Here is a 115,343-nt window from a genome sequence, read left to right as displayed (position 1 = left end):
AACTTTCCGTTATGCTGTTTTAATATTTCTAAACAAACCATCATCCCTAAACCGGTACCACTTTCTTTCGTCGTAACAAACGGTTTTCCGATATTATTTAAAACTTCTGGAGGTATCCCTGTCCCTTCATCAGCAATAATTATATTCCACATATTTTCAACTAGAGTAATTTCTACTTCAATCCTCCCACCGTTTTTCATTGATTCTATTGCGTTTTTAATTAAATTTATTAGTACTTGTTTAATTTTATTTGCATCACAATAATACGGGATATTTTCTATGTATGGATCAAATTCAATAGCAATGTTATGTATACTAGCTTGCGTTTTTGTTAATATAACAACGTGATGAATAAGGTCGATTAAATTAGCTTCACGGAATATATCCGTTTCAGGTTTAGCTAAAGAAAGTAATTCTGTTAAAATGCCTTCAATTCTCGAGATTTCTCCATTAATGACATCAAAATATTCAGGTGTATCAAACTTACTTTTATCTATAAGTTGAATAAATCCTTTAATTGCAGTCATTGGGTTGCGTATTTCATGTGCAATTCCTGCAGCAAATTGACTGGCTGTTGAATTTTTAGCCGCTTGGATCATTAATTGGTTCGCTAATCTTCTTTGTGTCGCATCTTTTAATATAACTTGCGCTGCAATATCATTTCTATAAAAAGTAGGATGTGATGTAACATCCACATATAATTTAGAGCCATCAAGCTTCCAATATTGTTCTTCCATTGTGTCAACCGGTTCACCAGCTAGCACTTGTTTATATCGGTCTTTCGCTCTATCTATGTACTTGGGATGAAGTAGTTTAAAAATATGTTGGCCTAGAAGCTCCTCTTTCTTAGCAGCTCCGAACATTTTAACTGCTACTTCATTTACAAAAACGATTGTTTCATGTTGAACGATTAATACACCATCAGGTGAATGGTTTAGGGTATGTATATACAAATCATTATCGTCAAAAAAGGTAGTCCCTTTACTATTTCGAAATCCCTTTATTATTTTTGCAAAACCATAAATTCCTACAATGACACCATTTTTATATTTTGGCACATTTACAACAGATATACCAATACTCGTCCCATCTTTACGTTTAATGATACATCGATAGGAAACTACCTTTCCTTTTTTGCTCTGTTCAAAATTATGTATTACTTGCATTAAATCATCAGGTATCACTATGTCTAAAAAGCTAATTTCCTTTACTTCGTGTTCGGGATACCCGAATACTTTAATAAAGTGCTGATTGCACGAAATATACTTCCCATTTACATCCATTATATAAAAGACTTGATGGTCCTTTAATTGCTTCAAACGTTTCAATGTTTCTCTCTTTTGTATTTTATAAACTTTCTGAAGCAATTCTTTCCCCTCCTCGATAATTATCCCTAAAAAACTACTTACCCGTAACAATTTATGTATAAACATTTATTTTTAAAGATTTTTACATTTACTAAATATTTGTTATTTTAAAATTATTCATTCAAATAAATTGTATATGTTAAACAACCCTTTTTCAAATTCCTTTATAACTATTTATCTGTTTTTTGACATAATTTAAGTAAATTCGACATAGATATAGCGAGTTTTAATATTAATTCCATTTAAAACGTCAAAATTTTCACTATTTTTATTAATGCGCGCTATTTTTGTCGGAAGATAATGTTATAAACGCATTTGCTTTTTCATATAAAAACTGTTATGCTTTATATGAATTATTTTTGTTCGGTATGTAAGGAAGAATCTTTTTCGCCTTGATATTTAATGAGCAAGAATAGTATTACAATGTGTGTTAATTTTCACACGAAATTTAGGAGGTAACATTATGTTACAAGGTACAGTAAAATGGTTTAACTCAGAAAAAGGTTTCGGTTTCATCGAGCGTGAAGGTGGAGACGACGTATTCGTTCATTTCTCAGCTATTCAAGGCGAGGGATTCAAGTCTTTAGAAGAAGGTCAAAAAGTTACATTTGAAATCGTTCAAGGTAACCGTGGAGATCAAGCTGCTAACGTAACTAAAGCATAATTTTGCTTTTAAACCACCAAGTTTTTGGTGGTTTTTTTTTATTTATTCATAATAAAATTTACCTTTTGTGGTATACTATACAATAGAAAGAAAACGCTAACATAAAACAACGGAGGTTTTCTGTTGAATGGATTATCTTTTTACAGCTGTATCTCTTCTAGGTCTAGTATTAATCGTTTTTTCGGTAAGTTATTTTTTAACTTATAAAAGAGAAAACATTCATTTCATCGGGATTGTCATTTCAATGGCGGCAGTTGGGGTAATTTATAGTATACTTATTTCTATTACAGATATACTACCTACAATTATTACGATAGCAACGTTAACATCTTTATTAGGACATTGGTCAGCTAAATCTCTTCACATTTCAAGACGCTTGGCTGAAAGAATAGAAAAACAACTGGAATAAGGCTGCACAATAGCAGCCTTATTTTTTTATGCTTTTTAACGACAAGGATTAATTATAGTTTTCCTTTATTTTTGTAATTAAATTGTAGCTTTCTTTTCTTCTTCTTTTTCTATTTTCAGCGCGGAACGGTGCTTGTTCAAAAAGGAATTTTTCCAATTCTGTTTCTGGAATTACTTTCGGTACTGTTGTAGGCTTACCATCGTCCCCTATTGCCACAAAAGTTAAAAATGAAGTCGCACAAAGCAATTGTTCACCTGTATACAAATCTTCTGCAATTATTTAACAAACACTTCCATTGAGGTATTTTTCGTCCACGTTACGAATGACTCTAAATACACTTCACTATCAACTTTAATTGGCTTTAAAAAGTCAATGGAATCTGTAGATGCAGTCACAACACTTTTTCTTGCATGCTTTCTAGCTGATAAAGCAGCAACATCATCTATGTATGCCATTAACTTTCCACCGAACAACGTACCGTGATTGTTCGTATCAGGAGGTAATACGTGACTAGATTTATAAACCCTTGATGCACTTATCTTTTTTGCTTCCATGTTTCACACTCCGTAAATTTTGTATTAACGATCATTTATCACTTAATTTGTATTCGCCAATAATAAGCTATTGCCATTACTTATATCGGCTCCTTTCTATACTAGCATAATAAAATAGCAGTAGTTATTTTAAACTACCGCTATAACTAAATTATCCGTTCTTAATCGAAAAGGTTTCTTTAACATAAAGAAATGGTTTTCTAATCAATCGAACAATTATCGCATTTCCAGTTAGTACTGTAACAAGAATGCTTATTATAAATAACAGAAAATAATCGGGAATTGACTGTACACTTTGACCAAGCGATGTTTCAAAAAACCATTTTATAATAAAACCATGCAATATATAAACATAAAAAGATCTACTACCGATACCAGTAAAGACGTTTTGTGATGCTGGAATAAATGTAAAAAATGCAATCGTTACAAAGAAGCTAATCGTATACATTACAAACCGCAAATACATATCGTGCATTGATTCGTATACATTTGTTCCATACAATATAGCAGATCCGCTTCCGATATCTGTTGTACTTATAAAAATCCCTATTAATAGAATACCCATAAACCCTGCTGAAATAAGTTGATATTTACCCTGGTTTTTACGAATAATAGAAAATAAATCGGTTTTAGATAAATAATATCCTATTAAGAAAAAAGGAAAAAAGTAAAATGTTCGATCTAAGCTTAAAAATCGTTCAGGGACTTGAATAAAACCAACTGACAAGCCAATCAAAAACACGATAGGAAGCGTGATACTCCATCTATACTTTGCAAAGATTGGTAGTAATAATTTCCACGCTATCATACTTAATAAAAACCACATTGCCCATCTAGGTGTAAAATATTGCAAATCAAAGTTCGTATTCGGATACAAACCGTTATAGTATAGTGTATAAATCGTTTGCAATATCACATATGGTATCGCTAAACGTGTAACTATTTTGACATAGTACCCTTTTTTATCATAATTACTACTAAAATAGCCTGCGAGTAATATAAACGCTGGCATATGAAAAGTATATATAAATTGGTACAGGGTTAATAACCATTGTTCATCATGACGATAAGGTGAAATTACATGACCCGCTACAACTAAAAAAATGAGTATAAATTTCGCATTATCAAAATAATAATCCCTCTTCATTTTATCTCTCCTACCTTTCATGGATTGATATATATCCATTCGTAAAGAAAAAATAAACGTTGAGGGTATAAACAGTGGTTATATTTGGAATATAGATTACCTTCATCAAAATTAATTATAAATACTAGAAAGAATTTATCGAAGGCTCCCCTTTTAAAACTGATGATAAAGCTTCGATAGCTTCCCTTTCATCTCCGCCTTCAGCAACTAGTGTAATAATGTTTCCGCATTCTAATTGAAGTGCTCGCATAGAAGAAGAATCTTTTCCATCCACAATTTTAGAATGTTTTATAACTTTAATAGCGGATTCAAATTCATTAGCCTTTTGTATAAAGCTATTTACAGTTTCATTTTTAAGTTCTAATTTTAATTGTCTTCTTATCATTATTTATGTCCTCCCATAGCTAATAATTTTGTATATCGTATGTTATTAAGGAGAGGAAAGTGATATACCAAGCAATTAGTACCATTATTTTAGAATAGTTAATAGATGAAATAACACCTATCCCCTTTTTTGTATGAATTTTACGATTAGACTTCATACTAAACATAAAGATTAGAGAGGAAAGGGTGAAAAAATGAACTACTTAAAATTACTTTCTAGCATCTTTTTTATCGGAGTATTCATTTTAACTGGTTGTGGAGTTGATAATAACGAAGCAATTGTAGAGGATACGAGACGTACAGGACACGAAGATGGAAATTTTCCGAATAGAACAGAAGGCTTAATGCTTCGTTCATACGGACATGCGCGGATCGATGTGGAAGATAACGTTGCGCCTAAAGGATATTACACAAAAGAGGAAGCGCGTGATCATGTAAAACAACACTTAAACATCCAGTCAACTTCCGACGCAAATGTTGCGTTTGAAGGGTATGCTGGTGGCCTCTATATTTTTCGTGTTTTTGATACCATCCGTTTGAATACAAATACAGAAGAAATAACTCGCGGCTGGTACAGCGTAGACCCACACACCGGAGACGTCATGCACTACAAATACGACACTGAGTAAATAGAAAAGCGGAGGGCGTTTGGGTAGCGGCGTACAAACTGGAGCTTTCCTGGCGGAGATAAAGGAAACACAGCGAACGTCAGTGAGCTGATGTTGACTTATCGTACAGAAGGAAAGTGAAGTTTGATAGCCGCTAACGCCCGGAGCTAGACAAAGAAAAGCGGAGGCGCTTCGAACTGGCCCGTACAAACTGGACTGTTACGGTTGAGATAAAGGAAACACGACGAACTGCGTTAAGTCGATGTTGACTTATCGTACTTCGGATAAGGGAAGTTTGATAGGGCCAAAGCGCCGGAGCTATTAATAATGAAAATTTTTTTAATTACAAGGAACTTTATATAGGTAAGGAACAAAAAAAGTCATAAAAGTTAGTTTCTACTGACTTTTATGACTTCCCCGTTTTTAATTTACTCCTCATAAATCATCTTTTTCGTCATTCCACCGTCTACTACAATATTTGTGCCAGTAATAAAGTCGTTTTCTTTTTTTGTTAAGAAAAAACAAGCTTGTACTATGTCTGATGGCCTTCCTACTCGACGCGAGAAATGTTGATGATGATCTTCGTCTCGGAGGTTACTGTAATCTCCAGTTTCAATCCAGCCAGGAGAAACAGCATTTACACGAATATGCTTAGGTGCTAACGATGCAGCAAATGCGTGTGTTAAGGAAAGAATGCCACCTTTCGTTGCCGCGTATGCTTCTGAATTAGGTTCGGACATTATTGCTCTCGTAGATGAAATATTTACCACCGCCCCTCCTTCACTCATATATGGAGCAGCTTCCTTTGTACATAAAAAAGTACTAGTTAAATTTGTACTAATTACATCATTCCACTCTTCCAACGTTAGTTGCAACGGAGAAATAAACAACCCTTTACCCGCATTATTTATTAGTATATGTATTTCCCCACATTTGTCCTTTACCGTTTTTATCAACTGAATTATATCGGTTTCCTTTGTTACGTCTGTTTTTATAAAATGTACTCTTCCACCATTTTCAGTTATTTCTTCCTCTACTATTAGACCACTTTTCAAATCTTTGTCCGCAATAAATACCATTGCTTTCTCTTTTGCATAACCTTCCGCAATGGATTTACCAATTCCATTTGCTCCACCTGTTATGATAACAACCTTGTTTTTGAAACTCAATTCGAACACCTTCTTTATTATTTTATATACTATTGCTAATAACATTATAAACATAAATTTATTTCATTAAGTCTTATATATTGCCTAATCATACGGTTTAAATGAACCAAATGCCCCTATATTCTTATATACTACATTAAAAATAAAGAGCTCCCAAATTAAATGTATTTTTGAGAGCTCACACATATTAATTTTCTGTCCATATATGGAGGAGTTCATTCTTCTCTCCTTTTGCCCAAACATCAATACGCTTCCCCTCTGAGAAAGTTGCAGAAGGTTCCGAAGTTATTGTTCCACTAACTGATTGCCATTCACTCCAATTAGGACCGTTCCTTATTAAATAGGTAAGTGTAGAATCTACTCCTCTAGCAAAAACTGTAATACGATTTTTTTTACTAATAATAGCAGATGGGCTTGACGTTAAACGACCTCCAACACTTTCCCAATCACTCCACTTCTCTCCGTCCCAATTTTTATAAATAAGGTCTTGATTTCCGCCTCGTGCAAACAAGTGCAACTTCTTCTCTCCATCTACTAGAGCTGAAGGAGCGCTCGTTAAATTTCCACCTAAAGGCTGCCAATCGCCCCATTTCTCTCCATTCCAATTTTTTCGATATAAACTACGGTCGGTCCCCCTTACAAATACATCTATCTTATTTGAACCTCCTGAACAAACTGCTGGGGAAGAGGTTAACACACCTCCAAGTGTTTCCCAGTCCGACCAACTTTCACCATTCCAATAAATGTGTAACAATTCTTTGTTTTCTCCTCTAGCAAAAACATGCAAATAATTATCTCCTAAAGAAACTGCAGCAGGGGAAGAAGTTAATGTTCCTCCTAACGACTTCCACTCACCCCATTCTTTATTCTCATCTCTACTCACGTGTAACAACTCACGTCTAATCCCTCTCGCAAACAGATCTACTTTATTCTGTTCATTTACTGTTACTGTTGGTCCTGACGTAATTTGTCCCCCATAACTTTCCCAACCACTCCATTCTTTTTCAGGTGAATATTGAACATTCTCTAAAGTAATAAATATTATATTCTTCAAAAATTTCTCGATAGCTACTTCCGTCAATCGATACGTAACAAGAAGCTGTAAAATCCAAGTATGTGTAGTTGAAAAACGTTTCCATAATTGATTTGTCTGTTGTGATATAGACCCAGAAACAGTAGTAGCGTTATTTACTACAAAAAGCACTACTTGCTGAATGATAATGTTCGCTGTTCTACGATCCATATTATACTCATCTAACTTCTGATAGCTTGCCTCTAACTCACTTTGTATAACACTCCATACTTTTTGAAATAATTGATCCGTTTGTCGTTGCCTATGAGCATACTTAAAATGATAAGGCTGGTAGTAATAAGGATAGAATGAACGATACGGACTAACATAATATGAGTACGGATAATAATACATTACGTTAACCCCCTATAGTCATAAAATATAAACATTAAGCATAACTTCAATATACTTCTCCAATATAAATGTATGAAACGAACTGGCGTATTCATGACAACAATAATATGTATCGTTTCTAACTTATTTATTTGGGCGTTTATTTGCTCGTCATCAAGGGTATTTAAATGATAAATAATTAGACTTTAAAGACTAGAATAATAAAGTTTTCTGATATATCTAAATTTTCCTATAAAATAACTATACAAAAGACGTAAAATGTTAGATAATAGTATAACAACCTATCTAGTCTTAAGAAAACCGTGCGCAAAGGAGGAAAAAACAATGAATAAACCTTTCCCATTTTATAGCGAGCAAACGAATCAATCTTTCTTACAAGCAGATATGACAAAAGAGGAGCGCGATGCACAATTAGTCGTTGATAAATCCATTCTCCTTTTTCAAAAAAATAGGTTAATGAAATTAATAGACCAATCACTAGAAAACCGTAATCAAAAGGAGTTTGAACAATTAACTGCTCAATATAATCAATTGTTACAACAATATTTACACGTTGCAAATCTATAAACCTTTCACGTTTTAGGTAAGACAATGTTGCCTAATTACGTTCCCTCTATTAAAAATTCAACTATATTCTCTATTTTAGTTTTTGTTATCCAAAAATTTGTTAGCTACGTAATCCAATGAAGAGCGTTCGTTATTCTTTGCGAATGCTCTTTATTACTTGTACAAGTATATCTAACAAAAACACAGGCGTTAGACGTAACAACACAAAAGGCAGTAGATAACCCAAAAATATTTTCACTTATGCCGTGCAAACAATAAAAAAGGACTCCCTTAATATGTTAGGAGTCCTAACTACTAATTAAAGTGTTACATCCTTTTCCTTCTCTGTTTCTATTTCTTTTTCTCGATGAAGGCAACATTGGCATTCCTTCCCCTTCCGTAATTCTTGTTTAAAAAAGTAGAGTAGAATACCAATAAGCAAAAATGAAACGACCCCTCCTGAAGAATCTTGTGCAATAACTTCTTCGACATGTCTTTCCAATAAACGTAACCAAATTTCGAACAGTATTTCCATTTTCCACTTCCCCTTTCAATTAGACGTATTCCAACAAACATCAAAACATACAGCATGATGAAAGGATCCTACGGCTGAAGGGATGGACTATACAGAATAATCTTAATATTCTGTATTATAATATATGTTACTATACTTTCTATATTTTTCCTATCCAACTAGAATCATATTTTTATAGGTCAACAATAATAAATATTTATAGAAATATTAGGGAAAAAAGTTATTTTAGTACAAAAGACTTCCCACTACATACCCGTCTATAAAACTAAGCTTGGACATCTAAAAACAGTTCCATTATACTTAAGAAAATAAAAAACTTGTCCATTTAGAGACAATACTTATCTGATATATATTCATAACGAGGTGTAATGTAATGGAACATTTAATTAATCAAAAAGTAAAAAACATTGAAATATCGGGAATTCGCAAGTTTTTTAATTTAGTGTCAAAATATGACAATGTCTTATCGTTAACGATAGGTCAACCGGATTTCTCAACACCTCAGCACATAAAAGATGCTGGTATAAATGCTATTCATAACGACCATACATCGTATACAGCAAATGCCGGGATATATGAATTGCGGAAAGCAGCTTGTCAATTTATAAGCGATAAATACAAACTACTGTATAATCCTGATTCAGAAGTAATTGTTTCCATCGGAGCTAGTCAAGGAATTGATATTACATTTCGCACCATTCTAACCGAAGGTGATGAAGTTATATTACCAAATCCTGTTTATCCTGGCTACGAACCTATTATTCGTCTTTGTGGTGCAACTCCCGTCCACGTAGACACACGTTCATCTAGCTTCCTATTAACAGCAGATTTATTAAAAAAATACATAACAGATAAAACTCGTTGTATTGTGCTACCCTATCCGTCGAATCCAACAGGTGTAACGTTGCCTAATGATGAAATAAAAAAAATTGCGGCATTACTTAAAGATAAAGATATTTTTGTATTATCTGATGAAATATATAGTGAACTTGTATTTGAAGGAGAACATACTACAATTGCTTCTTTCCCAGGGATGAAGGAAAAAACCATTGTTATTAACGGTGTCTCAAAGTCACATTCGATGACCGGTTGGAGAATTGGCTTTGTCTTTGGACCGGAAAATGTAATGAAACATATGCTTAAAGTGCACCAATATAATGTTTCTTGTGCAACTTCCATTTCACAATATGCCGCCCTTCAAGCTTTAACGGTAGGAGCAGATGATGCTATTACAATGAATGAAACATATAAACAAAGAATGGAATATGTATACAACCGATTACAGGCAATGGGTATTGAATCTGTGAAACCGAATGGAGCCTTTTATATATTTCCTTCTATCGAGCAGTTCGGATTATCTTCTTTCGATTTTGCTGTTAAACTTTTAGAAGAAGCAAAAGTTGCTGTTGTGCCCGGAAGTGCGTTTTCAACTTGCGGTGAAGGATATATTCGATTATCGTATGCGTGTGATATGGAGACGTTAATAAAAGCGATGGATCGTCTTGAGCAATTGACACTATCTTTAAAACAAAAAAGCAAAAATAAATTTCCGTACGTTTGATATATCTATCTTTTTTTAAAAAAGCTAGGCTGCTAAAGGCAACAGCCTAGCTTTTAGAGATTTAATACATTATTACTGCAAAGCTCTTTCTACATTAATGACACCATTACCGTAATAGAACGAACTTCCTAAATAAGTAGTCGTGCTGTTTAGTTTGTTACGAATTTGTGCAGCGGACCAGTTCGGATATTTAGCTTTTAGTAATGCGGCAGCACCTGCTACATGTGGAGATGCCATCGATGTACCGTTATAAGAAGCATAAGAACTGCCAGGTACTGTACTTAAAATACTAACACCAGGAGCCATTACTTCTAATTCAGACCCAACACTTGAGAAAGAAGCTCGGTTATTATTGGAATCAACTGCCCCAACCGCAATAACCGAAGAATATCTTGCAGGATATCCGATTGTATTACGATTACCTTGAGCTCCACTATTTCCTGCTGCAGCTACTACAACGATATTATTTCTGTAAGCGTTGTCAACCGCGCGCTGGAGTGCTGTTGAACCAGAGCTTCCTCCTAAACTCATGTTAATAACGTCCATTTTGTTTGCAATCGACCATTCCACCCCTTGTGCAATACCACTTAACGTACCACTTCCTGATGCACTAAGTACTTTTACCGCATATAACTCCGCGTTATAAGCAACACCTAATACTCCTACTGTATTATTTAATGCTGCTACTGTACCAGCCACATGGGTACCATGACCATTTGAATCAATATAAGGGTTGGATTCTCCAGAAATAAAACTTGCTCCACCTCTAACGTTCAAATCAGGGTGACTCGCATGTATTCCAGTATCTAATATAGCAACTTTAACACCTGATCCAGTTACACCTGAACTATGGGCTCTATGTGCATTAATATGTGTAACTCCCCACGGAGTAGTTTGTGCGTATGTTTGTACTTCTGCATTATGTTCAATAAACTCTACATTTGGATTATTTTTTAATGCTGCTACTGCTTTTTCAGGCAATTCGATATGCAATACGTTCATATACTGGAATTCATGTAATACGGATCCTCCAGCAGTTGTTACTGATTTCTTTGCATTACTGTCAATTCCTGTTTTAAAACCAATTAAGTATTCTTTTTTTGCAGCTTCGTTATTTTCTTTCGCACTTACTCCTCCAAATGTTAAGGAAAATGCTAAAACTGCTACTAAAAATAAAGCTGTACCTTTTAACCATTTTCTCAAACGACAACACTCCTTCGATTGTTTTGACAATTTTCAAAATTCGTAATTGTCGAGATTGATTATAACACTTATAAAAGTAGGTGCATTGTGTACAGAGAACGATTTTTATTTTCCTATTTTCTAAAGAAAAAGCACCACACCTTATGAAAGATGTAGTGCGTTAAGCTTGTATTTAAGAGAAAAGACCGAGTGAATGTAAAAAAATGATACCAATTCCAATAGGTATAATGTATTTAACTGCAAATAACCAAAGCTGAAATAACAATTTTGATGCTTTCGAACCTTGGAAAAACTCGTCCTCCAAAATCGAAACTGGAATTCGATAGCCAACAAATATCGCTATAAATAAGGCACCGATCGGAAGCGCCATATTACTTACAAGAAAATCAGCAAAATCAAACATAATAAATCCGAAAATAGTAATATTGCTCCATATTCCGAACGATAAAGCAGATGGTATACCTAAAATAAATATAATCGCACCACTAATCCAAGCGATTTTCTTACGATTGGTCGGCTTATTTCTTACTAACACTGAGACGACTATTTCTAAAATAGAAAAAGCTGATGTTAATGTGGCAAATAACAATAGAAGTAAGAACAATACTAGAAAAAACATCCCAAATGGTAGTTGGTCAAATACTGCTGGTAAAACGACAAATACTAATCCTGGGCCTTCATCCGGCTGGAATCCTAATGCAAATACAGCTGGAAAGATAACTAGTCCAGCTAAAATAGATATTAAAATATTTAAGCCTACTACTGAACTAGTTGACTTTACTAAGTCTTCCCCCTTTTGTAAGTAAGAACTGTACGTTACCATAATCGATACACCTACACTAAGTGCAAAAAATGATTGACCAAGCGCTAAAAGAAAGGTAGAGGAAGTTAACTGTGAAAAGTCTGGCATTAAGAAAAAACGTACACCTTCTAATGCTCCTTCAAGTGTTAATGATCTACCAATTAAAACGAGAAATAAAATAAATAATAATGGCATTAATATTTTACTAGCTTTTTCAATTCCACTTTGGATGCCAGATTGAACGACGACAATTGTAATAAGCAGAAAGAAAGCTTGTGCAAGTAATACTTCAGGACCATTTACGATTGTTTCATCGAAAAGAACTCCGAACTCATTCGCATTAAGGTTAGAAAGTTGACCCGTAAAGGATTTTACTATGTATGTCACAATCCAACCACCTACCACACTATAAAACGAAAGCAAAATAAAGGAAGCGACCACACCAAGCACTCCTATATAATGCCATTTACTGTTAGGTGCTAAATGTTTATATGCATGAATTGCATTCTTCTGCGTAGAACGGCCAATAATGAACTCTGCTAACAACATTGGAGCTCCGATAATAATAGTAAATAGAAGAAAGACAAGTAAAAATACTCCCCCCCCATTTGTTCCTGCCATGTAAGGAAATTTCCATATGGCACCTAAACCGATTGCCGACCCAGCGGCAGCTAAAATAAAACCTATCTTTGATGACCATTGCTCTCGTTGCTTCATAAATACACTCCTATTACTGTATAACTTAGTTGTACCCTTCCAAAGGAAGCTGTATGTTGAATGTTGTACCCTTTTTATCTTTTTTGTTTTCAATTTCAATGGAACCATTAAGGTTTTTAATAATATTAAAGGAAATCATTAGTCCTAATCCCGTTCCGTTTTCTTTCGTAGTAAAAAAAGGTTCCCCTAGCTTACTTAAGACTTTTTCAGAAATACCAGGTCCTTCATCACTTATCAGGATAGAGAGAAAACCATTTTGTACAGCTGTTCTAACCGATAACGTACCACCATTTTCCATCGCTTCAATACCATTTTTAATAATGTTAATAAACACTTGCTTCAATTGGTTACCGTCCGCTTTTACATAGTCCTTTTCAATTTGAAAATCAAATTCAAACCAAACATCATTAATAATTGCTTGTGTTTCTAATAATAACGTCACATCTTTAAGTAATGCACTAATTGAAACTGTACGGAATTGAACAGCTTGCGGTTTCGCCAATAATAATAACTCACTACATATTAACTCAATTCTATTTAATTCTCCATTAATTATTTGATAATAATCAGAAGTATGATAGTTCCCAGATTCAATTAACTTAAAAAATCCTTTTATAGCCGTTAACGGGTTTCTAATTTCATGTGCAATGCCTGCAGCTAATTGACCTGCGACCGAAAGTTTTTCAGATTGTACCATTAATTCTTCTGCTTTTTTACGCTCAGAAATATCACGGACAATAATTTGAAGTGCTTTTTTACCTAAATATGTAGTTGGGATAGCCACCATTTCGGTGTACAACTTTTTATCCTGAAAAGTCGTCCATGCTTGTTCAAATAAAGGATGTTTCTTTTCATGCTTACTACTATTAACTGTACGTTTCCAAATATCTTTAAAATGATTTTCTGCAATATTGTGAAAAATACTTTTACCAATAATTTCACCATAACTGTTTGCTTCCAGCATTTTTAACCCCGACTCATTAATAAACACCCATTTTTCTTCACAAATGATACCAATTGTATCAATCGTATTTTGTATTAATGTTCGGAACCTCTCTCGACTTTTTTGGAGGATATTTTGAAAATTTTTTCGGTGTGCAATATTTACTAATACGACAAATGAAGCTATTTTACCACGGAACATCGTCGGTGTCGACATCACGTCAAAATCAATTAAACTTCCATCAGCCCTAATCCATTGTTGTTCCATTAAACCAACATTTTTGCCACGCGCAACTGAAGTTAGCCGATGCTCTACAATATCATGAAACTTTGGATCAATAAACCGGTAAACATCTTTTTCGATAATTTGCATTCGATTATGTATACCTAATAGTTGGCATCCAGTCCAATTTATATACTCCACTTTACCATCAACAATAATTAAAACACCGTTCGGTAATTTTTCAATAAGGTCATGAGCATAATTTTCAATCAGTGGTTTATCTCCCAATGCATTACTCTCATAGCGAGTATACCCTTTTTCTCTATATAATTTATTATTAGTAGGTGACCAACCTGGTACTTGTGAAAAAGTGAACAGCCACTCTCTTTCATTTATGTTAGCTGAGGAACCAACAGAAACTATATTTGCTTTTCCACACAAAAATCCATCTGCAGTTTTTAACCTTACTAAAAAAGAAGCAGAATTGGTAGGTTGTTCAACTAAATTTTCAACTAAATATAGATCTTCTTGATGAATGTGTTCTCTAATAGGTTTTCCAATTAATTTAGAATTGTCCATGTTTAATAATGTCTCACTAGAAGTTGAGCAATATTTTATCTTTCCCAATTGGTCAATTACTAAAAATAAGCTTATGTTATTACTATCTGGATCAGATTGGTCTATTTCAGATTGAACAGGAGAATGGTAATATCCCATAACTTCCCCCCCTAATCATTTTATATATTAATATATTTAATTTGGTTTTAATTATACAATATATTCCGAATTTTTTCTAAACTTTTTCATCAATATGTAGATTCATGTCTTTTTTTTGCATATCACCTGTTCATTTACAGAAATAAATACTTTGGATTTTTTATATTTTACTATAAAATATATGGTAATGACGTATACATAACAAGGGGGAAATGTTCATGAACAATAGAGAAACTGTTGCTTTCGTAGGTACTGGGGTAATGGGGAATAGTATGGCTGGCCATTTATTAAGAGCTGGCTATCATGTTAACGTGTACACAAGAACAAAAGAAAAAGCAGAAAATTTAATAAGCTCTGGAGCAAAATGGTGTTCTACCCCAGCTGAAGCTGTAGCTGATGCGAAATATACGATTACAATCGTTGGTTACCCAAAAGATGTTGAAGAAGTTTATTTCGGAAAAGATGGAATATTAGAAAATGCAAAGCAAGGTTCTTTCGTCATTGATATGACAACATCAACGCCTTCATTAGCAAAAAAGATTTATGCAGCAGCAAAAGAAAAAGGGATTTATAGTTTAGATGCACCTGTATCAGGTGGAGACGTTGGTGCTAAAGAAGCTCGCCTTACCATTATGGTAGGTGGTGATAAAGATGCATATAAAACATGCCTACCTCTGTTCGAAAGAATGGGTAAAAATATCGTATTACAAGGTGAGGCTGGCTCAGGACAACATACGAAAATGTGCAATCAAATTGCGATTGCCACAAATATGATCGGAGTATGTGAATCACTTGCATATGCAAAGAGCTCTGGGCTAGATCCTGTGAAAGTGTTAGAAACGATAACGACTGGTGCTGCAAATAGTTTTTCCCTTAGTAAGTTAGCACCTAGAATACTTGCAGGTGATTTTGAACCCGGTTTTTATGTGAAGCATTTTATTAAAGATATGGGGATTGCCTTAGCTGAGGCTGAAGCAATGGGGTTAAAACTGCCTGGGCTTTCTTTAGCTATCGATATGTATGAAGAGCTTGCCAATAAAGGAGAAGAAAATAGCGGTACACAAGCGTTGTATAAATTATGGGAAATGTAATATTAATGTATTAATAGTAAAATAAAAAGCTGCTTCCTCGCATAGAAGCAGCTTTATAAGTTTTAAGCGTTTGCTTTAAAAAACTTCGGATAAAATTTATATATAATTACTAGTATCGCTATTGTAATAAGCATTTCTGGAACTAAATAAGACAAGTTATAAATAATAGAATATAATACAACCGGTATTCCATCTGGAGCATATTCACCGAACCAAATTACTCCTGAAAGGAAATGACTTATTAAACGTAATGCGGTTCCAAATATCATACCAACTACAATTGTACGAATAGTTACTCCTTTTACGGCAAAAATAGCGGCGAATCCTAACAGTGCAAATGGTAATGGGTAATCTAGAATAAGTTGCGCAGGATGAACAACATAACCTCCTGTTAACCAATTAATAACCCCTACTAATAGTCCGGTTACAACCCCCGCTTTCCAACCTCGTCTAAAAGCAATAACAAAGATTGGAACCATAATTAAAGATATAGATCCACCGTACGCCCAAAGCGCACCAAATTTCACATAGCTTAAAATAACTGCAAGTGCTGCCATCATAGATATTTCTACCATTGTGACTAAACGTTCTCTTTCCATCTGTCTCTCCCTTTCATGTATCCACTAGAAGGCTAGATTAAAGGAACATTTAGAAACGGTTAGAATAAAATAACAACCACTTCCCTACGCTAGTATAAACTAGATCAGGTTCCAAGAGTTAAGGTGTTCACCTCTCTCAGCCTTATCGGCACCTCTAGTGGACTTTCATTTACTTTTCCAATCAATATTGTAACATAATTTTAACAAAAGGGGAAAATTTTAATTGGAACACTATGAAATATCGATTCCTCGTAAATACTCTAGCATAACGTGAACCGCTACACGACTCGTCATATCCCGAAAATCGATTGTTGGATCTATTTCTACAATATCTATTCCACACACTTTATCGTGTTGAGCTACCTTATATACAGCTTCTAACAATTCACGAGAAGTCATGCCTCCGGGACCTAATGCTGGACAACCTGGAGCGTATGCTTGGTCGAGTACATCCATGTCAACTGAGATGTAAATATGATCCACTTTGCCTTGTAAATATTCCAGCGATTCTTCTATAACACACAATATCCCTTTTTCTTGAACATCTTTCATCGTAGAAATACGAATACCTTTCTCAAGAGCAAATTGATGATAATATTCGCTATTAGAGTAGTTTCGAATCCCCACTTGTACTAGGTGGGCACCTTGAAGGACTTCATCCGAAAGTAACCTATTGAATGGTGTACCATTAGTTGGCCCACCATCTTCCGTATTTCTTAAGTCATGATGTGCATCAAATTGAATAACACCAATTGTACCGGCCTTTGCGTTACTCATTCCTTTTACTAGCGAATAAGTAATAGAATGATCCCCACCTATAAAAATAGGGTGTAGGGACGGATTTTCCCTAATTAGCTTCTCTATACTTTGTTCAATGCGGCGATAGCTTTCTTTTATATCTGTTGCATGCATGAGCACATCTCCACAATCGGTAAGTTTACTAGATTGCAGGTCTTCTCTAGTCTCTACTGCATATGTTGAATAGTTGTGAAAAAGTTTTCTTACAGTAGCAGGAGTGAAGCATGCCCCAGAATGACTAATAGATGGCTTGGATAAAGGAACACCAATAACGGCTGTTCCTTTTATCTCCTCTATGCCATTCCACTCCTGTAACAGAGAAGCTGCTTTTTTGTAGTAGCGATCTGTAAACAGTGGACTGCCAGCTTTTTGAATAAACGTTTCCTTATCCAACATAGGCCCCACCTTTCGCTACTTCTTCTCCGTTTAAATAAACTGTATTCGTGTGGTTTACCCCGTAATGATAAGGAACATATAAATAGTTTGGCGCATTCCATACAACTACATTTGCTTTACGTCCTACTTTTAATGCGCCTGCACTACTCCCACGATTAATAGCATGTGCAGAATTAATCGTGACAGCATTCCAAATTTCTTCTGGCGTGAGCTTTAACTTTAGCATTGCTAAGTTCATAATTAGTTGAATGTTTTCGGTAGGAGAGCTACCCGGATTAAAATCTGTCGCTAGTGCAACCGCGGTACCGTTATCAATCATTTCCCTTCCGCGAGCGTAACCTTCTTTATTTAAATAAAATGTCGTACCAGGAAGTAAGACAGCTATTACTTCAGAATTACCTAACTCTTTAACAGCTCTATCAGATGCAGCAATTAAATGATCTGCTGAAATTGCTCCAAGTTCGATTGCTAACTCTGTACCTCCTAAAGAGACAATTTCATCTGCATGTATTTTCAATTTGAATCCAGCTTCTTTTGCAGAAGCTAAGTATCGGGCTGACTGCTCTACGTTGAATACAGCTTCCTCACAAAATATATCAACAAATTCTGCTAAATCTTCTTCTTTTAGCTTCTGAAACATTTGTTTCATTAACTGTAAAAACTCCTCTGACTTTCCTTTATATTCGTTTGGAATAGCATGTGCCCCTAGAAATGTTCTCGGGATGTCTATTTCATATTCCTCCGCTAATTGTTTCGCAACTTGTAGCTGCTTTAACTCTGTATCTAGATCTAAACCGTATCCACTCTTTGCCTCTACCGTTGTAATTCCATAACTAATCAGTCTTTCTAGATGAAAACTAGCTTTTTCTAGTAAATTCTCAAAACTAGCTTTGCGTGTTGCTTCTACAGTTGAAAGAATTCCTCCACCTTGCTGTAAGATTTCTAAATATGGTACTCCTTGCTGTTTTAAAGACATTTCGTGTTCCCTTGAACCTCCAAAAACTAAATGTGTATGGGGGTCAACTAGTCCTGGAGATACTAGCTTTCCACTACAATCTATCACTTTTTTACTCTTCAAATTTAGAGCCTCTGCTGTCGTACCAACAAATTGAATGACTCCATCTTTCCATCCAATCGCTCCATTTTCTATTAGGGGAAGCTTACTCATTTCCTCCCCGTGCACTTGATGATCGTGACCGTGATCCATCGTTAACAACTGACTACAATTTATTAATAGAGAATCTAGCATTATACATCCTCCTTCAACATCGGAATATGAACGCCACGTTCTTTAGCAACCTCTACCGCTTTTGAGTACCCTGCATCGACATGTCGTACGACTCCCATTCCTGGGTCAGAAGTTAAAACACGCTCTAATCGTTTCGCTGCATCATCTGTACCATCTGCGACAATAACCATCCCTGCATGAAGAGAATACCCCATACCTACTCCACCACCATGGTGTACAGAAACCCAACTAGCACCATTCACTCCATTAATTAACGCATTTAAAATTGGCCAATCCGCCACTGCATCACTACCATCTAACATTCCTTCTGTTTCCCGATTAGGAGATGCAACGGAGCCACAATCTAAATGATCACGGCCGATTACGATGGGAGCTTTTAACTCTCCGCTTGCAACCATATCATTAATTATTTTGCCAAAACGGGCTCTCTCCCCATAGCCTAACCAGCAAATACGTGAAGGTAAGCCTTGAAATGCTACTTTTTCTCGCGCCATTTTAATCCAATTACATAAATGTGTATTATAAGAAAACTCTCGTAAAATAACTTCGTCCGTTATATATATATCTTCTGGGTCACCTGATAGTGCAACCCAACGGAATGGCCCCTTCCCTTCACAAAATTGTTGGCGAATGTATGCTGGTACGAAGCCAGGGAATTGGAATGCGTCCTGTACACCTTCATCAAAGGCTACTTGGCGAATGTTATTTCCGTAATCAAACGTAATTGCACCTTTATTTTGCATATCAATCATCGCTTGTACATGTATCGCCATGCTTTTCTTCGATTGTTTAACGTATTCTTCCGGATTTTCCAAGCGTAACTTATTTGCTTCTACAAGTGAATAACCAATCGGAACGTAACCATTTAATGGGTCATGGGCGGACGTTTGGTCTGTTAAAATGTCTGGGGTAAATCCTCTCTCCACTAACTGTGGCAAAATTTCTGCTGCATTTCCAACAAGACCGATAGATAAGGGTTCTCTACGATTTTTGTACTCTTCTGCTTTTGCTAACGCCTCATCTAAACTATGAAGCAATACATCACAATATCTAGTATCAATACGACGCTGAATTCTTTCTTCGTCAACGTCAATACCAATTACTACCCCACCATTCATCGTTACTGCTAACGGTTGAGCTCCACCCATTCCTCCAAGTCCAGCTGTTAGTGTAACCGTTCCTTTTAATGTGTTGTTAAAATGTTGTTTCGCAGCTTCTGCAAACGTTTCATATGTTCCTTGTAGAATCCCTTGAGTACCAATATATATCCAGCTACCAGCTGTCATTTGGCCATACATCATTAGCCCCTTTTTATCTAACTCATGAAAATGCTCCCAATTGGCCCATTTTGGAACTAAATTTGAGTTGGCAATCAACACTTTCGGTGCGTCCTTATGACTCTTAAAAATAGCAACTGGCTTACCAGATTGAACTAAAAGCGTTTCATCGTCCTCTAATTCTTTTAAACTAGAAACAATACTCTCAAAGCTTTCCCAGTTTCGAGCTGCCTTTCCAATTCCCCCATACACAACGAGATCACTAGGATTTTCTGCCACTTCTGGATCTAAATTATTCATTAGCATTCTTAAAGCAGCTTCTTGAATCCATCCCTTCGTATTTAACTCCGTACCACGTGGTGCTCTAATTATTTTTTCTCCCATTTTCATAACCCCTTTTCAATTTTTTATCGTTTCTTCACATTCTTCTTTCATCAATTGAGCTAATGCTTCTATATCTTTAGAAAAAATGCGGTCTTCTGTTATAGAAGGTACGATATTCCTCCCATTTTGATACCACTTTTGCATGTTTGGAGATGCGTATTCAACGCCACGATATTCTACAGCTTGTAATGCACAAATATATTCAATTGCTAGTACCCGTCGAACATTTTGGATAATTTGATACGCATGCCTTGCAGCAATCGTTCCCATACTAACATGGTCTTCTTGGTTGGCTGACGACGGAATAGAATCGACACTCGCTGGATGCGCTAACGTTTTATTTTCCGACACTAGTGATGCAGCACAATATTGCATAATCATTGCCCCGGATTGCAAACCAGGCTTTGGACTTAAAAAAGGCGGTAAGTCATTTAATTGTGGGTTGACGAGTCTTTCAATTCGTCTTTCGGAAATGTTCGCTAATTCTGCCACTCCTATTTTCAAAAAATCCATCGCTAGTGCGATTGGTTGCCCGTGGAAATTTCCACCAGATATAATTTTGTCTTCAAATATTAACGGATTATCTGTTGCTGCATTTATTTCTATTTCTAGCTTTTCTTTTACATAATTTAAAACTTGCCAGCTAGCCCCGTGAACTTGTGGAATACAACGCAAGGAATACGCATCCTGGACACGCTTTTCACCTTGCTTTGTTACTAATTGACTGCCCTCTAATAGTTCTAGCATTCTAGCAGCTACTTCTTCCTGCTCACGATATCCTCTTACTCTATGAACATCTGGGTCAAATGCATCGATAATTCCATTTAAACCTTCCATCGTAAGGGAAGCGATTTTCTCTGCCTGCATGGCGATTTTTTCTGCCTCTAAGTACGCGACAACACCGACAGCTGTCATTGCTTGTGTACCATTTATAAGCGCTAATCCTTCTTTCGCTCCAAGAACAATTGGAGTTATTCCAAGTTTACTTAGAACTACTGCTGTTGCTATTCTTTCACCTTCATAATACACTTCACCCTCCCCAAGAAGAGTTAAAGCTAAATGAGAAAGTGGGGCTAAATCTCCACTTGCACCAAGTGACCCTTGTTGAGGAACAACCGGTATTATGTCTTCATTAACATAAAATAACAATCTCTCAATAACTGAAGGGCGTATTCCTGAGTAGCCTTTTAATAGTGCATTTGCTCGTAACACTACCATCGCTTTACTTATAGCAGGATGAAATGGTTCTCCTACACCACAAGCATGAGAATGAATTAAATGACGTTGTAATTCTTCCGTTTGTTCACTTGGAATGAATACATCACTAAACTTACCAAATCCAGTTGTAATACCGTACACTACTTTTCCTTCTTCAGTTATTTGTTCTACTTTTTTTCTACTAGCTGCAACTCTAGAAAGTGCTTCCGTACATGCTTTTACCTTTTCTTTTTTAAATAGTATGTTGTCTAACTGTTTTAACGACAGATGATTACCAGTTAACGTAACCAAAGTTCTCCACCCCTTTATAGCCCTAAAAATAGCAAAAGGAGGCTATACCTTTTAAACTAGTAAAAGGTACAGCCCCCTAATGATCAATATCTATGGGCAACAATATTTACATGTGATTAATTCCTAAACCTATCGTTTCGTGCTCTGATCCTCGAACCGGCGCTCCAATTGTTCCATACAACGCAACGGCAATCCAATCTCCTTCTTCCATTTCCTCATATGGATTACCACGCACAATTGCAAAGCGAAGTCCAACCGTTCGCATTAACGACCCTAACTGTACTTGACCACGTGTTACACCACTTAACGCATCCATTATTGCGTGATATAACGCATGTGTTTCTCTATATCCGTTCGTTCGGATAATACCTTCTCTCTTTGCTGCCGTTTCAATAGCGGAAACGACTTTCTGAGAATCCATTGCCCCTACCTTACCCGTACAATATTTCCAATGTGGTGGTAATGAAATAGATTCTTCCGCTTCTGATTGAAGTACTAATAGAATGGCATGTTTACCAATTCTTTTATCAACAGCAAGTACCATATCATTTCTCCAAACGTTATAAATTTTCTAATAACTAATGACTACCTTCAGTTTAAAGGTAGCTAAGCTCTATTGTCAAGGACTCTCTTAGTCAAATGACTTGGACAAAATATAATATTGAATCCCTTTTGTTGCACGTAATGCCTCTAATTGTTTTTGATCTGCAAGTACTTTATTTTTTGCTTTTTTTGCTTTTTCCGCTTCTAGGGACAGTTTCATCCAATCTTTACGAATGTGCTGAATGGAATGGACAAAGTTCGATTCATTTTTTTCTTCTATCGCTATCGCCGCCAGGAAATAATGTTTAAATTCCTCTTGTGGAATAAACGTTATTTCTTCTTTTAATAACTTCCAATCTTTCATATATAAATAATAATTTGCTCGAAAGACCGCTGTTCGCTCTTTCTTCTTCCATTTCTCTTCTAATTTTTCTAACGCTTTTTTAGCTTCACTCATATCTTTATTAGCTAGTTGTAGGATAAAGTCATAGTAAGGTTCTACTGACTTCTTTTGTAAATATTTTTCTATTTTTTCAACATCTCTTGATAAAAACATATAACGTACATCACGATATGAAAATAATAAGAACGCGATAAACACTAAAAAAACGAACATCCAATAATCTACTTGGACGTTTAAAACTCCTAGTAAAAATCCGATAAGTAATCCACCAAAGATGATAGCTATAAGTCTTTTAACATTCATTTATAAAAAATACCAACTTTCTAATATAGTTATATCGATTTAATCATACCACCATCAACTAAGAAAGAACTCCCCGTCATGTAACTATTCGCATCAGAAGCTAAAAAAGTTACAACTTTTGCAAACTCATCAGGATGTCCATACCGGCCTAAAGGAATGTTTGCTTTCGCTTTTTTCTCGACTTCTTCTATTGAAATACCTTGTCGCTCTGCACTAACACTATCTAAATGCGCTACCCGATCTGTCGCAATTCTCCCTAGTGCAACGGTATTGATTAAAATATTGTGAGGGGCAAGCTCAGTTGCAAGTGATTTTGAAAGTCCGACAATGCCTGTACGGAAAGTGTTAGACAAAATTAATCCTTGAATAGGTTCTTTGATGGACGAAGAAGCAATATTAATAATTTTCCCACCTTGATTCTTTAAGTATGGTAATGCTTCCCGAATTAAGCGAATATAGCTTAATAGATTTAATTCAAATGCATTTTGCCACTGTTCATCATCCATTTGCTCAAACGTTCCAGCGGGTGGTCCCCCTGCGTTATTAATTAATATATCAATCGTACCATTCTGTTCAACTGTGTATTGTACCGCTTTTTTTATGTCTTCTGTTTTTGTAATATCTGTCTTTATGTATGTAACGCTTCCTTTGTTTAAAACCTTTAGTTCATCCATTGTTTCTATTAATTTTTCTTCATTGCGGCTAGCAAGGACTACGTTTACTCCTTCTTTTACAAATGAAGTTGCAATCGCTCTTCCTAATCCTTGACTTGACGCAATAACTAAAGCAGACTTACCTTCTAAATTAAGTTCCATTTCTATCCCACCCTATCATGTATTTAATTTTCCATATTATTATTTTAGCACATGAGATGGAAGAGTTCCTTTAAATAATTTAGGCGATCTATTCATAGACCGCCCTCCTAAAAAATTATGATTGTAAATCAACGTCAATTACGTTTATTTGAATTGCATCTAAACTCCCGTCAAAAATAACTTCATCATTTAAAAAAATTGTTGCCTCATTAACACGTTCTGAAAAATAATGTGGCGAATGAAATATCGTCAAACCAATACCGTGCGAAATTAAAGTCTGTAAATTAGCTCTTTCCGTCTCTGTCATATTCCCCACTTCTCCAGTTATTTTAATTTCTATTGAGTTACCCGAATAGCCGGTATATGATAACGAAAACATACTTAAATCAACGGTAGCTTCAGGTAAGTCCGGTCTATCATGGAGCGAAAGGAAACTTTCAATATATTGCTCCACTGTTTCATAAACATTAGTTTCTTCCTTTAAAAATATTTGCTTTCCAGTGTTAACTGGTGTGTAAACATTATTGCGAACAATTGTAACATGTTCGTGTGAGCCACCGTGACTATCCATAAATGGCTTATCATCTTCGAAAACCGTAAAATATTCTGCTTCCGGTACTATTTGCCTCGCATATACATGAAAAGCATATCCAGCTAACATCATTCCGGTAGAACCTTGAACATTAATTAGATCTTGTTTATTAAAATATAGTGATACATGTTTATTTTCTTCATCATAATGATAGCTTTGTAGTGGGATATCGCTTCGTGCTGGTACGATAAGATAATTTTCTAGTAAATATTCCTTTAGCATTGGATCTGCATGGAAATTTAGATTATCCAATGATTCTAAATTAATAGAAGGAATAGTTACTGGTATAGTGTACATCGCATTGTCGTCTGACATTGCTACTGAAAAATATTGCTTACTTTCATCGTATATCCCTTTATAAACAACGCTGTCTATTTCATTTTCATTTTGGTTTTGTTCTTCTTCTTTACTACTATCTTCCGTACTTTCATCTAGTTCTTCATTTAATTCTTCTTCATTATTTTCCACTTCTTCTTGATCATTGTTATCCTTTTCTTCTAGGTGCTCTTGTTCATCAGAAACTACCGGAGGATTAATTTGTTCGTTATCTTTGTTAAACAAAAATTGGGACCCAATAAAAACAGCTATGAAGAACAAAGTAACGCTCGCTGTCACCATTAAATAATGATATGCTTTACTTTTTTTCTCGATTTTACGTGCCTTTTGAAATAAGTTTTGACGAATTAATTCTTGGCGGTTTTTATTCCAGTTAATATCTTCATTTAGTTGTTGAAAGTCTTGATCATTAAATAAATTTTTCATATTTATAACCCTCCTTTTCCATTTCTTTTTCCAATGCAGTTAATGCTCTGTTTAGTGTCATTTTCACTTTGCTTTCTGACCATTGTAAAATTTCAGCTGTTTCTTTCGTTGAAAGTCCTTTTACTTTTCTAAAAACAATTACTTCTCGATAATTTGACTTTAACTTTTGTAATAACTGAAACAGTTCTACTGAACTTTCACGAATCGTTACAACCTCTTCTGGTAACGGTTTTGGATCTGCAGATTGAAAAAATTCTTTTACTTTTAATAATGGCTTCTTTTTTCGCTGAGCATCAACTGTTACATTATGAGCAATCCGATAGATCCAAGTTTTCGGGCTTGAATTTCTGTGAAACGAATCATAATGAACAAATACTTTTACAAAAGTTTCTTGTGTTAAATCTTCTGCTTGCTGATAATCATGCGTCATCATAAAAATATATTTGAATATGCTTTCGCTATATAGCGTATACCATTCTTCTACTTCTCTTTTTTTAGCATCAAGCAAAACAAATCCCCCTTTCTTTTTTTCGTTACTATTTAGACGGTTTAAATTAATGTTCGGTCACACAAAAAAGATCGACAAGAGAAATGGATTAATTAATTAGTAAAAGAAAAATCGATGTACAATTACATCGATTTAAATAAGTTTTAATTTTATTAGGTTGGATAGTTTTATTATGAAAACGAAGCTCAACGTACTAACTACAAAAGTTATGATGAAAAACATTGGTGAAACTGTATATCCGAAGGCAACTTCTTGTTGTAGTATCGTTACATTTTGATTGTTATATAAATCTGGTTTATGGCTCCAAGTTTGCCATAAGCCGTAACAAACAAAACTAATTACTAGGACGATATGTAGAAGAAGGGAAAGTATAATACTTTTTGCGATCAACTTCATTCTAAAAACTTTCCTTTTTCCAAACCATTGCTTGAAATTGCAAGTCCGGATTATTTATTTGTTCAGATGTTAATGTTCGAAACGAAACGAGCTCAAAATAGTTACCACCTAATTGTTTGACCTTTTCTTCGGAGAAAAAGGAAAAAAATCGTTTCGGTTCATATGAATCGTGTTCCCATATCCCTTCAAAATCATGTCCACCGTATACACCCCAAAAAAAGTGACCCCCAGGCTTTAGTACTCTTTTAATCTCTTTCAGAACGTTTACTAATTCCTCTTTTGGAACATGTAGTAGACAATTCATCGCCCAAATCGCACTAAATGAATGGTCAGAAAACCGCAAATCATCAAATGACATTTCATATGCATCTAACCCTTTATTACTACAAATTTTAACCATTTCAGGTGATAAATCAATGCAAGTTACCTCATGTCCTCTCCCTTTAAAAAATAGCCCATCTTTTCCAGTCCCAGCACCGATTTCTAACAATTTGTCACTATTGTTTAGAAAAGAAAGAAAAATATCTCTTTCTTGAACTTTCCATTCATCCATTTTACTCACTTCTCGCTCCACCGCTTTTTCATTGTACGCTTTTGACAGTTTTTCTTTTATTTGTTGATAAGACATATCAATTCACCACTTCTCCCTTGTACAACGGAATTCTTATTTGTTCGGTTGGTTGAATGGATTTTCTTACATCTGTCGCTTTTAAAATAAACGTTTCTGGTAGTTCCTTTGAAAAGTCTGGATAGAGTTCAAGTTCCTGAACAATTTCCGTGCCCTCATCTCCCTCCATATGATAGCCATACCCACCAACATGAAAATTATCTAAGTAATTATCCTCTTCATCAACAGCATTCCAATGGAAAAAGTATTCTGTCTTTAAAGGTTTGCTTCCTTTTAACAATATTTTAGGGTATACAAAATCCACATGTTGACTATTATCCATTATTACTTCCACTGTATTAATCTCTATATCATCATATTTAAAATTAACATCGTAAATCCCTTCTTCTAGCTTTATAGGTATGTCAATTTGGGCAGGTTCCATTTTGTTAATTGAAATAAATTCAAAATATATAGGTTCTTTCGGATCTAGGTTTCCTATTTTTTCGAAACTCTCTCTATCTCTTAATATATTCATAAAATCAAATTCAAATATAAATCCATCTTCGGTAAATTGCGGCTCAAAATAATTGCTATAATACCCTACTAGTGGATCACCATTTTCCGTTACTACTTCAAATTCGAGATGAGGCATTAAATAGTACATATCTGCTTCGATTCCAGCTATTTCTCTAAATTGCTCTGTTTTCCTTTTTCTTTCTTCTTCCGATAGCGCCACGAACATTGTTAGTTTACTTTCGATATCCGTTCTTTCAAACTTTTTAATTTCGAATTGGCCAACATCATCCAACGTAATTGTTTCATTTATTTCAACAGTTTCAACGTTTATATTTGCTTTTGCATAATTAACAGGAATTTGTATGTCCCACGAACCAGGATATCCTGCAATTCTACGAATATTTAATAATATTTCGAATTCATCTGGTATTTCGCCTAATTGATTTAAAGAAAAATAAAGTGTATCTTCATTTTCTGCTGTTGTACTATGAAACATCGGCATAACCATATCGACAAATTGAACTCGGTCCCCTGTTTTTATTTGAACGATTCTGTTATCCCAAATGTCAATAATAGAATCATAACCGTACGTTCCAAACGATTTTTCCGATTCTACTTTGTAATGTAAGGCAATATTGCTAGGGCTTATATCTATCCCCGTTATTTCTAACGTTATTTCTTTATCCGTAAACGTATACGTCCCTTCATCCCAAACATTGTACATTTCTCCATGTTTAATATAGTTTGATACGGCCGTATATACAGGGGAAAGCTTCGGAACGACGAACATTCCTAGTAAGACGACAGCTAACAAAATAGTGGATGTCACAATTTGATATTTCCAAGATCTTCTTTTTTTATTGTTTTTTGTATAAGCACTAAGCCCTTCTACCACTTCGTCCGCGAAGGAATCAGGAAGGAAAGGTTGATTCAGAAATTCAATTAGTTGTTTATCTTCCTTTTCGAATGTAGTTAATATTTCACGGCAAGCTGGACAAAACTCTAAATGATCTTTGATGATTGTATTTTCTTCGTCAGAAAGATCCTGTTTATAGAACATAAAAAGCTTATCTACTTTTATACAATCCTCAGCTTGACTTTTTGCTGTAATCGTTCCACGTAGCTTTTCTTTAGCTTCGGTTAAATATCTTTCTACCTCACTAATCGAAAAATGTAAAACTGTTGCTATATTGCTCTCATCCATTGCTAAAACGAAATGTAGTAGCAACACTTTTTGTTCTGGAAAAGTTAACGAATGAAACGGAATATGTTCTGTCCTATTTCCTTTATAAGTAATGCGATTAAATAAATGTGGAATCGTTATTTTGAAAAACCAAGATGTAAACGTTTCTTCTTCATTATACGTCGGAAGCTGTTCATACACATATTGAAAACTTCCTTCAACTAATATTCTCGCTTCCTCTTTATCATTGACCATTCGATATGCTATTGCATATAGACGATCTTGGTAAAGCTCCACATAATATGTAAATTTTTCTTTATTTCCATTTAAAATTTCATTTATATTAAGTAAATCCTCCTGCATATAGGCCACCCTTATTAATCGGAATTTTTTTACTGTTTAAAAATATTGTATCATTTTTCACTATTTTTTGGGAGAAATTTGTTAGAAAAACTCGATGTTCGCGAGTCGTTGCAACGAAGCGAGCTGCGTTAGTTTTTCTTATGCGACTATACAAGCAAACATTTTTATATAATGGCATCTAACATTCTATGAGTATAAAAATTTACTTTCCTATAATCAAAAAAAAGCAAGCTTCTTAAAATAAGAATACTTGCCGTTACATTCATTTTATTGTCGATAAAAGTAAAGCAATTTTAAATAAATATCACGTTTTACTTCATCTATATTTTCTCCCCCGCGTTTACGGGATTTCTTTTTAATACCGAATAGAATGGATAGCATAATTTTCACCTTCCATGAACTTTATTTTCTTCTTATCATTAGTATAGAATCTTTCCATCTTTACTAAAACGAACGGAAGAATGGTTTTCTTTCATCCAATACACTACATTTATTTCCTACTTCACGATGAAAGATACTCCGCCTTTTGGCTGAAACTATATTAAGTTCAACTAACAAGTTAGGGAAGTGACAGATAACTTCCCTCATTGACTTATGAAAATTTGATTTAGTAGGAAGGAGGAGACTGAATGGGAGCAACAGAGAGAGATGGTTATGTATTCGAAACAGAGTACAGCGTTGTCCAACAAAAAGGAGCTGTTCATGTATATAAAAAAGGACAATTTATTAGCGAGCTTCCCTTTCAATTTGAAGGGAATCAGCCAAGTTCAGAACAAATTGAAAATGTAATTGATGCATATTTAGAAAAAATGTAACCTAAAAATTCTTAGGATAACCAACAAAAAAAGTCCTAAAAGTCAGTTTGTACTAACTTTTAGGACTGCCCTTTTTTATTACTGAATGACACGTACTGCTTTCACTGCGCGTGGTTTCCAGTAGTTACTGTAGTTAGAAAATGCTACACCAGTAGAGGTAGCTGCATGTAATAACGTGTTAGAATCTACTACGATTGATACGTGGTTAATGACACCATTTCCAGTCGTATCAAAGAATACTAAGTCCCCTTTTCTTATTTGAGAAAGTGGAATTTCAGTACCAGCGTTTGCTTGTTGACCAGAAGTACGTGGTAATGTAATTCCATTTTCACTAAATACTCTTACTGTAAAGGACGAACAATCAAATGCATCCGTTCTAGTAGTTGCCGCTCCGAATAAATACGTTGCCCCGACATATTTTCTTCCGCTATTGATAATGACATCCGCTTTTTCTTGCCAAGTTGATACTGGTGTAGAGACTGCAGTTGCTTGCTGTGTTCCAGATGGCAGTTGTATAACTTGTCCAACAAACACTCGGTTCGGATCAGTTATTTTAGGATTTGCCGCTAATAAAGATTGATACGTAACACCGTGATTTTTAGCGACTACAGTTAAGGAATCACCACTTTTAATTGTGTACGTAGTGCCAGTAGGACGAGCCGTGTTAGTAGGTGTAGCTGTATTATTTGCCGGTACTTGTATTACTTGTCCAACAAAAATACGATGTTCACTTTGTATAGAAGGGTTTAAATTTAATAAACTGGAGACCGACGTATTATGATCACGTGCAATAACAGATAGAGAGTCACCTGACTTTATCGTATATTGCTTTGTAGAATTATTAGTTGATGTAGAGTTTGTTGTTGTAGAAGTTTTTATCGTTTGACCTGGAAAAATTGTGTCAGTATTTAATTGGTTCCAATTTCGCAACTGATTAATTGTAACAGAATGATCGTTTGCTATTTTCCAAAGAGAATCACCAGATTTAACAGTGTAGTCAGAAGCAAAAGCTTGATTTGAAAAAAGGAAAGTTGCTGCTAACGTACCTACGATTATCGTTTTTTTCATGTTGTGCATTCTCCTAACATAGAAAGTTTTTTTCGTTCACTTAACTCCAACAACTATGTTAGCATGAAAGATTAAAAAAATACTGTACTAATAATTGGTAATAACGTTGAAACCGCGTCCTATAAACGTCCAAGAGAATAAATTAATAATAGTTAGAAAAATAATGCGATTGTTATAATTTTAAAGGAATTGTTTGCATTTCAACTCAAAAAGGCTAGCAATCATTGCTACCCTTTTTAAGTATAAAGATTGACTATTTAACTTATAAACCCGCATTTCTTTGCAGTCTTTTTGCTATTTCTAAGAAATCTTCTCTTGAAATTCCTGGCGCAAATTCTTCCGGTAGGTCTTCAAAATCAGGGACCGGAGCTCCTTGAGGTGCTCCTTGTATAACTTCTAGTGGTCCTCCATCTTCAGGGTGACGTCCTTTCCAAATCATCGAAATGTCTTTAAAGTCATTATCACTAAATGTATATAACTTCCGATGAACTCCTTGAGCTTCAAACTTTCGAGTTGTTTCAAACGCTTTGTTTTCTAAATTCGGTATTGGAACCATTTTCGTCATATCTACACCTGTAGCTATTTCTAATGCCTTTGCATAAGCAACTACGTGCACCCCACCACGGACTAATAAGTAGCCGATCATTTCCCTTGCTACTGGATTACTCGTCATTTCATACACTCTCATTTTATGTGTGCGAGCACCACATTCTAAGAAGAAATTATGAAGTAAATCTAAAATTAAATTACCACTATTAAATACGTTATCACCCGTCCAAGGTCTTCCCATCGAATCTCCCGCTAATGCTGTTTGTGCATTAACTATATAATGATAAGAATTTCGGAAATCTTTCGTATTTCCTAAAGGTGTAGCATCGGGCGGAGCTGGTCTTGTTGTTCCTTCCATCATTAAGTTGATAGTATTTATTACTAACTCCACATGACCTAACTCTTCCGCTGTAATACTAGCTACTAAATCGTAAAACGGTTTTAGTTTACGCTTATTACGAAAATTATTTGATTGGTACATATAATTATTTAATGTAGACATCTCACCGAATTTTCCACCTAGCAACTCTTGAACGGCAGCTGCACCGTTTGGATCTGGCTTCTTCGGTCTTGGTAATTCGATAAGTAGTCGGTTATATCTTTTATACAAAACGGCATTCCTCCTCCAATAATAATAATAATAATAATAATAATAATAATGATGTACACTATTACTTTTGTATGTTGAGGGAAGAATGTCCTATTCCTTTTTCTTATTTGTGTAGGCACTCGCCTATACAACTTAGGTGAATTCATCATAATGTATCGTATAAATAAATTAAAGTTCCAGTATGAGTACTTTCTTGGGACAGTAATGAAAGGAGATGCTTTGCATGAGCAAAGGTGTACCTACAGCTTCAGTAGGATGCTTCACTGGAGGTTTCACACTTTATATTATTTTGTTTATTTTACTTGTAATTATCGGGGCTGCTTTTTTAGGCTATTGATAAATATCATTTGGACAGAGAAAGCTAAATTCACTTTAGCTTTCTTTTTTCTTTTTATTTAAAATTTCCACCCCAAAACTTTCTTCTCGATAAAACATATTTTTTTTAGTTTAGGTCAATATATTAGTACATAAACTGTTAAGCCAAGTCGGAGGAATCTAAAATGATTCAAAAAACTATAAATTTACACTCACCAATTTTGTATGAATTCATTAATATAGGTTGTACCGATGAATAAGTCTTTAGAACGATTATTATGGAGCATTGCACTTCCCGGCTTTGGACAACTACTTAATCGAAAATATGTTAAAGGTATTACATTTATTATTTTGGAATTTATCATTAACGTATTTTCAAATTTTAATACTGCTATTATGTTAAGTTTTAACGGAGAAATAAAAAGTGCCTACACATCCATTGATTATTTGTGGCTCATGTTCTATCCTTGTTTATACTTTTTTGCGATGTGGGACGCCTTTAAAGATGCAGGTGGAGGTAAGAGTCGGTATGCTTTTATACCATTTGTCAGTTGCGCATATTTTGTAACTGTTGGACTAATGATATCTGGAAAAGCAAAGCTATATGGTCATTTAATAGGGCCAATTTTTATGCCTATGCTATTTGTTATTCCAGGTGTAGTAGCAGGACTTATAGTTCGGGAAGTGCTCCTATATTTAGAGAAAAGCAACAAAATTCCAACGTAAGTAGGAGAGATATAAATGCCTCATATAAGAACAAGAGACGGAGTACAAATTTATGCAGAAAAACTAGGGTCAGGAAATACTACGATAATTTTTATTCACCCACCTGGGATGGGGCATGTCACTTTTAAACAACAAAAGCCACTTTCAAGCCGTTATTCCATATTATTAATGGATTTAAGAGGGAATGGAAAAAGTAGTGTTGGAACTCAGCAAATAACTTTTTCGTTACTCGCCCAAGACATTTATGATGTTATGAAGCATTTTGATATTAAATCAGCCATTCTTTGTGGGTATTCAAACGGTGCATCGATTGCATTAGAATTCGCTTTGCGTTATCCATCTTCCACAAAAGGACTTGTCCTAGTTGGGGCATTCCCAAAAGTTAATTCCTTACTTCTTTACGCAGAGTTTATGTTAGGTATACTAGTAACAAAGTTAAATGCAATGCCTTTAATTTCTTTTGTTATCGGCAGAGCACACGCACATAGTAAAGGATATGGAAAGCAGCTCGAATCTTACATTCGAAAGACGAAGGCTAAAACGTTACATAAGATGTATAACGAAGGCGTTAAATTTGATCGTACTGAACGTTTACAAGAAATAAAAGCTCCTATACTTCTTGTATATGGGAAAAAAGATTTTTATGTTCATCATTACCAAAAAGAATTTCGACATTTCCACCGTAATACAGATGTTGTATATATATCTAAAGCAAAGCATCAAGTACCAACGAAATTTGCAAAGGAGTTTAATTCTGTAGTTTCGAGTTTTATAAGAAGAAAATGTGAAGTTTAACTTTAAAAGCTGTCTCCTACTATGCATTTGTAATGGAGACAGTTATTTTTTATATTACTTTGTCTTTTTTTACTTTCGTTAAGCAATTTTGTGCAATTTTCATTTTACTTAGCGTACATTTTAATGTTGATTCAGTGTTGAGTTCCCTACCTAGTTCAATATTTGTCAAATCTCTTATTGTTCTCGCCATATTTTCAAGCGCGTTCCTCATCAATTCTTCGTCTGTATTATGTTTATTCATTATAATTACCTTAACCATCTCATCCGCATATTCGTGTATTCTCTCATACACTTCAAAATTATTTTGCATAGTAAGGTCTCCTCTCCCAACTTAAACCATTCTTTATTGATATGTATGTGATATAGTCTTTTTCTATCCTAATTAGTTTTTATTTTCTATAGTAAAAGCACCATAGTCCTTAAACTACGGCGCTTTGTAAACTAATATTTTTTCCATTTTCGCATAATCGACCGAATTTCGGTTGCTAATTGTTTACAACGTGCTACTTCCTCTTCCGTTAATTCCATTTCACCGTATCTTACTTTTTCATAAATAGAAAAAAAATGTTCTGATACAACCGATTCACGTACTAACCATTCTTCTAACGTTTCATTAGGGTAGCGTGCTCGATTTTTCTTATGTGCTAATTTTTCAAGCTCAAACACAAGCTTTCTCACTTCATTTTCGGGTGGTTTTTGCCACCAGCCTCTTCTACCACTTGACTGAATCTTTTTAAGTACACCGTTGTATGTTGCAGCGACTTCTATTGAAGACTTCATTACTTTCACCTTTCGAAGTAAGAAAAAGGCAATGATGAATAATAAAACGATGAGAATGACCATCACCAAAATGTTATCCCATATAGGAGCCACATCTACAATTTGTTCGATCTCTTTCTCTTCCGCACCGCCTTCTCCCTCCATGATTGATTCCGCCTCTTCACCGCGCAAAACAAGATTGAATTCAAGGAGACTTGCTAAGTAGAAAAAAGGCTTTGATAAAATACCGAATACGAAGCCGATAACTCCTCCAAACGCTTTTAAACCGATAGAGATGATCCATTTACCAATTGTTGAAAGAAAAACAGTTAGGCCTAAAATAACACTAATAAAGGAAAGTGAACTTACAACGACTTTTTTGTTTAATGTTCGGTCTCGCCACGTACGAATCACACTTTCTCCAGATTGAGCTAAAAGAAACAACAATAACTGTATTCCGAATAAGTAAATAAAATACTCAGCATATACGTACCTAGAAACATAGATATAAACGTAAATTGGAAGCATCCAAAAGAAACATAATAGAAAAATTGTTCGTGCTGTTAATGGACGGTCTTGAACAAATAAAACAAACCCTCTCCAACTTAAAAAACCACCTATAACAAAAGATAAAACATACCCATAGCCAAGGAAAAAGGAAATCATTGCTATAAGCGGAGCAATAAATACAATTAACACAAGTGTTTGTACTTGAAGATTAGCTGATATAACGCTATATATGATAATCGTAACTAAAGTAGGAACGATTAACCCCACTATCGGTGGTAGCATTGAAGTATGCATGTAGGACAATACAATGAAAAAATATAATAAACTGACTTCTATGCATAAGTGAACACTATTTCTCCAAATTTTAGCCATATCGTACCCTCCTACTACGTGAGGAGCCAACTTTCTTTAACGTTAATACAGCATCTTCCCTACTAACATCCAGAACATAACATTGAGAAGATTTTCGAATTGAATACTTTTCTGTTTCTTCTTCATCCATACATAAAATAACGTATGGCGAAACGTAATTACTTACAATTCTAGTAAATGATAACGAATTTATTACTACACTGTTTTTATCAACTCTTGCCAAAAACTCCAATGCTGTTTGGAGCTGTCTTTTCCCTTCCCCGAATGGGAGAACGTAGTAGGATGGGTTACCGAACTTTTTAACATTTACTAAAAGCCCAAAAGAAATATTGTACTTCGTTGCATACTGAAGCAAATACGATATCCCTTTAATCCGATCTTCTAGATTACTAGAACGAATATCAAGTACAAATAACCATGTAAACTGAGAAGCACGTTCATGTACTTTCGTTTGGAGGGATGATAGTCTTGCCGTTGCTTTCCAATGGATTTTGTTAAACGAATCTCCACTTTCATAATTACGAGTTCCGATAATAGTATTTTTATCTTCATAAAATGAGCTACGAGTTGGATACGTTCCTTCGTTTTTAGGAACCATACGCTCTACACCAGAAACCACCTTTTTCTCCGGATAAACAATCACTTCGTATTTTCTGTTGTTTAGTAAATTAAGTATCACTTTACCAAATCCGATAAAGTGGTCGACTTCTATTTGTACTTTATGAATTTTTGCTACCCCTCTTTTTATAGATTGAAATGGTACTTCTAAAATTAGCTCATTTCTTCCATAAACGTGAAAAGGAATATCTAATTCATTACTGTAGCGTAGCTCTACCGAATCTTTAAAGTTAATATTTTTATCGGTTGTAATTGTCAGTTTTCCAAAGAAAATTGGTAAAAGAGATGGTTGTCTTATTCGTACTTTAATAACACCTTCTTCGCCTGTAAAAGTTTTCACTCTCTCTTCAGGGAAATCAACTTCTAGCCGTTTACCTACCCAATTTAAATACATATAATTCGCTATGAAAAAAAAGAAATATCCACTTCCGATAACTAGTAAAATAGTACTATTGATAAAAAAACTAATAAAAATTAACACCCAAGATATTGACGCTAGATAATAATAATCTTTATAAATATCTGTATGTTGACTCCATTTATTCATTATTTCACAGCCGCCTCAACTGGAACAGGAATCATTTTTAATACATCATTAATTACTTGGGTATTCGTTTTCTTTAAAGAACCTTCCATGGAGAGTACAATTCTATGGCTTAATACGTAAGGTGCCATTTTTTTAATATCTTCTGGTGTAACGAAGCTTCTTTGCTGAATAAATGCTCTTCCTTGGGCAGCTCTCATTAATGCTAGGGCTCCACGCGGGCTGACACCTAGCTCAATTTCATCGTGATTTCTAGTTTGATGGATAATATGTAACAAATACAATTCTACCTCTGATGATAGTCTCACTTTTTTCACGTCTTGCTGCAACTGCTCGATCTTATCTTTCGTAAATAACACTTTTAATTCTTTTAATGGTTCTCCTTCACGATATGTTTGTAGTATTTGTTGCTCTTCTTCGATAGTTGGATAACCGAGATCAAGTTGTATAAAAAAGCGGTCCATTTGTGCTTCAGGTAAAGGGAACGTCCCTTGTTGTGATTCTATCGGATTTTGTGTTGCCATTACCATAAATGGTGATGGAAGTGAGATGGTTTCTCCGTCAATTGTTACTTGTCGCTCTTCCATTACTTCTAGTAAACTTGATTGCGTTCTAGGTGTTGCACGGTTGACCTCATCTGCTAGCAATATGTTTGTCATAACTGGCCCTGGTCTTAGTTGGAATTCGTGTTTTTGCGGATTAAAAAATTGAATTCCTGTAACATCGCTTGGTAATACATCTGGTGTGAACTGTATTCTTTTAAACTCTGCATCTACCATTTTGGCAAAGCTTTTTGCTAACATTGTTTTTCCTGTACCAGGAACACTTTCGAGTAGTACATGGCCTTTATTAATAAGTGAGATAAATAATAATTCCACTACTTCGTCTTTTCCAATGATTACTTTACCTAATTCTCTTTGTAAGTCTTTTACTAGTTCCATTATGCATCCCTCTTTCAATTTTTACTTTTAATATTTTTCCCATTTTTTGATAGTCGTTTTAATTTCTGTCGCTAATTCCTTACACAGGATTAATTCTTCCTCTGTTAATTCCATTTCTCCGTATCGCACTTTTTCATATAAGAAAAAGAATTGATCTGAAACAATGGATTCCCTTACTAACCACTCTTCTAATGTTTCATTTCGATTTCGTCCGCGGCCTTTTTTATAGGCTAGCTTTTCTAAATCAAATACTAGTTTACGAACTTCATCTTTTGGAGGTTTCTGCCACCATTCATTTTTCCTTCTCCATTTGTTAGTTTTCGTATTATAGGAAACATCATCCTCAACATCTAATCGTTTTACTTTCACTTTTCTTAAGTAAATTAAAGCAACGATAAATATTATTAAAAATATAATTGCCATTACAATTACATTGTCCCAAAATGCTTCAGGGTCTCGGAATTCTTGCATCCATTTTTCAACATCACTTTCTTCATCCTCACTAGATTGTTCTCCTAATTCTACGGCTGCATACTCCCAATCTATTAAGCTTAGTAGATAAAGAAAAGGTTGAGCTAATACCCCGAACAAAAATCCTATTAACCATCCAAATGACTTCAACCCTTCAGAAATAATGACTCTTCCGAATGTCGAAAGGAATATTATTGCGATCGTAATTGTCCCAACAAAATAGGACGCACCTTTCAATATATTACCTTTCAACGTATAATCAACTTTTGCTCGCTGAAAGCTATCCGCTAAACGTGAAAGCAAGAAAAACAGTAATTGGAATCCTAATAAATATAGTAAGTAGTCAGCATATTTATATTTATCTAATACAGCAAAGAAATAAACGAACATTATCCAAAATATCGTAAGAAGAAAAATAGTCCTCGGTAATAATTGTCTTCCGTGTATAAAAACAACAAATGCTCGCCAGCTTATCGTACTCCCTATTACAACCGATAAGATGAAACTATAACCGAAGGCAAATGATATTATTGATAAAATTGGTGCAAAGAATACGATTAATACAAACGTTTGAACCTTCATCGTTTTTTCTAAAAAACTATAAATAAAAATAGCTAATAAAACCGGCAAGAGTATACCTTCAATAGGAGGAAAATAAGGAATGTGAATATAAGAAATTAATACAAAAGTGAATAAGAGATTCACTTCCATTAATAAATAAAAACTTTTTTTAATAATACTAGCCATTTCACACCCCTTTATAATTCGGAATATTCATTATTTACATAAAATATAATATAAAACTTTTCCAAAAAAGTCCATATTATTAGTAATTTTTTCACACTTTTTACTATTTTTCTATTTTCTACCTTCATTTAATTTACTATAATAGAATGATATAAACTTTTTTTAAAAGGAGAGGAGTATAGATGAATACCTTTCACTTAGCTGTAGTAAAGAAACGTAGGCAGATGATGGATGTTGCTAACTTAAAAGGTATGTCCTCTTCCGAAACAGTTAAAATAAGTCAAGAATTAGATCGGTTAATAAATTTATATTTCCTTTCACCGAACAAAACCGATACAAAATAAAAGGGCTGTCCTAAAAGTCAGTTAAGAATGACTTTTAGGACCTTTTTTGTTCATTATCTTATTAAGGATTACTAATAGCTTTATTCGCAATGTGCTTAAGCATTACATTATCGAGGGGCATGATAATGTTCGTGTTTGAACCTAATTAATAGAAATCTTACAAACTAAAACGAATTTAGTACGAAAAAAGCATATAAACAAAACAGTGAGAAAAACGAATCGTTTTTCTCACTGTTTTTAAGACTGTTTTTGGGCAGCGTCTCTATATTTTAAGAAAAATCACATGATTGCACCATTTTCTTCATATATTATACGGAATGGATATGAAGGGAGGATTGGTTACATTGGTCTGGTTAGTACTGTTCCACGTTTTAACTTCTATTGTCGGCTTTGGTCCAACGTTTTTTAGTTTTATTCTACTTAGAAAAAGTCAAACAATTTCAGACTTACGGCATAACCTTATTCTTCATCACAAGCTTCACTATTTCCCTAAAATTGGTGGAACACTAGCCGTTATTTCTGGTATTCTACTAGTCTTATTAGGAGATTACGGTACTATATTACAAGTTTGGTTATTCGGTTCGATCATACTGTTTATGGCAATACAAGTTTTGTATATCGGTTTTATCCTTCCAGCTCTTTTTGAGCTTCAAGAATGGGTTCTCCACCCAAATAATAGAGCGTCTACTCAATTACCGTTAGAACAGTTAATGCTACTTAGAAAAGCTTGTAATTATTATTATGTTGTTATTATTTTAACACTATTAATTTTTACATTTATGATATTGAAGCCGAATTAGTAATTTTCCTCATTTTAATTCAATCGGCTCCATAGCTTCATCAATATTCTTAAAAACAAATCCCATTTCAACAAGCTCATCTAACAATACCGTAATAAAGTCGACCGTTGATATTAAGTCATGTAGTAAGATAACTGGGTTTTCTCCCCGATTTACTACTTCTTCTACTTGAAGCAAAGTATGACTAATATATTCAGGTCCTCTAAACTGCCAATCTCGACTATCCACATTCCAATCCCATAAAATAAAGCCTTCTTTTTTCACAGCATCTTTGTAAGACGGGGTCATGTGAGGAGAAGAACCGAATGGAGTTCGAATAATTACCGTCTCAACATTTGTAATATCTTTTACTGTTTGTTGAGATTGGCGCATTTCATTAATCACAGAAAATTGAGAAGCATAAAATTGTTTTTTATCATGTGATACACCGTGTAATGCTAGCGTGTGACCTTCCTCTACCATACGTTCCACAATTTCTTTATGCTTAACCATTTGTGGTTCTAACATAAAAAATGTTGCTTTCGCATTATATTCAGCAAGTATGTTTAAAAGCTCCTCTGTTATCGGCTGTGGTCCGTCATCAAAAGTTAAGTATGCGATCCTTTCTTCATCCTGTGCTTCGGTCACCTTTTCCTCCTGTTCTTCCATCGGTTCCTCTACTATTTCTTCGTTAACTTCAGGGGCCGGGTTATTATTTTCATTCACGATTTCACTCTCCGCTACCTTGTCTTGATTTAACGGAATTTCAATGATAGATTCATTATTTAAATTTACTATCACGTTATTTTTGTCGAACGGAAATTTACCCACTAACAAAAATGCTACAATAGTTGCGACTAGTAGGATTAGCGGTAATACATATAATAAATTCCTTTTTTGTTTCTTGGTCATTTCAGGCCTCCAGTATCATTCTCAGATGTCATACTAATCTATTATAATGATTTTTCCTATTTATACATATAGTCGTTTTCTTTACAATTTAGTTACAAGTATTTTTATAAAAAATAGGAGCTGTCCAATAAGGGACGACTCCTTTTTAAATGTCTCTTCTTAATGCTTTTAATACATCAATTCTTGTTGCTTTAGCTGCAGGTTTTAATCCAGATAAAATAGCGACTATGACACTTATACCTACACTGATTAATGTTAGGGACCAAGGAATGTAAGATAATAAAATATCCGTTCCTACCTCTTCTCCATACATACCTTTCACAACTACCGGTAATAACAGATTAACACCATAGCTTACTGCATATGCGGCGAGAGCTCCTATTACAGAACCGATGATTCCAATGTAGGCACTTTCCATTAAAAACAAGCTTTTAATCATTTTTGGGCTTCCGCCAATTGCCTTCATTATTCCAATATCTTGCGTACGCTCTGTTACCGCCATGGACATCGTATTAAATATACCTATTGATGCAATAATGACCGCTATCGTGCCAATAAAAATTAATCCTACCTTCATTACCGAGAATATCATGTTCACTTCTTTTAATTCTTGAACAGCAGAATATGCATAATAGCCTTTTTCTTGAACTTCCTCTAAAATTGGCATTACTTGTTCCATATTGTTCGTATACACACTGATATTCGAATATGTGATGGAGAAATCTTTTAATTGTTCAATCGTTTCCTCTGGAAGATTCGGATTAAGGAATGTACCAAGTCTCGTTTCTGTAAACTTTTCAATTTCTTTTAATGTTTCATCTGAAATGTTTACATAGTTGTCTTGAGTCCATTGTTTCGTAGGTTGCTTTGCAATTCCAACAACTTTTAGTGCGAAATCCTTCGTTACTTGTTCTCCATCCTTCATTTGTGGAACTGTTAAAATAATTTCTTTGTTCAGCATATTAACTTCAGCGTTTTCAATAAATTCTCCGTCTTTTTCTAAATGATGTGAAAAATGATAGCCGATCACAACTTCATTTGCAGCTTCTGGCATTCGTCCTTCCTCTAATTCAAAATTAGACTGAAGTTCAGATGGATAATGAACTACTCTCGTTGTAACATATGGTACTTTATATTCATCAAATGTGTAAAATGCTTCATAATTATCTAAGCTACGATAACGAGTTACCGTTTTTACATTTTCTATACTTTCGAAATAACGAATATCCTCATCTGTTAAATACTGATTATCCGGGTCGTCTTTCCCATGAATTTCCACTTCTGTCACTAGCCGTGTTTCAGTAATATCTTGAACAATATATTTATGTAGACCAAAACCAACGGAAGCTAATACCATTAAAAAGGCACATGCCATTGCGGTTGCGAGAACGGTCATAAATACACGGCTTTTATTTTTCTTCATATTATCTTTCACAAACTTATTTTTATCTCGAAACTTCATATAACTCTCCTCTTTCTTCTAACCTGCCATGCTTAAGCTGTACCGTTCTATGTGCAATACGGGCAACATCTTGATCATGTGTAATAATAACAAACGTAATACCATCTATTTCATTTAATTGTTTAATAAACTGTAAAAACTCCTGTTCCGTTTCACTATCTAAACTACCAGTCGGCTCATCAGCTAATATTAAGTTAGGTTTCGTAATGAGTGCTCTAGCAATTCCTACACGCTGCTGTTGGCCACCAGATAACTCGCTAGGATAAAATTCTTCAAAGCCATTTAAGCCAACTTTTTCTAACACTTCTAGTACTCTAATTTTTCTTGCGTGCTCTCCAACACCCACCATTTTTAGAGGTAACTCTACGTTGGCAAAAGCAGTCATAGTTGGGATGAGTTGAAAGCTTTGAAAAATAAATCCGATATGATTCAAACGAAATTCAGACCATTTCGCTTCAGTAAGTTTAGTCACATCCATTCCGTTTATTTCAATTGTTCCAGATGTCGGCTTCATAAAACCACTCATTAAATTTAATAAAGTAGATTTCCCCGAACCACTCTTTCCAACAATAGAAACAATTTCCCCCTCATAAATAGAGAGATTAATATCATTTAATACAGGTATTTTTTGTTTATTATTTTTCTTCCCAATTATAAACTCATGGGATAAATTTTTAATCGTTATCATCTATAACACCTTTTTCTATCATTTTTGTATCGATACACTAGTTAAACGAAACAAAAATCAAAAAGGTTTTAAAAACTTTCTCAAGATTTTCTTCAAGGGAAATTGCTTATTTTATTTTTGGAGTAAATCAAGAGACCTATTCCGTAGGTTGATAGAACGGATAACATAAGTAGGTAGTTCATACAAGGTAAACATTGCATCATGACGAATGAAAATCGGTGGCTCGGTTTAGAACAGCTACAATGTTTTTGCCTTTCAAAATTTAAAACCGAGAGTGGATCGGAGCGGAAGGTGCGAGACTCCTGCGGGAAGAAGAGGAATCGGGAGACCCCGCAGGCGTTTACGCCGAGGAGGCTTCCGTTTCTCCCCGCGGAAAGCGAGTACCTGCAGCGGAGAGGAACGGACTAACTTCAAACAGCACCATTACCTTTTCAATTCAGAAAAAAAATACCCCAAAAATGGAGTATTTTACGCTGCAATATCTCTTTTCGTAAACACAGTAAAACTAATAACATGAAAAACAATAAAATATAGTAAAAACATAACAATAGAAAACAACAAAGTAGTTCCTTCCACTAACGGACTTCCTTGTATAACAGATTCAAAATTAATATTCGCAAACGGTGAAAACTTAGCCCATTCATACTTCATTCCAACAAGCTGAGTAACCGTCGTACCAGTAAAGTAAAGGAAAATCGATATCCCAATTGCTAAAGAGTTATTTCGGAAAACACTCGAAATCATAAACGCAATCGTTGCATACATCATTACTGCTATCGACTGTAAGAACAACTTAAATACTATCGCAGCAAACGGTGACCATACAAATACTTCTCCATTAAAATATTGCAGGGACGGCTGACTTTCAAACCCAAAAAAGATCGCTCCAACAATAAAGGAAGAAACAAATAATAGACTGAAAAATATGAAAGTAAAGATGAGAACAGCGATATATTTGGATAGCAATATTTTACTTCGCTTAATCGGGCGAATCATTAAAAGCTTAATCGTACCCCAACTAAATTCACTTGCTACCATCCCACCTGCGATGATAATAACGAACAACGTAATAATACTAGAGAGTCCAATATTATCCTCAATAAAATTCCATACAGAATAATTTTCCGTTGGAGGTAAATTATTCTCTAAACGGTATTCATTTAGTGCAATTTGTCTTTCATAATAGCTAATATCACCGAAAGAATTACTTTCTAAAATTTCACTATATGTTTCGTTATCGCTTTCTAACTGTTGACGCCAATCTAGCGGCCCATCGGCACTTGAAGGCATATTGTCTAAAAGTAAAACAAAAACTAATCCTAAAACCGATAGACCTACTAAAATAGAAGACATAACGTAAAAGCTCGGCCTTTTAAACCACTTAATACATTCATTTTTAATTAAATTTATCATCATTATGCCCCCTTCTTACTCGATGTTTTTTCAAGGAATTTTTCTTCTAATGTTTTTGACTGTTCCCTTACTTCATATATTGAAATTTTCTTTTCTACTAAAAGACTGATTACCTCTGGCATATTGTCTCTTTCGATAGAAGCGTGCAGCTTATTTTTCACTATCGTTGCCTCGATATCCATCGAGTGAAGGATAGATAATGCTTCTTCCACAGGTGTAACCTGTAATTCGTAAAGGGTACTATCGTCATGAACAAAATCTTTAATACTTTGTATATCTAGCAATTCTCCTTGCTGAATGATGCCGACGCGATCACACATTAATTCCATTTCCGATAATAGATGACTAGAAACGATGACAGTCATTCCTTCTTCTCGGGCTAATCTTCTTAAATAATCACGTATCTCTCTTATTCCAGCTGGATCAAGTCCATTCGTCGGTTCATCGAGAATTAGCACTTTCGGTTCATGAAGTAGTGCTTGTGCTATCCCTAACCGCTGTCTCATCCCAAGTGAATACGTCTTTACTTTTTCTTTAATTCGCTTCTCTAACCCAACTAATTCAATAACTGCTTCGATTCGTTCTTCTGTAATACCTGGAATCATTCTCGCGTATTGCTTTAAATTTGAATAGCCGGATAGAAACTTATACATTTCTGGGTTTTCGACAATCGCTCCTACTTGTTGCACAGCTTTTTCAAAATTTTCTTTAATACTATATCCTGCAATTTTAATATCTCCCGAAGATATTCCCATAAGGCCTACCATCATTCTTATCGTAGTAGTTTTCCCAGCACCATTTGGTCCTAAAAATCCAAATACTTCTCCTTCATATACATCAAACGATACATTTTTAATAATTTTTTTACCTTTAATCTCTTTACATACATCTTGTAACTGAACCGTTACATTATTCATTCTTTCTCCTCCCTACAATTCTACTTTTTTGTTTACCAATCTAGCACTTACCAAAAATAGTAATAGCGCAATTCCTCCATAGAAAACCAACAGACCGATTGATGCATTATTTAAAGCAAATTCATATAGAATCTCATCTTCATTATTAGTAAAAATTGATTGATATAAGTTAATAGGAATCGGCCCAATTTCTAGTAACCTTGTATACATCGCTGAATTAGAAAATAAAGTATGCGGAATCATAGTTGCATAAGCTAAAATCGCCACAATAATGGAAACTATTATTTTATTTTTCATTTTCATAATTAACGTGTAATAAATACTCCAATAAAAGATAGCCCAAACTGCAATATAAATCGAAGCAAGCCACACGCCTGTTGTTACATTGATAAAATCAGAAAATCCATCTCTAGTAAATTCTTAAATAAAAGAATTGATATCCCGTAAAGTAACATTGATAACAATATCGAGAGCAAAGCTGATACGACTGCCATAATAAGCTTACTTCCGATAAATAAAACCATAGAGTTTGGATTATGAAGCCAAACTTGTGTTTTTGCTTCATAAGACAAGCTCGTCAATATATGCCAAAGGGGATAAAATATATGAAGTGACACAATAAAACCTAAAGCATAAAATGGAACTTCTAACTCGTTAAAATATTGACCAATACCGATACTAACTAACCAGATTGCAAAGATTACTAATAAATTTCGCAAAAACCACGTCTGGGACAACATCCAATCTTTCCGTAAAAGCCCAGTTAAAGTTCTCACTTTTCTTCCCCCTTTATTCATCAAATTGTTGAATCATCCAGTCTTTTACGGAAAGCTGTTGATTTTCTCTTAACTGTTCTACGTTTTGTTTTGCTAAAAAGTTTCCATTTTTTATTAATACGACATCATCTAACAGTGGTTCTATTTCATCAATCTCATGAGTTGCGATAATAATGGTCTGTTTTCCAAAATCAACGTAAGTTAACAAGCCTTTTACAATGGAATTTCTAACCATTGGGTCTAACCCAGAAAATGGTTCATCCATTAATACATACTCCGCATTTCTAGCTAGTGCTAACACTAACTTCAACCTACCTCTATTTCCCTTTGATAAATGTTTTAGCTTTTTAGATTTATCTAGCTTCATAAACTGTAATAACTTTTCTGCCTTATCATTTTGAAAATCAGTAAATTGACTCGCATAAAAGTCAATCATATTTTGAACAGTAAATGGTTCATAATAAAAATCTAATTCTGTTAAATACGCTACCTTTTTAGCAATCGTTCTATCAACTTTCTCCCCATCTACTGTAACGAAACCTTTCGTTGGTTTCACTAACCCAGCCATCATTTTTAAACTTGTAGATTTTCCACTACCATTTGGTCCTAGTAAACCAGTTATTTTTCCTTTTTCAAATATAATGGACGTTTGACCTAGTGCAATATCTTTACCATACTGTTTTGTTACACTTTCGAATTTAATCACGGTCTTCTCCCCCTTTTAAAAACATTTGTACACTATGAACAATGTTTTGGTCCTCTATACCGAGCTCCCTCATTCCGTTAATGAATCTTTCAATTACTTGCTTCTCCATCTCTACTTTTAACTGTATAAGAACCGTATTGTTTTCTGTCACAAACGTTCCTTGCCCTCTCCTCGTTTCCACCATTCCCATCCTCTCCATCTCTTGATAAGTCCGCTGAACTGTGTTCGGGTTCACCTCCGACTGTATAGCCATTTCACGTACGGAAGGAAGCTTATCTCCGGGTTTTATTTCTCCTCTAATTACTTGTTTCGTAATACGGTCTATAATTTGTAAATAGATCGGCTTATCAGTATCATACTTTGTCACGTCATTTCCACCACCTTATCAATCAACCAACTACTTACATAAATAATTCCCAGCACTACAGTCACGTATGTCGCTATCCCACCTACCGATAACATTTCTGGCCCTAATCCAAAATAGGACATTCCGCTTTCTTGATCACCTATCGTAAATTGCGTGACAAGCTGAATTGGTATCGGACCAAATTGTAAAATTGATTCATAAACGTCCCATTGAGATATTTTGTTTATACAATAGTTTGTTATTAGAAAGATAACGATTAATACAATACCTTTCCATTTCTTTAAAAAGGTAACACTTCCTAATGATTGATAAACGACCCAATAAAAAAGTCCTAAAACTCCAAAATAAATGCCTATAATAGTTATTCCGATACTGTAAAAAAATATATCCACACTAATATTTGTGTAAACTTGAGAGTACGGAATAATTCCTTTATACAATTTTAAAACAACATAAAGTATCAAACTGAAAATAGAGATACTGATCACATTTATAAAAACAGCAATAAGGAGTTTACTACTAACTAAAGCTAGAGTCGATTGTGGAGAATGTAGCCATAAGTGTGTTTTGCCTTCTAAAATTAAGCTGCTAATAAAGAACGCAAAAATGTAAAAAATGTGAAAGCTAAAAATAGTTAAGCAAGCTCCAAATAATATATACGGATTATCGTAATATTGAGAAAAGCCCCAACTTATTAAAATAATTCCAAGCATAATGAATAAGCCAATCATCATCCAATTTTTTGATAAGAGCCACTCCTTTTTCAATAAACCTTTATAACTATTCATTTTTTTCACCCATTTCGTATTAGTGTTCTAGTTAGATAGTACACTAAAACAACGTGATGGTCAATAGGCAACTTTCCGATAATTTTTACTCTTCTGTAATAATATTTTCTATATTTATCCTCTATTTTTATAAAATTATTTGTATAATAAAGCTATAGAGGAAATTGCTAGGAGTGAAAATATGGAGTCAAGGGAACGAAGAATACATAATGACAAACAAGACTATAAGGTAGGCACAGTAAAGAAACTTATGAACACTTTCAGTTCGTTCTTCCTACATGCTCTTTCGTTAGCAATAGTAGCAGTATTTTTATTATGGGTATTACAAAAGATATAAGCTTTCATTGACAAAAATAAAAAGACGAACCCGAGTGGGATTCGTCTTTTTATTTCCCTTTAAAATACGCCCGTTAAATAAAACGAACTTACAGAAGAGCTTTTCTTATTATGACTTTTTTACACTTTTATTTTTAGCTTGTCCTTCTTTAATTGGTTGATGTTTACTCTTATGGTATTTTACTTTACTTGTAGCATACATAACACCGAAAGTACCAAAAACTAAAACTAATAAAACTTGAATAAATCTCGATGTAATCCCAAAAACACTACTAGAAAAATAAACTAATAAAATTGGGATAAGAACAGTATATAAAGAATAAACAAATCGATATCTTTCGTCTACTTCATGTTCAACTCCACACTCTTCACAAATAATCGGTCGATAGCCAAAAAATACAGATTTAAACCTAGTTTTAAATGTTATATCCTTTTTACAGTTAGAACAATGTTGAAAACCCATTATAATCTCCTTTAATACGGTATTGGAAATGCTTTTCTCTCTTTTATAATAGCAACAGTTTACGTGTGCTACAACTATAAAAAACCCTTCTAAAGTCAAAAATCGACTTGAAGGGTTTCTAAATAACATCATTTTTCTATAGTTTTCTCGTCATAACAGAAATAAAGTCTTCAATAAAACGATTGTAATCCATTTCAAGTGCAATGTAATCTAACAACTCTTCTGGTTGCTCCTCCGGCTTTGGTCGAAAATCCGCAATAGTAGCGCCGCGAAATGGACCATCTTTTGTTTCAATTTCAACTCTTCTACGCGCATATTTAAATGCATCGGGATTTGTTAATGCAAAGAGCGGTACAACATCATGGATTGGACTTCCCATCGTTCCAGGGACTAATTCCTGATAAGCCTCAAAATAGTAATCAAAAACTGCTTTTAATAACGGTTGGAATGGATTATTTTCTGTCGCAACAATACGATTCACTATTTCAGGAGTAACAATTGCTTTGTTCGTTACATTTAACGGAAAAACGACCGAATTACGCGCTTTTTCCAACACTAAACTAGCCGCTACTGGGTCACCATGAAAATTTGCTTCGGCGGCTGGCGTCACATTACCTGGTACGAAAAAAGCTCCTCCCATAATATAAAAGTAGGGAACAGTATTCATAATCTCTTCTCCAGCTAAGTTAAAGGCAATTGCTAATGAAGTTGCTCTTCCTACGTCTACTATTATTAATTCTTCTCCATACTTTTCAATTAGTTTAAACACTTCATCGATATTAAGTAGCTCTCCTACAATAGTTTCCGGAGGTTTAATTGGACCTAAACCTTCCTCTCCATGAATTTCTGGATAATATGGAGTGTACTCACCAGATAACGGACCTTTTGCACCACCTATTATCATAATGTTTCCACTATTAGCTAATGAGATGAGAAAGGCTGTGTTTTGGGTAGCTTGTTCTTGTTCGACATTTCCATACCCTGATACAATTCCAACAACGTCTAATGCTGGATTTAAAAGTGCATACATAATAGCGATAGAGTCATCAATGCCAGGATCACAAAAAAGCAGAACTTTTTGTCTTTCCATTGTTTCTCCCTCCTTACATTACATTTATAAGTATATGTAAGTTGAATTTAAAAAGAATTAATCGATAACACCTCGTTCAATAATCGTAACATCTGCATTGACTGTTACCGGTATATCAGGATATTGGTCCTCCCACTTTTTAATATCAAAACCTCTTTTTCTCGTTTTCACCTCAAATCCATATCCGAACGGATCAATTTCTTCTTCTTGAAATCTTTTTATTAAGTTTAAACACTCTGTTCTTAAAACACCCTCAAATGTTTCTTGAATAGTCGCAATCAATTTGTCATCTACCTTTGCACCTGTATAATCTCTTAGCGCACCATTCAATTTTAACTTAATATTGATTTGGGGCACATCGCCATTCCAATCTATATTTATCTTCTTCTTTGATCGTATACTCATAATAGAAACTGATTCTCCGTCTGGTAAATCTAGGACGAATATCCCTTCTGTGTAGTGATCAGCTAGTAGCTTAAAAAAGAATAAATCGCGAAGCTCTATTGTTGATGCTAGTTTATCTTTTTTCAAAATGCCAACACCAGTAATACCTAGTTTCCCATCACTAAGACCGATTATTGGCAAATTCGGATCTTTTCCTTCCTGGTAATAGTCATTTAAAAATACATGTAAATTTGTTCGCGGTAAATCTCTTCTTTTCATATTATGTTCAAGTAAGTTAGTAATATAAGAAGCCGTACTTCTGTTACCGTAATTTCCTGATAAAATATCAACAGTCGGATCTTCTGAAACCATAATATATAAGCTAGTACCAACATAAGCATCTCTTTGTAAACCATCAATGAACTGAATGATTCCTTGTTCTGCAAGGTCTCGATGAAAAATAACGTTTTCGATACTACCTAACACAATCGGATCAGTAGCTTTTTTTTGCACCGTACTAACTAAGTCTTTATTTGGTTCTGATATATCTGTAATAGTTTCATTGTTAATTGTTTGATCTGCCTCATATATTGGGATTAACACCGTTCCCATTACTTCATTTTCTTCCGTTAAATCATAGCCAATGCCCGTTAAAATGTTAATATCATCTAATATTTGTTTCTCAACACAACCTGTTAAAAGGAAAATAAAAATGATGATTAGTGGCTTAAAGCTTTTCATTTTTACGCTCCTTTCTCCATTTTGCAAACAGTACAAGTAACCATAACATTGGAATATAAACGTAAATAACGTAAAAACCTGCTTGTCCAAAATAGTTATTTAAATCATTAATATACTTTCTGTCTTCAAATAATAAACTTGCAGCAAAAACAATAATGACTGTTATGAGTAACGTTTTTTTATGTTTAATTTGAAAAACTCTTTTCCCTATTCGGCTAGCACACCATATAAAAATACATACGTTTGGCAAAATAATTAAACACCAGTTTGCTATTCCTATATATTCAATTCTCTCAACGAAAGGTAGCTCGATAATTTTCCATAAAGATAATGTTGCCCAAATATTTTTAGCTAATTTTTCTTCGCTAAAATAAGAAAATGTTAATACTGCCATAAATAAATACGTAAGCGTTGTTGCTAATACACCTAAATGTGCCCATCGAACAGACTTTTCATGATTTTTTACGAATGGGTAAAAAACTATTAGAGCTTCTAACCCAATAAAAGTTAATGTCATATCTTTTGCTGATAATAATATATCCTTTACGGAATGATCAAACACAGGCAATAGATGACGAAAATTCATATATTCAAACGGAATAATAAACGTTAAAAGCAAATATGCAGGTAGAATAATCCCTAAATATGCAATTCCTGTAACTGCTCGAAATCCTGCAGAAACGATATAATAAACTAACCCCATAAACATCAGTGCAAATAACCACGTTTGCAAATTAGGAAACATCCAAACTTGTACCACTTCAATGTATGTCCTTAATACCGTAATTGCCGCAAACGTAAAATATAAACTAAATAGAAAAGATAAAAATCCACCAATCCACTTTCCGAAAACAAATTGATGAACAGAAACAATATCTTCACCGCCACTCTTTTCAAATATTTTATACATACACCAAATGATAAAATGCAAAAAAGCCCCTGCAATAATAACCCCCATCCAGCCATCATAGCCCGCCGACATTGCAATGATGCGTTGAAAACCTAATGCACCAACCCCAAATTGAGCACTAAATATTAAAAAAGCAACTAAAAAATACGATATTTGAAATTGTACAGGAATTTTTTGCATATATAATGCTCTCCTTACATTACTTACTACTCATCAATATCTTTTTTACGAGTACCGGCATTTTTAACATGTCGATTACTTTTTTGTGGTTGAAGAAAAGCTGGTCTCTTCTTTTGAAATGAGATTGGGAATCGTAAAATTGCGTCCTTTAAATCCTCTACTCTCGGAGGGTATAAAGGTTCTAAATACGGTCTTGCTAGTGATGTTAGTCGTAATAAATGTGCTGCTAAAATGCAAAAACAAAATACGATTCCTAATAAACCTAAAAACTCCGCGAACAAGAGAAATGGAAAACGTAATACACGAATAGTGTTACCCATCTTATAAACAGGTGTTGTAAATGAGGCTAACGCTGCTAATGCAATGATAATTAACAATACGTTACTTGTTAATCCTGCTTCAACAGACGCTGTCCCGATAACAATTCCACCCACGATACCGATAGTCTGTCCGACTTTTGTCGGCAGTCTTGCTCCTGCCTCACGCAACAATTCAATTGTTAATTCAAGAAAAATTGCCTCTAATATTGGTGGCAATGGCACTACATGTCTAGAAGCAACTAACGTATTCAATAAATCTTTCGGAATTAACTCGTAATGATATGATAAAACTGCGACATAAATAGGTGTAATAAGAATCGAAAATGCTACTGAAAATACACGAACTATACGGAAAAATGAAGCAATTATATAGTTTAAAAAATAGTCTTCAAAAGAAGAGAAAAATTCGATTAATGTCGTTGGTCCAAGTATCGCATGAGGAGAACCATCCACTAAAATGGCTATTTTCCCTTCTACTAACCCTGAGGTTACCCTGTCTGGTCGTTCCGTATCTATAAGCAGAGGGAAAATTGTATTTTCATGATCTGAAATTAATTGACCTACGTATGAAATGTCGTTAATATGGTCAAAGTTTACTTCATTTAGTTTATCTAACGTATATTGCAAGTTCTCTTTATTTACTAAATCATCTACATAGAGTACAGCCACTTTTGTATTGGATACCGTCCCTAGCGTTACTTCCTCTATCGTTAACATCGGCGTATTTAAACGACGACGGATTAAGTTAATATTGGCATCGATATTTTCAATGAATGATTCTTTCGGTCCTACTACGCTGTACTCTACTTCTGGTAACGAAATGCTCCGTTCACTGACCATCGAAGAACGAACTAATAAACCTTCTGGATCTTTTTCACCTATTTGTATGAAAATAAAACCCGATAACATCTTTTCTTTAATTACTTCAGTATCAGAAGAAATCTCAATTGCCTCAACCGGAAGGCTGTTTTTTAATTGTTGAAGAGTATTCCATGGCTGATTCGAAACGTAATGTAGAATGTCACGGTGTAAGAAATTCGTATCACATAATGTACTATAATAGTTAACCCAATAAGAATTCGTACCATCCGATGTTTTATAGGAAAAACGGAGGAAATCAGATGATTTTTCCATTTGCGTAATTAACTGCGGAACAGACATTTTGTCTTTACTATTTTCCTCATCTTGCCTAGTACCAATTAGCCATTGGATAAATCTCTTCATATTTCTACCTCCTTCCAAATACCATATTTTAGTTTTCCTAGTTTGGAGGTAGATATACATTTTAAGTAATCTGAACGAAGGGCATGAATTACTAGTTTCAAGAAGGTTAAAATACAAAAAACTGCCCTTTAAATAATAATGCTTTTAAAAGGGCAGTTTTTTGTATTTATTTATTTTCCTAGCTTACGTACAATTTCAACGATATCTACTAATCGGAGATGATACTTATTCTTATCTATATCTTTTACGGTAATTCGATGGGTTGAAAATCGGAAGGAATGTATTTTTCCTGTAATTTGAATAATTTCTCCTTCAAACCAAGCTGTTAAACGAACTGTTTCTTTATTCAAATATATAGAATGAAGCAAGTCTTGTATATATTGAAAATCTGGAACATCATCTGGAAAAACTAAAAAAGCTTGCACTGTACGATTGTGCTCGTTTTTCCATAGAAACATTGATTGTGAAACAATTTTATTACTACGTTTATGCTCCATTAAACTCCCTCCTAATATTTGCATAAAATGTTTGGAAAAATGTTGTTGTATTTACTATGCATATTCTTTTTATTAAACATCATGACATTTTTTGAGTAAACGTTAGATAAAAATAAATAAAACTAGTCTATTAATACGACTCTTTATTTGTACCATATTATATATGTAAATTACTACAGAAAAGAAATTAGTTTTATATAAAGATGCAAAAAAACAAAAATCCACGGAATATCCGTGAACTTTTAACTACGGGGTTCATCCTCATATTTGTATAATATTTCTCCATTATGCTTTGCAATACCTCTAAATTGTTTAAAGTCTTCTTGAGCAACAAGTACTCTTCTAAAATCCATAAAATTCTCTTTCGTTATCATATATTCGTGTAACTCTCGACTACGAAGCTTGTCTAAAATCTCCGTAACAAACTGTTCGTTCATAATGTCCCTCCTGAAAATTCACTTATGTTAATTGTATACGAAACTATATATTTTAAAAAGATAATTAAAAATTCAAAAAAATATATTAAAAACTATTTACGTTTGTGGAAAAATGTTGCAAACTGTATGTAATACTTTTTTGCATAAATATTGCATATAAATTGCAAAAACATTATATTTGTGAATAGTATTTATACAAAGGTCCTAATGAAAAGTTTTAACTTTCATTTAAAGATAAAAAGTATAGGGGAGAGAGAAAATATGAAAAAAGCAGAGGTTGGAAACATCATAGAATTTAGAGAAGGATTAAAAGGAGTCGTTGAAAAAGTTAACGAAAACTCCGTAATTGTTGACCTATCTTACATGGACAACTACCGTGAACTCGACCTAGAACAAAGAACAGTCGTCAACCACAAAAACTACAAAATCATCACACTATAGAAAAGCGCAGACGGCTCGCAAAGACTCGTATGAACAAAGCTATTTAGAAAATAAAAAGAAAAAGCAGTTGGACACAATAGCGTGCAAATGCTTTTTCTTTTTTTATTTTATTTTTCATCTACTATATTCTGTCATTTCTCTGTTCCCGAACATGTACACCGTTTACTTAAAATCTGTTTCCCAACTAATGCTGTTAAGTCTAGGTTAAGAGCCTTTTCCTGTTTGTGTTGTTCCCCTCTATTCATTAGTCCTTAACTGTTTACGATTAATGGCCGTTGGCGGTTGTTCTATCCATTTGTTTTTAATCATAATATCCGCCCCCTCTTTAGACAATAATGCTGCTTCCCCTGAAAGTTTTTCATACTTCACAAGTAAGTCTGATCGTTGACTAGCTGCCGCTGCAGCCGCATAATTTCCAATTCCCGCAGTTGTCAAAAAGGCTGTATGGGTCATTATTAATTTATCCGAAAATGGCGATATTGTACTATCTGTTATCCTTAATTGTTCAGAAAGTGGAGGTTCAATATCCTCCTTCCGCAATATGTTAATAAATGTTTCCATGTGACTTTTGGCCATTTCTTTTGCTTTTAGTGAGAACTTTTGCACTTCTTCGTTTTTAGTAACTTGTGCAAAGGCTTCACATAAAATCCTTCCAACTTGATTCGTACGTAAATTAAATGAAAGATGTGTCACTTCTATAGCATTTAACGGTCTCTTTTCTTTCAGAGGATTGATTCCACTTAAATAATCCTTATCGATAATAAAAGATGGCGTTTCACCATACGTAAGTGAAGGTGCATTTAACAAAATCCCCATTTCTGTCATTTTTACAGCAATTCTTTCATATATATCAGCTGTTTGAACTAGAAATGAATGATAAAGATGTCGAATTTCTTTGTTCGTAACAGTTGCTAACGCCGAACTATATGTAACCATACCAACTTTATTCATATGAAATAAATAAGTTAAAATTGTCGGATCTGAAAATAATCTGGGGGCTTGTAGATTTAAGTCGTTTTCTGTAAACCCGATAGAAGAAGGAAGAGAATAATCCCAACTTATTTTTTTTACACTCTCTAGTTGACTAGTTACAATTTCGTACATATATACTATTTCTTCTCGATATGAACTCTCCTCCACATGCTCTAAAAAATATCGTAGTATTAATTCAGTCATTGTAATGTTTATATAAAGTGTCCATAATGTACTAATTTCTGCAGCGAACATTTCATCTCTCTTCAAGGACTATCCCTCCTAATCTTTGTAGGGATAGTATTCACTATTTTCATTTAAAGTATTGAAAAGCAAATATAAAAAAGACTATTCACAATGGAATAGTCTTTTTTAATTAACGATTATTGACAGTTTCAGGATACATATCATGGTTCATCAGACGGTAATGTGCCATTTCTTCATATTTCGTCCCCGGTTTTCCATAATTCGTATATGGATCAATAGAGATACCACCACGTGGTGTAAATTTCCCCCATACTTCAATATATCGAGGATCCATCAATTTAATAAGATCATTCATAATAATATTCATGCAATCCTCATGAAAATCACCGTGGTTTCTAAAGCTAAATAGGTATAGCTTTAATGACTTACTTTCTACCATTAGCTTGTCAGGAATATAACTAATATATATTGTCGCGAAGTCTGGCTGGTTCGTTTTTGGGCAAAGGCTCGTAAATTCTGGGCAATTAAATTTAACAAAATAATCTCGGTTTGGATGCTTATTTTCAAAAGTTTCTAAGACATCCGGACTGTATTGAAATAAATAATTCGTCCCTTGATTACCTAAAAGTGTTACTCCTTGTAATTCTTCATCTTTTCTTCCTGCTGTCATTTTCTTTTCCTCCTATACACCACGTTTATTGCCCCAAATATACGTATGAAGCTGTGGCAGTACTCTTACAAAATTCATTTCTTCGTCTTTCATTACTTTCTCAATTAACCACTCGTATTTAACAAATAAATGTTCTCTTAAATCTGCAGTTGAAGTAGTCTCTATATCATCATTTCCTACTTGTACAAAAAAAGGAACGTTTGGATATCTTTGATGAACCTTTTTCGCATAAAGAAGATCTTCATCGTTAAATACAACTACTTTAAGTGATATTTTATTCATTTCAAGTTTAGAAATAATAGAATCTAACATGGCAAAATCAGTCTTCATCGTTGAGCTTGGGGGCTTCGGAGAGAGTGTTAAATCATCTATTGCCTTCATCCAATCTTTCCACTTACTCCCTTGTGTTTCCAGTGCTACTTTTACACCATTATCATGCAATAATTCTACTAAATAGGAGATAGATTGTAATAGTGCTGGATTTCCACCAGAAATAGTAACATGTTTAAAACTATTTCCTCCAAGCTCTAATAGTTCAGACCATATTTGCTCAGCTGTAAGCATTCGGATATCGTCCTTTGCACTGCCATCCCATGTAAATGCAGAGTCACACCAGACGCATCGATAATCACAGCCTGAAGTACGCACAAACATCGTTTTTTGACCTATTACCATTCCTTCACCTTGAATAGTTGGTCCGAATATTTCTAAAACAGGTATTTTTTTATTCATTTTTACTACAATCCCTTTTAGGTCGATAAATACAGTAGCTTGTTGGTGTTTCTCTAACAAATATTTGTAAGCATGTTGGTGAATTAGGTAATGTTTGTAAATGCTGTTCAATCGTTTCCCACATTTTTCGAGCTACTACTTCTGTTGTCGGAAAATGATTTGAATCTTCATCGCTAAATACTTCTTTATGGTCATTTAATACTGTATGATCATATTTGTCGTGTAAAAGTTTTTTTAATATTTGAAAATTAACAAGAAACCCAGAGTCGTCTAATTCATTTCCTGCTACAGTTACATTTATAAAATACGTATGGCCATGTACTTGTCGACACTTTCCAGCTGAAACTGTTGGAATATAATGTGCTGCAGCTATTTGCATGTCTTTGTTTAATTCATATTGATAGGAATGAGGTACTTGTGGGTATATTTGTTGTAGCATCTCAGTTGTTTCCCTTCGTTTCTAAATATTGTTCTAATCCACGTTTTCTTAATTTACAAGCGGGGCATTCTCCACACCCATCTGCAACTATTCCGTTATAACACGTTAATGTCTTTTCTTTTATATAGTCAAGTGCATGAAGCTCATCAGCTAGTTTCCACGTTTCCGCTTTATTTAACCACATTAGCGGGGTATGAATAACGAACTGATAATCCATCGATAAATTTAATGTTACGTTCAAAGATTTTATAAAGACGTCCCGACAATCAGGGTAGCCACTAAAGTCTGTTTCACAAACTCCTGTTATAATATGGCGCGCTCCCACTTGTTTCGCAGCCACTGCAGCAAACGACAGAAATAAAAGGTTCCGACCGTCTACAAAAGTATTCGGTACCTCCCCTTTCTTTTCTTCAATATCTATGTCATCTCTCGTTAATGCATTAGCAGATAATTGACTTAAAAGTGACATATCTAACACTCGGTGCTTTACTCCTAAGTCAGAAGCAATTTTTTTAGCGCATTCTATTTCTAAATTATGACGTTGACCGTAATGAAACGTCACAGTTTCTACTTCTTCAAACTGTTCAAGCGCCCAAAATAAACAAGTTGTACTGTCTTGACCACCACTAAACACAACAATTGCTTTTTCATTTTTCTTCATTGCTCTCTCTCCCTTCTACTAATTTGTATAAAAAGAATAAAAAACGCTAACCCTTTTAGAGGTTAGCGTTATAAGTTCGTATAAAAACTAATAATAAGACAAAGACTTTAAAATAGTTTTTTATAGAGGGTTTAGCTATAACCTCTCCTAATAGTTAATAGGCAAGTGTATTAAATTTTATAACTATAATAATATAACACACTCTATATTTTTTGACTACATTATTGTTTTATCTGTTGAGAATGTCCTACACCAATTGCTAAATAAAAGGCTCATTGCAGAACATACGGGAGGTACCTCATGTTCTGTACTTTATTTTTTATTCGTCGTTTCATTTGCTAGCTGCTCAAATGATTTTACTTTACCGTGTTCATTTTGAGAGTTTTTCCTCGTTTTCCATTGACGTTCTTGCTGACTTTTTGATTGAGTCAAAATCCATCCCTCTTTCTTTTCATATAGTTCAAAGTGTAGAATATGCTTAAATGATCTTTTTATACATTTCCCTTATGGAGGTATGTGAAATTGACTCAATTCGGCAAGCTACTTGCAACTTGGATTTTAGCAAATGTGTTAATAGGAATTAGTTTTACCTTCAGTACATATTTTTGGACGTTATTTCCCCTCTCCATGATTATTCTTATTTATATTTCTTGGAAAAGTAACGTAGATTTAAAAATAACTAAATTGAAATACAATAGTAATATTATTGGAATTATCTCAGGCATTAGCTTATATTTTTTATTTCTTTTTACATATGTAATTATTAAAAGTTTCTTTCCATACTTTGTTCCTTTTGTTCAAGATCTTTATTCAGTTGTTGGACCTAAACAATGGTGGCATTATGTACTTTTACTTATCATAATACCTGGGGAAGAAATATTTTGGCGTGGCTATATTCAAAAGAAGTGTATGCAAATGTATACTCCAAAGTTAGCAGTTCTCGTAGCATCCGCCCTTTATGCTGTTGCACATATATGGAGCGGAAATGTGATGTTAGTTGCCGCTGCAGCACTATCGGGTCTTGTTTGGGGATATTTATATGTATGGACAAAGAATTTGACTGTTGTCATCCTATCTCATTTCTTTTTTAATTTATTTTTACTTCTCATACTACCACTTACTTTTTAACCTTTTCCTATTTAAACTTAACATGTATAATGAATAGTGGAATTTTTATACATAGGGGGCTAACGTATGGATGCGATTTATCTTTTTGTCATTGCTGCTGTTATTGCTAGTTTCGGAATAACGATTGTTGTTCGGTCTACGATGGATAAAGTAATGGAAACACCTGAAAAACTTGCTAGCTTACAATCTCGATTATTTATATTTGTTGCATTAATCGAGGTCGTGCCGTTAATTTTAATCGTAATAGGATTTATGTATTTAATGGATTCTACTGTTAATGCGATTTTACCACTTGGTGTCGTAATATTAAGCGTGCTTGTAAACTTTATTAGTTTATTCGTAAAGAAAAACGAACTCATTTCACACGAAAGTCACGTACAAAACTCGCTTAATACACTATTTATGATCGGAACAGTGTTAATGGCTGCTATACCACTTGTAGCTGTAGTAGCAATTATGGTGAGATAAGAACAAAAGCGTAGGGCATAAGCGCCATAGCTAGACGTCACAACACGAAGAAAGACACTTCTTTATAAAAGTGTCTTTCTTCTTTTTTTCATTATTAATAAAAATAATAATAATAAACTTAAATAGCCAAAAAACGGGTATAAATGTTCAATTAATGTTGCATAACCAATTTGGCTAATAATATAAATGATGGATACAATAGCAAAAGTTATAAAATGCTTTGGTATGGATAAAACCGTTTCTAATTGTTTTTGAATCCCAAATAGATTACTCACAACGGATGTAAAAATTTCACCATAAATGACAATAACATAAAAGCCATACATAGAAACGAGTGAGACCTTTACTACTTCCGCCATCGGTATTTCGTATTGAGTAAAGTTAGGTAATGAAGATAACGATATATGACAAGTTAATAAAATAAAACATAATAATAACCCACCAATAAAACCTCCTCTTTTTATTACCCAATCATCATTAATCTCTCTGGCAAGTGGCACTAGGACAGGCTGAGCCAATGCAATATTTAGACTTCCATACAAGATTGGAGCAAAGAGACTCCTCCAAATAGAATTTGTCCCATTTTCCCCTTTCATAAAGGAAAATCCATGATCGACAACTGCATCAACCGATATAACGATACTAAATATAATTAAAATCGGTACGACAATAATATTTACACTTACAAGTCCTTTAACTCCTTTAAAAACTGTTATGAGAGCTAAAATAATAGTTAAAATTAATCCGATTTGAAATGACCAACCTAATTGTTCAGAAAATACTGCCCCTGCTCCAGATAACATAACAGCAGCAACACAAATTAAAATGACTAACATAAAAATATTAACGATAAGTCCAATCTTTTTTCCAAACAAATATTCGTTAAACTGCTGATAGGATGCTGCACCGATATCTTTTGCGATTAACATCATTTTCGTGCCTAGCCAAATAAATAAAAAACCTGTGATTAGTATAGTGATAAACCCGATAGAACCGTACTGTGTAAAAAACTGGACAATCTCTTTCCCTGTTGCAAAGCCCGCTCCGACGATGGTACCTACGTAAACTGCAGCAATTTGAAATGCTTCCATCCAGTTCTTTTTCAAAAGCGTTCACCTCACCTACAATAGCTTGTCATTCTACTATATGTAGGTTGCATTATAGAAAGACTAATAAACATAAACTAAAAGCTCTAACAAAAAAGAAAAGCGTACAAATTTCATGTAGCTTCTCTTTCTTTGTCTTTTATTTGTTATTAAAGTTTACGAAAAAAACTAAGTAACATTACCGGCTTACTTGGACGAATAAAACGAAAACCACGGCTTTTGAATTCAGGTATTTTAAACTTTATTTTTTTTGAACTTTTACTACCAGGGTAGCTCATATGTAAGATAATCATCGTACCTGTTGTAGCATGCATAAAGATATCGTGTAAATGGTTTTGAAATGCTTCCGCTTTTATATTTTCTACAACATGTATTTTTTCGATATTTTCTTTTGCACTTTTTTGCAATATCTCTTCTGTTTTCTCTTCCGTTACTACGTCTTTTGGTAAATGTTCTACTACTTTTTCTGCCTTTTTTTGTTGGACAATCGCTTCTTTCATTTTTTCATCGGTTTTATTCATGAAATCTACATCTTCTTTTTTTGATACACTGTTACGCATTTTTTTAACTGTTGTTAAAGGTGTTTTCGGTACAGAAAAGTACATACCGCTACCAGTAACAAGTTGTTCTTGTAATGGCAAAAACGTACCCTTTGTATTTTTTAAATAAAAAACTTTATCAGATTCCTTATCTTTTTTGGAGGAATCACAGTCCTCTAACACAACGGCTATTACTTGGTCATTTTTACTAAACCGCGTTTTTATCGATTTGATTTTTTTGTCCCATTTTTCCGGCAGGTTATATTGTTGAATTAAATATTGTTTCATCTCGTCAATGGAATGGATCTCCGGTTTGTTCTGTAAACTATATTCCGGAAAAATTGGTGTTGTTAACGGTGTGCTGAGTATTGGATCTTCTATATTTTCCTCGGTTTTTATTACTTTTGTAATGGATTGACATGAGAATATATTAAAAAGTAATACTGCAGCAAATAGTATGTGAAAGAAATTGCTCATAATAACCTCCCACATACTATTTTTTCCGTAACGAAAAAAAATATGTATTTTTATTTACTTTAATTCATAATCGGATAAATGAACAAATTCATATCCTTGACTAATAAGTATCGGAATTGCCTCTTTTACTCCAGCAGCAGTATTACTGCTAGGCTGATTCATATGGAGAATAACGATTGAACCATTTGTGGAATGGAGTAAACTTTGCTTAACTCTTTCTCGCGAAAATGTTGCACCAGCATCTCCATTTATACTAAAATTCACAACTTCAAGGTTCAAATCATTCGCGATTTTCACACTTGCCTCATCATAATAGGCAGTACCCGAGCGAAAATAACGTGGTGTATAGCCTGTCAATTTTGTTATTTTTACTTGGTTGCCCATAATTTCATTTACAACTTCCTCTTGCGATGTTGTACTTTGTATACCCCAAGCGTAGTTAGAACGAATAGATAACGGCTTATGTTCTGTACCATGGTTTTCAATTGTAAACAACGGATTACTTGCCAGCTGAAGAAATTCCTCCATATTCGCATCAATCCACCTAGCATTTACAAATATGGTAGCCTTAATGTTTTCAGCTATTAAAAAGTCTATTAAAGTTTCATCATAACCACTACCATACTCACCGCCACACGCATCAAGTGTTAATGCTATAACTTTTTCATCTGTATGAAGCATTGTTTTCACACCAAGTACATTTTCGGAAAAGTTATTTGTAGTATTATATTGTTTATGAAGTGCATCTTTTTCTAACTGTGAGAGTAGTTCCAGTTTACTTGGTACATTGTAATAATCTTCTGGATTACTTTTCTCAAAGCTAGATTTAATGTGATTGGCATGATTTCGCACATTAAAATTATTAACGGAACATCCAACGATTAGTATACAAAATAAAAGTAATACATTTAAATATTTCATACATCCCCCTATACCCCTAGACAATATGAATATTTATATCTTTATCGAGTTTTCGTAATGATCGATGAAGAAGACTTTTTGTGCAATTGATGATATTGTACCCATGCGCTTACTGCAACTTCTGAATCATAAAATGGAATAGAATTGTTCCCGATGATTTGAAATTTATCATGTCCTTTACCAGCAATGAGTACTACATCTCCTTCTCCTGCCAATTGTACTGCTCGATAAATAGCCATTCTCCTATCTCCAATACATTCATATTGATCATGAACTGCTCCTTCTGCTAAACCGTTAGTTATCTCATCTAAAGGTTCATCTAAAGGATTGTTTGTAGTAAATATAACATAATCAGAATGTTCTGTCGCAACTTCCCCCATTCTTGGTCGCTTCCCTTTATCGCGATTACCACCCGTTCCTATGACTGAAATAATTTTTCGTTTATAGAACATTTTCAAATGATGTAACACCTTTTTTATCGCATCTTCCGTATGTGCATAATCAACAATAATTGTACATGGATCTTGATCCACTAATTTCTGCATCCTTCCGATTGGTGGATGTATATTTTTAATACTTTTTATTATGGTTGGAATAGATAACTTATCTGATAATGCTGCAATTGCCGCTAATAAATTATACACATTAAACTCTCCAACTAACGGCGAAACAACGTCGTAAGTACCGTTTGGCGTGTTTAACCGAAATAATGTGTGGTCCATTTTGTACTGTATATTATTTGCCTTTAAATCTGCATCATTTTTAATTCCATACGTTATAACATTTGCACCTGTTATTTGCTCATAATAGGTAGATGCTTCGTCATCTGCATTTAACACAGCCATTTTTTGTTTCGTGAAATCTTGCCCTAACTGTGAAAACAACAACCCTTTTACATTTTTGTAATTCTCCATCGTACCGTGATAATCTAAATGATCACGAGTCAAGTTTGTAAAAACTCCAGTTTGAAAGTCCACTCCTGATAGTCTCCCTTGTAATAACCCGTGAGATGAAACTTCAAGCACAACATCCGTCACACCATTTTCAACCATATCATGTAAAACTCGTTGTAATGTTAATGAATCATTTGTTGTATTTTTACTCGGGAGCTTTTTTCCATTAATATCAATTTCAATCGTCCCGCAAAGTCCTGTTTTATATCCTTCTTGACGTAAAATATTATTTATAATAGTCGATACAGTCGTTTTTCCATTCGTTCCAGTTACACCAATGATAGAAAGTTTAGATGATGGATGACCATAAAAAGTGCTAGCTAAGTGAGCTAATGCCTTTACACTGTTATTTACTTGAACGTAACAGACACTTCCCTCAACCTCTTCTGGCATTTCTTCTACTATAATAATGGTTGCACCTTTTTCAATGGCAGCGTCTATATAACAATGACCATCGACGGTATATCCTTTTATACAAACGAAAAGAGAGTTTTCTATTACCTCACGAGAATCACAATGAATAGAGTCGACGGAATTTGGTACACTACCAACAATTTTACGGATTGAAAGTGCTCTTAATAAACTATGTGTTCGGATTGCTCTCACACCCTTTCATGAAAGAATGGTTAGAATAACTAGCTAATCGTGTATCGCTTCATTACTAATCGATTTATACTAGTTCGTCTTATGCGACTTTCAAATTTAGTAAAATGATAAATGGTTTGTATAAGTCAAAAAGTTAGTGATGAAAACAGAATTCGTCTTTTTCTATTGTAGTCAAAAAAAGCCAGTCGAATTCCTCGACTGGCTAATGTTTTATAATTCTTTATCATTTACTTGTTTTAAATATGCTTCAATTTCGTTAATGACGGATTGTACACACCCTTCTTCAAACGGGGATTTTAAGTTAGCAACCTTTACTAATTGCGTAAAAGATAGACTACCACCCTTTTTACAAAGTTCTAAATAATCATTCCACGCTTCTTCTTTGTTTTCTTGCGCTCGCTTCCAAAATTGAAGCGCACAAATTTGCGCAAGTGTATAATCAATATAATAAAATGGGGAAGCATAAATATGACCTTGCCTTTGCCAAAAACCTCCATTTTCTAAATACGTGTTCCCATCATAGTTCCGGGAAGGTAAATATTTTTTCTCCATTTCTCTCCAAGCTTTATTTCTTTCAGCTGGAGTTGCATCATAGTTTTCGTAAATATAATGTTGAAATTCATCAACTGCAACCCCATAAGGAAGAAAGCTTACAGCTCCACTTAAGTGAGCATACTTGTATTTTTCAGTGTCCTCTTTAAAGAATAAATCCATCCATGGCCACGTAAAAAACTCCATACTCATAGAGTGAATTTCACAAGCCTCGTACGTTGGCCAATTATATTCAGGAACTTTGAAATCACGGCTCATGTACACTTGAAAAGCGTGTCCAGCTTCATGTGTTAGTACATCGATATCTCCACTCGTTCCGTTAAAATTAGAAAAAATGAACGGTGCCTTATATTGTGGAATGAATGTACAATAGCCACCAGCTTCTTTACCTTTCTTTGCTACTAAATCCATCAAATCATGTGTGAGCATAAACTGGAACCATTCATTAGTCTCTGGTGAAAGCTCTTCATACATTTTCTTTCCGTTTTCGATAATCCAATTTGGGTCACCTTTTGGAGTAGCGTTTCCTGATTTAAACTTAAAGTTTTCGTCATAAAACTTTAAGTCCGAAATTCCGATTCGCTCACCTTGCTTTTCTTTTAATTGCTCTACTAATGGCACGATATACTCTTTAACTTGATCACGAAAATTTCGTACCATTTCCGCATTATAATCTGTTCTAATCATTCTTGCATAACCTAGTTCAATAAAGTTTTCAAAGCCTAATTTTTTCGCAATTGTTGTTCGAACTTTTACTAAGTCATCAAAAATTTGATCCAACTGTTGTTGGTTTTCAGAAAAGAAATTGAACTTTGCTTCACTTGCACTTTTTCGAATAGTACGGTCACTAGACTCAATGAATGGATCTATTTGTGCTAATGTTTTCTCTTCACCGTTAAACGAAATTTTAGCGGATGCTATCAGTTTATTGTATTGAGTAATAAGCTTATTTTCTTTTTGTAATTCTTCTATTATAGAAGGGTGGAACGTTTTCAATTCACATTCAGCTAAAGCAAATAATTGACTCCCCCACTTTGCTTCAAGTTCATTACGAAATTTCGATCCTAATAGTGCTTCGTACAGCTTCGTGTCAAGCGCCTGAAATAAAGGAGAAACTTCATCAAAATATTCTTGTTCTTCTCTATAAAATTCATCATTCGTATCAACAGAATGGCGAATGGATACTAAGCTTGATAGTGTACTAATTTCATTTCTAATTTCATTTATTTTCCTTAATGCTTCCTCTTGGAAAGCAACAGTACTCGCTTCAGAAAACTCCGTTAGTAACAGTTCATACTTTTCTTCTAATTGACCTACATTCGGTCTATTATATGGATATTCATGGAACTTCACAATTTAACCCCTCTTCTATATGTAATAACTGACCCAAACGACTATTTCGCTAAAGACTTTAAAAAATCCTGCTAAAATATATTTTTCTTCCCAAATAAAAAAACTGACCTTTATAGATCAGTTTTTTTGTCTTGTGCATAATAGCCGACTTTTTTCAGAAGTGAAATTGCAACTTCTTTTTCTTCTGTTGTTAACCCACCTAATAGAGCGTTTATCGTCTCTTCATGCTGAGGGAAAATTTCATGAAGTAATTCTTTCCCTTTTTCTGTTAAATGAGCAAACGTTACTCTTCTATCACTTTCACATGCTTTTCGTTCTAATAAACCTTTTCCTTCTAATTTATCAACAACGTAAGTTATACTTCCACTTGCTAGAAGTATTTTCCCACCTATTTGCTGAAGTGGTTGCTCACCTTTATGATAAAGAAGCTCTAACACAGCAAACTCTGTTGGATTTAAATTAAAACTTTGTATAGACTGATTTGCTTTATCATTAATAGTACGATAAGCTCTTGAAAGAACGATAAAAAGTTTTAAACTTTGATCGATATCATATCTTTCGTTCATTTTAAACACCCATTTCTCAAACGTATCTAATATTATAAGTTTATAGAAAATAGGACTATTGGTCAACTTGTTTGTTAAAATTTAAACATAACCTCATACTATTTCCACACTACTTTCCAATTATTGTTTATTAAAGTATCAATCGTTTTATGTTCCATTATATAATTTGCTATTAGCTCTGACATATCAGTAGGAATGTCCTTTACAACTTCCTTATGTTGAAACATCGTATAATCTCCTCCGCCACCTGCCCGGTAATTATTCATTACAACATTATATTCATCCGTTAATGAGAGGGTTTCTCCGTCTTTTTGAAGCACGACCACTCTTTCACCGATAGGTTTGCGAACATCCATTACGTATTCAATCCCTTCCCACATATCATAATTATAATGTTGTGGCTTAGGAGTAGAAAATTGAGGATTTACTGTTAATTGACCATTTTCATCAAAAGTAAAATAGGAAGCAGAACGTTCTAATGCGTCTTTTATATCTTTTCCTGTTATACGAATTACTTTTAACGTATTTGGATATATGTAATTTGACACGATATCTCTCATCGTAACATCTTTTGGAAATCCTGGTGATGTATTATTAAACAAAGCTGTATTAGATATGGATGCTCCTGAATAGTACATTTGAACTTTATTAATAAATTCAATTAAAGGGTTATCTTCCATTCTTAGTTTCAATGGATCTGTTACGAGCATATCTCCATTAATTTTACCAATTGGTTGGTCTAACCATTGTTGAACAGCGTCTTCATACTTTTTTGCTAGGTTCATAATTTCCATATCAGGATTCGTATTCTCAACAGAAATAACACTACATTTTTTTGACTGTATTTGCCATTTTTTGTCTTTTTTAAATAAGGTTACTTCTGCTTTACCGAGATATTGTCCGTTAAATCCAGGCTGTAATACAAGTACAGAACCAACTTGGTCTGCTATCACACGATGTTGATGCCCTGTTAATAAAAGATCAATACCCTCTATTTCCTTACACATACGGTATGCTTCATTTTCACCAGTGAGCGTCTCCGTTGGTTTCCCTGTTTTTAAATCACATTCAAAACCACCATGATAGCTAACAATCAAGACGTCAGGCTTTTCGTTCCTGCGAATCCACTCTACCCATTTTTTTGTAACTCCAAATGCATTTTCAAACTTTAATTTCTCAATATGATCTGGGTTTTCCCAATTAGGAATATAATGTGTAGTAACGCCTAAAATTGCTACTTTTACTTCTTCCACTTGTTTTATTACGTATGGGTTTCCAAAATAGGGCTCATTCGTTTCATCATTTAAAATATTTGCACTTAACCAAGGAAAGTTAGACTGTTCTACCGCATCATTAATTATTTCCATCCCATAATTAAATTCATGATTCCCAATAATAGCTGCATCATAATTTAACTTATTTAATATCTCTATCATCGGATTTCGTTCTTTTTTCATTTTCTTTACGTAATGATATGTAAATGGTGTACCTTGTATTAAATCTCCATTATCAATTAAAATAACGTTTTTTGAAAGGTCTCGCTCGTCTTTTATAACGGTAGCTAGTTTCGCTAAACCGAGATTCTCTTCTTCATTATTGCCGTAATTTATCGGTAGTACGTTTCCATGTACATCGCTAGTTTCTAAAATTGTTATTTTTAACTCTTCCAAAACTCCACCCTCTTTCAGCTTTTTCTTTTATAATAGAAAACGTAGAGAAAAATTTCTCTACGTTTATCTATTATTAGAAATAGTGTATCTCGTTAAACTAGACGTTTGCGAATGAAGGAAGAAATGTAATCAATTATCGTTACGACGATAATAATTACTAATAATATCATCCCTACTTCATCCCAGTTTCTATTTGCAACGGCAATTGTAATAAGGAACCCAATACCACCTGCACCTACAATACCTAAAACAGATGAAGCACGGACGTCTACTTCAAAGCGGTAAATTGCGTAAGATAAAAATTCAGGTATTACTTGAGGAAGAATACCATAGAAGAAAACTTGAGTTTTATTCGCCCCATTTGCTTCCATCGCCTCTACCACTTTCATATCTATTGATTCAATAACTTCTGAATAAAGTTTCCCTAACATCCCTGTTGAGTTGATCGCAATGGCTAATACACCTGCGAACGGTCCTGGCCCAACGGTTGCAACGAAAATAATCGCAAACACTAGTTCAGGGAATGCGCGGACAGCGTCTAACAGCCATTTACCTAACGAACTAATGATACGGAAACGGAACATATTTCTAGCAGCTAAAAACGCCATTGGTACAGCTATAATGGAGGCCATTAATGCTCCTGCATAAGCAATAAATACTGTTTCCACCATTTTCTCCATTACTTTACCAAAAGTAGACCAATCTGGTGAAAATAATTGTGGAATAACTCGAGAAAAGTTATTAATCGTCCTGTCACTAAAAATTCGTTCCCAGTTAATATTAATTTGAGTAAATGTAACAAAAAATATTGCAATTATAGCGATTGCAATCGTTGTGTATTTTAATTTCTTACTTGTAGATATTTTCTTTTTAGGAGGTAATTCGTAGCGCATTATACAATCGCCTCCCTTATTTTCGAGCTAATATATTCTATAATAACTACTACAAAAAAGATAACGATAATGAGCATCATAACATTATCATAGCGGAACCATTTTAGTTGTTGGTCTAATAATAAACCGATACCACCAGCACCTACTAAACCTAGTACAACTGATGCACGTATATTTATTTCAAACACATAAAGGGAAAAAGATACAAACTGTGGTAAAATTTGTGGAACCACACCGTACCATATTGTTTGTAATGAATTCGCTCCGGACGCACGCATCGCATCGAGTGGCTGCATATCAATTGTTTCTAACGTATCACTTAATAGTTTAGCTAAAATCCCTAAAGAGAAAAAGATTAACGCTATAATACCTGGAAATGCCCCAATACCGAAAACACCGACGAATACTACCGCTAAAATAATATCCGGAATTGTACGAATGATATTTAGAAAGAATCTAGTAATTTGGTTCGTAATTTTATTTGTATTAATGTTTCTTGCCGCAAGTAGGCAGAAAGGTATTGTTAATAAAGTTGAGATGGTGGTAGCTATTATAGCCATGTAAAAAGTTTCAACCAATGCCGGAATAACCCTACTTACATATTCTAAATTTGGAGGAAAGAAGCCTCCAAACATTTCAATCATTCTTGGGAAACTTTTTATAAACTCAGGCAATGTAGATTCAGTTTTGTAAGTACTATATAAATATAGAGCAGCTACAACGATGAAGACTAATGTTGTTTTTCGCTTCAAATCTGGAGAAGTAATACTTTTAGGTTGCACTTTCTCCTTCATTTGTTTCTCATTCATCATTAATCTTGACCTCCCACCATGTCATCCTCACGAATGGCACGGCCGTAAATCTCTTCGAACGTCTTCTCTGTCACAGTTGATGCAGGCCCATCGAACACCACTTCTCCTGCTCTCATACCGATAATACGATCCGCAAATTCCATCGCCATATCAATAAAGTGGAGGTTAACTATTGTTGTAATATTGTCTTCTTTATTGATTTGTTTTAAATAGGTCATAACTTGATGAGCTGTCGGAGGGTCTAAACTTGATACCGGCTCGTCCGCTAGTAAATATTTCGGCTTTTGTGTTAACACACGTGCAATACTTACACGTTGCTGCTGACCACCACTTAGTTCATCCGCACGATTATATATTTTTTCTTCAATGTTTACACGTTTTAAACTCTCGTACGCTAATCCAATATCTTCTTTGGAATATAAGTTAAAGATACTTCTTAACGTACCAGTGTGTCCTAATCTTCCTGCGATAACATTTTTCATAACAGAAGAACGTTTTACTAAATTGTAGTTCTGGAATATCATACCTATTTTTGTACGAAGCCTTCTTAAGTCTCTACCGTTATATGTTAAAATATTTTCTCCGTCAACTATAAGCTCTCCATCTGTTGGAGTAACGAGTCGATTTATACTTCTAATAAATGTAGATTTACCAGCACCAGATAATCCGACAATTACAACGAATTCACCCTCATTGATTTTTACATTAATGTCTTTTAACCCTTGCGTACCATTCGGATATACAAGTGATATATCTTTAAACTCTATCATTTTATTACGTACCCCTCCATGTTGGAAATATCATTAGAACATCAACAGTTATGAAATGAGCGCCATCATCTTAACGATACATAAAAGTTCTACTAAACATAAAATCTTTAGTGAGTATATGAACCGTTGGATTGTGGCGCCCAATAATAACTTTCCTTTAAACCATTTATACAATCGTTTGCCATTGTCTCGCTTAAAGTTTTTTGGATTGAAAGAACTTTCTAAAAATCCAAGAAAAAAGGAGGAAGCAAGCTTCCCCCCAACCTTACCTAAACAGAAGTTATTAACCTTCGTAACCTGTTAGTCTTGCAACGTCACGAACGATGTCATATTCTTCGTCAGATGCTTCATCAATACCAGTCCAACGGTAAACATCATTCATAATTTCAATCATTTCTTCATCATCATTGAAGCTTAAGAAAGCTTGTTTGATTTCTTCAACAAATGCAGGATCTAAAGAAGGAATAACAGAAATAGTATCGTTAGGAATAGGATCAGTATATCCTAATACTACTAGCTCTTCTTTTACCTCTGGATAGTCAGCTTCTAATACATCTCGAACATCGTCAAAAGTTGTTGCAACGTCAGCATCTCCATCTAAAACTGTTAAAGCAGCATTGTCATGAGAACCTACAGCAACTGTTTGTGCGAAAAAGTCTTGTTGTAATGCATCTGTAGAATCAATATCAAATTCTTGCATTAATTGTACTGCTGGGAATAAAAATCCACTTGTAGACGTAATATCACCAAACGCCCAAATTTTACCTTCTAAATCTGCGAATGATTCGATTCCAGAATCAGCACGAACTAAATATTGCGCCTTGTAAGAAGATGAACCGTTACGAATAGATTTTAAAATAACTTCGATATCATAACGCTCATTAGCTTGGATGTAAGCGAATGTTGGTACAAATCCGATATGTACTTTTCCACTACCCATCGCTTCAACTAAAGCTGTGTAGTTTGTCATAACGGATCCTTCGACTTCAACACCAAGAATTTCAGATAATCTTTCAGCTAAAGGCTCAACCGTGTCTGCAATTTTGTCAGATTCAGTAGATGGTACAAATCCCATAATAAGTTTATCAGGTTTTTCCGTACCCGCTTCTTCCCCAGAACCAGCACCATTGTTTGTGCCTGCATTGTTTGTTCCAGCGTTGTTGCCATTGTTAGAAGTTCCACATGCAGCTAGAGCAACTGCTAAAATCGCCACTAACATTACAGTTAGTAATTTTTTCATGTGATTTTTCCCCCTATGTAATTTAATTTTTCACACAAATAGAATTATACCCTGTATTGTCGAAATAACGCTACACTTTTTTCGTATTTTTTACAATTTCTTAATAAATTGTTAACCATTACATTGATATATAATTAAAAACGCTTACATAACTCACTGTTAACATTTGTCGAATAATAATTGTTTTTTTACTTGTTCCTATTTTGCTATAATATCTTCAACTTTATGTTTGTCTGTGAGAAGTATATAATGAGCATAGCCGCTTTACATTAGAATATATTTATATAAGTAAGTCGCCTCCTTATAGAAGATAAAAAGTTCATATTGTTTCCCTAACAAGGATGGAAAGGAAGTAATACATGATTGAAGCACTTATAGGTAGCACTTTAGCTGCATTGTCAACTGGGCTTGGTGCACTTCTTATTTTATTATTACCGAAAAGCATATCTCATCGTTCTAGGGATATGATGCTAGCATTTACTGCTGGTATTATGATGGCAGCTGCGATGATGAGCTTAATTCCAGAAGCGTTACAATACGGTGGGATTGTTCAAGTAATAGTTGGGGTTTTATTAGGTGTTTACGTTTTAAATTTACTTGAAAAATTCATTCCTCATATTGATTTAGAGCATAATAAAAGCGGGATTAAATTCGATCAAAAAGCTATGTTAATTATAGCAGCAATTACGCTACACAATATTCCGGAAGGCTTGTCTGTTGGTGTTAGTTATGCATCAGATTCAGAAGGGACTGGAAACTTAATTGCGCTTGCAATTGGATTACAAAACGCACCAGAAGGGCTATTAGTAGCACTGTTTTTAATTCAGCAGCGTATTCAAAGGTGGAAGGCATTAGTTGTCGCAACATTAACTGGCGCTGTAGAAATTCCGATGGCTTTTCTAGGATTCTATTTAACCACTTCTGTTTCATGGTTAGTTCCTTACGGTTTAGCTTTTGCAGCCGGGGCAATGTTGTTTATTATTTACAAGGAGTTAATTCCTGAAAGTCATGGTGATGGAAACGAAAGGTTATCTACCTATACGTTTATCATTGGAGTATTATTTATGATTTTCTTAATTCAAATTTTTTAACACCGGTTGAAAATCGGTGTTTTTCATCGTAAATAGTAGCTAGTTTTTTGTCTTTTCTCTTTTACTTGTCTCTTTTGGTATTCATATATTAATTGATCTAAATGCTGGCTGCATTTTATCGTTTGTTCACTTTCTATACCTGTTTTGTTAGCAACAGTTATCATGGATTCTCTCTGTTTATTTATTTCAACTAGTAAACAATCCATGTTTTTGTCCTGAGTCAATTTTACTCTCTCCCTTTCATCCCCAAACTCTCCTATCGCATTATTACAAAAAATTCAACATAAGTAAACACAATCGCAATATTAGACAAAATATTTATGAAGTTTTTTTGTACATCTTGTATCTTTATGCGAAAAGTCCACACAATAAAAATAAAATTTTTGTTGATATATATACAAACATCACTTTTTGTCGACAGGAGAATTGTTATGAAATATAAGATGTTTCTTCTAACTATTTGCTTTTTATTTACCTCTTTTTTAAGTAGTCAATTTGTAAACGGTGAAGAAATAGATAAACGAGTCGCTATTGTTATTGATGATTTTGGTAATAACATGAAAGGTACAAAACAAATATTAAACTTACCAGTACATTTAACAGTTGCTGTTATGCCATTTTTACCTACAACTGAAGAGGATGCGATTATGGCACATGAGCTCGGTCACGAAGTTATTCTTCATTTGCCAATGGAGCCCGTGAAAGGTAAAAGAAGCTGGTTAGGACCTGGTGCTATTACAACAGATCTCTCTGATGAAGAAATAATAAAAAGAGTGAACGATGCGATTGATGCAGTTCCTCATGCTGTCGGAATCAATAATCATATGGGATCGAAGGTAACTTCAAATGAACATATTATGAGAATAATACTAACTATTTGTAAAGAACGAGGTTTATACTATTTAGATAGTAAAACGAGTGGAAAGAGCGTCGTTGCGGAAGTTGCATCTGAACTTGGTGTCCCCTATTTAGAAAATGAGCTCTTCTTTGATGAAATATATAGTATTCAACATATCGAAAGACAAGCAAACAAACTGTTAAAAGATATCGACAAAAAAGAAACAATAATTGCTATTGGGCATGTTGGAGTTGCTGGGGATAAAACAGCTTCTGTATTAAAGCAGTACATTCCAATGGTAAAGAAAAAAGCTGAAACAGTAACACTCTCTGAACTATTAGTTGATAAAGAAATATTAAATCCGTATTAAATATATCGAAAAAGGTTGCCAAATAATTGGCAACCTTTTTTTCATATGATTATTCTATATCTATTTCATCTACATGTGTAACACGAAATTCTTTTTCTTCTATTTTCTTTACTAACCTTTGTACTTCGGCTTTCGTTAATTCCGCAGGTAAGTTTACAATAATTCTACGTAAATATTTCTCACCATTGTCTAGTGTGAGCATACCGTCAATGTTCACTTCTTTTAACAATGTAACTAAATCTTTAATAGCCCCTTTATGTTCAATTGTAGCTATTGTAAGCGTATGACCGCCAGTTTTCATTCCGAACGAGTCAGCCAACACATCCATCACATTTGCATGTGTAAGTATACCGAGAAATTCTTCCTTTTCATTTAAAACAGCAATAAAAGGTAATCTTTTTATTGTGAAGAACGCTTTAAAGAATGAGTCTTCTTCATAAATAAATGCATCTTCATTTTGAACGAGGGACGTAATAGGATCATTTTCTTTCCCTTTTTGCTCATATAAATAATCTAGTAAATGCACTTTGTAAATAAAACCACTAAATTTACGCCCGTTATTTGATAAAACTGGTATGCAACGGTACCCAGATTCTTTCACTTTTTCATAAGCTTCTTTCACAGTAAAAGTCGGTTCACAATATTGAACATCAAATTTAGAAACAAAATTATAACGAACTTTCATCACTATCACTCCCTTGGCTTCATCCAATAGAAAATTTTCTACTTCATACCTTTAAAATACCATAAGGGCGGAAAAACGTAAAGAAAATTCACAATGTTCTAACAATAGATTCATTTGCATGTAAAGCTTAATGTTCTTTCGTTCCCTTACACTTCCAACTATACAGTTAATCCAAACGGTTGTAAGCAGTTTTTTAACGTTATATATGGACATTATTTGACAGTATTTTCAATTTCTCACCGCTTACTAAACTCTATCAACAACATCAATACTTGGACTTTTATATATATTCCCTAAAGTTTTGATTCATAACAAAAAAAACGCAAAAGGTATGGATCCCTTTGCGTTTTTGCTAATTTTTACGTCTAGCTTCGCCTAATCGGTTTTCAGGCTAATTAACAAGTCGTATATACTTCTAATTAATTACTATTAACTTCTTCTTTTTCGTAAATTGGAACCCAACCTTCTGTTGTAACAAAGATGCGAACAGCAACTACTTTACGATCTTCCATTAAAGTAAAGTAGTGTCGTACATTTTCTGGTACTGAAATTAAATCACCTGGCTGCAATTCAACATCGAAGAAGTTTCCTTCATTATCTTGAATTACAAAAATCCCGTGACCGCTTACGATAAAACGAACTTCATCATCTGTATGATGATGTTCCTGTTGGAAATTGGTTAATAACTGATCTAAGTTTGGTGTAGAATCAGACAAAGAAATAACATCACTAGATTTATAACCTCGACGCTCTGAAATGTCAGCAATTTCTTCTCCAAATACAGCTAAAATTTCTTCTTTTTCCTCATCTGTTAGTGCATATTTTTCTTTTAAGTTAGATGGTAATTTTGTAATGTCCCATTTCTCGTAAATTACTTCATTCTTTTCTAAAAATGCTACTACTTTTTCCTCATTTTCAATTCTTTCATTAGTTGCATGTAAACGAATTTGTGCCATTATATTTCCTCCTCAATAATTTTATATATTTTTCAGTTCTAGTTAAGCAATTGGCATAACTGGATACTGTTTTTGAACATTTTGCAAAGCTAGCAATTTTAGATGGTAAGAAAACAAAAACTCCCAAGCTTCTAAATATTTTTTTGCTTCAAAAGCCGTTTCTCCCCAAACGGTGATTCCATGGTTTAATATAAGGACCGCTCCTTTGTCTCCATGAATGTATTTAGAGAACTGTTGAGAAAGGGTAGGAATATGTGCATCATTTTTTATAATTGGAATAGAAACCTCTGCATCTTCTTCCCAATAACCTAAAGCTTTAATAATTTCTTGCCCTTTAAAAGTAATTTTTCCATCTTCTTTATAAATTTCCGATATAACGTTATTATCAATCGTATGGACGTGAAATACCGCTCCTGCATTAGTTCTGTTATAAACTTCAACATGCAATTGCGTTTCAGCTGAAGGTTTTAATTTTGTTTCTTCAGCGGGTGCGCCTGTATTATCTACTAGCAAAAAATCCTCTGCTGTTCGTTTTCGCTTATCTTTTCCGCTTGCTGTTACGAAGAATGTTAGAGGGTTTGTTGAAACTTTAATAGACAAATTTCCACTTGTTCCTGGAAACCAATCTCTTTCGGCAAACTCATCCTTTACATCCGCTAGTTCATTCCACTTTTGCAAATAACGACTCATACCGTAACCTCCAGTCGTTGTAGTATGGAAATGACATCATCGAACGTTTCGAACGATTCATAAGCGAGTTTATTTTCTTCGCATTTTTCTATTAAAAAATCTCTCGCAATCACTTTATCTGCTAATTTAGCTGCTTGTAGATCAGTGATGGAGTCACCAATAACCACTTTGTATGAAGTATCGTTTGCAATTTTTCGAATGATGGAAGGTTTGCAGCAGCCGCAATCGTTATCACATTGTTCATCACAACTATGTGGCCAAGTTATAGTAATATTCTCGTTTGAAAAATCAGCTCTATTGCAATAGATATATTCCTCTTCAATCCGTCCTTTTAATAACGGCTTGACGAAAAAGTCGATTCCACCAGAAACAATATATAGTGGGATCTCTTGCTCTTTTACGTAAGCAATGAAGCGGTCGAACCCTTCGCGTATTTTCGCTTGTTGCACAATAAAGTTAGTAATCTCTTCCCTCTTACTGGATGAAAGTAAAGCAAACATTTCCCCTACTCCATCTTGTATACTAATTTGTTGAGATAACACTTGATCCTTTAATGAAACCCATTCATCAGGTGCAAATTGCTTCATCGCTGCAATAATGTTATCTGACTTCGTTACAGTTCCATCAAAATCACAAAAAATAACAGGTTGTCTTTTTAAAGTTGTCATCTTATTTTTCACCCCAAAGCTGTAATGCTTTCTGTAATTCCTCTTTTTCTGCAGCTGCCTCTCCTAACGTTTTCCCTTCCAGTACGGCGTCTACAGCTTGACGGAATGCTTTAGCACCACCAGCGGCTCCATCAGGGTGCCCATGTACTCCGCCTCCAGCATTAATAACTGACTCTTGACCAAAATCATTTATTAATAACGGCACTAAACCAGGATGAATACCAGCAGATGGGACAGGTAAGCTTGCTTTTACAAGATCCTCTTTCGTTAACTCTTTTGCAATTTTTAATGTTGCCTCTTTTTTTAGCGCTACACTTCCATAAGGAGAAGGGAAAAGGGAAAAATCTGCCCCAGCATATCGTAGTAATTTACCTAATAATAGCTCATACGAAACCCCGTAAACTGGTGAAGGTGTTAAAGCACCACTAAATGCAGGATGGGCCATTATTGGTATTTTGATATCTTTATCTTCTGCGAGACTTTGTAAACAATCTAGTCCATAGGAGAAAACGTTAAATAATAACATGTCAGCTCCAAGTTCTACCGCTCTTTTCGCCTTATCCCTTAACTCATATGTTCTACCAGTAATGTTCACCGCGTAAAGCGTACGATGCCCTGTTTGTTCGTACACATTTTGAAGTACTTCCTTACCGGCAATTATTCTATTTTCAAACGGTGTTAATTCATTTTCAAATAATATTTCATCGTCTTTTACAAAATCCACTCCGCCTAACGCTTGCTCTTTTAATTGGTCTCGTAAAAAGGCGAGATCACGCCCTAATACTCCTTTAAAAATACTCATTACAAACGGACGCTCCCACACACCTGTTTTTTCTCGAATACCTTGAATACCAAATTTCGGTCCTGGAAAACTTCTTTTTAGTTCATCACTAAACTGTAAATCAAGTAATTTAATTTCTCCATCAAGAGAAAGCTTCCCAAAAACTGTAGTGATAATGGCAGGAATGTCATTAGAAAAATTAAGTGATGGATAAGCAATTTTGATAAGTCCTTTTGTTCTCTTCTCACCGAAATATCTGTTAACCTTTTCGTCCTCTGGCAGATATTCAACATGTACTACTCGACCTTTATGTTTTTTTAACTGATCCTGGTCTACTTTTGGTAAATCTGTCCAAGAACCAACTGTTAGTCCAAGGGCAATCCCTTCTGCTTTTCTTTCTAGATTCCCCTTCGCATCATGAACTAAGTATGTAGCAATTACTTCACTCATCTATTCCACACCCTTTTGTAAAAATTACTGTGCTGTTGTACCTCTTTAAAATGAATTAAATACAAAATAAAAACCTCTTCCAATAAGAAGAGGTTAGGTATCCTAACATCCTCTTATCTCCCAGCTAAAAAAGCTGCAAGATTTAGCACCGTGCTTAAAAATAAGTCGGTTGCCGGGTTTCATCGGGCTAGTCCCTCCACCTGCTCTTGATAAGAAAACGTAATATATTCATTTTTTTACTATTACAAAAATAGAAAATCTAGTTGAGATTATGACATTGGTAATCTTTTTTGTCAACAGTGATTAAGAAAATAATTGCAATTTTTTAATTCGATCAACCGCTTCTTGTAATCTTTCTGTACTTGTTAATAGCCCTACTCTCACATAACCTTCACCGTATGATCCAAAGCCAATTCCTGGTGCAACGACAATATGAGCATTTTCTAATAAGTAATCAGAAAAGCTTTCAGAAGTATAGCCATTAGGGACTTTTAACCATGCGAAAAAGGATCCTTGTGGGGCATTAACGTCCCAACCAATTTCTTTCAATCCGTTTACGAGAACGTTACGTCTCTCCTCATACATTTCCACTAATTCATCTACACAATGTTGAGAGTCTAAAAGCGCAGTTGCAGCAGCTTCTTGTATACTACTAAAAAGGCTCACATATAGATGGTCTTGAAGTAAATTGATCGCTTCAATTACACTAGCATTCCCAACGGCAAAACCGACTCTCCACCCTGCCATATTATATGTTTTTGATAAGGTATATATTTCTACGCCAACATTTTTAGCACCAGCAGTTTGTAGAAAACTAATTGGACGATTCCCCTCAAAGCCGATAGCGCCATATGCAAAATCATGAACGACACAAATATTATTTTTATTTGCTAGCTCTAATGTTTCTTCAAAAAAAGCAGCTGTTGCCATAGCACCTGTAGGATTATTCGGATAGTTTAAAAACATTAACTTTGCATCTTTCAGCACAGATTCTGAGATATTTTGATAGTTTGGTAGAAAATTATTTTTCTCTTCAAGTGGCATTACTTCCATGTTTGCCTTTGCTAGCGCAACTCCAGACAAATAATCTGGATAGCCTGGATCAGGGACTAAAACGGTGTCACCTTCATTAAGCAAACAAACGGGCAGCTCTACTAATCCAGCTTTTCCGCCAAAAAGAACAGCTATTTCTGTTGCTGGATCTAACACTACATCGTATTCTCGTTTATAAAATGCTGCAACCGCCTCTTTTAAAAAATCATGGCCTCGAAATGGGGCATATTTATGATGTTGTGGTTTCAATACCGCATTTTGCATCGATTGTACAATATGTTGCGGTGTTGGCTGATCCGGATTTCCTTGTCCTAAGTTAATGACATCATGACCTAATGCAACTACTTTTCCGCTCTTTTCAACAAGGGATGCAAAAAATTGTTTTGGTAACGTTTGTAACAATTTTGATTGTTTAAAGTTTTTCATTTGTACACCTTCTTAAAAAAATGTTGAAATACTAGTGACAAATCATATAATGTTAAAAGCAAAATGTAAAGAGTTTTTTGAAATTTTCTGTAATGGGCTATACACAATGAATAATAAATTGTAAATTAGATGCAGGTAGCAGAAAACGACGAAGGCTAATAAAGGGGGACTTTTATATGTCATGGAAAGTAGCTTGTATTCAGTTTGATATAACGTTCGGTTCACCGCAAGAAAATGTTAAAAAAGTAGAAAAATTGATTATGGAAACTGTACAGAAATATAGCCCTAAAATTATCGTATTACCAGAGTTATGGACGACAGGGTACGATTTAACCCGGTTAGACGAAATTGGTGACAATAACGGTGACACTACTAAAAAAACACTTCAAATGTTAGCAAAAAAACATAATGTTCATATTGTCGGTGGTTCCGTTGCTAAAAATACATCTAAAGGTACATATAACACCATGTACACTGTAAACGACGAAGGCGATATTGTAGGTGAATATAGTAAGCTACATTTGTTTCAGTTAATGTATGAGCATCTATACTTACAACCAGGAAAAAATGATGGATTATTTCAACTAGATGGGGAAACTTGCGCTGGAGTTATTTGTTACGATATTCGCTTTCCTGAGTGGATTCGTACCCATACAACGGGAGGCGCAAAAGTGGTTTTCGTCGTTGCGGAATGGCCATTATCACGGCTCGAGCATTGGAGAGCTTTATTAATTGCTAGAGCTATTGAAAATCAATGCTATGTAGTTGCAGCTAACCGTGTTGGGAAGGACCCTAATAACGTATTTGCTGGCCATTCAATGATTATCGACCCATGGGGGGAAGTTTTAGCGGAAGGTTTGGAAGACGAAGCAATCGTTGTTAGTGACATTGATTTAGAAAAAGTGGAGAAGGTTCGGAAGCAAATACCGATATTCGAAGATCGGAAACCTAGTTATTATTAATACTATGTTAAAAGCATTGTAGCGTTATTGTTGCAATGCTTTTTTATTTTTATAGTATACATTTTTAAAAAACCTTTGGGGCAATTCTGAAAATAGGCTAGTAGTATGTTAGTTCGTTTCTCTTCGCGTTCAGTCATTTGATTTTCACGAGAGTATGTTGAGCGTTCCCTCCCCTTCCACTGCTTTTACTAACACGGTGGAAAAATCCTCCTGTTTATATTCTTTATGGTTCCTATTATGTTACATATTTATTAACTTAAAAAGGACTCCAAAATTGGAGTCCTTTTATTATTTGGCTAGCATTATTATTTTTGAACGTTAGCAGCTTGAGGTCCACGAGCACCTTCAACGATTTCGAAAGTAACTTCTTGACCTTCTTCTAAAGATTTGAAACCTTCGCCTTGGATAGCAGAGAAGTGAACGAATACGTCGTCTTGACCTTCAACTTCGATGAAACCGAAACCTTTTTCTGCGTTAAACCATTTTACTTTACCTTGTAACATTTTTTGTTCCTCCTTGCGGGTTAACCCACGTAAAAATTTATTACTATTCTTGCTCGTTCACAAAACACTTCCAGACGAAATTGCTATTATTTCTGACTTTCCACATTATTTTCACGAACAAAAATAATAACTTTATAATAACAGGAATATTGAAAAAGTTCAAGACATACAAACGATTTTACCTAGTAGAAAAATAAATTCGGGCAGTTGTCAAGTAATTTTCGGTTGCTGTTAAATATTCGAACAGTTGTATGTAATTTCTCATTGCTGTTAAGTAATTTCGGGTAGTTGCTAAGTAATTTTCGAGTGCTGTTAAGTAATTTCGAATTGTTGTTAAGTAATTTCCGAGTGCTGTTAAGTAATTTCGAATTGTTGTTAAGTAATTTCCGAGTGCTGTTATGTAATTTCGAATTGTTGTTAAGTAATTTCCGAGTGCTGTTAAGTAATTTCGAATTGTTGTTAAGTAATTTCCGAGTGCTGTTAAGTAAAATCAGTCGTCATGCACACTTTCTAAATTGCACGTAAAAAAGTTCATCCATCTTGCTTAGAGAACCGTCTTTTACTTTTGAAAGTTGACAATTTGCGCTTAAAATCTGATGTAAATTAGCATTCTCGCTCCGATAACAGTAACATTTATTATTTTAAACCGTCTGAGTGGGGCTAATGTGCTAAATTCATCTTTGAAGAGCAAAGAAAATAACAAACACTTCATTATTTTTAAAAATTTTCTTGACAATTATTACTTTTACAAGTTATGATTCTCACCAAGTGATATTTTACAAAAATACATACGAACGTAGTATTAACTACTACGAATCTCTTATCAAGAGCAGGTGGAGGGAATTGGCCCGATGAAACCCAGCAACCGACCGTAATATTGTCGTGAGACAAGGCGTTCTAATAGAACGCCGAAGCTTTTGCTTCGTAAGGCACGGTGCTAAATCCAGCAGAAATTACTTTCTGGCAGATAAGAGGTGCGAAGAATCGAACCTTCAAGCCTCTTTCAATATGGAAAGAGGCTTTTGTTATTTTTTTAACGAAAGCCTCCTACACACTTTTTATGGAGGGTTAAACAATGACAACATTAACTAAAACGTACGAACCATTAACAGAAACTACTGCAATCGAACTAGCAATTAAACTACATTTCTTTGAAAATAGCACTAGCATAAACTGTAAAGAAATAGGTGACGGCAACTTAAACTTAGTCTTCCACCTTACAGACGAAAATAACAAAGGTGTAATTATAAAGCAGGCATTGCCTTATGCAAAAGTCGTAGGGGAAAGTTGGCCACTTACTTTAAAGCGTGCTCAAATTGAAAGTAACTCATTAAAAGAAGCTGCCAAACACGTTCCTTCGCTCGTTCCAACAGTTTATTATACGGATGAACATTTAGCGATTACTGTTATGGAAGATCTTTCGCATTTAACGATAAGTAGAAAAGGCCTAATGAATGGTGAAGACTATCCTTTACTATCAGAGCATATCGGACAGTTTTTAGCCAAAACGCTATTTTACACTTCTGATTTCGGCTTAAATCAACAAAAGAAAAAACTTTTACAGCAACAATTCGCTAACCCAGAACTATGTAAAATTACAGAGGATTTAGTGTTTACAGATCCATTTTATGATAGTGAAACGAATAATTTCGAGCGTGAATTATTACCTGTCGTATCCGAGATTTGGAACGATTCTTCTCTTAAACTTGAAGTAGCAAAGTTGAAATATTCATTTTTAACAAATGGTGAAGCTCTACTACACGGGGATCTTCACACAGGTAGTATTTTTGCTAGTAATAATGAAACGAAAGTGATTGATCCAGAGTTTGCTTTTTTCGGTCCTATTGGGTTCGATGTTGGTCAATTTTTTGCTAACCTTATCGTAAATGCCCTTAGTAGAGAGCCACAAAAGCAAGGTGTATTATTTGATCATATAAATAAGACTTGGGACGTTTTTACGACTGAATTTACAAAACAATGGACTTTAGACAGTGTTGAATATTTTACGAAAACTGAAGGATATTTGTCCTACGTTTTTCAATCAATATTGGAAGACACAATTGGATATGCCGGTTGTGAATTAATTCGTCGTACCATTGGCCTTGCTCACGTAGCCGATTTAGATAACATCCCTTCCATAGAAACACGATTAAAAGCGAAAACAAAAGCTCTGCAACTTGGCAAATATTTTATTTTGAATAGAGCCAATATTCACTCTGTTGAAGATTTCATCCAAGTTAGCTTACAACATGTACAACAATAAGGAGTAGATATAATGACAACTGTAAGAAACATTCCCATTTCTGTCGAATGGAAAGATACGTATATAAAACTATTAGACCAGCAGAAGCTACCGAACGAAACTGTTTATGTACAATTAAAGACGATTGAAGATGTATGGGATGCAATCGTTACGTTAAAAGTTAGAGGTGCGCCTGCGATTGGGATTGCAGCGGCATATGGGTTAGCCCTTTCCACTAAACAATATAATGTAGAGTCTATGGATGAATTTAAAGATCTTTTCATTAAAGATATAGCTTATTTAGCGAGTTCTCGCCCGACAGCCGTGAACCTATTTTGGGCGTTAGAAAGATTAACAAATGTTTTACATGATAGCAAATCTGTAAACGAAGCAAAAACCAATATAGTTCACGAAGCGATACAAATTCAAGTGGAAGATGAAGCGGTTTGCCACCAAATTGGCGATAACGCCCTCTCTTTACTTCAAAAAGGCGATAAAGTTATGACCATTTGTAATGCTGGTTCTATCGCAACGGCTCGATACGGAACTGCTTTAGCTCCCTTTTACCTTGCAAAAGAAAAGGATTTTCCACTTTCTGTTTTTGCATGTGAAACTAGACCAGTTTTACAAGGTGCTAGATTAACAACATGGGAGTTACAACAAGCTGGTGTGGATGTGACGTTAATAACCGATAATATGGCTGCCCATACGATTATAGCTAAGCAAGTTTCTGCTATTATCGTTGGTGCCGACCGTATAACTGCAAACGGAGATACAGCTAATAAAATCGGTACATTAGGTTTGGCCATTTTAGCGAAACATTTCAACATTCCTTTTTACGTCGCTGCACCTTTATCAACTTTCGATATATCATTAAAAACTGGAGCTGAAATTCCAATTGAGGAACGAAGTGAAACAGAGGTTACGACAATTGCTGGCGTGAAAGTTGCTCCAGACGGAGTTTCTGTTTTTAATCCAGCCTTTGATGTAACACCGAATGAATATATTACAGCAATTATTACGGAAAAAGGAGTTATACTAGGAGATTTAAAAGAAGAAATAGTTAAGTTATTTCAGTAAAGTTTAGACGTTTGGTGATTTACCAAACGTCTCTTATTATTCTTAAAAGCTTGATTCCCTTATTCTATCTTAGCCCACATTTCTTTTGGATTTAGCTCATAAATACCGTTTTCTCTATACATATAGTGATTGTTAATAAATTCGCGTCTTATTGTAGCGTAGTCTTCATGATATTTTTTAATATACTCATTAATCTCTTGTTCTGTATATTTCTTCCCTAGTGTTACTCCTTCTAACATATGCTCAAAAATCATTAATCTTTTCTTTCGTTGAGCAGGAATTGTTTTTAATCTGCCATCAGGCAATAAAAAATTTTTAATAATATCTTCTTTTTGTTTTCCCATTACATCCATCCCCTTTTTCGCTCGATCCATTACTTTTAAAATAGATTCATTAAAAAACTTTAAATCTTTTTCATTTAAATAATAATAAATCGTATTTTTCTCTCGCTTCTCTTTTATTGCACTAACTTCTTTTAGCTTATTCATATGGTGAGATATCGTTGGAGGTGTAACACCAAGCTTCTCCGCTAATTGTTGGCCTGATAAAGGTTCCTCCGCGGCTAAAAGGATGAGCAGTTTAATTCGCGTTTTATCCCCTAACACCTTATAAAAGTTAACCATTTTATTTAATTGCATCTTTCAAAACCTCCACTAATTAGAAAACCATCTAATTAGATGGTTTTTTTCAACATTTTTTACCAAGCCTATACAATATTTGTTGTTTTTGTTCTTTATCAATTACATGTAATTTACTTAAAACTTCCGTATAAAAAACTAATTTTTTCCGTTTACGCATTAAAAACACCCCTTATGTTGTATTAATGCAACTATTTTTATATTAGTAAATTATATGCAGTCTATTGGCTTTTAAAAACTTGTCCAAAAAAGAAATATATTGTTATCTCCATTTTTACTCAACAAAGAGAGGTCGGGACATTACTATTTTGATCTAATAAATAAACGAACAGAAAATTGTAGAGTGGAAATAACCCGCTCCGGAAATATACTTCGCTTTACGCGGGCGGCTGGTGAGCCTCCTCGTGCTAAAGCACTACGGGGTCTCACCTATGCCTTACCTCCCGCAGGAGTCTACGTATATTTCCTCCGCTAATTCTGCAATTTTTCGTTTTTTATCATGATCGTATTAGTTTCATCTCAGCCTCTTTTTTAAAGTTGTATACCTTCGATTTCTAATAATCGTTCTTTCAAATGCACATTATTTCCTGCATAACCTACTAGTTTTTTATTATGACCAATTACTCTATGACACGGTACAACAATTGGAATTGGATTTCTACGGTTAGCCTGCCCAACAGCTCTAACTGCTTTCGGATTATTAATTGCAACAGCCACGTCTTTATAGCTTTGCAACGTTCCATATGGTATATTTTTCAACGCATCCCAAACTTGTCGTTGGAATTCAGTACCTTGAATACGTATCGGTAAATCGAAGGTTATCCGTTCATTATTAAAATATTCAAGTAACTGCTTTTCCACTAATAAGCAAATTGGATGTTCTGGCTCCCACTTTAAAGGCTGAAAAGATTTTAAATCCTCTTCAAAAAAATCGACACTTACTAAAGCTTCTTCATCACATACGATAAAAAGTTGACCAAAACTGTCGATATCTATTGATTTATAATAATACAAACCTCTCACCTCTCATTTAAGTTCTTCGGTAAATATATGTGAAAGGTTGTCCCTTTTCCTACTTCACTATCTACTTCAATATAACCTTTATGTTCTTCTACAATTTTATAACTTACCATTAAGCCTAATCCAGTCCCCCTGTCTTTCGTTGTATAGAACGGCTCCCCTAATTTTTTCAGTTTATCTTCAGGTATTCCAATTCCTTGGTCCTTAATTGAAATAGTAACATAGTCGTTCTTTTCACTAATTGAGATAGTAACCGTCCCGCCTTTAGGCATCACTTCAATCGCATTTTTTAATATATTAATAAAGACTTGCTTCAATTGCTTTGGTTCACAGTATAATATTTCTTTCTCACTCGCAAAAAACGTTTCAAACTGTACGTTCTCTAAAACCGCCTGCGCGCTCATTAAATCAAGTGTTTCTTTCATAATTTTTGTGACATCTTTCTTTTCATATGAAATAGCCTGCGGTTTAGCTAGCACGAGAAATTCTGTTATGATCGATTCAATTCTATTTAGCTCTGAACTAATAACATCAAAATACATCGAATACTTGCTTTCATCTACACTGCTCTGTAATAGCTGAATAAACCCTTTTAATGCTGTCATCGGATTTCTTATTTCGTGAGCAATTCCAGCAGCAAGCTCTCCTACTACATTTAATGTATCAGACTTTTTCAGTTGTTCTTCCATCTCGCGCTTATCAGTAATATCTCGGAAGAAAGTCATATGTAAACCTGGAATTACATTTTTCTTCGCTGAATATTCTATAATCCTATTTCCTTTATTCGTTTCATAAACATATTCTCCACTTAATTCACCTTGCTCACTAAAATTTTTCCAACTTTTATAAATCGGCTTCATTTTTTCACTAGTTAAATAGTGATAAAAGGTTTTATTAACTATTTGTTCCTTTTCTACTCCGATGATTTTACTTGCATTCGCATTAACATCGATAATAGTAAACTGTTCATCCCACAGTACGATTCCATCCATTGCATTATCAAAAATTTTCCGAAACTTTTGTTCACTTTCTCGTAAATCTTTTTCCATTTTTCTTCTTTCACTAACATTACGGAAAATGACAATATTATAGCCATCAATCGTTCCTTTGCTAGCAGTAAATTCCAGCAATTTACTTTGACCATTTGCCATATGAAAAAGAAGTTCTTCACGAATTTCCCCTTTCATAATGAATTGTCTCGCAATATGACCAAACCTTTGGTAACTTTCTTTCGGTAAAAATTGACGTATATCTGCACCTATTAGTTCATCGAGCGGAGCTTCAAACGTTCTACTTGAAACAGGATTCGCTCGCACTATGATACCATTATTGTCTAGTAGCACAATTGGATCTGTAGCTTTTTGAAACATTTGTCGGAACCGCTCTTCACTCCTTTGAAGTTGCAGTTCCATATTACGTTTTCCGGTAACATCACGCATAATACCTAAATAATAATCATCATAAATGTTAGCAGTGATGGAAAACTCAAATAATTTCGTTACTCCATCGTTCGTCGTAATTGGTAGCTCTCCTCGTACTCTCCCATACTCCTCTAAAAATCTCCACATTTTTTCAATCTTAAATCGATATTGTTCCTCTACTAGGTCATATAAAGTATTGTGAATTAATTCATATTTTGATTGTGAAAGGCTAGAGCAAAACGCTGGATTTACATCAATGAAATCTCCTTCTCTATCAAAAAGGACTATACCATCAATTGCTCGAGTAAACACTTCTTGATACATTGGTGCTCTACGAGTCGGTCCATAATCGACTACTTTTCTTGCTTCTCTCATTACAACCGTGTATGTTTCTCGTTCCTCACTTGCAACTACTGTATATTCTACTATTTTAATATCACCGTTATCTAGTTTTAAAATTAATTCGTCCCGATGCTGACCGTTACTATCTATTTTATGTTTTTGATTTTTCACTTCATCTATTGTCATCAACTGTAAAAAATCGTATAACGTTCGTTTCTTTAACTCTTCTTCCGTTAAATCAAATAATTGACATGCCTTCGGATTGCTTAGCACAAAATAGCTCTCTTTATTTAGAATTACTAGTGCATCGTTTGCCTCACGAAATAACATATCCTTCAACTCATTTTCTTGCTTTAACTTAGCGAGTTCTTTTTGGAGATTTCCTACCGTTTCATCCGTTTTCATTCCATTTGTCATACGTTATCACACCCGTTCCTACAATATAACTAATAACTACTTCTACAAAAAGAGCATAGATTCCTTTCCATTTGACACTTAAATCTATTACTAATCAATATTTTTGTAATATTTTCACACTTTATGTTCATACTGCTAATATTATACAAGGAATAACAACAGTAAAATAGTGCGATTTTTCCTATTCGTATGATAGAATAAATAAGTTATATTTCAAAATAGGAGTTTATAAAAATGAAAACAATAGTTACGACATTAAACGCAAAATATATTCATACGAACTTAGCAATCCGTTATTTAAAAGCATATGCAGAGCCTGATTTTGATGTTGAATTAGCCGAATATACGATTAAAGACCCTGCTATGAATGTTGTCTCCGATCTTATTCAACGTAATCCTGAAATAATAGGTTTCAGCTGTTATATATGGAATATTGAAGAGACAATAAAAATTATTAATATGCTTAAAAAGATTAATCCAAACTTAACCATTATTATAGGAGGCCCAGAAGTAACGTACGACGTTTCTTATTGGCTTGATCGTCTATCCTCTGTTGACTTCATCGTCATAGGCGAAGGTGAAATAACGTTTAAAGAATTACTACAACAGTTAAATAGTGATAAAAATTTCGGACAAATTTCTGGCTTGGCATACAGAAAAGATGGAAAAAACGTCATTACTCCTCAACGAAACAAAGTAGACTTAAAAAATTTACCATCACCGTTTCGTTTTGAGGAAGATAAAACACAACTATCAAAAAGAGTCACCTATATTGAAACGAGTAGAGGTTGCCCGTTCAGTTGCCAATTTTGTCTTTCTTCCATTGAAGTTGGTGTTCGATACTTTGATCGTGAAAAAGTAAAAGATGATATTCGTTATTTAATGGATAACGGAGCAAAAACGATAAAGTTTGTCGACCGCACGTTTAATATTAGCCGTAGTTACGCAATGGAAATGTTCCAGTTTTTAATTGATGAGCATAAACCTGGTACAGTATTTCAGTTCGAAATTACTGCTGACATTATGCGACCAGAAGTTATCCAATTTTTAAACGATAATGCGCCGAAAGGACTTTTCCGTTTTGAAATCGGGGTCCAATCAACGAACGACGCAACAAATGAATTAGTAATGAGGAAGCAAAATTTCTCGAAACTATCTAGAACTGTTTCCATGGTTAAAGAAGGAAACAAAATCGACCAACATTTAGATTTAATAGCTGGCTTACCGGAAGAGGACTATAATAGTTTCCGTAATACGTTTAACGATGTATTTGCACTTCGCCCCGAGGAGCTGCAATTAGGATTTCTAAAGTTGTTACGAGGTACAGGGTTACGATTAAGAGCTGCAGATCATAACTATCTGTATATGGATCACGCACCATACGAAATGTTGGGCAACAATGTGTTAAGCTTCCAAGACATCATACGAATTAAACAAGTAGAAGATGTTTTAGAAAAATATTGGAACGACCATCGTATGGATACAACGGTTGAATATTTGGTCACGCATGTTTTTGAAACTCCTTTTGACTTTTTCCAACAGTTTGGGTCCTATTGGGACGAGAGTGGCTGGGCACGAATTGGACATCAACTAGAAGATTTATACAAACGATTATATGAATTTTTACAAAAAACCCATCCACAAAAAATTCATATTATCGAAAGCATAATGAAGTATGATTATGTAAAGGGACAAAAATTCAAGCCACGTAAACCGTGGTGGCCAGAATCAATCGCTCGACACGAACGTTCTCATTACTACCAAGCAATATTAGCTAATAATGATTTACTTGGGAATAATTTTGTACAACATCAATTATCTGAAAAAGATATATATAAGCATACGATTTTAGAGGAAATTCATTTTGACTTAGCTCACTTTTTACAAACAGGAGAAGTACATGAAGCAAAACAAATTATGTTAGTGTACTTTAACCAAACATTAAACCGTTCTGAAGTTTATTGTACTCCTTTAGAAGATGTAAAAAGATTAACTGTGCAAAAATAATTGCGGCTGGGACAAAACTAAATAATCAAGATAAAAAACGAACAATCGACAATCTAGCGGAGGAAATATACGTAGACTCCAGCGGGAGGAAAGGCATAGGTGAGACCCCGCAGTGCGAAGCACGAGGAGGCTCACCAGCCGCCCGCGGAAAGCGAAGTATATTTCCGGAGCGGGTTATTTCCACTCTACTGTTTTTTGTTCGTTTTTATTTTGATAAAATAGTTATGTCCCAACCTAATTTTCTGTTCTAACCAATAATCGTTAGCATTTTCCTTTTTTGCTATTTGATTCTATCGCATTTTCATAAGCTTTAATTGCATTCATATCACCAAACTCTGGTCCAAACTCTTCCATTAATATATCTTTATCAATTGCATGATCTTTTTTATGTGCTTGCTTCTTTTTACGCTTTATCGCTTTCTTTTCCATTCTATCTTCTCCTTTATCTTCCTTGTCTACCTTTTTTCGAATTACGATTAGCGCCCTTTATACTATCTTCTCCTTCATAGGCACTAGAAAATTCTGTATCCGGTAAACTTTCTGTCGGAGTTTTTGTTCCTTTCAATGCAGCTTTACGAGCAACTTTTCTTTTCGCCATCTCAATCACCCCTTAAATTCTTAATGTGTGATTCAAGTTACAACATTAGTTTTTGTATTTTTAAATGAATGTTACGTGCTATTAAATGGAAAGATACGCATTTGTATTTTGTCAATCCGAATAGTAAAAAGAATTCATTAGGTAAAACTATTCGTAAAGCTAGTAGGAGGTGGAATTGCAGATGGATAAAGAAAAGCAACAAAATGATATAGAAGATGTACCATTTATAGACGAGACGATGCCACATCAAATCAGCGCTCCATCATTTAAAGGTTCTAACATTAAAATGAAACCACCATTTGTAAACAGCCACGGTGTCGTGATCGGTGATAGTAAATACAGTTCAGAAAACTCACCATTAAACAACTGGTCTGATGATGTTGACCCTGCTATTATGGCTGGTGACGAGTGGGTTCACCCTACAAACGATATCGGTTGGAACACCGCAGAAAACCGCGAACTAGTAGAAAAATCAAAAAATCCACAAGGAGTTCCATTCATGCATCCCGATAAAGATGTAGGATACGGAAGTGACTAACATTTAGACGAACAGTTTGCTGTTCGTCTCTTTTTGTGTGCAGAAGAAAAGTTTACACCTTATAATTTCTTCAACGATGAAAAAGTCAGAGGTTTATATTAACCACCTGACTTTTTCCAAATTGTGTCTCCTTCATTCGGCTTTCCTTTATTTGGGGGAGGATGTATTCCTTTTAATGAAACAAATACTCCAATTAGACAAAGTACTGTTAAGACGTAGAACATGATTTTCTCTGAAGCACCTATTAATAGCGCAATTGCAGGTGGTCCACTCGCCACACCTATAAACCGCATAGAACTATAAATAGAAGTAATTGTTCCACGTTCTTCTTTTCCGATACCTTCTGTAATAATGGCGTCTAAACATGGTAAGGATATACCAATTCCGATACCTCCAACTAAGAACAGCCCCATCGTAACCCATACATCATCAAAAAAGCTGTTAATAAAAACTGCCCCACCAAGAAGCCCGATGCTACTTACTATTAACCATTTCATCAATATTTGGTTTTCCTTTATCTTTTTACCGGTAATATAGGAAGCGATACAAAGAGCCGCTAGCGGAATTGCTAAATATAGCCCCTTTTTCAACCCATCAATTTCATGCTTTTTCTCTAGCAAATCAGATAGATAAAAAAGAATGCCAAATAAAATAAACATCAAAATTCCACCGATAATAAAAATGGCCAAAAGCCATTTGGCATGCCTCTTAAAAATCCCTTTTACCCCTTGCACAAATTCTTTGAAAGGAACTGGTTTCTCTTTTTCCTTTTTAGGAGCTTTAACTAAAAAAATCATTAAAACGACAGATAAAGCACAAAATGCCGGTATCGCAAAAAATGGAAGAAACCAAATAATTCCTGCTAATAAAGCACCTAGTACTGGACTAAGTACTTTTCCTAACGTATTAGATGTTTCGATAATCCCTAGATTTTTACTAACTTCTGTTTCACTTTTAAACATATCCCCTATTAAAGGCATTACGATGGGAGAAGCCCCTGCAGCCCCTATGCCTTGTAGCGTCCTTCCGGCGAGTATGAGCCAATATGGGTTTTCGGCCTGCCAACCGGCCCACCCAGAAATGATTCCTCCTACAGCTGCAATAATTAAACTCGGAATGATTATCGCTTTTCTGCCTAGCCGGTCAGATAAATACCCTGCTACAGGTATAAGAACGATAGCTACTATTGAATATACTGTAATGATCATGCTAACTTGAAATGAAGTAATATCTAATTTTTTTTCAATGGTAGGTAGAACAGGTATTAGCATAGAATTTCCTAAAGTCATCACAAGAGGAATAGAAGCTATGGACACGACTGCCCACCTTTTATGTTGCATAGCAATACCTTCCTTAATCATTGTAATCAATAATGTATTCCTTTTTTAATATGGTCTGGATTGTTTGAAAATATTTTGCCAAAAAAAGACGTGGGTAATTATCTATTTTTATAATGTTGCATTAAAACTGGATTTAAGAACAAAAGCGCAGGCGCTTGGTAGAGATACAGGAAATACGGCGAACTGCGCTAAACAGGTGTTGACTTATCGTACTTCGGATAAGGGAAGTTTGATACGACCTAAACGCCGGAGCTAGACGTAACGAAAGTAAAAATAATAGTTATCCACAAAATTTAACGTTTATGGGTCCAAAACGATAAAAAAAGCCTATGGTTCCCCATAGACTTGCTGTTACCCTATAATAATTCGCTCAACAGGATAATGATAATTCGGTGGCTTTTCTTTACTTTCTAGTATAAATAGGAACGTCAGTAAACCAACTCGTCCTATAAACATTAAACATATAATCACTAACTTACCAATTGTAGATAAATCAGGAGTTATACCCATTGATAGTCCTGTCGTTCCAAAAGCTGAACAAACTTCAAACAATATTTGAATGAGAGCAAAGCTTTCGGTAGCACTTAAAATAACGACGGAACTACCTACAATAATGATTGCTAATAAAAGGACAACTAATGACTTTACTATATCTTCATGGTGGATTTCTCTTCTAAAGATTTTAACATCCTTTTTACCTCGTGCGAAGTGATAAAGAAATAAAATGTTTAAGGCAAAAGTCGTGGTTCTAATACCTCCCCCAACTGAGCTTGGGGAAGCTCCTATAAACATTAATCCACTCATAACTAATAGTGTTGCTAAGGAGAACTCACTTACAACCATCGTTGCTAAACCACCGCTTCTAGTTGTAACGGATTGGAAAAGCGCATAGAAAAATGATTCATGCCAAGACAAACCTTTAAAATAATTATTAAATTCTAACAGGATGAGCATAATCGTACCAAATATAATTAATAGAGCAAACGTTAATGATGTAATTTTAGTAAACAAAGAAAAACGAAACTTCCCACTTCTATTTGTTAAAAATTCCTTTACTTCGACCAATACTGGAAATCCAATAGCACCAGTAGTAATTAAAAGCATCGTAATAAATTGGACAAAATAATCATGTGCAAAAGGAACGAGTGATTCTCCCGTAATGTCAAATCCACCGTTTGTTGTAGCACTAACAGAAGCAAAAAATCCGTGTAAATACGCTTCCTGCCACGTTGGAAAATACGATAAATAATAGGTCCCTAACACTAATGCCCCAATTAACTCAATTATTAAGATTAAAACTAAAATATGCTTAATTAATTTAACAATACCAGAAAGATTGGATTGGTTTTGGTCGAGCATCATTAGTTTTCGTTCGCGGAGTCCAATTTTTCTTCCAAGTAATAACCAAATAAATGTACCGACAGCCATTACACCAACGCCGCCAAACTGTAAAACAAACGCTAAAATAAATACCCCTGGTACTGTAAACGTTTCTGCTGTATTTACTACTGTTAAGCCTGTCACACTTACTGCACTGACCGCTGTAAACAATGCATTAATAAACGTCCAGTCATCACTAGTATGTCGAGCTACTGGAAGGCTTAATAATATAACCGCTATAATTACTGCGATAAAATAAAAGCTTACAATTAATTGTGCAGGAGACATACTATGTAATCTTTTATTTATCATAAACTTAAATTTTTCCATAATAATCCTTTCTTTACTTGCTTGTTATATGTATATGATAGATGATTATTCTTACATTTTAAAGAACAAATTTATCATTTTCCATCCTAAGAATTAATATTAATGCACACTTTTTGGTGAGTATTACCAAACTGTAAAAAATCTTCCCATCTATGTGGAACTTTCCAAGTATGATGACTCTATTAAATCTAATACTATTAGTACAACTTTTCAAGTAAGAAAAGTTAGTAAGATGGGAGGGATCATGATGGCTAGAAGTAGTAATAAATTACTTGTACCAGGAATTGAACAAGCTCTAGACCAAATTAAGTACGAAATCGCACAAGAATTTGGTGTTCAACTTGGCTCTGATACGGTATCCCGAGCAAACGGCTCCGTAGGTGGAGAAATAACAAAACGTTTAGTAGCACAGGCTCAGTCACAATTAAAAGGCCAATAATTTCATATAAAATGGACGAACCTAGAGAGTATTTGCTCTCTAGGTGTTTTTCTTACATAAAAAAACTCACATTTTTAAATGCGAGTAAAAGTTAAAAACATATTATATTATTGCGGTCTACCTTTTTCATCTTTTCGATGACTATTATTTGATTCTCTTTTTTGCTTTACTTCTTCCATCTTTTTTTGCTTACGATCTTCTTTTTCTTGTTGTCGGTCACGTTTTCTTTGCTCATTTTCTAGCTTCTTTTCTTTCCCCTTAGATTGAGCATTTTCATTTCTATTCTTATTTCCTTTATTCCCGTTATTAGTGTTTTTCATTTCGTTTTTCTTTTCTGCTTGTTGCTGTTTTCTTTCATCTCTTTCAGCTAACTTTTCTTCTTTTTTACTTTGTCCTTTATTAGCTGGAGGAGACGATGAATTGTCTTCAGTTGATTGTTCTTCTTCTGTTACTTTAACATCCTCTTCAACAACTTCATCCATTTCTTCTTCCAAGATTACTTCTACAGCATTTTCTCTTTGTTCTTGCTGAACAAATTTCCCGGCAGACATTCCTTGTTCTTTTGCTTTTTCACGATTTTCAACACTTGTTTCGATAACAGTTACTTTTACTTCATTTTGCTTTATATCATTCGTAAGTTCGTTTACTTCTTTATCTATTTGAGCTTTAATTGCCAAATTCTCTATATTCGTAACAATAGAAGTGATGATAATTTCTTTTCCAGCTTCCATGTATCCTTGTTCCCGGAATAATTGTATCAGTTCTTTCGTCACGTCATGTATATGTTTCTTGTTCCAATCATCTACTAGTGCAATTAATACTTGACCGTCTTCATTATAAGCCTGCATTTCAATAACTTGTAACTTTTTATTTACAGCCATCTCTATACTAGGATTTATATCAAGTCCAACATATGCCTGCACTTCACTTTGTGTGAAACGAGGTAGTAAGGATAGCACTAATAAAATGGAAGCTAATACAGAAACTAGTTTCCACCCACGGAATGACAAATTAAAACTTTTCTTTTTTCTCTCTAAAGAAGTGTAAGGAAAAAATGTTGTTTCTTCCCCAATATCATACGTATCCCTTAGTTTTTTCCCTTTTATAAATTCACCTTCAGGGGTCAACATTGTGATATAGTCATGATGAACTTCTAACACAATCCCTTTTTTCACTATTAACCGCCCCTTTTAAATATTCATTTAAATATAAATAATCCCCAGATAAAATGATTGCAATTGCAATTATATATTTTCTATTTCTCTCTATTGTTTTACGACTAACTTTCACTAATCGCTCTAAATGTTTGATCGGTAGCATTTTTTTCTGGAACAAATGTACTTTAAGTTCTTTATTATTAACAAGTATTTCCGCAATTTTAATACAGTTTTCTCTTGCATCTGCATGCTTTGGCGAACATTCTATAAGATCTGAAATCGTCAAATCAAATTGAGCTAAAACTGTTTGATAATATAAAATTTCTTCTTTGCGTTGTGCTTGCTCTAATTGTTTTGTGTAATCTTCAATGGATAATGTTGCTTCTATTTGATTTGGTACATTTTCTTCTTCATTATTGGAATAGTTTGATAAGCTAACGGTATTATGCTTGCTTTCTTTTCTAATAAAATCAATGACCCGTCTTTTAATAATTAAGTCAGCAAAAGATATGAGTGAACTCCCTTTATCTGTCGAGTATTTATCAATTGCTTCGTTAAAAGCTATTAAACCAATACTGAATTCGTCATCCGATTCGTTAATGTATCTTTTACAAACAGAAGATACCGATTTCGCAATAAATGGTCGATATTTATCAATTATTTCATTTCGCAATTGGATGTTTCCAGCTTGTATTGCTAATACTTCTTCTTCTAATGTTTGCTTGCTTTGTTTTTTTCCGAACTTAAAAAGCAGGCTCAGCATTGGCTTCACCTCTCTCCCTTTCATACCCTTCGTAACCAATTTGGTTTTTATATGGGTAGTTTCATAAATTATTTTAAAGGAGACTTTAAATTTTAGCCACCTTATTTATATAAAGGTGGCCTTTTTCGGAAAAAAAGTCAATGTAAAAAATTGTATCGACCTTTTTAAGTTACAGTTGTATTAAATATTAATTACGGCCGTTTGCATTTCCTTTACCGTTTTGATTACCATTATTGTTTTTTTGCTCTTTTCCATTTCCATTACCTTGTTGTTTTTCCTTAGAAGCATTTTCATTTCCCTGTTGCTTTCCTTTAGAGGAATTTTCATTTTTATTAAGTTGTTTCTTTTCCTCTTCTTTCGTTTGCTTCTGCTTTACTTCTTTTTTCACTTGCTTTTCTGTTTCTTTAACAGCCTTTTTCTCTTCTTTTACAGCCTTGTTTTTTACTTGAGGAGATTGTTTTTCATCTTTAACACTATTTTCATCAGTGTTTTCTTCATTGTCCTCTTCAACTACCTCTTCTTCTGTATCAACCGGTGTTTCTTCGTTCACATCTTCTATTACGTCATCTTCAACAGGAGTTGTTTTTTCTTCTTCCAGTAATTCCGCTAATTGTTGCGCTAATAATTCTTCCTGTTCTGGGTATTTCGTAACTAATCGATCATATGCTCTTTCGATATTTCTTTTTAAAGCAGCTTTTGCTTTCGGGTTATCAATTTTTTTATAATTTTTGCTTAATGAAATGATATTTTGTGAAAGCTTCACTTCAAGGTCTAAACGATTGTCATCTTCAACAATTGTTTCTTCGTCTTCCACTATCTCTTCTTCGACCTCTATATCTTCTTCATTTGCTTTGTTAGTATCTTCTTCTGCTGCTAATTCTTCATCAATTTCTTCCATTTTTTCTTGGACTTTCTCCATCGCCTCTAAACCACGTTGTAATGTTTCTTCTGCTAGTTCCATTTCACCTTTTTCTAACAATGCCTCTGCTTCTAGAATTCGCTCATTCGCAATAGATAGTAATAGTTCAGCTTCTTTTTCCTGATCGATAGTAAACGCTATTTGAATTTTTTCAAAAAACGTTTTGACAAAATAAAAGAAATTACCTGGTACTAGAGAAACTTCTTCAAATTTCTCTGTTTCTTCTACCTCATCTACTACAGTAGAAGTTTTTAATTCTTCACCATTCACGTCTTCTGTTGTAACGATAATTGATGGCGCTTCTTCCGCATTCCATTTCCCAGTTTCACCTGAAGCAAACGCTGCAGTTGTAGGTGTTGCTGCTACTAACAATGCTGCTAGTGAACAATTTACGATTACTTTCTTCATGTATAAGTCCCCCTAAAATAGATTCACTACATTGTTACGATAATGTTTCATTTTTGACGGGGTAGCAACAAAAATTAAAATTAAAATACATCAAATTTCCTACAATATTTTTTCCATTTGACAAAATTTTCTCTCCTTGTATACTTGCGTACTATATAATAGGTTAGAAATGGAAAAAGCTACTCATTATAAGTAGCCACAAAAATAGTTATATATTGGAAAATACCATTTCCCTCGAATTCTAACTAAAAAACTATTTAATTAATATTCGTTTTTCTTTATTATATTGATGTTTTTTGTAATATTGGACCATCGTGTCGACCGTTGAATTAAAATTAGCACATTTAATTCCTGACCTTCTTAAATAATTCACTGCTTCCGAACAATCATAATTAGACTTGCATGTAAAATAATCTAACGCTTCTTTTTCAACCATTAACCACCTTCTTATAAAAGAAAACGATAATAATGCTTTTGATAAAAATAACGGAAATACTCCAAACGGCCTTTTATTTAACAATTGTCTTGCCATTAGAGCATACGCTTCTTTCGTTCCAATTGGGTTAGGATTTGTTAAATGAAACACTTTACTAGTTGTTTCATCAGTATGAGCTAAAAAGATAGTAGCTTGAACGATATAGTCTACAGGTACTACATTCAATTCTACATTTTCTTTGTGTAAATACGGAATAATTGGTGAATAACGAAGGCGTTGTAAAAAGTTTAAAATCATATAAGGACCATCAAATTTCGCAGTTTCTCCTGTTAGACTATCACCAATTACAATCCCAGGGCGAATAATAGTAGTAGGAATCTGTTCCATTTCTCTTTGTACTTCAACCTCCGCCCAAAATTTTGTTTCTTCATAGTGGTTTCGAAACGACTGATTGCGATCGAGTTCATACTCATATATTGTGCCTTTACGTAACCCAGCAACATACGCAGTACTAAAGTAAATTAACCTTTTTAAATGGGTTATTTTTTTTATAAATTGAATTACATTTCTCGTCCCGATAACATTAACACGATATGCTACATCTTTTTTCACAGCTAAATCATATATTGCAGCGAGGTGGAAAACATACTCAACTTCTTCATATATCCTTTCAAGATTAGTTGAGTCAATCTTTAACATCTCTTTCGTAATATCTCCTTCTATTATTTCAAATTGAATATGATGATATTGTAAAAGAGATAATTCTTCATTTGCTTTCTCTAACTGAGACGGTAAAACTAATAAGTATATTTTTGCTTCCTTTTCTTTTTTGGCCAGTTCTCGTACTAACTGCTTTGCAAGAAAGCCTGGAAAACCAGTAAATAAGTATACCCCCATTTTTTATCCCCCTAATAATTAAACTAAACCACATTTTTGTCTACCATTTTTTTATAAAAGGAAATCGTAAACGATTGGACAAACTAACGTTAAAATACAAGGAAATGTGGTGATATTACATGCACACGATGTGGAAAGGTTCTATAAGTTTCGGCCTAGTAAACATTCCAATCAAAATGTTTTCTGCTACAGAAGATAAAGATATAAAAATGCGAACCCTTCATAGTGAGTGTCACACACCAATAAAATATGAAAAGGTTTGTCCACACTGTGAAAAAGAGGTGGAACAAAATGACCTTGTTAAAGGATATGAGTATGTGAAAGGAAAATATGTCATTTTGTCCGATGAAGAATTACAATCGTTAAAAGAAGAGCATGAAGATAAAAGCGTAAAAATAATTGATTTTGTAAAACTGGATGATATAGACCCTATATATTTCAATCGTTCATACTTTTTAGGACCAGGGGAAAATGGAAGTAAAGCATATTCATTACTTCGAGAAGCACTACAACAGTCAGGTAAAATTGGTGTTGCGGAAATTACGATACGCTCCAAGCAACAACTAGCAGTTGTTCGTGTTTATCAAGATTGTTTAGTAATGGAAACTGTCCATTATCCTGATGAAGTTCGCAATGTAAAAGAAGTTCCTGCAGTACCGGAAAAAGCAGAAATAAATGAACAAGAGTTAAATACAGCGATGCTACTTATTGATCAACTTACAACAGAGTTTGATCCTGAGAAATATCATGATGACTATCGGGAAGCAGTATTGAACTTAATTGAACAAAAAGTGAATAGTGAAGAAGGTACGATCACTCCTCAAGATGCTGCACCGAAAACAAATGTTGTTGACTTAATGAGTGCTCTACAAGCAAGTATTGAAAAGACTAAAAAGCAAGAACCAAAAACGGCCAAACCTGCCAAGCAAACTCCTTCTACTTCTGGGAGACAGGATAAAGCTGAAACGGCTAAATCGGAGTCAACCGGACCGAAAAAACGAACAACACGAAAAAAAGCGACAGTTTAAGATTGTCGCTTTTTTATTTTTATAAAGAATGGTAAACAATAGAAGTAATAAGTTTTCGTTAGAAAGGAATCGAATTACCTTGCTAAAACCGATGCTGCCAACGTTACATGCAAATGCACCAATGGAAAAAGAGTGGGTTTATGAAATAAAATACGATGGCTTTCGTTGTATTACGACGATAAATAAAAATACCATTTCCCTTCAAAGCCGTAACGGTCAAATGTTAAACGATTCATTTCCAGAAGTTGTCCGTTTTTTAGAAACATTGAGTTCGCGTGGATTAACATCCTTTCCAGTTGTACTTGATTGCGAATTGGCTGTTTTACAATCGGACTATAAAGCAAACTTCCAAGCCATTCAAAAAAGAGGTCGAACGAAAACACAATCAACTGTCGAACATTTAGCTAAAGAAATACCTGCTACATTATGCGCTTTTGATTTATTACAGCTTGGAACAGAACAAATGATGAACACACCATATATTCAGCGAAAAGAAATACTATTAAAGCTTTTTAAACAGTTAGAGCTACCAGAAAACACCGTCCACCTTTCCGATAAACTGCTACAATATGTTCCTTTTTTTAATAAGTACGATGACATTTGGAACATCGTTCTTACGCATGATAGCGAAGGAATAATTGCTAAAAAGACGACAACAAAATGGGAAGGAAAACGAACTACTAATTGGATTAAAGTAAAAAACTATAAGATAGCTTCTTGCTTCATAACTGCTTATCAAAAAGATAACGGTTATTTTCATATTGGAGTTTTTGATCAGAATGAGAAAATTGTATCTATCGGTTTATTTTCACACGGTTTAACGGCAGAAGAACGCAGTGCCCTTCTCCAAGTAATAAAAAATAATAATATAGAAGAAAACGATCGTTACATAAAAGTACCACCAAGCATTTGTGTCGATATTCACTATCTTGAACTTTACGACAAAGAATTACGCCATCCTGAATTCAAACAATTTCGGTTAGACTTGCAACCTAATGAATGTACAATAAGTAAGATCATGGAGAAAAAGGTGAACATTCCAGAGAGTGTCCAACTAACTCACCCGGATAAACCGATATGGGAAAATCCACTTGTCACAAAAGAAGAATATATACACTATTTAGTTGAAGTTGCACCACACTTTTTATCATTTTTAAAGGATCGCCCGTTAACTGTTATTCGGTATCCGCATGGAATGTTCGGTGAAAGCTTTTATCAAAAAAACTGTCCTGATTATGCTCCGAATTTTGTACAAACAGTAAATCATGAAAATATTGAGTATATAGTATGTAACAATTTGGAAACGTTATGTTGGTTAGGAAATCAATTAGCAATTGAGTATCACATTCCGTTTCAACCTTTTCAGCATACGAAACCTAGTGAAATTGTATTTGATTTAGATCCACCGTCTGTTGATCAATTTTCATATGCGATTAAAGCTGCAAAAATGATGAAAGAGGTTTTTGATCAGCTAAACTTACATTCTTTCGTAAAAACATCTGGAAGAAAAGGAATTCAAGTGTACATCCCTCTACCTGACGACACGTTCACATACGAACAAACGAGAACATTTACAGAATTTATTGCAAACTATTTAATTTCAAAAGAACCAAGCCTCTTTACTATAGAACGACTCAAAAAAAACAGAAACAACAAGCTGTACATCGATTACATCCAACACTGGGAAGGAAAAACAATTATCGCTCCATTCTCGCCACGTGGAAGTGATTTTGCAGGAATTGCGATGCCTCTTTATTGGGATGAGGTGCAAAATAATTTATTACCTAAACAATTCACTATGAAAAATGTTGTCCAAAAGCTAAAAGAAGACGGTGATCCATTCCAAAGCTTTTGGAACGTTAAAGAAAAACAACCATTTGAACCGGTCTTGCAGTTTTTACGAAAAGTATAAAGAAGAGTAAATGTGGAAAGGATGTTCGTAGATATCTCTTTTAAAGGAGAAATGCGATATGTATACCTTTTCTATTCAAGAACCAATCGTAATCGATAACGAACTAATGGTGATAGAATTTAAAGATGAATCCGAACCATTCGATGGAAGCCAATTTAAACTACATATGGATGCACAATCATACGATGTAAAAAAACTAACGGTCTTTCGCCCCCGATTAAACTTGTGGCAAGACATTACAGCGATGCTTTCTCCCTTTTATGTAGCAGCCGTAAAAAATGAATTGCTACATCAAGTTTCTGTTCTTCAAAAAGGAAAAATATCTTAAAATTGAGCAGATTAAAGTGTGAGACATTATTTTCGGCGTTCACTTTAAAACCGCGACGCCTAATTTTTTTCAAGGATCGTAAATGAAATTATAAAAAAAGTTGCCCCTTTGACTATCGGGACAACTTCTTTTTATACGAAAAACCATACATACGCAAAACTAATAATAGCAACAAATAAACTTGCAATCATGCCAACAAGTAGCGGCTTACTTCCTAGCTCTGTAAATTTACGCCAGTCTACTTGAAGTCCGACACCTGCCATGACGATAATGACAAGAAACTTGGCAATCTGACCAAATATAGCTGATACAGAATCAGAAATAATGCCAAATGAATAGAAAACGCTCATTAAAACGAAGCCTATGATGAATATTGGAAACGCCTGCTTATAATGTACAGGTTCGTCCTTCGTTTTTCTAACTAGTATAAATATAATAGCTAAAACAAGCGGTAAAATAAATAACGTTCGTACAAGCTTAACAGTCGTTGCAATTTCTCCTATTTCATCACCAAGTAAAAACCCGACTGCGACAACAGATGAAGTATCATGAATAGCGGAGCCAATCCAAATACCAATTTGTAGAGGCGTCAAGTCTACCATTCTAGCGATCCAAGGATAAACTAACGTCGCAATAATATTGAACAGAAAGATTGTAGAAATCGCGTAGGCAGTTATCGATTCCTTCGCAGAAACTACTCCTTTTACGACTGAAATGGCTGTTGCCCCACAAATACTTGTTCCAGACCCAATTAATAAACTTAATGTAGATTCAATATTAAACAGTTTACCTACAGCAAGCGTGATGGCAATTCCACCAATGACCACTAAGAGGATCAGAAAAATAGACTGCATACCGATGGAAACAATCGATTGGACACTTAATGTCGCACCGAGGAGAATGATCGCTAGCTTTAATACTCTTTTTACGACAAAACTTACTCCCTTTTGGCTCTCGGGTGAAATAGGCATAACATTACGTAATAGCATCCCTATTAAAAGTGCAAAAATAACCGCCCCTATAATTGGAAATAATTGACCGAGAAAATAAGACACAGTAGCAATTGCCAAACATAGTAGCAACCCTATTGCCCATTTAAAATGTCGTGCTTTGATGAAACTAATCATTTTTTCGACCTCTAAATTATTATAAATTTTACATACCTTTTATATTTTATCAAAAGAAAAAAAACTGTCGAGACTTAAACAGTTTTTTTCCTACATTTACATTATGCATTTAATCGATGGAATTGCTTTCTTAACCCTTCGCCAAAAACATTAAAGGCAAATACAGTAATCGCAATTGCTAGTGCTGGGAAAAACGGAATCCAAAAAATGCCGCGAATGATATCCCCTCTCGCTTGACCGAGTAACGTCGCCCAGTTGTTACTAGTATTGACAATATCACCTGCACCGTACGTAAGTTGTAAAAAATCTTGTGATAAAAATATGCTAAAAATCCCTAATTGCCCTATTAACAATGCTGTTCTACCTAAGTCTAAGAAAAATTGTATAACAACTTCAGGTAGTGCATTAGGAATATAATAGTTTTTGTATAAGTGTAAAGGTTTTACTCCTACTGTGATTCCAGCTTCCACATATGGTGTTTTACTAATAGAATGGAAATGCTGTTGTAAAACTGTACCAAGTCTACCTACTTCAATGAATGCAATAATGAAAATGGCAAAAACAGCTCGATGCTCATGGAACGTCAGCATCGGTAAATGTAATAAAATGATAGCAGAAAAAATAACTGGTAGTGCTGAAAAAATTTGATTCCATCCTTGTAAAAAAGTGTGAAATGGACCTTTTTTTCCGACTGCTAACAGAGCAAGAACCATTGCTAGGGCATACCGAATTCCTGTTATTAACACAATTAAAAATAAAGTTTCTTTCGCACCTACAATAATGACACTGAACATGTCTCTTCCGTCTCGGTCAGAACCGAACCATTTCTCACTTGAAGGTTCAAACGGAGCCGTTTCTATTCCACCTTCAACGAACACAACACGTTCCTCTGTTAGTTCCCTGTCCACAACAGGTAAATATGGTCCCACAAATGCTATTAAGATTAAAATAATTAGTAGAGTTCCACCAATCCAAAGTGGCCAATTTCTATTCATATACAGCCCCCCTATTTCGGTTCAACTATCCGAATAATGATTTGTGAACAAATTTGTGCTATTAAAACGATTAGCATAAAACAAATCCCTATTCCGATAATGAGACCTGATTCATCAATATATACCATTCCAGAGCGCAATGATGATTTCACATCAAAAGCGTAAAAAAGTCGATATGCTGCCCCACGATAGTCGAGTAAAAACTCTACAATTAATAGATTCGATAATAAATACATCATCGTGGAAGGTAAATTAGTAAAAATCGGGACAACGCTATTACGAAACATATGATTTTTTAGAACTTGGGTTTCCGTTAAACCTTTTGAGCGCGCAACTTGTATGTACGCTTTCCCTTCCTCATTTGCAAGTGCAGTAGAAGTAATTCTAGCTACATACATCATTGGGTATAGTGAAACTAAAAGGGCGGGCAAAATAAAACTGTACCAATTATCAGTTCCTAACATTCTTACGAGCGGGATATGAAAAATAAAAACATATTGCAAAATTAAGATGAAGAAAAAATCTGGTATTGATTGGATTAACCAAGTAAAGCCTCTGCCAAATGGGCTAAACTTTCTTTTCGGATCATAATAGTCATAAATTCCTTTTAATAGTCCGAACAAAAGTGTTAATATAAAGCCCGTTACGATAACGATTAAGCTTCTAGAAAAATACGAAACTAGCTCTTCTTCTGCTGTCGTATTATATCTAGTAGATCCTAACGTTTTATGCTCAAATAAATTAGTGAAAAAAGTTTTTATATTATACTGGTACGCTTGCCACGAAAATTGGTAATCGTACTGAACAGTCATCGCCCTTCCTACATCTGTTACTTCAGGGCTTCTCGGAAAAAGGATTGCTAGCGTTAACAACAGTGCAACAACAAGAAAAAATAAAACAGACTTACCTATACTCCAAACTAATTTCATCCCCATCACCTACAATTATTTGTTAGGAAAATTTTACATGACGAAAGAACTAATTGCAATAATTTTGTTAATGTTCTGAAATATACATGTAATAATATAGGCTTGAAAAGAAAAAATACGGGATGTTATATTTTATTTTATGTATACTATAGTTGAGGTGGGCTTACATTGACGAAAATTATTGATAGTTTTATGGAAACATATACATATGAATTTTGGACTGATACAGAGCTTTGGACCGATATCGGGATTTCAGTCGGAATTCTATTACTCTTCCTTCTATTCCGGAAGTTATTTACGAGGTACGTATTTAAGCTTGTCTTGTCACTTTCAAGAAAAGTACCGACTGACATCTTTTCCTATATTGTCGTAGCATTCGAAAAACCAATTCGGACGTTATTCGTCGTGATCGGTATTTATTTCGCCCTTATCACTGCACCTTTTGAACTAATTAAATTAGCTACTGCGAATAAAATATTACAAACGGTGATCGGAATACTTTTTACTTGGGGAATTTTCAACTTTATTCCTTCCTCTTTTAAATTATTTACGTCGTTTACCAATCGCATTGATTATCAATTAGACCAAATTGTCATCCCGTTTTTAACTAAAGTTGTCCGGGCTATTTTAATTGGACTAGCATTGAGTTTAACACTTGATTTATGGGGCTATAACGTTAGTGGATTTGTCGCTGGGCTTGGACTTGGAGGACTTGCATTCGCACTTGCTGCACAAGAGACGTTAAAAAACTTACTCGGCGGGTTTATTATCGTGACAGAAAAACCGTTTTCCATCGGAGAGTGGATTAAAACACCTAGTGTCGAAGGGACAGTTGAAGACATTACGTTTAGAAGTACGAAAGTAAGAACGTTCGCACAAGCAGTTGTTACTGTACCAAATTCTGTTCTATCGAATGAAGCAATCATTAACTGGTCGAAAATGGGAAAACGCCAAATACAATTTCAACTAGGTGTTCAATATGACACACCTCGAGAAAAACTGGAAACCGTTGTTCGCCGAATTGAATCATTACTTCAAAATCATGATGACGTTCATCAAGAAACCATTATGGTCCGATTTGATAATTTCGGTGATAGTAGTTTAAATGTATTTTTATACTTCTTTACTAAAACAACAGTATGGGCTGAATTCCTTCGGGTAAAAGAAGACATCAACTTTAAAATTATGGAGATTTTAGAAGAAGAAGGCGTACAAGTTGCATTCCCTACACGTACACTTCATATAAGCTCCATGCCAAACGAAGAAGAACGAAAAGAATATTCTGTACAATAATTGATGAGGCTGAGACAAAACTAAAATGATCATGATAAAAAACGAACTATCGCAGGATTTAGCGGAGGAAATATACGTAGACTCCTCGAAAAATGCCTCCGCATTTTTCTTCGTGCGATGTTTCGCTGCCGAAGCCTTCCTTGTCCTGCGGGAGGAAAGGCATAGGTGAGACCCCGCAGTGCTTTAGCACGAGGAGGCTCACCAGCCCGAAAAGCGCAGGCGGCTCGCTCTGGTCCAATCAAACTGGAGCTTTCCCGCAGGAGATAAAGGAATCACGACGAAACGGTAGTTGAGTCGATGATGACTTATCGTACGGAGGGAAAGTGAAGTTTGAGCCGGACCAAGCCGCCGGAGCTAGACACGCCCGCGGAAAGCGAAGTATATTTCCGGAGCGACTTTCCCCCGAAATTTATTGTTCGTTTTTTTCTTTGATTTAAATAGTTGTGTCTCAACCTTTTTTTATTTTCAATGATTTTATCTAGTTTCCTCTCTTTAGACGGTATGCAGATTGGGCTCGTACCCTCCTTCACCTACATACCTAGGTACGACTTACGACGAAAGTCTGAGAAAAGTACAGTCAGAAGTTGAATTTGTTTTTAAATGAGGGATGGTACAGTAACCTTAGAGGTGAATAATATGAAAATTTTAAAAATAACATTAAAAACCCCAAACTTGTTAGAAACAATACGCTTTTATCAAAAAGTGTTAGAGCTTCCAGTAGTTAGGGAATGGGAAGATGGCGTAACATTCCAAGTTGGTAAATCCTTACTTAGCTTTATCGAGGAACCTAGTATTTCTACTTTTTATCATGTTGCTTTTCGAACGACGACAGTGCATTTTGATATGATGTATGAGAAATTAAGTCATTTAGATATTTTGTTAGAAAACGAAGCTGGTGAAACTAGCATGTTTTGGAAAGGAAAACAATTATACTTTTTAGACCCAAACGGTAATGTTTTCGAAATATTAGAAAGGTCTAATCTAGACACTGAAAAACTTGATATGTTTTATGATATATGTGAGATTGGTCTTCCTACTGAAAATATTGAAAGAATGAAGGACTTTTTGCAAATGGTCCCAAATCAATATGCTTCTACTAGTGAATTTTTTCAATTTTTTGGTGATGAATCAGGCGTATTTGTATTATCCAAAAAAGGACGACATTGGTATCCAACTGAGCGAGATTCACAAATTGATCCGATTGTAATGGAAATAGAAGGCGCAATAGAACAAGTACTACACCATCCTTCTTATCCTTATACAGTAAAAATAAAGGAAAAATGGAACGAGCGTTTACCAGTTCACCAATTACGGATTGCTCGACCAACTGATAAATGGGAAGAAGTGAACTCCTTTTACGGTGATGAGGGATTAGGCTTGCGTCGGATTGGAGGATTTAACAAAAATGGCTATGAAGGTGTTATGTATGGACTTCCTAGTTTCGGAGTACATTTAGAATTTACTCGGCACGTAAATGGTAGTCCCTGTCCAGCACCGACTGAAGATAATTTATTAGTGTTATACCTTTCAGACCATGAAAAAATAGATGAAATGATAGAAAGGCTAAATAAATTAGGCGCATACGAGGTCCCTCCTGTAAATCCATATTGGGATAAGCAAGCTCATACATTCGAAGACCCTGATGGTTGGAGAGTTGTGCTATGCCATTCTAGTGGAATTTAATATGATTTTTATCAAATACTTTTTGAACTGAGATCCTTTTCAATAGAAAAATCGAGCTAATATTGCTCGGTTTTATTATTGCTCTTTACCTTCTGCATATTTCCAATATAATTGGCCTGATACTCCCACACCTTAAGGAGTGGGGTTCTAATTTACTTATATACTTCTCCAAAGCTCTCACCGGAAGAATCTTCTAGTTACAACACAAAGGAACTCATATATGTTCAATTAGACTTTTACAACCAAAGAAACCTCTGTTTCTATTAGCGGTTGTTTCGGCTCGTATCTAAACCGATATTAAGTTTTTTATAAACCCATGCTAATAGGGGTTTTTTCTTTCTTTTTCAACCTTGTTATTTCTAAATCGTGCATTTTTCTAAATTTATGGAAGCGTTGTTCACACATATTTCTATCTATTTCATCCAAGCTTTCCTTACAGTTCATTAATAGAAAAGCAGAATATAAATCTCGTTGGATTTTACAGAAACCAAAGTTGTTCCATCTTTCGTGAAGTTTTTTCTTTTCATATGTATTAGTGAAATGATTATATTGACTTGCTTTTGTAAGTGTTGTATTTACTTTATTTAATCTTAAGCCTTTGTATTTAAGTTTGCGTTCTATAATCCTTAGTAACATCGCAGGTGCTCGATTGCTGATCGTTCTTCCGAATCTTTTCTTTTTATTGAATTTGCCTTTTTCATTCACCGTTGTTTCTTTCGCTCTTCGTTGAAGTCCCTTAAAACTCATGGTTTCGACAAATACAACGTTACCTAAAGCAATGATGGAGTTAGCTAGCGTTTCATGATCCTGTTTTCTTTTTGCTCTATTCAACCTCTGCAACTCTTTTAATTGACTCTTTTTTCTCATATATCGTTTTGAAAACAGCCATTTGTCTTTATTGCTAGTATCAATCGTGCCGTCTTTTTTATATTTTAATGGATTGCTTGCTCTTTTACTTCTGTCCATACTTCTTTGGATAATCCTTATCTGTTTATCTAAATCAATAACACCAGGCGCAAGCTCCGTCAGCATAACTTTTGTTTCAGAACAGACTGCCACAGTAGAAATCCCTATATCAATACCTACTCTTTTCTGAGTACAACTATTATCTTTCATCCCTTTGGAATTGTACTTTTTCGGAGGCCTGCCTTCGTGTACTAATTGAGCGTAGTATACATATTTATTCTTAATCCATTCTCTTTTTATTCTAACAAATTTTATTTTGTCTTCTAGCGCAAGGTGGGCATAGTCGTCTTTCTTTTTAACGATTGTTCTAAGAACTAGACCGTTCCAAAATATATTGCCATCCTTGTATCTGATACCTGTTGAATTAGACTTCCCTTCAACGGAATACATTTCACCGTACTTTTTGAAATGCACTTTCTTTCCTTGTTTGTACATTAATTTTTCAAAAGCTTTGAAAGCTCTTGTGGCAATTTTTTGGCTGGTAAATGAATCTATATTCTTTTTAAATTTATGTTGCATCGGTTTCACAAACTCATGAAGAGAATACTCGGCTAATCCAAACTCCTTATTCAACTCTAAAAATAGCTTATTTCGCTTTTTTCCCTTTTCCATCTTACAAACAACTTTATACTTTTTTGATTGTTTTAAAGCTGTATATCTTTTAAGCAGTTCTCTTAAGCATGCATTATACATGCCCCTACATAACTCGAACCGCTTAGATAATTTATGCTCTTGATGGATTTCAGTTTTTATTCTTAACGTTAGAACATAACTTGGAGTTTTAGATTTAGCCAATGCACTCACCTCCCTATAGTGATATTTTACCATATAAGAACGTGCGTTCTCAATAAAAAATCGGACAATTTATATCTGAAGACATATCTTGTTCGACATCACTTTCATCTAACACCTAAAGGAGTGCCGTTTAGGAAGTTCTGTAATATGGCAGCTCGGTATGTTTCTAGCTTTTTCTTATCAGTTGGATGATAGTTAATTCCTCTCTCCTTTAATTGCTGAACATACCACCCTTTTGAAGCATAATGTGCCATCCTAATTCCCCCTCCATCTTTTCTCTAAACTCTACTTAATAAACTATGTTTTTTTACAAATCTATGCTTAATATGAAAAAAAGATTCCAGTCTTGGACTAGAATCTCGTAAATTTATTTAATTGCTTTTTCCTTTAATGCTAGAAATTGAGTTTCTGTTTCTTTTTCTGCCATTTCCATAATTTTTGCACGTAGAGGCAACGGTGGGTCTCCATCAATTCGAATACTACAATCGAGAATTTCTGGGTGATTTGGTGAAAACATAAACTCTACCTTTACTTTGTAGCCTTCGATTTTTACATCCATCGTACAAACTTTATTTCCCATATATTCTGTAATTTTCATCTGACGTTCCCCTCCTTAAAATAATCTACATTATATATTTCAACATTATTTTAATAATTCCTGTTTATTTCACCAAATTTTCCGATAATTCCCTAAGAAAAAAGGATGATCTTTTTTTCATAAGACCATCCTTTTAAGCAATTTTAATAGTTTTTTTCAATATATTTATTTAATCTTCTAATTTCGCGGTTGGAGCCATATGCATGAGTAATCCCCCAAACCTCTTGATTATTCGAATCAACTAAATAAAAATGAATGTCATTGAAAATTCTACTCAAATACGTTAATGACAACGAATCACCATCTCGCTCCACTAAATGAATGAGCGCTTCTGCTGTTTCCATATCATTTAACACTCTACCACTTTCAAATCCAAACGTTTTTAACCAATGAACAGTGCTTTTTAATTCTTTCCATCCATCTGAAGTAATAAGATCTCTATATTGTTCAGGATGAATGGCAACATTTTTTTGTAAGTAATGATGTTGGAGTTTCAATTGCTCTAACACATTTTCTCTTTCTCCTTTTGTAAATACTACATCAACTTCATACTCCTCATGTTTAATATCAGGAATATTCGTAATTTGAGTAGATGAAAACCATCTACCTCCTTCTTTAAAATCTAGAAAATGAAGAATAACCGCTATAATAAATATGAAAAATATATATTTAATAATCGTTTTAAGTTTCACTGTACTCCTCCTATACTATTGTTATTGTTTCAAAGTCTTTAAGTTTTGACAATCGTTCCATTCCAATTTACTATAATTAGTAGCATTACATTGGAGTGATACGATGAGATTAAAATCTTTTATAGCTATCCTAGTGGTATCGATAGTTTTATCAGCATGTCAACAAGCAGAGCTGGAAGAAAATACACCGGCACCGTTAGAACACCTATTCCTAAACGCCGATTTAAATTATGAAGAATATAAAATTATCCTTCAAGATGTTGTACAAAATGTTAAAAACATGGATATAGACGATCCAAATTTGGAAAAATGGGTAATTCGTGTAATCGGAGACGAAAAATTAATGAATAAACGAGATTTATCCAAAGAAGAAGCATTACAAAGTGCAACTGAACGTTATGAGTACATAACCGTTTGGAAAGATCATGCTCGTACTACTTATAATATCGTTCTTACAGACGAAGAAGTTAATACGTGGATTGAAAATAATGTTGTTACATCAGAAGATATACCTCAGCAAAAAGCATTTGCAGAAGCACTCGGATTAACGATCGAGCAATTGATTGTTGAATGGGATCGTGATTTGTATGAACAGCAAGTATACTGGGAAAAACTTATTCCACTCTTAGAGGAAAAATATGAGACGAGTGATCTTCAAGTTTTATCAGAAAAATATGAGTCAGAAATAGAAAAATAGCCTTATACTTAAATTATTATGTCAATAGAAAAGGAACTCCCGATTTTTTGTCAGGAGTTCCTTTTTTCTCATTATTTATATACCTTTACTTTCACTTCTTTTACGCCCCAATTAATTGCATCTTGTTTTTTGGGTATGAAAATATCGATTTTGTTACCTACAATTGCACCACCAGTGTCTCCAGCTATTGCTTCTCCGTAGCCTTCTACATATACTTTTGAGCCTAACGGAATGACTGAAGGATCGACCGAAATAACTTTCATATCTGGGTTTTCTAATAAGTTAATACCTGTTGATGTAATACCAGAACAGCCCTCACAAGTTGCTGTATACGCAGTAGCAACCATCGTTAGTTCTTTTACAACTTCTTTGTCACTACTATTGCCTGTTTCATCTTTAGCTGTATCTTCCACTTTCTTTTCTGTTTGATCAGCATTAGTTTCTGAACGTTTTTGTTCATTAGCGTGAACTGGTTGTTCGGTCGGAGTACTATCGACTTTCGATTTCTCCTCTACCTTCACCTCGTGTTTTTGCTCTGAAGCAACTGTTTCATCTGTTTTTGGTTTTGCTGTTTCAACCTTTTTTTGCTGTGTGTCAGATCCATTGGGACTCCCTTTCAAATACACTTTTAACGTATCTCCAGCATAAATTAAGTCTGCATTTTTAATAGAATTCCATTTTTGTAGACTTTGCCACGAGATTCCACTATAGTTCTCAGCTATTTCGGATAGTGTATCTCCTTTTTGTATATGATAGCTTTCTGTAAGGGCAACTTTTAACCTTTCCTCTGGTCGAATAATATTTGAGGAGAGATCGTTCCAATCTTTCAATTCCTCTACGGAAATTTGATGCTTATTGGCGATATCCCAAAGTGTATCACCTTTTTGTACGGTAACTTCATCTGCAGATGCACTTCCTACAAAGCTAAATGCCCCAGCGATTGCAGCTGCTGAAACAAATGAAAGGATGCCTTTTTTCATATTCTTTTCCTCCATCTTTCATATGTAAGTTTGTCTAACGAGTTTTATGTTACCATGAAAATTCCGGAGACAAAGAACAAGCCAATAACAATTCCGTTACATCAGTAACAGAAAGATAAAGGATTTGTAATAACCATTCCTTATTTTTCTAGCCTTGTGAACTCCCCCCTAAATAAAGGGTTTAATAGGAAAAAAAACGACTCTCACTAGAGAATCGCTTTCACTTACTGATAAAAACTAATAACACCCATAAACACGAAGAAAATAATAATAATTATGATGACAAGAATTAATGTACCGATACTTTTCTTACTTTCACTTCTACGAAATAGTCCAAACAAAATAATAATAACAATCATAGCAAGAAATAAATTAATGACTGGAAGAAGGAATTGGAAATCCATACTATCACTCCTCAAAGTAGCTTTGACAATACAATTTCGCTCTTACAGTA

At 34.4% G+C, this 115,343-nt stretch carries 122 protein-coding genes, 2 pseudogenes and 3 riboswitches (1 of these 127 running past the window's edge); of the genes and pseudogenes, 32 read left to right on the top strand and 92 right to left on the bottom strand.

All coding sequences use genetic code 11. The features are described 5' to 3' along the window. On the bottom strand, positions 1-1,367 hold the 5' portion of the coding sequence (locus tag O1A01_RS12190; protein ID WP_270066334.1) for a PAS domain-containing sensor histidine kinase. Its footprint begins 61 nt before the window's first position; only the first 1,367 of its 1,428 coding nucleotides appear in the window; its start codon is at positions 1,365-1,367; the stop codon falls past the left edge of the window. A 463-nt stretch (positions 1,368-1,830) separates the two neighbouring features. On the opposite strand from O1A01_RS12190, the gene O1A01_RS12185 reads away from it, so the two are divergent. Both O1A01_RS12185 and O1A01_RS12180 read left to right on the top strand, forming a co-directional pair. Continuing rightward, the gene (locus tag O1A01_RS12185; protein ID WP_066415852.1) at positions 1,831-2,031 is read left to right on the top strand and encodes a cold-shock protein; all 201 of its coding nucleotides are present in this window, start codon (positions 1,831-1,833) and stop codon (positions 2,029-2,031) included. Between the two features lie 127 nt (positions 2,032-2,158). After that, positions 2,159-2,440 carry a hypothetical protein gene (locus O1A01_RS12180; RefSeq protein WP_066415854.1) on the top strand — a complete coding sequence of 94 codons (282 nt, stop codon included), beginning with the start codon at positions 2,159-2,161 and terminating at the stop codon, positions 2,438-2,440. Positions 2,441-2,488: 48 nt separating this feature from the next. Here the strand turns inward: O1A01_RS12180 and O1A01_RS12175 are convergent. From O1A01_RS12175 to O1A01_RS12165, 3 genes and pseudogenes are all read right to left on the bottom strand, one after another. Continuing rightward, a pseudogene (locus O1A01_RS12175) lies at positions 2,489-2,994 on the bottom strand (acyl-CoA thioesterase). A gap of 151 nt (positions 2,995-3,145) precedes the next feature. Next, positions 3,146-4,141, bottom strand: a complete 996-nt coding sequence (locus O1A01_RS12170) for an acyltransferase family protein (RefSeq protein ID WP_270066333.1) — start codon at positions 4,139-4,141, stop codon at positions 3,146-3,148. 124 nt (positions 4,142-4,265) lie between these two features. Continuing rightward, the gene (locus O1A01_RS12165; RefSeq protein WP_066415860.1) at positions 4,266-4,526 is read right to left on the bottom strand and encodes an HPr family phosphocarrier protein; all 261 of its coding nucleotides are present in this window, start codon (positions 4,524-4,526) and stop codon (positions 4,266-4,268) included. A 193-nt stretch (positions 4,527-4,719) separates the two neighbouring features. Here O1A01_RS12165 and O1A01_RS12160 point away from each other — a divergent pair, with 193 nt between their 5' ends. Next, positions 4,720-5,154, top strand: coding sequence for a hypothetical protein (locus O1A01_RS12160; RefSeq protein WP_066415865.1), 435 nt, complete (start codon positions 4,720-4,722; stop codon positions 5,152-5,154). 407 nt (positions 5,155-5,561) lie between these two features. Here the strand turns inward: O1A01_RS12160 and O1A01_RS12155 are convergent, their stop codons facing one another. Together O1A01_RS12155 and O1A01_RS12150 are read right to left on the bottom strand one after the other, a co-directional pair. Then, positions 5,562-6,302 carry an SDR family oxidoreductase gene (locus O1A01_RS12155; RefSeq protein ID WP_270066332.1) on the bottom strand — a complete coding sequence of 247 codons (741 nt, stop codon included), beginning with the start codon at positions 6,300-6,302 and terminating at the stop codon, positions 5,562-5,564. A 187-nt stretch (positions 6,303-6,489) separates the two neighbouring features. Next, on the bottom strand, positions 6,490-7,728 hold the full coding sequence (locus tag O1A01_RS12150) for a PLL family lectin (RefSeq protein ID WP_270066331.1): 1,239 nt from the start codon (positions 7,726-7,728) through the stop codon (positions 6,490-6,492). Positions 7,729-8,052: 324 nt separating this feature from the next. On the opposite strand from O1A01_RS12150, the gene O1A01_RS12145 reads away from it, so the two are divergent. Continuing rightward, on the top strand, positions 8,053-8,295 hold the full coding sequence (locus O1A01_RS12145) for an IDEAL domain-containing protein (protein WP_066412700.1): 243 nt from the start codon (positions 8,053-8,055) through the stop codon (positions 8,293-8,295). 298 nt (positions 8,296-8,593) lie between these two features. On the opposite strand, the gene O1A01_RS12140 is transcribed toward O1A01_RS12145, so the two are convergent. Then, positions 8,594-8,809: a hypothetical protein gene (locus O1A01_RS12140; RefSeq protein WP_066412697.1), complete on the bottom strand. Its 216-nt coding sequence runs from the start codon at positions 8,807-8,809 to the stop codon at positions 8,594-8,596. Positions 8,810-9,182: 373 nt separating this feature from the next. On the opposite strand from O1A01_RS12140, the gene O1A01_RS12135 reads away from it, so the two are divergent. Then, a complete protein-coding gene (locus O1A01_RS12135; RefSeq protein ID WP_066412696.1) occupies positions 9,183-10,370 on the top strand; it encodes an aminotransferase A in 1,188 nt (395 codons plus the stop codon). A gap of 72 nt (positions 10,371-10,442) precedes the next feature. Here the strand turns inward: O1A01_RS12135 and O1A01_RS12130 are convergent, their stop codons facing one another. The 3 genes from O1A01_RS12130 to O1A01_RS12120 form a co-directional block, all read right to left on the bottom strand. Continuing rightward, on the bottom strand, positions 10,443-11,573 hold the full coding sequence (locus O1A01_RS12130; RefSeq protein WP_066412694.1) for a S8 family peptidase: 1,131 nt from the start codon (positions 11,571-11,573) through the stop codon (positions 10,443-10,445). A 172-nt stretch (positions 11,574-11,745) separates the two neighbouring features. Next, on the bottom strand, positions 11,746-13,092 hold the full coding sequence (locus O1A01_RS12125) for a sodium-dependent transporter (RefSeq protein ID WP_066412690.1): 1,347 nt from the start codon (positions 13,090-13,092) through the stop codon (positions 11,746-11,748). 25 nt (positions 13,093-13,117) lie between these two features. After that, on the bottom strand, positions 13,118-14,974 hold the full coding sequence (locus O1A01_RS12120) for an ATP-binding protein (protein ID WP_066412688.1): 1,857 nt from the start codon (positions 14,972-14,974) through the stop codon (positions 13,118-13,120). Positions 14,975-15,192: 218 nt separating this feature from the next. On the opposite strand from O1A01_RS12120, the gene O1A01_RS12115 reads away from it, so the two are divergent. Next, positions 15,193-16,065, top strand: a complete 873-nt coding sequence (locus O1A01_RS12115; protein ID WP_066412686.1) for an NAD(P)-dependent oxidoreductase — start codon at positions 15,193-15,195, stop codon at positions 16,063-16,065. 62 nt (positions 16,066-16,127) lie between these two features. Here the strand turns inward: O1A01_RS12115 and thiT are convergent, their stop codons facing one another. The 13 genes from thiT to O1A01_RS12050 form a co-directional block, all read right to left on the bottom strand. Further along, complete coding sequence (thiT, locus tag O1A01_RS12110) at positions 16,128-16,664, bottom strand: energy-coupled thiamine transporter ThiT (protein WP_066412684.1); 537 nt, start codon at positions 16,662-16,664, stop codon at positions 16,128-16,130. Positions 16,665-16,728: 64 nt separating this feature from the next. Continuing rightward, positions 16,729-16,830, bottom strand: a riboswitch (TPP riboswitch). A 65-nt stretch (positions 16,831-16,895) separates the two neighbouring features. After that, entirely contained in the window at positions 16,896-17,858 is a 963-nt protein-coding gene (gene hutG, locus O1A01_RS12105) for a formimidoylglutamase (RefSeq protein WP_425319488.1), read from the bottom strand. Beyond that, positions 17,848-19,107 (bottom strand): imidazolonepropionase, encoded by a 1,260-nt coding sequence (hutI, locus tag O1A01_RS12100; protein WP_066412682.1) that lies wholly within the window; start codon positions 19,105-19,107, stop codon positions 17,848-17,850. Before hutI ends, hutG begins: the two co-directional genes overlap by 11 nt. Further along, positions 19,107-20,774: a urocanate hydratase gene (gene hutU, locus O1A01_RS12095; RefSeq protein WP_270066330.1), complete on the bottom strand. Its 1,668-nt coding sequence runs from the start codon at positions 20,772-20,774 to the stop codon at positions 19,107-19,109. The genes hutI and hutU overlap by 1 nt, the downstream gene beginning before the upstream one ends. Before the next feature lie 9 nt (positions 20,775-20,783). Beyond that, the gene (hutH, locus tag O1A01_RS12090; RefSeq protein ID WP_066412678.1) at positions 20,784-22,277 is read right to left on the bottom strand and encodes a histidine ammonia-lyase; all 1,494 of its coding nucleotides are present in this window, start codon (positions 22,275-22,277) and stop codon (positions 20,784-20,786) included. 106 nt (positions 22,278-22,383) lie between these two features. Continuing rightward, positions 22,384-22,821: a histidine utilization transcription antiterminator HutP gene (gene hutP, locus O1A01_RS12085; protein WP_066412675.1), complete on the bottom strand. Its 438-nt coding sequence runs from the start codon at positions 22,819-22,821 to the stop codon at positions 22,384-22,386. Positions 22,822-22,908: 87 nt separating this feature from the next. Continuing rightward, positions 22,909-23,526 (bottom strand): hypothetical protein, encoded by a 618-nt coding sequence (locus tag O1A01_RS12080; RefSeq protein ID WP_066412674.1) that lies wholly within the window; start codon positions 23,524-23,526, stop codon positions 22,909-22,911. Between the two features lie 29 nt (positions 23,527-23,555). Then, the gene (locus O1A01_RS12075) at positions 23,556-24,341 is read right to left on the bottom strand and encodes an SDR family oxidoreductase (RefSeq protein ID WP_066412672.1); all 786 of its coding nucleotides are present in this window, start codon (positions 24,339-24,341) and stop codon (positions 23,556-23,558) included. Positions 24,342-24,456: 115 nt separating this feature from the next. Beyond that, the gene (locus tag O1A01_RS12070) at positions 24,457-25,695 is read right to left on the bottom strand and encodes a hypothetical protein (RefSeq protein ID WP_066412670.1); all 1,239 of its coding nucleotides are present in this window, start codon (positions 25,693-25,695) and stop codon (positions 24,457-24,459) included. Further along, the gene (locus O1A01_RS12065; RefSeq protein WP_066412669.1) at positions 25,679-26,203 is read right to left on the bottom strand and encodes an RNA polymerase sigma factor; all 525 of its coding nucleotides are present in this window, start codon (positions 26,201-26,203) and stop codon (positions 25,679-25,681) included. Before O1A01_RS12065 ends, O1A01_RS12070 begins: the two co-directional genes overlap by 17 nt. 132 nt (positions 26,204-26,335) lie before the next feature. After that, positions 26,336-26,599 (bottom strand): hypothetical protein, encoded by a 264-nt coding sequence (locus O1A01_RS12060; RefSeq protein WP_066412667.1) that lies wholly within the window; start codon positions 26,597-26,599, stop codon positions 26,336-26,338. A 1-nt stretch (position 26,600) separates the two neighbouring features. Further along, complete coding sequence (locus O1A01_RS12055; protein ID WP_066412666.1) at positions 26,601-27,227, bottom strand: class I SAM-dependent methyltransferase; 627 nt, start codon at positions 27,225-27,227, stop codon at positions 26,601-26,603. A 1-nt stretch (position 27,228) separates the two neighbouring features. Continuing rightward, positions 27,229-29,271, bottom strand: coding sequence for a hypothetical protein (locus O1A01_RS12050; RefSeq protein ID WP_066412665.1), 2,043 nt, complete (start codon positions 29,269-29,271; stop codon positions 27,229-27,231). A gap of 629 nt (positions 29,272-29,900) precedes the next feature. Here O1A01_RS12050 and O1A01_RS12045 point away from each other — a divergent pair. After that, positions 29,901-30,086, top strand: coding sequence for a DUF5370 family protein (locus O1A01_RS12045; RefSeq protein ID WP_066412660.1), 186 nt, complete (start codon positions 29,901-29,903; stop codon positions 30,084-30,086). A gap of 78 nt (positions 30,087-30,164) precedes the next feature. Here O1A01_RS12045 and O1A01_RS12040 read toward each other — a convergent pair whose 3' ends face one another. Both O1A01_RS12040 and O1A01_RS12035 read right to left on the bottom strand, forming a co-directional pair. Beyond that, positions 30,165-31,154, bottom strand: a complete 990-nt coding sequence (locus tag O1A01_RS12040; protein WP_066412656.1) for a C40 family peptidase — start codon at positions 31,152-31,154, stop codon at positions 30,165-30,167. 262 nt (positions 31,155-31,416) lie between these two features. Continuing rightward, positions 31,417-32,313, bottom strand: a complete 897-nt coding sequence (locus O1A01_RS12035) for a manganese catalase family protein (RefSeq protein ID WP_066412653.1) — start codon at positions 32,311-32,313, stop codon at positions 31,417-31,419. Between the two features lie 223 nt (positions 32,314-32,536). Between O1A01_RS12035 and O1A01_RS12030 the strand changes: the two genes are divergently transcribed. The 3 genes from O1A01_RS12030 to O1A01_RS12020 all read left to right on the top strand — a co-directional run bounded on the left by O1A01_RS12030 (position 32,537) and on the right by O1A01_RS12020 (position 34,149). After that, entirely contained in the window at positions 32,537-32,650 is a 114-nt protein-coding gene (locus tag O1A01_RS12030; RefSeq protein ID WP_157076595.1) for a YjcZ family sporulation protein, read from the top strand. A gap of 230 nt (positions 32,651-32,880) precedes the next feature. Next, positions 32,881-33,354, top strand: a complete 474-nt coding sequence (locus O1A01_RS12025) for a hypothetical protein (protein ID WP_066412650.1) — start codon at positions 32,881-32,883, stop codon at positions 33,352-33,354. A 15-nt stretch (positions 33,355-33,369) separates the two neighbouring features. Beyond that, positions 33,370-34,149, top strand: a complete 780-nt coding sequence (locus tag O1A01_RS12020) for an alpha/beta fold hydrolase (RefSeq protein ID WP_066412648.1) — start codon at positions 33,370-33,372, stop codon at positions 34,147-34,149. A gap of 49 nt (positions 34,150-34,198) precedes the next feature. On the opposite strand, the gene O1A01_RS12015 is transcribed toward O1A01_RS12020, so the two are convergent. From O1A01_RS12015 to O1A01_RS11995, 5 genes are all read right to left on the bottom strand, one after another. After that, positions 34,199-34,459 carry a hypothetical protein gene (locus tag O1A01_RS12015; RefSeq protein WP_066412647.1) on the bottom strand — a complete coding sequence of 87 codons (261 nt, stop codon included), beginning with the start codon at positions 34,457-34,459 and terminating at the stop codon, positions 34,199-34,201. Positions 34,460-34,590: 131 nt separating this feature from the next. Continuing rightward, complete coding sequence (locus tag O1A01_RS12010) at positions 34,591-35,790, bottom strand: DUF4129 domain-containing protein (protein ID WP_066412642.1); 1,200 nt, start codon at positions 35,788-35,790, stop codon at positions 34,591-34,593. Continuing rightward, positions 35,783-36,955, bottom strand: a complete 1,173-nt coding sequence (locus tag O1A01_RS12005) for a DUF58 domain-containing protein (RefSeq protein ID WP_066412640.1) — start codon at positions 36,953-36,955, stop codon at positions 35,783-35,785. The genes O1A01_RS12010 and O1A01_RS12005 overlap by 8 nt, the downstream gene beginning before the upstream one ends. After that, entirely contained in the window at positions 36,955-37,893 is a 939-nt protein-coding gene (locus tag O1A01_RS12000; RefSeq protein ID WP_066412638.1) for an AAA family ATPase, read from the bottom strand. The genes O1A01_RS12005 and O1A01_RS12000 overlap by 1 nt, the downstream gene beginning before the upstream one ends. Positions 37,894-37,920: 27 nt before the next feature. Further along, entirely contained in the window at positions 37,921-39,111 is a 1,191-nt protein-coding gene (locus tag O1A01_RS11995; RefSeq protein ID WP_066412636.1) for a hypothetical protein, read from the bottom strand. Between the two features lie 182 nt (positions 39,112-39,293). On the opposite strand from O1A01_RS11995, the gene O1A01_RS11990 reads away from it, so the two are divergent. Beyond that, the gene (locus O1A01_RS11990; RefSeq protein WP_084380214.1) at positions 39,294-39,455 is read left to right on the top strand and encodes an aspartyl-phosphate phosphatase Spo0E family protein; all 162 of its coding nucleotides are present in this window, start codon (positions 39,294-39,296) and stop codon (positions 39,453-39,455) included. Between the two features lie 344 nt (positions 39,456-39,799). Next, positions 39,800-40,255, top strand: coding sequence for a DUF2269 family protein (locus O1A01_RS11985; RefSeq protein ID WP_066412634.1), 456 nt, complete (start codon positions 39,800-39,802; stop codon positions 40,253-40,255). A 9-nt stretch (positions 40,256-40,264) separates the two neighbouring features. On the opposite strand, the gene O1A01_RS11980 is transcribed toward O1A01_RS11985, so the two are convergent. From O1A01_RS11980 to O1A01_RS11935, 10 genes are all read right to left on the bottom strand, one after another. After that, positions 40,265-41,146, bottom strand: coding sequence for a polysaccharide deacetylase family protein (locus O1A01_RS11980; RefSeq protein WP_066412632.1), 882 nt, complete (start codon positions 41,144-41,146; stop codon positions 40,265-40,267). A 145-nt stretch (positions 41,147-41,291) separates the two neighbouring features. Beyond that, positions 41,292-42,608 carry an ABC transporter permease gene (locus O1A01_RS11975; RefSeq protein WP_066412630.1) on the bottom strand — a complete coding sequence of 439 codons (1,317 nt, stop codon included), beginning with the start codon at positions 42,606-42,608 and terminating at the stop codon, positions 41,292-41,294. After that, a complete protein-coding gene (locus O1A01_RS11970) occupies positions 42,592-43,296 on the bottom strand; it encodes an ABC transporter ATP-binding protein (RefSeq protein ID WP_066412629.1) in 705 nt (234 codons plus the stop codon). Before O1A01_RS11970 ends, O1A01_RS11975 begins: the two co-directional genes overlap by 17 nt. Positions 43,297-43,764: 468 nt before the next feature. After that, a complete protein-coding gene (locus O1A01_RS11965) occupies positions 43,765-44,712 on the bottom strand; it encodes an ABC transporter permease (protein WP_235858060.1) in 948 nt (315 codons plus the stop codon). Further along, entirely contained in the window at positions 44,712-45,626 is a 915-nt protein-coding gene (locus O1A01_RS11960) for an ABC transporter ATP-binding protein (protein WP_066412624.1), read from the bottom strand. The genes O1A01_RS11965 and O1A01_RS11960 overlap by 1 nt, the downstream gene beginning before the upstream one ends. A 12-nt stretch (positions 45,627-45,638) precedes the next feature. After that, positions 45,639-45,998, bottom strand: a complete 360-nt coding sequence (locus O1A01_RS11955; RefSeq protein WP_270066329.1) for a hypothetical protein — start codon at positions 45,996-45,998, stop codon at positions 45,639-45,641. A gap of 8 nt (positions 45,999-46,006) precedes the next feature. Then, a complete protein-coding gene (locus tag O1A01_RS11950; RefSeq protein ID WP_270066328.1) occupies positions 46,007-46,402 on the bottom strand; it encodes a hypothetical protein in 396 nt (131 codons plus the stop codon). Between the two features lie 13 nt (positions 46,403-46,415). Continuing rightward, positions 46,416-47,108: an ABC transporter ATP-binding protein gene (locus tag O1A01_RS11945; protein WP_066412620.1), complete on the bottom strand. Its 693-nt coding sequence runs from the start codon at positions 47,106-47,108 to the stop codon at positions 46,416-46,418. Next, complete coding sequence (locus tag O1A01_RS11940) at positions 47,101-47,475, bottom strand: GntR family transcriptional regulator (protein ID WP_066412618.1); 375 nt, start codon at positions 47,473-47,475, stop codon at positions 47,101-47,103. The genes O1A01_RS11945 and O1A01_RS11940 overlap by 8 nt, the downstream gene beginning before the upstream one ends. Beyond that, on the bottom strand, positions 47,472-48,263 hold the full coding sequence (locus O1A01_RS11935) for a hypothetical protein (protein WP_066412610.1): 792 nt from the start codon (positions 48,261-48,263) through the stop codon (positions 47,472-47,474). Before O1A01_RS11935 ends, O1A01_RS11940 begins: the two co-directional genes overlap by 4 nt. Before the next feature lie 181 nt (positions 48,264-48,444). On the opposite strand from O1A01_RS11935, the gene O1A01_RS11930 reads away from it, so the two are divergent. Continuing rightward, complete coding sequence (locus O1A01_RS11930) at positions 48,445-48,600, top strand: hypothetical protein (protein WP_157076594.1); 156 nt, start codon at positions 48,445-48,447, stop codon at positions 48,598-48,600. Positions 48,601-48,708: 108 nt separating this feature from the next. Here O1A01_RS11930 and O1A01_RS11925 read toward each other — a convergent pair whose 3' ends face one another. The 7 genes from O1A01_RS11925 to O1A01_RS11895 all read right to left on the bottom strand — a co-directional run bounded on the left by O1A01_RS11925 (position 48,709) and on the right by O1A01_RS11895 (position 54,845). Beyond that, positions 48,709-49,062: a TIGR04104 family putative zinc finger protein gene (locus O1A01_RS11925; RefSeq protein WP_066412608.1), complete on the bottom strand. Its 354-nt coding sequence runs from the start codon at positions 49,060-49,062 to the stop codon at positions 48,709-48,711. Between the two features lie 136 nt (positions 49,063-49,198). Beyond that, positions 49,199-50,152 (bottom strand): nucleoside hydrolase, encoded by a 954-nt coding sequence (locus O1A01_RS11920; protein ID WP_066412606.1) that lies wholly within the window; start codon positions 50,150-50,152, stop codon positions 49,199-49,201. Between the two features lie 57 nt (positions 50,153-50,209). After that, on the bottom strand, positions 50,210-51,277 hold the full coding sequence (locus O1A01_RS11915; RefSeq protein ID WP_066412604.1) for a Ger(x)C family spore germination protein: 1,068 nt from the start codon (positions 51,275-51,277) through the stop codon (positions 50,210-50,212). Then, positions 51,264-52,367 (bottom strand): GerAB/ArcD/ProY family transporter, encoded by a 1,104-nt coding sequence (locus O1A01_RS11910; protein ID WP_066412602.1) that lies wholly within the window; start codon positions 52,365-52,367, stop codon positions 51,264-51,266. Before O1A01_RS11910 ends, O1A01_RS11915 begins: the two co-directional genes overlap by 14 nt. Before the next feature lie 26 nt (positions 52,368-52,393). After that, positions 52,394-53,911 carry a spore germination protein gene (locus O1A01_RS11905; RefSeq protein WP_066412600.1) on the bottom strand — a complete coding sequence of 506 codons (1,518 nt, stop codon included), beginning with the start codon at positions 53,909-53,911 and terminating at the stop codon, positions 52,394-52,396. 170 nt (positions 53,912-54,081) lie between these two features. After that, entirely contained in the window at positions 54,082-54,408 is a 327-nt protein-coding gene (locus O1A01_RS11900) for a YolD-like family protein (protein ID WP_066412597.1), read from the bottom strand. Positions 54,409-54,650: 242 nt separating this feature from the next. Further along, on the bottom strand, positions 54,651-54,845 hold the full coding sequence (locus O1A01_RS11895) for a hypothetical protein (protein WP_066412594.1): 195 nt from the start codon (positions 54,843-54,845) through the stop codon (positions 54,651-54,653). A gap of 261 nt (positions 54,846-55,106) precedes the next feature. On the opposite strand from O1A01_RS11895, the gene O1A01_RS11890 reads away from it, so the two are divergent. Further along, positions 55,107-55,286, top strand: a complete 180-nt coding sequence (locus tag O1A01_RS11890) for a YkvS family protein (protein ID WP_066412591.1) — start codon at positions 55,107-55,109, stop codon at positions 55,284-55,286. 237 nt (positions 55,287-55,523) lie between these two features. Here the strand turns inward: O1A01_RS11890 and O1A01_RS11885 are convergent, their stop codons facing one another. From O1A01_RS11885 to O1A01_RS11860, 6 genes are all read right to left on the bottom strand, one after another. Beyond that, positions 55,524-56,528 (bottom strand): DUF3231 family protein, encoded by a 1,005-nt coding sequence (locus O1A01_RS11885; RefSeq protein WP_066412588.1) that lies wholly within the window; start codon positions 56,526-56,528, stop codon positions 55,524-55,526. A gap of 106 nt (positions 56,529-56,634) precedes the next feature. Continuing rightward, a complete protein-coding gene (gene queF, locus O1A01_RS11880; protein WP_066412586.1) occupies positions 56,635-57,135 on the bottom strand; it encodes a preQ(1) synthase in 501 nt (166 codons plus the stop codon). A gap of 12 nt (positions 57,136-57,147) precedes the next feature. Then, the gene (queE, locus tag O1A01_RS11875) at positions 57,148-57,867 is read right to left on the bottom strand and encodes a 7-carboxy-7-deazaguanine synthase QueE (protein WP_066412584.1); all 720 of its coding nucleotides are present in this window, start codon (positions 57,865-57,867) and stop codon (positions 57,148-57,150) included. After that, complete coding sequence (queD, locus tag O1A01_RS11870; protein ID WP_066412581.1) at positions 57,860-58,306, bottom strand: 6-carboxytetrahydropterin synthase QueD; 447 nt, start codon at positions 58,304-58,306, stop codon at positions 57,860-57,862. Before queD ends, queE begins: the two co-directional genes overlap by 8 nt. Position 58,307: 1 nt before the next feature. Continuing rightward, complete coding sequence (gene queC / locus O1A01_RS11865) at positions 58,308-58,967, bottom strand: 7-cyano-7-deazaguanine synthase QueC (protein ID WP_066412579.1); 660 nt, start codon at positions 58,965-58,967, stop codon at positions 58,308-58,310. Positions 58,968-59,279: 312 nt separating this feature from the next. After that, positions 59,280-59,399 carry a DUF6254 family protein gene (locus O1A01_RS11860; RefSeq protein WP_220096668.1) on the bottom strand — a complete coding sequence of 40 codons (120 nt, stop codon included), beginning with the start codon at positions 59,397-59,399 and terminating at the stop codon, positions 59,280-59,282. Positions 59,400-59,489: 90 nt separating this feature from the next. Here O1A01_RS11860 and O1A01_RS11855 point away from each other — a divergent pair, with 90 nt between their 5' ends. Both O1A01_RS11855 and O1A01_RS11850 read left to right on the top strand, forming a co-directional pair. Further along, positions 59,490-60,095: a CPBP family intramembrane glutamic endopeptidase gene (locus O1A01_RS11855; protein WP_066412578.1), complete on the top strand. Its 606-nt coding sequence runs from the start codon at positions 59,490-59,492 to the stop codon at positions 60,093-60,095. 66 nt (positions 60,096-60,161) lie between these two features. Next, entirely contained in the window at positions 60,162-60,563 is a 402-nt protein-coding gene (locus O1A01_RS11850) for a hypothetical protein (RefSeq protein WP_066412576.1), read from the top strand. Between the two features lie 62 nt (positions 60,564-60,625). Here O1A01_RS11850 and O1A01_RS11845 read toward each other — a convergent pair whose 3' ends face one another. The 11 genes from O1A01_RS11845 to O1A01_RS11795 all read right to left on the bottom strand — a co-directional run bounded on the left by O1A01_RS11845 (position 60,626) and on the right by O1A01_RS11795 (position 73,021). Continuing rightward, positions 60,626-61,654, bottom strand: coding sequence for a YkvI family membrane protein (locus O1A01_RS11845; RefSeq protein ID WP_157076596.1), 1,029 nt, complete (start codon positions 61,652-61,654; stop codon positions 60,626-60,628). Between the two features lie 164 nt (positions 61,655-61,818). Further along, positions 61,819-62,685: a hypothetical protein gene (locus O1A01_RS11840; protein WP_270066327.1), complete on the bottom strand. Its 867-nt coding sequence runs from the start codon at positions 62,683-62,685 to the stop codon at positions 61,819-61,821. 54 nt (positions 62,686-62,739) lie between these two features. After that, positions 62,740-63,606: a polysaccharide deacetylase family protein gene (locus tag O1A01_RS11835; protein WP_066412568.1), complete on the bottom strand. Its 867-nt coding sequence runs from the start codon at positions 63,604-63,606 to the stop codon at positions 62,740-62,742. Positions 63,607-63,647: 41 nt separating this feature from the next. Next, positions 63,648-65,165 (bottom strand): UDP-N-acetylmuramoyl-L-alanyl-D-glutamate--2,6-diaminopimelate ligase, encoded by a 1,518-nt coding sequence (locus O1A01_RS11830; protein WP_066412566.1) that lies wholly within the window; start codon positions 65,163-65,165, stop codon positions 63,648-63,650. A 210-nt stretch (positions 65,166-65,375) separates the two neighbouring features. Further along, positions 65,376-67,070, bottom strand: coding sequence for a M3 family oligoendopeptidase (locus tag O1A01_RS11825; RefSeq protein WP_066412563.1), 1,695 nt, complete (start codon positions 67,068-67,070; stop codon positions 65,376-65,378). A 110-nt stretch (positions 67,071-67,180) separates the two neighbouring features. Beyond that, the gene (locus O1A01_RS11820; protein WP_270066326.1) at positions 67,181-67,636 is read right to left on the bottom strand and encodes a MarR family winged helix-turn-helix transcriptional regulator; all 456 of its coding nucleotides are present in this window, start codon (positions 67,634-67,636) and stop codon (positions 67,181-67,183) included. A gap of 98 nt (positions 67,637-67,734) precedes the next feature. Then, complete coding sequence (locus O1A01_RS11815) at positions 67,735-69,306, bottom strand: bifunctional metallophosphatase/5'-nucleotidase (RefSeq protein WP_066412558.1); 1,572 nt, start codon at positions 69,304-69,306, stop codon at positions 67,735-67,737. Positions 69,307-69,398: 92 nt separating this feature from the next. Next, positions 69,399-70,199 carry a phosphonate ABC transporter, permease protein PhnE gene (gene phnE, locus O1A01_RS11810; protein ID WP_066412556.1) on the bottom strand — a complete coding sequence of 267 codons (801 nt, stop codon included), beginning with the start codon at positions 70,197-70,199 and terminating at the stop codon, positions 69,399-69,401. Next, positions 70,199-71,011: a phosphonate ABC transporter, permease protein PhnE gene (gene phnE, locus O1A01_RS11805; protein WP_066412554.1), complete on the bottom strand. Its 813-nt coding sequence runs from the start codon at positions 71,009-71,011 to the stop codon at positions 70,199-70,201. Before phnE (O1A01_RS11805) ends, phnE (O1A01_RS11810) begins: the two co-directional genes overlap by 1 nt. Continuing rightward, complete coding sequence (gene phnC / locus O1A01_RS11800; protein ID WP_066412548.1) at positions 71,011-71,781, bottom strand: phosphonate ABC transporter ATP-binding protein; 771 nt, start codon at positions 71,779-71,781, stop codon at positions 71,011-71,013. The genes phnE (O1A01_RS11805) and phnC overlap by 1 nt, the downstream gene beginning before the upstream one ends. 283 nt (positions 71,782-72,064) lie before the next feature. Next, complete coding sequence (locus tag O1A01_RS11795) at positions 72,065-73,021, bottom strand: phosphate/phosphite/phosphonate ABC transporter substrate-binding protein (RefSeq protein WP_066412545.1); 957 nt, start codon at positions 73,019-73,021, stop codon at positions 72,065-72,067. Positions 73,022-73,380: 359 nt separating this feature from the next. Between O1A01_RS11795 and O1A01_RS11790 the strand changes: the two genes are divergently transcribed. Further along, positions 73,381-74,112 (top strand): ZIP family metal transporter, encoded by a 732-nt coding sequence (locus O1A01_RS11790; RefSeq protein ID WP_066412542.1) that lies wholly within the window; start codon positions 73,381-73,383, stop codon positions 74,110-74,112. Positions 74,113-74,135: 23 nt separating this feature from the next. On the opposite strand, the gene O1A01_RS11785 is transcribed toward O1A01_RS11790, so the two are convergent. Then, positions 74,136-74,336, bottom strand: coding sequence for an aspartyl-phosphate phosphatase Spo0E family protein (locus O1A01_RS11785; RefSeq protein WP_235858059.1), 201 nt, complete (start codon positions 74,334-74,336; stop codon positions 74,136-74,138). A gap of 207 nt (positions 74,337-74,543) precedes the next feature. Here O1A01_RS11785 and O1A01_RS11780 point away from each other — a divergent pair, with 207 nt between their 5' ends. Continuing rightward, the gene (locus O1A01_RS11780; protein ID WP_066412539.1) at positions 74,544-75,320 is read left to right on the top strand and encodes a divergent polysaccharide deacetylase family protein; all 777 of its coding nucleotides are present in this window, start codon (positions 74,544-74,546) and stop codon (positions 75,318-75,320) included. Between the two features lie 49 nt (positions 75,321-75,369). Here the strand turns inward: O1A01_RS11780 and cbpA are convergent, their stop codons facing one another. The 6 genes from cbpA to O1A01_RS11750 form a co-directional block, all read right to left on the bottom strand. After that, entirely contained in the window at positions 75,370-76,005 is a 636-nt protein-coding gene (cbpA, locus tag O1A01_RS11775; RefSeq protein ID WP_066412536.1) for a cyclic di-AMP binding protein CbpA, read from the bottom strand. 419 nt (positions 76,006-76,424) lie between these two features. Further along, entirely contained in the window at positions 76,425-76,961 is a 537-nt protein-coding gene (locus tag O1A01_RS11770; protein WP_066412533.1) for a 1,2-dihydroxy-3-keto-5-methylthiopentene dioxygenase, read from the bottom strand. Positions 76,962-77,003: 42 nt separating this feature from the next. Further along, on the bottom strand, positions 77,004-77,651 hold the full coding sequence (locus O1A01_RS11765) for a methylthioribulose 1-phosphate dehydratase (protein WP_270066325.1): 648 nt from the start codon (positions 77,649-77,651) through the stop codon (positions 77,004-77,006). Then, the gene (locus O1A01_RS11760; RefSeq protein WP_270066324.1) at positions 77,648-78,319 is read right to left on the bottom strand and encodes a 2-hydroxy-3-keto-5-methylthiopentenyl-1-phosphate phosphatase; all 672 of its coding nucleotides are present in this window, start codon (positions 78,317-78,319) and stop codon (positions 77,648-77,650) included. Before O1A01_RS11760 ends, O1A01_RS11765 begins: the two co-directional genes overlap by 4 nt. Position 78,320: 1 nt before the next feature. Further along, positions 78,321-79,550 carry a 2,3-diketo-5-methylthiopentyl-1-phosphate enolase gene (gene mtnW, locus O1A01_RS11755; RefSeq protein WP_270066323.1) on the bottom strand — a complete coding sequence of 410 codons (1,230 nt, stop codon included), beginning with the start codon at positions 79,548-79,550 and terminating at the stop codon, positions 78,321-78,323. 110 nt (positions 79,551-79,660) lie between these two features. Next, positions 79,661-79,766, bottom strand: a riboswitch (SAM riboswitch). An 87-nt stretch (positions 79,767-79,853) separates the two neighbouring features. After that, complete coding sequence (locus tag O1A01_RS11750; RefSeq protein ID WP_270066322.1) at positions 79,854-81,029, bottom strand: pyridoxal phosphate-dependent aminotransferase; 1,176 nt, start codon at positions 81,027-81,029, stop codon at positions 79,854-79,856. Positions 81,030-81,205: 176 nt separating this feature from the next. Between O1A01_RS11750 and O1A01_RS11745 the strand changes: the two genes are divergently transcribed. Beyond that, entirely contained in the window at positions 81,206-81,991 is a 786-nt protein-coding gene (locus O1A01_RS11745) for a carbon-nitrogen family hydrolase (RefSeq protein WP_066412522.1), read from the top strand. 305 nt (positions 81,992-82,296) lie between these two features. Here the strand turns inward: O1A01_RS11745 and cspD are convergent, their stop codons facing one another. Then, positions 82,297-82,494 (bottom strand): cold-shock protein CspD, encoded by a 198-nt coding sequence (cspD, locus tag O1A01_RS11740; RefSeq protein ID WP_066412518.1) that lies wholly within the window; start codon positions 82,492-82,494, stop codon positions 82,297-82,299. Between the two features lie 817 nt (positions 82,495-83,311). After that, a riboswitch (SAM riboswitch) is annotated at positions 83,312-83,468 on the top strand. 101 nt (positions 83,469-83,569) lie between these two features. Here cspD and mtnK point away from each other — a divergent pair. After that, on the top strand, positions 83,570-84,757 hold the full coding sequence (mtnK, locus tag O1A01_RS11735; RefSeq protein ID WP_066421959.1) for an S-methyl-5-thioribose kinase: 1,188 nt from the start codon (positions 83,570-83,572) through the stop codon (positions 84,755-84,757). Positions 84,758-84,769: 12 nt separating this feature from the next. Further along, a complete protein-coding gene (gene mtnA / locus O1A01_RS11730; RefSeq protein ID WP_066421956.1) occupies positions 84,770-85,816 on the top strand; it encodes an S-methyl-5-thioribose-1-phosphate isomerase in 1,047 nt (348 codons plus the stop codon). A gap of 59 nt (positions 85,817-85,875) precedes the next feature. On the opposite strand, the gene O1A01_RS11725 is transcribed toward mtnA, so the two are convergent. The 3 genes from O1A01_RS11725 to O1A01_RS11715 all read right to left on the bottom strand — a co-directional run bounded on the left by O1A01_RS11725 (position 85,876) and on the right by O1A01_RS11715 (position 89,654). Continuing rightward, positions 85,876-86,454: a DUF2087 domain-containing protein gene (locus O1A01_RS11725; RefSeq protein WP_270066321.1), complete on the bottom strand. Its 579-nt coding sequence runs from the start codon at positions 86,452-86,454 to the stop codon at positions 85,876-85,878. Positions 86,455-86,985: 531 nt separating this feature from the next. After that, the gene (locus O1A01_RS11720; RefSeq protein ID WP_270066320.1) at positions 86,986-87,468 is read right to left on the bottom strand and encodes a methylated-DNA--[protein]-cysteine S-methyltransferase; all 483 of its coding nucleotides are present in this window, start codon (positions 87,466-87,468) and stop codon (positions 86,986-86,988) included. A gap of 5 nt (positions 87,469-87,473) precedes the next feature. Then, positions 87,474-89,654: a PAS domain-containing sensor histidine kinase gene (locus O1A01_RS11715; protein WP_270066319.1), complete on the bottom strand. Its 2,181-nt coding sequence runs from the start codon at positions 89,652-89,654 to the stop codon at positions 87,474-87,476. A 234-nt stretch (positions 89,655-89,888) separates the two neighbouring features. On the opposite strand from O1A01_RS11715, the gene O1A01_RS11710 reads away from it, so the two are divergent. Both O1A01_RS11710 and O1A01_RS25460 read left to right on the top strand, forming a co-directional pair. Continuing rightward, positions 89,889-91,661 (top strand): B12-binding domain-containing radical SAM protein, encoded by a 1,773-nt coding sequence (locus tag O1A01_RS11710; RefSeq protein ID WP_270066318.1) that lies wholly within the window; start codon positions 89,889-89,891, stop codon positions 91,659-91,661. A 65-nt stretch (positions 91,662-91,726) separates the two neighbouring features. Then, complete coding sequence (locus tag O1A01_RS25460; protein WP_412766296.1) at positions 91,727-91,912, top strand: hypothetical protein; 186 nt, start codon at positions 91,727-91,729, stop codon at positions 91,910-91,912. Between the two features lie 10 nt (positions 91,913-91,922). Here O1A01_RS25460 and O1A01_RS11705 read toward each other — a convergent pair whose 3' ends face one another. Together O1A01_RS11705 and O1A01_RS11700 are read right to left on the bottom strand one after the other, a co-directional pair. Then, the gene (locus tag O1A01_RS11705) at positions 91,923-92,090 is read right to left on the bottom strand and encodes a hypothetical protein (protein ID WP_169714878.1); all 168 of its coding nucleotides are present in this window, start codon (positions 92,088-92,090) and stop codon (positions 91,923-91,925) included. Positions 92,091-92,103: 13 nt separating this feature from the next. Further along, positions 92,104-92,259: a hypothetical protein gene (locus O1A01_RS11700; RefSeq protein WP_094366109.1), complete on the bottom strand. Its 156-nt coding sequence runs from the start codon at positions 92,257-92,259 to the stop codon at positions 92,104-92,106. A 181-nt stretch (positions 92,260-92,440) separates the two neighbouring features. Here O1A01_RS11700 and O1A01_RS11695 point away from each other — a divergent pair, with 181 nt between their 5' ends. Continuing rightward, positions 92,441-92,797: a DUF3905 domain-containing protein gene (locus O1A01_RS11695; protein WP_066420486.1), complete on the top strand. Its 357-nt coding sequence runs from the start codon at positions 92,441-92,443 to the stop codon at positions 92,795-92,797. Between the two features lie 98 nt (positions 92,798-92,895). Here the strand turns inward: O1A01_RS11695 and O1A01_RS11690 are convergent, their stop codons facing one another. After that, entirely contained in the window at positions 92,896-94,158 is a 1,263-nt protein-coding gene (locus O1A01_RS11690; protein WP_270066407.1) for a bacillibactin exporter BcbE, read from the bottom strand. 330 nt (positions 94,159-94,488) lie between these two features. After that, positions 94,489-95,847 carry a TrkH family potassium uptake protein gene (locus O1A01_RS11685; RefSeq protein ID WP_270066317.1) on the bottom strand — a complete coding sequence of 453 codons (1,359 nt, stop codon included), beginning with the start codon at positions 95,845-95,847 and terminating at the stop codon, positions 94,489-94,491. A 247-nt stretch (positions 95,848-96,094) separates the two neighbouring features. Between O1A01_RS11685 and O1A01_RS11680 the strand changes: the two genes are divergently transcribed. Next, on the top strand, positions 96,095-96,286 hold the full coding sequence (locus O1A01_RS11680; RefSeq protein ID WP_066420482.1) for an alpha/beta-type small acid-soluble spore protein: 192 nt from the start codon (positions 96,095-96,097) through the stop codon (positions 96,284-96,286). Positions 96,287-96,393: 107 nt separating this feature from the next. Here O1A01_RS11680 and O1A01_RS11675 read toward each other — a convergent pair whose 3' ends face one another. The 4 genes from O1A01_RS11675 to O1A01_RS11660 form a co-directional block, all read right to left on the bottom strand. Beyond that, a complete protein-coding gene (locus O1A01_RS11675; protein WP_066420480.1) occupies positions 96,394-97,461 on the bottom strand; it encodes an anti-sigma-I factor RsgI family protein in 1,068 nt (355 codons plus the stop codon). Further along, entirely contained in the window at positions 97,427-98,215 is a 789-nt protein-coding gene (sigI, locus tag O1A01_RS11670; protein ID WP_270066316.1) for an RNA polymerase sigma factor SigI, read from the bottom strand. The genes O1A01_RS11675 and sigI overlap by 35 nt, the downstream gene beginning before the upstream one ends. A gap of 178 nt (positions 98,216-98,393) precedes the next feature. After that, positions 98,394-99,533 (bottom strand): DUF5667 domain-containing protein, encoded by a 1,140-nt coding sequence (locus O1A01_RS11665; protein WP_270066315.1) that lies wholly within the window; start codon positions 99,531-99,533, stop codon positions 98,394-98,396. Positions 99,534-99,786: 253 nt separating this feature from the next. After that, positions 99,787-100,866, bottom strand: a complete 1,080-nt coding sequence (locus O1A01_RS11660) for an SDR family oxidoreductase (RefSeq protein ID WP_066420474.1) — start codon at positions 100,864-100,866, stop codon at positions 99,787-99,789. Positions 100,867-100,985: 119 nt separating this feature from the next. On the opposite strand from O1A01_RS11660, the gene ku reads away from it, so the two are divergent. The 3 genes from ku (at position 100,986) to O1A01_RS11645 (ending at position 104,134) form a co-directional block, all read left to right on the top strand. Continuing rightward, positions 100,986-101,894, top strand: coding sequence for a non-homologous end joining protein Ku (gene ku, locus O1A01_RS11655; protein ID WP_270066314.1), 909 nt, complete (start codon positions 100,986-100,988; stop codon positions 101,892-101,894). A 79-nt stretch (positions 101,895-101,973) separates the two neighbouring features. Beyond that, positions 101,974-103,806 (top strand): DNA ligase D, encoded by a 1,833-nt coding sequence (locus O1A01_RS11650; protein WP_328225199.1) that lies wholly within the window; start codon positions 101,974-101,976, stop codon positions 103,804-103,806. Positions 103,807-103,864: 58 nt separating this feature from the next. Next, positions 103,865-104,134, top strand: coding sequence for a hypothetical protein (locus O1A01_RS11645; protein ID WP_066420469.1), 270 nt, complete (start codon positions 103,865-103,867; stop codon positions 104,132-104,134). A gap of 131 nt (positions 104,135-104,265) precedes the next feature. Here the strand turns inward: O1A01_RS11645 and O1A01_RS11640 are convergent, their stop codons facing one another. The 3 genes from O1A01_RS11640 to O1A01_RS11630 form a co-directional block, all read right to left on the bottom strand. Continuing rightward, complete coding sequence (locus O1A01_RS11640; protein ID WP_066420468.1) at positions 104,266-105,261, bottom strand: YeiH family protein; 996 nt, start codon at positions 105,259-105,261, stop codon at positions 104,266-104,268. Positions 105,262-105,362: 101 nt separating this feature from the next. Further along, positions 105,363-106,256, bottom strand: coding sequence for an ABC transporter permease subunit (locus O1A01_RS11635; protein ID WP_066420466.1), 894 nt, complete (start codon positions 106,254-106,256; stop codon positions 105,363-105,365). An 11-nt stretch (positions 106,257-106,267) separates the two neighbouring features. After that, the gene (locus tag O1A01_RS11630) at positions 106,268-107,185 is read right to left on the bottom strand and encodes an ABC transporter permease subunit (protein WP_066420462.1); all 918 of its coding nucleotides are present in this window, start codon (positions 107,183-107,185) and stop codon (positions 106,268-106,270) included. 168 nt (positions 107,186-107,353) lie between these two features. On the opposite strand from O1A01_RS11630, the gene O1A01_RS11625 reads away from it, so the two are divergent. From O1A01_RS11625 to O1A01_RS11615, 3 genes and pseudogenes are all read left to right on the top strand, one after another. Further along, entirely contained in the window at positions 107,354-108,478 is a 1,125-nt protein-coding gene (locus O1A01_RS11625) for a mechanosensitive ion channel family protein (protein ID WP_235858288.1), read from the top strand. Positions 108,479-109,078: 600 nt separating this feature from the next. Next, a pseudogene (locus O1A01_RS11620) lies at positions 109,079-109,384 on the top strand (VOC family protein); the annotation flags it as partial. Between the two features lie 363 nt (positions 109,385-109,747). Then, complete coding sequence (locus tag O1A01_RS11615; protein ID WP_270066406.1) at positions 109,748-110,161, top strand: VOC family protein; 414 nt, start codon at positions 109,748-109,750, stop codon at positions 110,159-110,161. A gap of 306 nt (positions 110,162-110,467) precedes the next feature. On the opposite strand, the gene O1A01_RS11610 is transcribed toward O1A01_RS11615, so the two are convergent. The 4 genes from O1A01_RS11610 to O1A01_RS11595 all read right to left on the bottom strand — a co-directional run bounded on the left by O1A01_RS11610 (position 110,468) and on the right by O1A01_RS11595 (position 113,212). Continuing rightward, on the bottom strand, positions 110,468-111,931 hold the full coding sequence (locus O1A01_RS11610; protein WP_270066313.1) for a transposase: 1,464 nt from the start codon (positions 111,929-111,931) through the stop codon (positions 110,468-110,470). A 95-nt stretch (positions 111,932-112,026) separates the two neighbouring features. Beyond that, positions 112,027-112,176 (bottom strand): YflJ family protein, encoded by a 150-nt coding sequence (locus O1A01_RS11605; protein WP_084380671.1) that lies wholly within the window; start codon positions 112,174-112,176, stop codon positions 112,027-112,029. A 113-nt stretch (positions 112,177-112,289) separates the two neighbouring features. After that, positions 112,290-112,520 carry a hypothetical protein gene (locus tag O1A01_RS11600; protein ID WP_270066312.1) on the bottom strand — a complete coding sequence of 77 codons (231 nt, stop codon included), beginning with the start codon at positions 112,518-112,520 and terminating at the stop codon, positions 112,290-112,292. 143 nt (positions 112,521-112,663) lie between these two features. Continuing rightward, the gene (locus O1A01_RS11595; RefSeq protein ID WP_066420178.1) at positions 112,664-113,212 is read right to left on the bottom strand and encodes a hypothetical protein; all 549 of its coding nucleotides are present in this window, start codon (positions 113,210-113,212) and stop codon (positions 112,664-112,666) included. Positions 113,213-113,315: 103 nt separating this feature from the next. Here O1A01_RS11595 and O1A01_RS11590 point away from each other — a divergent pair, with 103 nt between their 5' ends. Further along, the gene (locus tag O1A01_RS11590) at positions 113,316-113,909 is read left to right on the top strand and encodes a hypothetical protein (protein ID WP_270066311.1); all 594 of its coding nucleotides are present in this window, start codon (positions 113,316-113,318) and stop codon (positions 113,907-113,909) included. Between the two features lie 71 nt (positions 113,910-113,980). On the opposite strand, the gene O1A01_RS11585 is transcribed toward O1A01_RS11590, so the two are convergent. Both O1A01_RS11585 and O1A01_RS11580 read right to left on the bottom strand, forming a co-directional pair. Beyond that, the gene (locus O1A01_RS11585; protein ID WP_270066310.1) at positions 113,981-114,889 is read right to left on the bottom strand and encodes a LysM peptidoglycan-binding and 3D domain-containing protein; all 909 of its coding nucleotides are present in this window, start codon (positions 114,887-114,889) and stop codon (positions 113,981-113,983) included. A 224-nt stretch (positions 114,890-115,113) separates the two neighbouring features. Further along, on the bottom strand, positions 115,114-115,293 hold the full coding sequence (locus O1A01_RS11580) for a hypothetical protein (RefSeq protein ID WP_066420174.1): 180 nt from the start codon (positions 115,291-115,293) through the stop codon (positions 115,114-115,116). Positions 115,294-115,343 lie beyond the last annotated feature (50 nt).

This window comes from Sutcliffiella sp. NC1 (genome assembly GCF_027594365.1).
Taxonomy (GTDB): domain Bacteria; phylum Bacillota; class Bacilli; order Bacillales; family Bacillaceae_I; genus Sutcliffiella; species Sutcliffiella cohnii.
The sequence above is the reverse complement of the archived record's forward strand: the minus strand, read 5'-3'. Positions and strand labels throughout refer to the sequence as shown.

Excerpts from the sequence above, each read along its gene's own strand:
- O1A01_RS12185 (WP_066415852.1), top strand. The coding sequence starts at position 1,831 with ATGTTACAAGGTACAGTAAAATGGTTTAACTCAGAAAAAGGTTTCGGT.
- O1A01_RS12180 (WP_066415854.1), top strand. The coding sequence starts at position 2,159 with ATGGATTATCTTTTTACAGCTGTATCTCTTCTAGGTCTAGTATTAATC.
- O1A01_RS12170 (WP_270066333.1), bottom strand. The coding sequence starts at position 4,141 with ATGAAGAGGGATTATTATTTTGATAATGCGAAATTTATACTCATTTTT.
- O1A01_RS12165 (WP_066415860.1), bottom strand. The coding sequence starts at position 4,526 with ATGATAAGAAGACAATTAAAATTAGAACTTAAAAATGAAACTGTAAAT.
- O1A01_RS12160 (WP_066415865.1), top strand. The coding sequence starts at position 4,720 with ATGAACTACTTAAAATTACTTTCTAGCATCTTTTTTATCGGAGTATTC.
- O1A01_RS12150 (WP_270066331.1), bottom strand. The coding sequence starts at position 7,728 with ATGTATTATTATCCGTACTCATATTATGTTAGTCCGTATCGTTCATTC.
- O1A01_RS12145 (WP_066412700.1), top strand. The coding sequence starts at position 8,053 with ATGAATAAACCTTTCCCATTTTATAGCGAGCAAACGAATCAATCTTTC.
- O1A01_RS12140 (WP_066412697.1), bottom strand. The coding sequence starts at position 8,809 with ATGGAAATACTGTTCGAAATTTGGTTACGTTTATTGGAAAGACATGTC.
- O1A01_RS12135 (WP_066412696.1), top strand. The coding sequence starts at position 9,183 with ATGGAACATTTAATTAATCAAAAAGTAAAAAACATTGAAATATCGGGA.
- O1A01_RS12125 (WP_066412690.1), bottom strand. The coding sequence starts at position 13,092 with ATGAAGCAACGAGAGCAATGGTCATCAAAGATAGGTTTTATTTTAGCT.
- O1A01_RS12120 (WP_066412688.1), bottom strand. The coding sequence starts at position 14,974 with ATGGGATATTACCATTCTCCTGTTCAATCTGAAATAGACCAATCTGAT.
- O1A01_RS12115 (WP_066412686.1), top strand. The coding sequence starts at position 15,193 with ATGAACAATAGAGAAACTGTTGCTTTCGTAGGTACTGGGGTAATGGGG.
- thiT (WP_066412684.1), bottom strand. The coding sequence starts at position 16,664 with ATGGAAAGAGAACGTTTAGTCACAATGGTAGAAATATCTATGATGGCA.
- hutG (WP_425319488.1), bottom strand. The coding sequence starts at position 17,858 with ATGTTGGATAAGGAAACGTTTATTCAAAAAGCTGGCAGTCCACTGTTT.
- hutI (WP_066412682.1), bottom strand. The coding sequence starts at position 19,107 with ATGCTAGATTCTCTATTAATAAATTGTAGTCAGTTGTTAACGATGGAT.
- hutU (WP_270066330.1), bottom strand. The coding sequence starts at position 20,774 with ATGAAAATGGGAGAAAAAATAATTAGAGCACCACGTGGTACGGAGTTA.
- hutP (WP_066412675.1), bottom strand. The coding sequence starts at position 22,821 with ATGGTACTTGCTGTTGATAAAAGAATTGGTAAACATGCCATTCTATTA.
- O1A01_RS12080 (WP_066412674.1), bottom strand. The coding sequence starts at position 23,526 with ATGAATGTTAAAAGACTTATAGCTATCATCTTTGGTGGATTACTTATC.
- O1A01_RS12075 (WP_066412672.1), bottom strand. The coding sequence starts at position 24,341 with ATGGAACTTAATTTAGAAGGTAAGTCTGCTTTAGTTATTGCGTCAAGT.
- O1A01_RS12070 (WP_066412670.1), bottom strand. The coding sequence starts at position 25,695 with ATGAAAAATTTATTTAATGATCAAGACTTTCAACAACTAAATGAAGAT.
- O1A01_RS12060 (WP_066412667.1), bottom strand. The coding sequence starts at position 26,599 with ATGAAGTTGATCGCAAAAAGTATTATACTTTCCCTTCTTCTACATATC.
- O1A01_RS12055 (WP_066412666.1), bottom strand. The coding sequence starts at position 27,227 with ATGTCTTATCAACAAATAAAAGAAAAACTGTCAAAAGCGTACAATGAA.
- O1A01_RS12050 (WP_066412665.1), bottom strand. The coding sequence starts at position 29,271 with ATGCAGGAGGATTTACTTAATATAAATGAAATTTTAAATGGAAATAAA.
- O1A01_RS12045 (WP_066412660.1), top strand. The coding sequence starts at position 29,901 with ATGGGAGCAACAGAGAGAGATGGTTATGTATTCGAAACAGAGTACAGC.
- O1A01_RS12040 (WP_066412656.1), bottom strand. The coding sequence starts at position 31,154 with ATGAAAAAAACGATAATCGTAGGTACGTTAGCAGCAACTTTCCTTTTT.
- O1A01_RS12030 (WP_157076595.1), top strand. The coding sequence starts at position 32,537 with ATGAGCAAAGGTGTACCTACAGCTTCAGTAGGATGCTTCACTGGAGGT.
- O1A01_RS12025 (WP_066412650.1), top strand. The coding sequence starts at position 32,881 with ATGAATAAGTCTTTAGAACGATTATTATGGAGCATTGCACTTCCCGGC.
- O1A01_RS12020 (WP_066412648.1), top strand. The coding sequence starts at position 33,370 with ATGCCTCATATAAGAACAAGAGACGGAGTACAAATTTATGCAGAAAAA.
- O1A01_RS12015 (WP_066412647.1), bottom strand. The coding sequence starts at position 34,459 with ATGCAAAATAATTTTGAAGTGTATGAGAGAATACACGAATATGCGGAT.
- O1A01_RS12010 (WP_066412642.1), bottom strand. The coding sequence starts at position 35,790 with ATGGCTAAAATTTGGAGAAATAGTGTTCACTTATGCATAGAAGTCAGT.
- O1A01_RS12005 (WP_066412640.1), bottom strand. The coding sequence starts at position 36,955 with ATGAATAAATGGAGTCAACATACAGATATTTATAAAGATTATTATTAT.
- O1A01_RS12000 (WP_066412638.1), bottom strand. The coding sequence starts at position 37,893 with ATGGAACTAGTAAAAGACTTACAAAGAGAATTAGGTAAAGTAATCATT.
- O1A01_RS11995 (WP_066412636.1), bottom strand. The coding sequence starts at position 39,111 with ATGGCTAGTATTATTAAAAAAAGTTTTTATTTATTAATGGAAGTGAAT.
- O1A01_RS11990 (WP_084380214.1), top strand. The coding sequence starts at position 39,294 with ATGAATACCTTTCACTTAGCTGTAGTAAAGAAACGTAGGCAGATGATG.
- O1A01_RS11980 (WP_066412632.1), bottom strand. The coding sequence starts at position 41,146 with ATGACCAAGAAACAAAAAAGGAATTTATTATATGTATTACCGCTAATC.
- O1A01_RS11975 (WP_066412630.1), bottom strand. The coding sequence starts at position 42,608 with ATGAAGTTTCGAGATAAAAATAAGTTTGTGAAAGATAATATGAAGAAA.
- O1A01_RS11970 (WP_066412629.1), bottom strand. The coding sequence starts at position 43,296 with ATGATAACGATTAAAAATTTATCCCATGAGTTTATAATTGGGAAGAAA.
- O1A01_RS11965 (WP_235858060.1), bottom strand. The coding sequence starts at position 44,712 with ATGATGATAAATTTAATTAAAAATGAATGTATTAAGTGGTTTAAAAGG.
- O1A01_RS11960 (WP_066412624.1), bottom strand. The coding sequence starts at position 45,626 with ATGAATAATGTAACGGTTCAGTTACAAGATGTATGTAAAGAGATTAAA.
- O1A01_RS11935 (WP_066412610.1), bottom strand. The coding sequence starts at position 48,263 with ATGAATAGTTATAAAGGTTTATTGAAAAAGGAGTGGCTCTTATCAAAA.
- O1A01_RS11930 (WP_157076594.1), top strand. The coding sequence starts at position 48,445 with ATGGAGTCAAGGGAACGAAGAATACATAATGACAAACAAGACTATAAG.
- O1A01_RS11925 (WP_066412608.1), bottom strand. The coding sequence starts at position 49,062 with ATGGGTTTTCAACATTGTTCTAACTGTAAAAAGGATATAACATTTAAA.
- O1A01_RS11920 (WP_066412606.1), bottom strand. The coding sequence starts at position 50,152 with ATGGAAAGACAAAAAGTTCTGCTTTTTTGTGATCCTGGCATTGATGAC.
- O1A01_RS11915 (WP_066412604.1), bottom strand. The coding sequence starts at position 51,277 with ATGAAAAGCTTTAAGCCACTAATCATCATTTTTATTTTCCTTTTAACA.
- O1A01_RS11910 (WP_066412602.1), bottom strand. The coding sequence starts at position 52,367 with ATGCAAAAAATTCCTGTACAATTTCAAATATCGTATTTTTTAGTTGCT.
- O1A01_RS11905 (WP_066412600.1), bottom strand. The coding sequence starts at position 53,911 with ATGAAGAGATTTATCCAATGGCTAATTGGTACTAGGCAAGATGAGGAA.
- O1A01_RS11900 (WP_066412597.1), bottom strand. The coding sequence starts at position 54,408 with ATGGAGCATAAACGTAGTAATAAAATTGTTTCACAATCAATGTTTCTA.
- O1A01_RS11895 (WP_066412594.1), bottom strand. The coding sequence starts at position 54,845 with ATGAACGAACAGTTTGTTACGGAGATTTTAGACAAGCTTCGTAGTCGA.
- O1A01_RS11890 (WP_066412591.1), top strand. The coding sequence starts at position 55,107 with ATGAAAAAAGCAGAGGTTGGAAACATCATAGAATTTAGAGAAGGATTA.
- queF (WP_066412586.1), bottom strand. The coding sequence starts at position 57,135 with ATGACAGCAGGAAGAAAAGATGAAGAATTACAAGGAGTAACACTTTTA.
- queE (WP_066412584.1), bottom strand. The coding sequence starts at position 57,867 with ATGAATAAAAAAATACCTGTTTTAGAAATATTCGGACCAACTATTCAA.
- queD (WP_066412581.1), bottom strand. The coding sequence starts at position 58,306 with ATGCTACAACAAATATACCCACAAGTACCTCATTCCTATCAATATGAA.
- queC (WP_066412579.1), bottom strand. The coding sequence starts at position 58,967 with ATGAAGAAAAATGAAAAAGCAATTGTTGTGTTTAGTGGTGGTCAAGAC.
- O1A01_RS11850 (WP_066412576.1), top strand. The coding sequence starts at position 60,162 with ATGGATGCGATTTATCTTTTTGTCATTGCTGCTGTTATTGCTAGTTTC.
- O1A01_RS11845 (WP_157076596.1), bottom strand. The coding sequence starts at position 61,654 with ATGGAAGCATTTCAAATTGCTGCAGTTTACGTAGGTACCATCGTCGGA.
- O1A01_RS11840 (WP_270066327.1), bottom strand. The coding sequence starts at position 62,685 with ATGAGCAATTTCTTTCACATACTATTTGCTGCAGTATTACTTTTTAAT.
- O1A01_RS11835 (WP_066412568.1), bottom strand. The coding sequence starts at position 63,606 with ATGAAATATTTAAATGTATTACTTTTATTTTGTATACTAATCGTTGGA.
- O1A01_RS11820 (WP_270066326.1), bottom strand. The coding sequence starts at position 67,636 with ATGAACGAAAGATATGATATCGATCAAAGTTTAAAACTTTTTATCGTT.
- phnE (WP_066412556.1), bottom strand. The coding sequence starts at position 70,199 with ATGCGCTACGAATTACCTCCTAAAAAGAAAATATCTACAAGTAAGAAA.
- phnE (WP_066412554.1), bottom strand. The coding sequence starts at position 71,011 with ATGATGAATGAGAAACAAATGAAGGAGAAAGTGCAACCTAAAAGTATT.
- phnC (WP_066412548.1), bottom strand. The coding sequence starts at position 71,781 with ATGATAGAGTTTAAAGATATATCACTTGTATATCCGAATGGTACGCAA.
- O1A01_RS11795 (WP_066412545.1), bottom strand. The coding sequence starts at position 73,021 with ATGAAAAAATTACTAACTGTAATGTTAGTGGCGATTTTAGCAGTTGCT.
- O1A01_RS11790 (WP_066412542.1), top strand. The coding sequence starts at position 73,381 with ATGATTGAAGCACTTATAGGTAGCACTTTAGCTGCATTGTCAACTGGG.
- O1A01_RS11780 (WP_066412539.1), top strand. The coding sequence starts at position 74,544 with ATGAAATATAAGATGTTTCTTCTAACTATTTGCTTTTTATTTACCTCT.
- cbpA (WP_066412536.1), bottom strand. The coding sequence starts at position 76,005 with ATGAAAGTTCGTTATAATTTTGTTTCTAAATTTGATGTTCAATATTGT.
- O1A01_RS11770 (WP_066412533.1), bottom strand. The coding sequence starts at position 76,961 with ATGGCACAAATTCGTTTACATGCAACTAATGAAAGAATTGAAAATGAG.
- O1A01_RS11765 (WP_270066325.1), bottom strand. The coding sequence starts at position 77,651 with ATGAGTCGTTATTTGCAAAAGTGGAATGAACTAGCGGATGTAAAGGAT.
- O1A01_RS11760 (WP_270066324.1), bottom strand. The coding sequence starts at position 78,319 with ATGACAACTTTAAAAAGACAACCTGTTATTTTTTGTGATTTTGATGGA.
- mtnW (WP_270066323.1), bottom strand. The coding sequence starts at position 79,550 with ATGAGTGAAGTAATTGCTACATACTTAGTTCATGATGCGAAGGGGAAT.
- O1A01_RS11750 (WP_270066322.1), bottom strand. The coding sequence starts at position 81,029 with ATGAAAAACTTTAAACAATCAAAATTGTTACAAACGTTACCAAAACAA.
- O1A01_RS11745 (WP_066412522.1), top strand. The coding sequence starts at position 81,206 with ATGTCATGGAAAGTAGCTTGTATTCAGTTTGATATAACGTTCGGTTCA.
- cspD (WP_066412518.1), bottom strand. The coding sequence starts at position 82,494 with ATGTTACAAGGTAAAGTAAAATGGTTTAACGCAGAAAAAGGTTTCGGT.
- mtnK (WP_066421959.1), top strand. The coding sequence starts at position 83,570 with ATGACAACATTAACTAAAACGTACGAACCATTAACAGAAACTACTGCA.
- mtnA (WP_066421956.1), top strand. The coding sequence starts at position 84,770 with ATGACAACTGTAAGAAACATTCCCATTTCTGTCGAATGGAAAGATACG.
- O1A01_RS11725 (WP_270066321.1), bottom strand. The coding sequence starts at position 86,454 with ATGCAATTAAATAAAATGGTTAACTTTTATAAGGTGTTAGGGGATAAA.
- O1A01_RS11715 (WP_270066319.1), bottom strand. The coding sequence starts at position 89,654 with ATGACAAATGGAATGAAAACGGATGAAACGGTAGGAAATCTCCAAAAA.
- O1A01_RS11710 (WP_270066318.1), top strand. The coding sequence starts at position 89,889 with ATGAAAACAATAGTTACGACATTAAACGCAAAATATATTCATACGAAC.
- O1A01_RS11705 (WP_169714878.1), bottom strand. The coding sequence starts at position 92,090 with ATGGAAAAGAAAGCGATAAAGCGTAAAAAGAAGCAAGCACATAAAAAA.
- O1A01_RS11700 (WP_094366109.1), bottom strand. The coding sequence starts at position 92,259 with ATGGCGAAAAGAAAAGTTGCTCGTAAAGCTGCATTGAAAGGAACAAAA.
- O1A01_RS11695 (WP_066420486.1), top strand. The coding sequence starts at position 92,441 with ATGGATAAAGAAAAGCAACAAAATGATATAGAAGATGTACCATTTATA.
- O1A01_RS11690 (WP_270066407.1), bottom strand. The coding sequence starts at position 94,158 with ATGATTAAGGAAGGTATTGCTATGCAACATAAAAGGTGGGCAGTCGTG.
- O1A01_RS11685 (WP_270066317.1), bottom strand. The coding sequence starts at position 95,847 with ATGGAAAAATTTAAGTTTATGATAAATAAAAGATTACATAGTATGTCT.
- O1A01_RS11680 (WP_066420482.1), top strand. The coding sequence starts at position 96,095 with ATGGCTAGAAGTAGTAATAAATTACTTGTACCAGGAATTGAACAAGCT.
- O1A01_RS11665 (WP_270066315.1), bottom strand. The coding sequence starts at position 99,533 with ATGAAGAAAGTAATCGTAAATTGTTCACTAGCAGCATTGTTAGTAGCA.
- O1A01_RS11660 (WP_066420474.1), bottom strand. The coding sequence starts at position 100,866 with ATGGGGGTATACTTATTTACTGGTTTTCCAGGCTTTCTTGCAAAGCAG.
- ku (WP_270066314.1), top strand. The coding sequence starts at position 100,986 with ATGCACACGATGTGGAAAGGTTCTATAAGTTTCGGCCTAGTAAACATT.
- O1A01_RS11645 (WP_066420469.1), top strand. The coding sequence starts at position 103,865 with ATGTATACCTTTTCTATTCAAGAACCAATCGTAATCGATAACGAACTA.
- O1A01_RS11640 (WP_066420468.1), bottom strand. The coding sequence starts at position 105,261 with ATGATTAGTTTCATCAAAGCACGACATTTTAAATGGGCAATAGGGTTG.
- O1A01_RS11635 (WP_066420466.1), bottom strand. The coding sequence starts at position 106,256 with ATGAATAGAAATTGGCCACTTTGGATTGGTGGAACTCTACTAATTATT.
- O1A01_RS11630 (WP_066420462.1), bottom strand. The coding sequence starts at position 107,185 with ATGAAATTAGTTTGGAGTATAGGTAAGTCTGTTTTATTTTTTCTTGTT.
- O1A01_RS11605 (WP_084380671.1), bottom strand. The coding sequence starts at position 112,176 with ATGGCACATTATGCTTCAAAAGGGTGGTATGTTCAGCAATTAAAGGAG.
- O1A01_RS11600 (WP_270066312.1), bottom strand. The coding sequence starts at position 112,520 with ATGAAAATTACAGAATATATGGGAAATAAAGTTTGTACGATGGATGTA.
- O1A01_RS11590 (WP_270066311.1), top strand. The coding sequence starts at position 113,316 with ATGAGATTAAAATCTTTTATAGCTATCCTAGTGGTATCGATAGTTTTA.
- O1A01_RS11585 (WP_270066310.1), bottom strand. The coding sequence starts at position 114,889 with ATGAAAAAAGGCATCCTTTCATTTGTTTCAGCAGCTGCAATCGCTGGG.
- O1A01_RS11580 (WP_066420174.1), bottom strand. The coding sequence starts at position 115,293 with ATGGATTTCCAATTCCTTCTTCCAGTCATTAATTTATTTCTTGCTATG.